Origin of the sequence: Zhongshania aquimaris, assembly GCF_019312595.1 — a bacterium.
Classification (GTDB): Bacteria; Pseudomonadota; Gammaproteobacteria; order Pseudomonadales; family Spongiibacteraceae; genus Spongiibacter; species Spongiibacter aquimaris.
In genome coordinates, this window is record NZ_JAHWDQ010000005.1 from 1 (window position 1) to 115,343 (window position 115,343).

Consider the following 115,343-nt stretch of genomic DNA (forward strand, 5'->3'; position numbering starts at 1 on the left):
GTTACAACGGTGTGGCCACTGTTGATAAGAAACACCAGATCATTATCGACGCCCAGGCATTTGGTGAGGGCCAAGAACACCACACCCTACAGCCCGTGCTTGAAACCGTGAAGTCCCGGTTAAACAAATTAGGCATTCGCAAAAATATCTTCAAAGGTCGCTACAAACCAATCATCACCGCAGACACCGGCTTTGCCAATGAAGCCAATATGGAATATCTCTACAGCAACAAAGTGGATGCCTACATTCCCGACAATCAGTTCCGCTCGCGCGATCCTAAATTCCAAGATCAAAAGACCAAATATGGCAAGCGACATCAGACTAAACCAGAAAGCCAAAAGCGCAAGGTGATTCCGGCAAGCGAATTTAATTTTGATCCAGTGAACATGATTTGTATTTGTCCTACGGGCAACAAGATCAGCTTCCGTGGTGAGCGACCCGACGAGAACGGCAATCCAAAAGCGTACTTTGAAGGAAAGCTTCTACAATGTAGAAATTGCGGAATAAAAGATAAATGCATGAAAAACCCTGCTGCGGCAGATCACCGCAAAGGTGCAGGTCGGCAAGTCTCATTCTTGCTGGAGCATAAGAGAGAACCGAATTACACTGACTGGATGAAGCACCGAGTCGACAGCGACAAGGGCAAACAAATATACAGTCATCGCATGTCCGTGGTGGAGCCTGTATTTGGCAACATCACTACAAACAAAAGGCTGAATCGATTTAGTTTGCGTGGGAAGCAGAAAGTAGATGCTCAATGGAAGCTCTACTGTATGGTACATAACATTGAAAAGCTGATGAATTACGGCAATATCGCGGTAAGGTGAAGTAGATTAGGCGAATGTCTGCTGGAATATGAAAAATAAACGACCTGACGATGAAGAATTCGTATGAAAATTAAATCAACTAAAAATATCTGGCTGGAAGATTACGTGAGCTACAAATACGTTTTCCTACAGCCTCGTTAGGCTGGCGAACAATAAGAGGTTGAAATGCAAAAAGTAATTTCCGCTGTATTTGTTGCTGTTGGTGGTATCTTCGGGTCGGTCTATCTCAAATACATCGGTGTGATATCCGAACCTTCACTTATAGTGCTGATATTGGCTGCCACATTGGTCGGCCTATTTATATGCTATGCCGATAAAGTAAAAAGTATCAATCTGAAAGAAGGCGAGCTAATACTCCAAGAAATGAAAGAAACGGAAGCATCTGTAAAAGAATTAGGTCGCGCAGTGCTAGAACTTAATGAAGCATCCAGCCACTCTCTTATGTTGGAGTCCTTTGATTCAGATGCAGATGAAAAAGCTGTTGAAAAACTGCGTAAGTTGGTCATCTAACGCCGTAAGCAGGCGTTAGATAAAAGGGATCGGAAGTGAGCGAGAATCATGAGTTAAAAAAATTGTTTGAGGGCGTGGTTCCAGAGCGTCTTGATGAGGTGCTCGGTCTCATTGATACACACTCCGCTCAATTTCGTAGGGTTGGTGACAAAAGTGGCTTCAATCTTGACGCAGGTGCTTATGGAGCAATTCAGTTTACGCAAAGATCCTTGGAGCAGCTTTGGCTGTTCGGTTTTGCTGGGCTATACGCACTTCACTCCTTCTCTGGCGTCATCTTTCTTGTAAAGTGCCGAGGCTTAAAGCTTGACCTTGACGAAATTGACGGGTTGCCGGCGCAGAAAGAGGAAAATAAGCGCTTTTCTAAAATAATAGAGACCATTAAAGGGCTGAATTCCGCTGAAAGCGAATATGACTTCACCTGGCCAGCTGGAATACCTAAGCCAGAAGAAGGAAGGCCAAAAGATACAGAGCAAGCTGCTGTATTCGACCTTGTACTCATGGCAACGGCATACGTGTTTCTGCATGAGCTGAAACACGTCATTTTTGAATCGGAAGGGAACGCTCCCGAAGATCGATTATGTGAAGAACTTGAGTGCGATTCCTTTGCCTCAGAGATGATGCTCTCAAAAACACAGGACTATTCAGCCAAGAGTGGCTACCCAGAAGATCAGGTACGCATGAAAAGGTCGATTTCTATAGCGCTTGGGAGTGCCTTCCTTGCTGTTGCTACTCCCCCAAATAACTTAGGTGGAACGGCAACTCATCCTGCGGTTCACGACCGTTGGTCTGCCACTCTCGGGAAAATTCAGCTAGAAGAAAATGATTTTTACTGGTTATATTTTGCTTCGCTAGCGATCGCTTTATTGAAACACATGAAAATTGTCTTTCCTGTTCAGATGGTTGTTACTTATAAGCAGCTGGCCATTGCAGCAATCAAGGCGCTAGAAGAAGGCATCTAACAAATTGCTGCACGCGGATAAGCATACGATCTCCATCAAAATACGTATTTTCGTCCGTCCGCTTTTTACCAATACGAGCCCTCTGTTGTTCAGTCTGAACATTTTTTGATCCTCAAGCGGTCAGCGTCAATTCTACAATTAGTTAAAAAGTGTGAACATCTTCCGAATACATTTCGACCTAGGGCGTGAGTAAACTATTTGGCCATTTCATCTGAAGCGACTGCATTGTTGTGAATATCGCCGCGCACAAATTTATGTAGCAGCACCGGCAGCAGGGTAAGGTCGGCGATAAGCGCAATAATGATTGCCAAGCCTGTCAGCAGACCAAATAGTACGCTTGGCACAAAATCTGAGAAGCCAAGCAAGGCAAAGCCAATAGCAATAATTAGCGAGGTGTAGATTAGCGCGTAGCCAACGCTGTGGTGGCTGCGTTCGATGGCTTTTTCTGCGCTGGTGTTTTTGAGTTCTTGTAAGTAGCGGTGGGTGTAGTGAATGGTGTCATCCACCGCGATGCCCATGGCGATAGCGGCTATGGTCATAGTCATAAAGTCGAGTGGGATTCTCAACCAGCCCATAATCCCAAGTATTGCGATGGCCGAGATAATATTTGGGATGATAGCGATGGACGCAATTTTAACCGAGCGAAATATGAGGCAGAAGGCGATGCCTAAGGCGATAAACACCGCGCCCAGTGTCAGTATTTGCGAGGTGAACAGCTGCTCTAACATCGCCTGGTAAAGCACAAATAAACTGCTGAGTTGATAATCGTCCTTCGATATTCCCAAGGCCTGAATTTTCCCGTGAATCTCCGCTAGCATGGCGCCACGGTCTAGCCCTTCGGTGCTGTCTTTAATTCGAGCGCTGATGCGCAGTTGCGCTGGCGGTTCCAAGAAGAAGCTGCCCAGCAGATCTTCCCGAATACCTTTGTCTAAAGTCCAGTAAATGGCGGTTAATTCGTATTCAGTAAGCGGTCTGCCGTTATTAATTTGCTTAGCTAGCTGGGTAAAATTTAATACTGATAGGCGGGTGCCCATGGCCTCAAATTCGCCTAGTGCTTTCTGTATTCTCTGTACATTTTGAATATCTTTGGCGCGCAATACCAAGTTTTTGTCAGGCCGTGGTTCTTCCGGTGGTGTGTAAATGATGTCGAGCGGGGTGGATCCGCCAAACTCTTTGTCGATAAAGCTGAGCTCCTTATATACCTCAGTTTTTTCGCCAAAATAATTAATAAAACTATTTTCTACATTTAACTGTAGTGCGCCAAACACGCTGGCACCGAAAAAGATAATGCTGACTAGTATTATTGCTCCGCCGCTTTTTATACATATGTGGTGGAGGGCGTTCACTGGCCTGGCGAGGAAGGTGGTGTTCGAGCTAGGTTTTTCGCGAGGGAAAAGCAGTAACAGAGCTGGGAACAGTAGTAGTGTGCAGAGAATAGTGACAGCCATAGCGACAATCATCATCCATCCGAACGCGATAACGGGTTGGATTTCACTTAGCAGTAGAGAGGCAAATCCCAGCGATGTGGTAAAACCTGCGAAAAAGCACGGCGCGATTTTATTCTTCAGTGTCAGTACCACCAGGTCTTTTTGGCTGATGTCTGGGTGTGATTCAGCGTCTTCGCGGTACTGAACAATTAAGTGGATCACAATCGCGAGGCTTAGAATAAGCTGCAGAGAAATAAAGTTAGAGGAGATAACGGTGGCTTTTAAATTGAGCAAGCCAAAGGCGCCCACGGTAATGAGTAGGTTACTGGCGCAGCAGGCAACGGTGATGATAACCCAGCTAAAGCGCCGAAATACTAGAAGTACCAGTAGGCATATAAGAAGGGCTATGGCGCTGCCGAACACCTTCAGGTCATTTTGAATAATGTTAATGAGTTGGTAGCCTAGGACGTGAACCCCACCGAGGTAGAGGTCGGCGTCTGCGCTATAGTCTTTAATAATGCCGCGAAGAATTTCAATTTCTTTGTTGCGGGTTTCTCTAAGTGCCTTCTCCTGCGGTGCGGCTTTGGCCTTTAGGTGCGCTAGCTCGGTCTTGTCGTCTTTGCTTAGTGCACCATCTAAGCGTTTGGATTGAATGGCCAGAATGTCGGCATTTATATTTTGTAGAATGATGTCGGGCTTAAATAGAACTTGGATGCCGCTAGCGGTTTGTTCGTGGTTTATTAGCAAACCGTCATAAATGGGATGGTCTTTAAAGAGACTGCGAAGTTCGGAGGCCGGCAGTTGTAATTTTTGCTGGGTGAAATCGTTTGGCTTCATGTCGGCGCTAAGTTCTTTGCCAGCCTTCGATAGTAGCGGCACGGTCATGACCGAGCGCACGGCTTTTACCCGGGGAAGTTGTTCTATTTTACCGCTGATGGCCGCTATGTTTTGCAGGCTGGTTTCAGAGAAGATGTCGCCGCTTTTTGGGCGGTAGGCAATGATAAGGAACTCTTCGGGTGAGAACTGTTGGTTTATTTTTTGGCTCTTTATGAACTCTTCATTGTCTTCAGAAATTAAAGTGTCGGCAGAGGCATTAGTTTCAAAGTCTTTGCTGTGCCATGCGAAGAAGCCGACCAGAATGACGAAGACGAAAAGTATTATTTTGTGTCGTGAAAATAGTGCTTCCAGCATGCGTGGAGTCCTGATTATTTTTGTGTGCTTGCGTTCTGCGATTCGTCAGACTTGAATTGCTGGTCTCTCAGTAAGCCCTGTATGTGCATATTGCGAAAGAATATATAGGGGTCATCACTTTTAGCGCGCAATGTTTCATAGCTTTCAGCTTGGCCTGCAAAGTCTTGGGTGGCATCGGTAGCCATGATGTAAGTCGTATCTGGTTGTTCGGTAATGTAGGGAATGGGATTTAAAAAATAGTCAGCTACCACACCGGTGCCGCCGCGTAAGTCTGACGGCCCAATAAAGGGTAAAACAATATAGGTGCCATAGCTGCTGCCATATTCTGCCAAGGTGTCAGCGAAGCCGGTTTCTTGTTTGGGTAAATCAAACCATGCTTTTGCGGGGTCAAATATGCCCGCGATACCAATGGTGGTGTTAAGTAAAAAGCGGGCGGTGGTGGCGCCGGCTTTGGCTGGTTCCCATTGCAATAGATGGTTAATGATGTGAATGGGCGCTTTGATATTGTCGAACACATTGCCAATTCCGGTTCTGACGACGGCAGGCGTGACGTAGTTGTAGCCCTTCGCAACGGGAATAAGCACATAGCGATAGCTAACGTCATTGAAGGCAAACATCGCCCTATTAAAGGCCATTAAGGGATCGTTGTAGTCACTTTCTTCATAGCTAACGACAGTGATTTCGTCGTCGCTCAAGTCGACTGCTGTTGCGCTGGTCTGTTGCGCGGCTTCGCCGCTGCCCTCGGCTGCTAGCGCGCTGCTGAAGGGCAGGCTAGTGGTTAACAGCAATAGACTTAGCAATAGTGCTTCGAATATGGATGTTGCGCTTTTGCGGTGGGGCGAGTGTTGATGGTACGTGTGTTTAGACGGCATCCATTCACCTTGCTATGTTATTGTACCGGCACATTCTTTATACCGGCGCCAGCATTTAGAAGGGTATAGTGCGCAATCGTTCCCTAGCCTATTCTGGCTTAAACTTTAGTCGTTAGGATTTTCAGTGTTGCCATGACGACCGATTCCTTGCTCAAAACGCTTGGCGCCAGAGACCGTTTCGCCGCTGTTTAGGGTTTGCATACCCCATTTGAACTCATTGCTAATTGCCGCTGCCTCGTCCATTCCCCACTGATCGTAGGCGCTGCGGCGGTCATTGCGCAGGCATTCTTGAGGGAATGCAGCAATTTGTAGCGCGAGTTCTTCGGCGCTGCTGCGAAGCGCCGCTGGCGGCACAACGCGGTTGGCTAGGCCAATGCTGAGCGCTTCTTGGGCCTTGACTGCACGGCCAGTGAGAATCATATCCATCGCGCGGCTCATGCCAATTAGACGGGGTAGTCGTACCGTCCCACCGTCTATAAGCGGAACCCCAAAACGACGACAGAATACGCCGAATACAGCGCGCTCGGTGGCGATGCGCATATCGCACCAGAGGGCGAGCTCTAGGCCGCCGGCAACACAGTAGCCGTCAATAGCGGCAATTACCGGTTTATTTAATGCTAGGCGGCTAGGCCCCATTGGCCCGATACCGTCAGTCTCGAGTGGATTGCGGCGCCCTGGGTCTTCGCTGGCCACCGCTTTTAAGTCGGCACCAGCACAAAAATTGTGCTCTGCGCCGCTTAAGATAGCGACTGACAGTTCGGGATCGGCATCAAAATCTACAAACGCTTTGGCCAGTGATCTGGCGGTGTCGCCGTCGACCGCATTGCGCGCACCGGGACGCTCGATCGTGATCCAGACCAGCGGTGGCTGTCGTACGATGCTGATTGTGTGTGTATCTGTCATTGTCGTCGACCGTGTTAATTTAAATAAGAGTGGCACCACGTTTTTATCATTGTGGCATTTTCTTAGTCCCTGTGTCTTATCGTGTTATTTTATGCTCGACCATGAGCACTGCACTAATATAGTTTTAATAGGTCTCAAAATTGAAGGTGGCAGATTTAGTATCTGTCGTATGAATAAACTAACTTATATAAATGGAATTTCTCACCGAGTGCGGCAAACCGTGCACATTGCGGTGTGACAGAGGAAAAATGGATGGCACGACCAAGAGTTAGGGAGCAATTACTAGACGCGGCGTATGACTTGCTGCAAAGGGAGGGTATTGCTGCACTAACAACCCGTCATATAGCCAGCTGTGCGGGAACCACAGAGGCTAGTGTATTTAATAATTTTGGCGACAAGGCCGGTTTGCTATATGCATTGATCGGTGAGCGCCTGCCCGAAGTGCAAGCCGTTAAATCTGCGATAGATGCAGACCTGCAAGACGATGTGGCGGTTTGGTTAGAAAATGTCTACCAAGCTGCAGAATTATTTTATATTGCCATTATTCCTTTGACCGCGCCGCTTTGGGGGCGGGAAGGGTTGGGTGACGGTCAATTACTTGGTGATCGGCATCCGCTACATGGCTTGGTGGTGGCGCGTTTTCTACAGTTTCAGCGGGAAGGCGTGTTAGGCCCGGGTAGCGATGCCTGCGCCCTAGCGACTATTGTGTTGGGGGCGGCGTTGCACAACGGCTTTAATCTGGTGGCGCACGGTCGTGTTGCGCTGGCAGAGAATCGGAACGGGCAGCCCGGTCGCTTGGTGACAAGTTTGCTGCCTTTGTTTGGCGCTGTGGCAACTTAATCGAGTGTTAGGAATCGTCTTTATTTTTCAGTGGCGTGCTAGCCAGTGTGCTTATCTAAACTCAAAAAAAGCCGGCACCACGAAAAGTGGTGGCCGGACGAGGGGGAGACTACGGTTAACCCTGACAAGAGTCGAGCTTGTGTATTGGGTTTATTGGGCAATGCGTATCTGAACCGAATCACCTTCGGTGCGGGCTTCGTAGCACGCGATAGATACGCCGTCATCTTCCAGGCATTTTCCTGCTGCAAGGCTAAAGTGTTGTTTGTAAATGGGTGATGCTACCGCGAGGGTGCCTTGTACGCTGCACACAATGCCTCTAGACAGTACATTGGCATTGCTGAACGGGTCTTTGTTGGCCAGCGCGTAAACGCTGTCATTTACGCGGAATATGGCGACCTGAGTTTCATCAATCAAAGCGGCAACGCCGGTGTTCGGTATGATGTCATCGAGACTGCAAACGGTTGTCCACGACATTAGTTAATCCTCATATAAAATCTTGTTGGCCAGTGGTCTTTAGAGACCGCCTGGCCTTGATGCATTGCTGTTAGGCTACGGCGATTAAATCGTCGCCCGTGATTTTCTCGGCGTCGGTGGCGGGGCGAATTTGGCCGCGCTCCTGAATAAATACAATTTCTTTGTCGCCTTTATCCGCATTCACAAAACTGCGGAATTGCTTCACTTTCTCCGGATTCTCAACGGTGGTTTTCCATTCGCACTGATAAGTGTTCACCACGTGTTGCATTTCCGCTTCCAGGTCTGCGCAAATGCCAAGTGAGTCATCAATGATGACTTTGCGGAGATAGTCCAAACCGCCCTCTAAGTTTTCCATCCACACCGATGTGCGCTGCAGGCGGTCGGCGGTGCGGACATAAAACATCAGGAATCGGTCGATATATTTCACCATGGTGTCGGTGTCGATATCGGATGCAAACAGATCGGCGTGGCGCGGTTTCATGCCGCCGTTACCGCAGAGATAGAGGTTCCAGCCTTTTTCGGTGGCGATAACGCCAACATCTTTACTCTGTGCCTCTGCGCATTCGCGGGTACAGCCCGACACCGCCATTTTTAGTTTGTGGGGTGAGCGCAAACCTTTGTAGCGATTTTCTAAATCGATGGCCTTGCCAACGCTGTCTTGCACACCGTAGCGACACCAGGTAGATCCGACGCAGGACTTAACGGTGCGCAAAGACTTACCGTAGGCGTGGCCCGATTCAAAACCGGCACTGATTAATTCTTCCCAAATGCGGGGCAGTTGGTCGAGGGTGGCGCCAAATAAATCGACCCGCTGACCACCAGTGATTTTGGTGTAAAGATTATATTTTTTAGCAACCTGGCCAACTGCAATTAAGCCGTCGGGGGTGACTTCGCCACCCGCCATGCGCGGCACCACCGAGTAGGTGCCATTCTTTTGCATATTGGCTAAATAGCGGTCATTGGTATCTTGTAAGCTCGCGTGTTGCGGCTCCAGAATATAATCATTCCAGCACGAAGCGAGGATGGACCCCGCCGTTGGTTTACAGATTTCGCAACCGTGGCCGCTGCCGTGCTTTTCTAATAGTTCGGCGAAGGATTTGATATTGCCAACACGGACCAAATGGTAAATTTCTTGGCGGGTGTAGGGAAAGTGTTCGCAGAGGTCGGTGTTAACCTCGACGCCCATTTTGGTGAGTTCCGCGTTGAGAACTTGGCCGACCAGCGCGGTACAGCCGCCGCAGGTAGTCGCTGCTTTTGTGCAGGCTTTTAAGTCGCCCACGGTCATTGCGCCGCCTTGCACCGCGGCACAAAGATCACCTTTACTGACGTTGTTGCAAGAACAGATTTGAGCGACGTCGGGTAGTGCGTCTACGCCAAGGCCAACTCCTGCGCTGCCGTCTAACGCAGGTAAAATCATGCTTTCAGGGTGTTCGGGTAGCTCAATTTTGTTCAGAGCAAATTGCAGCAATGTGCCGTAGTCGTTTGCCTCGCCGATCAATACCGCACCCAAGAGATGCTGGCCGTCTGCGGTGACAACAATCTTTTTATACACTTCGGCTTTTTCATCGATAAATGTGTAGCACTTGGCGCCGGGCGTGCTGGCATGCGCATCGCCAATCGAGGCGACATCGACCCCCATTAACTTAAGCTTGGTGCTCATATCTGCGCCGGTGAAGGTTTTTTCGCTGCCACCTAGGACGTGATCAGCGGCCGCCCGTGCCATATCCCAGCCTGGCGCGATAAGACCGTAAATACGACCGCCCCACAATGCACATTCGCCAATAGCATAGATTGCCGGATCTGACGTCTGGCAGTTGTCGTTTATCACGATGCCGCCGCGCTCGCCGACGTCGAGTTCACTTTGGCGGGCGAGGGCATCTTGTGGGCGAATACCGGCTGAGAAAACCAGGATATCGGTTTCCAACTCGGCGCCATCGGCAAATTGCAGTTTATGGACGCAGTCGTCGCCATCAATAATTTGCTGGGTGTTTTTCTGGGTGTGGACTGATACGCCCAAGTCTTCAATTTTTCGGCGCAGTAGAGCACCGCCGCCTTCATCAACTTGTACGGCCATTAAGCGTGGTGCAAATTCAATAACGTGGGTTTTTAGGCCTAAATCTTTTATCGCTTTAGCGGCTTCTAGCCCCAACAGACCGCCGCCGACGACAGCGCCGACTTTGGCATCTTTTGCCGCTGCGGTGATCGCTTCTAAATCTTCGATAGTGCGGTATACAAAGCAGTTTTTGCGGTCATGACCCGGTACCGGCGGTACAAATGGGAAAGAGCCAGTAGATAAAATAAGTTTGTCGTAGGCGTATTTTTCGCCTTTGTCGGTGGTGGCAATTTTATTGGCGCGATCAATCTCGGTGACTTTTTCATTACTCATCGCGGTGATGTTGTTGTCGCCATAAAACCCGTCTTTGACCATATTGAGTGAGGCGGCTTCGCGGGTTTCAAACCAGGCTGTTAGGTGAACTCGATCGTACGCTGGGCGAGGCTCTTCGCCGATGACCGTAATGTCGAATTGATCGGACTGACCGCTCTCAACAATGGATTCGATAAATTGGTGGCCAACAGGGCCGTTACCCACAATAAGCAGACGTTGTTTGTCAGTCATCTTTACATCCTTCAATACTTGCGCGTGCTTCGGCCATTGGCCTTCGCTGTGTTAGGTGTTTATACAATCTGTAGAGTTGTTAGCAAAAGATATGCCACGGCATATATTGTTATTTAACTTGCTGATTAATAAGGATTTAATTTTATTTTTGCACTTTGTTGGGGCGGTTTTTCCAGCAAGATAGTTATGTGATCGGGACGTGGTGGGGCATTGTGCGTTTAAATGGTGCGCTAAAGATGCGGTGGAGTGCTCCCATCTTGGTTCTATTTTGGTGCGTTTTTGCTGTGTGTTGCTCTGGGTATAAAAATAAAGATATATAAAACAATGAGTTATGGTTAGGTTGGTGGTATCTGGAAATGGCTTGGCATAGGGCTTGCTCTTGGCTCTGCAGATACTTTTGTGACCCATCTGGAGCTGTTGATGTCTTCTTCAACCTTAAATGTGCTTGATCTCAAGCAAGATAAAATTCGCTTGCTGCACCTAAGTTGGTTTGCGTTCTTTCTGACCTTTGTTGTGTGGTTTAACTTTGCGCCGATGCTGTCGGCTATTAAAGAAGCTTTTGATCTGAGTACTCAGCAGGTTAAAGCGCTCATGATTTTGAACGTGGCTTTAACAATACCGGCGCGGGTGATTGTTGGCATGCTGGTGGACCGCTTCGGTCCACGTATTGTTTTCAGTGCCCTACTTATTTCTGGCGGCGTGGTGTGTATAGCCTTTGCAATGGCAAATAGCTACGAAATGATCGCGTTGCTGCGATTCCTGATGGGCTTTATCGGCGCTGGTTTTGTGATCGGGATCCGCTTGGTGGGGGAGTGGTTCCCAGCCCGTCAGGTCGGTTTGGCTGAGGGCGTGTACGGCGGCTGGGGTAACTTTGGTTCAGCTGCCGCGGCAATGAGTTTGCCAACACTCGCACTATATTATGGTGGAGACGATGGCTGGCGTTACGCGATAGCAACGACCGGTGTGCTGGCGTTTCTATATGGTTTCTTTTTTTACTGGCGCGCGCGGAATACCCCAAAGGGATCAACTTACTTTAAACCCAAAAAATCTGGCGGTTTGGTGGTGAGTAGCAAGCGCGATTTAGTATTTTATATCGCGATGTGCGTGCCGATGTATTTGGCTCTGGCGGTGCTGACTTGGAAGTTATCGCCGGTTAACTTGGGGTTGCTTAGCGAATTCGCCTCAATCGCTTTGTATATTGTGTTGGCAGTATTGTTTGTTGTTCAGGTGAGCCAAATTCTTCGGGTGAATAGCGACGTATTAAACAATGTTGCAATCCCTCCTATGCAGCAGTACAAGTTCAAGCAGGTCGCCATTCTAAATGTTGCGTATTTTGTGACCTTTGGGTCTGAGCTGGCGGTTGTCTCCATGTTGCCGCTGTTCTTTATGGACACCTTTACCTTGAGCGCGGTTGAGGCCGGTTTGCTGGCTTCTGGCTTTGCATTTATGAATTTAGCGGCGCGTCCCGGCGGTGGTTATTTGTCTGATAGATTTGGACGCCGTAAATCATTGTCTATTTTGGTTGCTGGCTTGGCTGTGGGCTATATGGTGTTGAGTCAGATTGAGTCGGCTTGGCCGGTATGGTTGGCCGTGGTCGCAACCATGTGCTGTTCTTTCTTTGTTCAGGCGGGTGAGGGCGCGGTGTTTGCGATAGTGCCCTTGGTCAAGCGCAGCATGACCGGTCAGATTGCAGGTATGACAGGTGCTTACGGTAATGTTGGTGCGGTTATCTTCTTAACGGTGTTGTCGTTTGTAAGCAATGCCGATTTCTTTATGGTTATTGCGGCCTGCGCAGCGGTGGTGTTTGTGGCAGTGCAATTTTTAGAGGAACCCCAGGGTCATACTGCCGAGTTGAATGATGACGGTAGTGTTGCGCTGATTGAAGTAAGCTAAAGTGTTAGTGTTCCATAACGTAAGTTTATACGCTGAAAATTGACGAACTTACGTTGCGGGACACGAGCTAGCTTTTAGATTCTGGAATCCTTGCTATGCACTTCAATGGCGGTTTAAAAATGTCGATTGCCCAGTACAGCAGTGCTGGGCAAAAAGCGGTGAATGAAGATAGCCTTGGCATTCGCATGCCGGATGAAGATCAGCTTACGACCAAGGGCGCCGTCGCAGTGATTGCCGACGGCGTTTCTGCTGCGGAAGCGGGTAAGGAAGCGGCGGAAACTTGCGTCACGGGCTTTTTAAGCGATTACTACTCCACGCCCGACTCCTGGTCGGTAAAGCGCTCTGCGCAACAGGTATTAAATGCCTTAAATCGCTGGCTCTACGGTCAGGGGCAGCATTATTTACAAGCCGAAAAAGGCTATGTATCCACCTTGAGTATCGCCATTTTTAAATCCCAAACGGCGCATCTTTTTCATGTTGGCGACAGCAGAATCTATCGCTTAAGAGGGGGGTGTATGGAGCAGCTCACCCGCGATCACGCTATGCCTATTGGTCGTGGGCAGTCCTATTTAACTCGTGCTATGGGCTTGGATATTAATCTGGATGTGGATTATCGCGCCGCCGATGTTGCTGTGGGCGATGTGTTTTTGCTGAGTACAGATGGTATTCACGATGTGCTTAGCAGCGCGCGTATGCAGGCTATTATCAGCGAGCATGGCGATGACCTAAACAGCGCGGGGCAGTGTTTGCTTGATGAGGCGCTCGCCGCGGGCAGTGACGACAATTTAAGTTGTCAGCTGCTTAAGGTAGATGCCTTGCCTCTGGAGGATGCTGGCGACGTATACCGGAAGTTAACGGCGCTGCCTTTTCCGCCACCATTGAGTGCGGGAATGGTAGTCGATGGATTGGTTATCGAAGAGGAGATCCATGCCAGCCCTCGCAGTCAGCTTTATAAAGTATTTGATGGAACCGCAAATCGTCACTACGTGATGAAAACGCCATCTGCAAACTTTAATGACGATCCTGCTTATATTGAGCGCTTTATATTAGAGAGCTGGATAGGGCGGCGAATACAAAGCGAATATGTTATCGATGTTATTGAGCCGCCAAAAACACCTAGCTATCTATATTATTTGTCTGACTATTCACCGGGATTAACCCTGGGGCAATGGATGTTAAAAAATCCAAAGCCGGCAACGCAGGCCATGCTGGATATCATTGTGCCGGTGGCAAAAGGTTTGCAGGCTATGCATCGTCGAGACACGTTTCATCAGGATATAAAGCCGGACAATATTCTGGTGGGCGAAGACGGAAAAATCAAAATCATCGATTTTGGCTCCTGTTATGTCGCGGGTTTGGCAGAAATCGCCGTTCCCATCGAGCGCGATATCGTTCTGGGTACCGCCCAATACTCTGCGCCAGAGCACGTCCTGGGCCGGCGACCGAGCGGCAGGGCCGATCAATTTTCTCTGGCGGTCATTGTTTTTGAAATGCTAACGGGGCAACAGCCGTATCAGGGTCGTTTACAGCATTGCACGACCACCGTGGCATTTTCGCGAATAGAGTATGTATCGGCGTGTCGATACAATCCGCATGTTCCGATCTGGCTGGATGCAGCATTGAGTCGTGCGCTGAGTATTAGCCCTGAGCTGCGTTACAACGACGTCTCTGAGTTTGTTTACGATTTAGAACACCCAAACACCGAGTTCATGAAAGATGAATTTAAGCCCTTGCTCACCCGCAATCCCCTGCGGACCTGGCAGGGCATATCGCTGTTTTTGTTTTTGTGCCTGTTGTGGAGTTTGCTGCGCTGAGTGGTGTTACCTCTCGTTTGTCGAGTCTGAATGAGTTTGTAACAATGCGCGTATTTTGTGTATTTGTGGTGCACTACTAATTCCGCCTACTAAAATAATGTGTCCTAGCGTGGTGCGTTTGCCAGCTATTTGGGCAAATTTTGTAATTCTATTCCTTCCCTGGTGCTAGTCAGTACGCAGATTTTGTGGTTTAGCTCACACTTTTTCTTTATGAAAATGCCGGAATATTTGCTCAGCCGATAAATAGGCGGAAAGCAAAGTCTTTGGCGCGCCTCTTGCAATGATTAATTTGCAGTTGGTTTTTACTTCGAATTTATTTGATAGAAAATGGATATTTTGATTATCTGGTGGCGAAGTCATGGCGTATTTTTCATTAAAAAAAATACTAACTTCAGTTTTTCTTGTATTGATTTTAAAGTCAGTATATTTGCATGCTGACGACACCGAGTTGCCAAAGATAAAGGCGCAAGCTTTAAATATTTATACGACGCTTAAGATGTCTGAGGACGCGTCATTTTCAGATCATCACCGTGTTCATATTTATGTCGGCAATCGCGCCGACGATTTTATTATTCAAGCGGCTAAAATTCAAATCGACGAAAACGCGCCGATTCGCTACGTCTATAGCGAAATAGAATCCAGTGTTTTGTTGGAGGGCGGCGCGCACGAAATTACCACTGCGAATTTAGCTTCTGGCAGCCATCGTATTAGAGCAGAAATTGTCGCGCTAGCGCGTGGTGCCGGTCCAAATGTAGATCGAATTTTCCCTAGTATAGAACAGCAGGTAAATGTCGAAGACGAAACCCATATTGAGTTTGAGCTGGTCAGCGAAGGTATGAAGAAAATGCTGGGCAATGCCGATATTGTAGTTCGAGATTGGCGGCTTAGCTTATGAAAATAGCTATTTTCATCGCACTTGCCATTGCTTCCGCTAGTCCATCGATTTATGCCGATGACGATTCGCCGGCAATTTCTCAAGATCCCAGATTGCGAGCATCCTATTTTTATGCGCATACACATCGGCCGTTTGAGGCGTTGGCGGGACTGTCGGTCGCGCAAATGCAGGGTGCGGGCTTATCCGACTCAGCGGATTTAAATGCCGCAATTGATACTGCGGTGATTGAGCTAGGTCTTGATGCAAAAATGCTGGAGGCGGGCAGCTTTACCTATCGTGTGACTGGAAATGGTCACCGTGAAGAATCGCCAATTTATACGAAATACAATCATGGACTGAGTTTGCTTCAATCCAGCACTCCATTAGATGGGGTGAAATTACTTAATGAGATTTCTACTGGGGAATATCTAGAGAATGATGAGAAATTATTAAAAGACAGAACTAATTTAACACTTGGATATTATTTATTAGAGACAGGTGATCAGCGCGGAGCAATCAATTATTTTCGCCAAGTAAGACGCTTGAGTATCTACGCTAATAGGGCTTTGGTTGGTTTGGGTTGGGCCTTGTTGAGCCCGAATACCGGTCTGGAAAAAAATGAAAATTCGCTGCGTAAATCTGCTGATACCGCGGCGGATGATTATCTGTGGTCGGGTTCAGATGACGAGCTAGCATGGTCGCGCCGCGATGCGCCGTTTCGGCGTGCCTGGGCCATAGCGAAAGGCGAAAAGGAGAAGGATCTGCGGGCAGCGATGGTGCCCTGGATGGAGTTGATTAGCCGCGACCCCTTAGATCCTGCAGTGCAAGAGGTCATGCTCATTATTCCCTATTTAATGCTTCATTGGGATGGTCAGCAAGCTAGATCAGAGCAATACTACATTTCTGCAGTTGGGCGTTTAAAGCGAGCCTCTTCCGATCTAGTCACTATCGAAAAAGATATACGCAGCGGCGGCTTGATAAAAAGTATTCAGGCGGCCGACGCCAATCAGGATAATGGCTGGGAAATCTGGCTGAGTGATTTAACGGCCAGCAGACTCGGGGGATACATAAGTATCTTGTTAGATACCCCCGGTTTTAGAGAGGCCCTTGACGAATTTCGTCAGTTAGATCGCATTCATATGCGCTTGGAGAGTGTGTTAGCTGGCGGCGCCGAAGCGGCTAGTGCGCGTCGCGAGGAGCGAGCCGCTGCTAGGGCCTTATTAGCCAAAATAGAACACCACCGCTCACATTGGTCATCTGTCATTGAGCAGTTAGCACTTAAGCGGGTGGTGGAGCATCGTAATCGCACGGAAGCTTACTCTGCGGAAGCGGAATTTGCCTTGGCGCGTAACTATGAGCGCCTGCGTCAAAGCTTGTCGAGTGTCATGTGGAGTGAAAACGAATCATGATATTTAACGCTGAGACAAGGGCGCACCGGCTAGGGCTGCGCAGGGTGAAAACGCCGCTGCTGCTATTTGCTTTGTGCGGTGCGTGGCAGGTTTGTTGGGCGATAGAAGGTGACAAGCAGACGATCGGCGAGCTTCTCGACAGGAGTGCACAGAACCCAGACCGTCTCATTTTAACGACAACGCCAAAGCAGCAAATTTCAAATGCAGCGAAAGCGAGAGAGCGAGCACGGCTAGCTGCGATAGAGCATTACGAGCGGGTTATTGGCGCTAGTGCCGCGCCGGCTATACGCGCTGAGGCGATACGTCGCGCCGCGGATTTAAGAGTTGAGTTTATCGACGGCGAGTTGAGTCACTCTGGGGCGTCGATTAATGGAGATGCCAGCAAAAATCAGGAGCTAAAGACTGCGATCACGTTGTATTCACAATTGCTAAGTGAATATCCAAATTACAGTGCGGCAGATTATGTGCTTTATCAAATGGCGAGGGCCTACGATTTAAGTGAGCTGCAAGATAGTTCTATCGATACGCTCAGGCGTTTAAGCCGGGAATTCCCAGAATCGAAGCGCGTTTATGAATCGTCGTTTAGGGCCGCGGAAATGCTCTACTTACGTAAACGCTATTCAGAAGCGATTGTTGAATATCAGCGTATCACCGCGAAGGAGTCAAGCGCGCAATATTGGTGGCTGGCGCAATATAAGCAAGCGTGGACTTACTATCAGTTGGACGATTACAGCGCCTCTGTGTCTGCCTTCGCCAAGATACTAGATGCCCTAAAGATTCAGTCCGAGCTTACTGATTTAGCTGGTCTACTGGCTTTTGCCCCAAACGACAAGGCGGAGTTAGTTAGAGACGCTGTTCGTGGAATGAGTAAAGCATTTTCAAAGCTAGCTAGGGCCGATGAAATTGATGACTATTTCGCTGCTAAGCAGAATCAATTCTATTCCCCAGTCATTTATCGAGAGCTTGCTGAGATATATTCGCGTGAAAAGCGCTATACCGACGCAGCTAGCGTGTATGAGTCATTTGCTAGGTTGAATCCCCACCATATTTTGGCGCAGCAGTTTAGCGAACGAGGTATAGCCTCATATCGGGACGGTGGGTTTAATGAACTTGCGGTGACGGCGCAGGAGCAATATATCGGTACATATGGGCCTGGCAACGCCCTATGGCAGGCGGATGGCGTGTCCAGTGATCACCGCCGATTAATTCGTCGATACATGCAAGATGTGGTCACGTATAGGCATGCGCAGGCGCAGCAGCTTGCTAAGACAAATGAGGAACCATTCAAACAGCGCTTTTCTGATGTTGCTGAGCGTTATCTCGCAATTATTACGTCATTTCCGGAGGACGAAAACCTCGAAGACGTGGTCGGGCATTATGCCGATGCCCTGTATGAATCCGAACGTTTTGACGAAGCGGCGCTTCAGTACGGAAAATTAGCCTACGAATACGCTAACCCCGAGCGGGCGGGGGATGCTGCATTGGCCCAAGTCAAATCATATCGGCAGTGGTATCGCAGTTTAAAAGACAGCCAGGCGAGTGAGTCGGATCTTGGCGATACCCGATCTAAAGTGTTTAATGCGATCGCAGAGTTTGCCAATCGATTCCCGGATCACAAGCAGCGGTCGTCGGTGTTGCTTGCAGCGGCGGAAGACCATTATCAGTTGGCGGCCTTTAGCGAAGTGGTTGGGATTTGTTTACCGCTAATCCGTGCAAACAACTGGTCTGATGAAAAATTGCACAGCAAAGCCTTAGGCCTGCTTGCGGATTCATATTTTGCAATTAAAGATTATGCGCAGTCCGAGAATTACTATGCGGCTTTGCTGCCACTCATGGATGGCGGGGATAATGAGCGCAAGCGTACTGCTAAGAGTAGGCTGACTATATCTGTTTTCCGGCAGGCCGAGCTTGCAAAACAAAATGGACAGCCTCGCTTGGCCGCTGACTTGTTCCAGCGCTCGGCACATTTGTCGGCGGACAAAGGGCTAGTGGCGGAGGCCACCTTTAATGCTGCCGGACAGCTATTTGAAGCCAAGGACTGGTTGCAAAGTGCGTCGTTGTTAGAGCGCTTCTCTGATGAGTTTAGCGGCCACAATATGTTGGTTGATGCAGAGAAAATGTTGGCGGCCGCCTATCAAAAGGCAGCTGATCCCATAAGGGCCGCTCGAACTTATGAGCGAATATCCAAGATTACAATTGCCTCTACAGAACTGCGGCGCACGGCGCAGTTAAGCGCCGGCAATCTTTATATATCGGCTGGCCAACGAGATGATGGCGCGAGAGTATTGAGCGCCTACTTGCGCAGCTATCCACTCCCTTTAGAAGATGCACAGAGTGCACGCTTTGCCCTTTCAGAGTTGTACGCGATTAATTCCACGTCGCAAACAAAGTGGTTGCGAGATATTGTCGCTGCAGATGCGGCATCCCGAGAGAAAAATTCAAAATCCCAATTAATGGCTGCTGATGCAAGTTATAAGCTGGCGATGGCCGATGTCGATTTAGCAAATTCAATTTTCTTATCGCTACCCATTGAGAAAAGTCTGCCGCGGAGACAGGCCGCAATGGAAAAAGCCATTGGGTCACTTGTGAAGTCGTCGTCATTTGGATTTTCTGATATCACGACCTTGGCGAACTATGAATTGGGTGAATTGTACAGAAAGTTTGCGATGGCCCTACTTGAATCTGAGATACCCAAGAAAATGGACGACGACGTCCGTGAGCAGTACCTGATTTTACTAGAAGAGCAGGCCTACCCCTTTGAAGAAAAGGCCATAGCTGAATATAAGTCCAATATGGATTTGATAGATGAGGGGGTGTGGACGCCTGGTGTTAGAAAAAGCGTGATCGCTTTGGCTGAGTTGGCACCGGCGAAATATGGTAAGCAGCCAAAACTTGAGAAGGTCTATGATTCCTTATACTAAGTGCATTTGTATCGTGTACCTAACTACGTTGTTACTCGCGTGCGCAAACTCAAATTCAGTGGTGCGCAGTGATAGGCCGAGCTCAAGATATTCCACCGACTTTAAAAAGGCCGTCGCGACAATGCAGTCAGGCGATGTGGTGTCTGCAAAGGCAGCCTTTGAGGCGCTCACTGAAAAGGTGCCAAATTACAGTGGCCCATGGACAAATTTAGGCATCATCTCCGCGGAGCAGCGGGATTATGTAAAGGCCGAAGCATACTTTAATGAGGCCTTGCGGTGTCAATCTAATAATACCATCGCAATGAATTGGCTGGGATATTTGCGTGCAGTCAGAAAGGACTATTCGTCGGCGGAAAAATGGTATTTGCGTGCAATTGCAATTGATCCTCGTTATGCGGAAGCGCACCTAAATATTGCAATGCTTTACGAAGCGAATATGCGGCGTCCTAAGGATGCCCTTGAACACTACCGAATATATCAATCGCACACCAATGGGGAGAGTACCCTTGTTGCCGCGTGGATACGTAATCTTGAAGAAAGCTCAAATTATGTAGCATCAAATGCCGAGTTAAGTAAATGACAGCCAAAATCTCTTTGACAGGCTTAATGCTGCTATGCACTTCAGGGTTGGCCGCGGGTGACGCCGACCGAGAAGTGAACAATGTCAGCATGGGAATGACTGTTCACGGCGATGCAGCCGCTGCGGTTGGCCTTTATCTGATGCCGTGGAGTAACGAGCAAGTAAGCGATATCGATCGACCACCCCGCTTGCTGAGCGAAAATATTGAACAGATCGATGTCGGTGAATTCCGGAAAATGGCGGAGTGGGATCAGGCGCGGCGTGACTACCAAATTTGGCGATTGCAGAGAAATAATTGGTAGTTATCTTAATTTTTTAATTTTAGGTGAGGGCAGTATATGGAAGCCATAACGAAGTTTGTGGAGTTCTTTAATGATGGCGGACATTTTATGTACCCTATTGCGTTGGTTTTGGCGCTGTCCGTGGCTATTAGCATTGAGCGGTTTGTTTTTCTCGGCAGGTCACTGCGGGAAAATCGACGCTTGTGGGCGCGGGTGTCTCCCTTGCTGGGAAGCGACGATTTGGGAGAGGCGCAGGCGATGGTCAATGGTTCGAAAGTCGCAGTTGCCCGCATTTTAAGTGAAGGTTTGGCGCAGGCTGGTACGGCAAGACGGCGTAGTGAGTTGGAAATGGCGACGGAAGATAGCTTGGTTTCCATTTTGCCAGCTATTGAGCGCAGAACCCATTATCTAGCCACTTTTTCAAATGCCGCAACCTTGCTTGGTTTGCTAGGTACGGTATTGGGCTTAATTGGCGCCTTCGGTGCGCTCGGCAACGCCGATCCAGTTGAAAAGGCGAATCTATTATCAGCAGGTATCTCCGAGGCAATGAGTTGTACAGCTTTTGGTTTAATGGTGGCTATTCCCAGTTTATTTGCGCATGCCTATTTGCAAAGCCAGGCCGAAGAACTAGTTAACACCCTGGAGTCTGCCTGTGTCCGTTTTGTGTCGGTGCTTAGTAGCGGTGGAGCGGTACATCTTAAGTAAGTGGGGCTGGCTTTAGTTTGCCAGTAATAGTAAGGAGTTGGTAATGACATCACTATTTCAAGCGGAACCAGATTTCGACGACAGTGAATGTTGGCGTTCGCGCCGCTCACGACGTTTGCAACGCAAACTTAAAGGACGCGCTGATGGCGAGCTTAATATCGTCTCCATGATTGATGTGTTTGCGGTGCTGGTGTTTTTTCTATTGGTGGGCTCTTCAATTTCAGCGAGTAAATTACATACCTTAAATTTGACAATTCCACTTGCGAGTAATAGCTCACTCGAGACTAAGAAGGACTTTTACTTAACCGTAGCATTGCATAAAGACAAAGTTGTGATATCGCAAACTGGAAACGAAACAAGTTTTGCTCATATAAATGGCACGGTTGACTCGGCATCTTTGGCGGAATTGCTGAGAACTATTAAGGCAGATTACCCCGCTGAGGAGAGGGTAAGTCTATTGGTGGATGACGCCGTTGCATACGAGCAAATTATACGAGTTATGGACAGTATTCGCATGTACCCGTCAGCGGCAGAAGGATCGACGGGCGTGCCATTGTTTCCGGCCATATCGATGGGCGATATTGCGGCTGTGAGTCTTAGTGATAGCGAGATAGGTGGGAAATGAATTACACCGCGAGCGACCGGCGAGTTATTCGTAAGCTTAAGCAAACGAAGCGTCAGGTCTCGATAAATGTTGTCTCGCTCATCGATATATTTGCGATTCTTGTATTCTATCTTCTTGTAAACGCTCTCGTTGTTGAGGTGATCCCTGAATATCAAAATTTAAAATTGCCCGACTCGCTCTCAAAGGATCAGGCTAAGCGAACAGTGGCAGTTGCTATTAGTGATAAAGACATACTCGTGGATAATGATGTCGTTATGAGTATTGAAGCCGCATTAGCAGAGAATGCTGGAACCCTGGATTTACTTGCCGAAATGCTAGGCACTCGGGCACAAGATTCTGAGGACAATGCGCTAGACCCACAAGGTCAGCCATCGATACTTGATGTAAATATCGTCGCCGATCACAAAACGCCATATCTTCTTCTTAAGAAAGTACTGGCGACGTGTGTAGGGGCACAATTCGGTAAGGTGTCGCTAGCGGTAAGGGAGCTAGAGCGAGGTAGTACTAAATGACTTCAGTTCCGAGCAATTCAGTGTTGGGTTTCGACTGCTGGGGAATACACGAAGACGCAGACCGACGGTTTCGCAAGATTTTGCGGAATGTTCTGCTTGTTACCGGCTTGGTCCTTATTGGTTTGCCATTCTGGAAAGTAGATCCATTAAGGGAAATTGCAAAGCAAAATCCCCAGGAGTTCTACCTTGAAATCCTACCTCCGGCTGCGATAGAAAAGCCTAAGCCTGCACCGCCAAAAGTTGAAGTCAAAAAGGTAGATAACAAACCGGTAAGCAAAGCTAAAGAAAAGGCGTCGACACTTGCAAAAGCCGAAGATACAGCGGCAGAGAAAAAGGCGGCGCAGCGAAATATCGCAGCGGCAAAAAAGGCGGCATCCGCCAGTGGCGTGATGGCATTCAGCGAACAGCTCGCGACCTTGCGTGAAACAAACGCTAGAACTTTGGTGTCTCCGCAAGTACTGAGAGATAGGGGTAGTGTTGTAAGTAGAACAGAATCATCGACGTCCAATTTACTTAGTGTCACTACCCATGGATCAGGTGGCGCGATTACTAGCGGCGAAGATGTAAGCGATAAAGGCAAAAAAGTGGAGCTTGCTGCGCATAATACGCAAAAAATAGCGGTTTTGACTGCAGGGTCGCAAAGTGGGGTCGCTGCCGCTGGTGTCTCAGGAAGTGGAGGTGGCCCTAAGACGCGAAGTTTAGAAGAGATACAATTGGCTTTCGATCGTAGTAAAAGTGCATTTTATGCGATATTCAATCGCGCTGCGCGCTCAGACTCCACCATTGGCGCCGGTACGGTTGTAGTATCCTTGACCATTCAGCCTGATGGAACTGTGAGCGAGTGCTCTGTTGTGTCATCGAGTTTTTTCAATCCTGAGTTAAAAGAAAAACTCATACAGCGAGTCAAGCAGATAAAATTTGAAAGCAAGGGGGTTCCTGTATTTTCTTACGATAGTTATCCAATTAGCTACGTACCTAGATAGATTGTTGGCGTGTAGATTCAAGAGAATAAAAATATCAAGTTCGTTTTCCTAAAAATGAAGCTATATTTCCCTTCATAGTGTGTCTTTGAAATGCAAAATTGTATTCCAGGTATGTCTAGATTTGCTTCAGAGCGGCGCATTTTGTACCGAGAAAATAGAAAAAATATTATTGGGTAAAAAAGGCGAAGTTAGCTAGCTGCTTCAGGGGATAAAACAACTGTTGATAGCTAACCCCGCAATGCGCAAATCACGGGTAGTTAAATAATCCCTCCTGCAACTACGCCACCAAGTAGTGGAATTACCGCCGTGTTGGTGAGATCTAAAACGACGGGCGTGAGACCGCCAAGCAAACTTGCTGTTGGTAGCGGAATACCAGAAGCAGTTAGTCCATCTACTAATGGAAGAACAACATCAACGGTTTGCAAGGTGAGTGGTAAGCCACCGCTTAGTAATGATCCAAGTAAGTCGCTGGTAAGCGGTGTTAAACCGCCAACTAGGTCGTTACTTAATAGGCCACTTACTAAGGGCAATGCCTGGTTGGTGAGATCAAGGATGCTAGGAACAATGCCCCCCAGCAATCCAGATGGTAGTGCTGTTAAGCCAGCCCCGCCGGTCGGTGATAATGATAGGCTTCCCAGTGGGACAGTAGCAAGTAAGCCTGTTAGTTCTGCTTGAGAATGAGCTTGGCTTGCGAACGAAATCGCGGCACCAAGTAGTATTACTTTTAGTGGTTTCATTACAGCTCCTATTTGTCGTTTCTTGGTATGCACAGTATTTTGTTCATAATTAAAAGCAATTACGGTGCCATATTAGGAGTGTCTAATTTTGTTATTTTTGTATCCATATTTAGTCTTTATTTGACTAAATGAAGAATATTTTTAGAAAAAACAAAAGTTGCCGAGTAATGAATGCATCTGATTTGTGCAAGTGTGGTAAAGATGTGCGTTTTCGAGCGGAAGATGTTGGTGCGTAATTTTAAAAATGTTACATATGCGGCCATAAATTTGTGTTTCCCATGGTTTTATAATTTAAAAGATGGGTAATACATTAAATTACTAAGCCTTTTACTTAGTCGAGGTGATTATCGCAGAAAATAGTTTTGTTTGTGTTGTTGTTATGGTGTGTGACCTGGTCTATATGCGCGCTGATGGTGCAAAATTGGCTTTGCTTGGGTGTGGCATTTCGGCTGCATAAGTGTGCAGATGCTTTAATAATGAATATTCTACTTGATTATTAAATAAAAATAGTCGCACTAAATTTTTACATGATCTATATGTTATATGTCCATAATATTGCCATGTCTATAATATGGCTAAAATATGGTTCTATAATGATGCATTAATATGAATTAGTTGCTTGATGAATGCTCTTTTTTGATACACCCATTCTTTGTTATTTCTTGTAGTTTTCCCTTGTTTTGTTTATGGCACAGCTGTTGCTAGTTGTGTCATGCACCCTTAAAAAGACGGATTTCATGTACTGAATTGTTGTTAAAGTTCTTGGATTTGATTCCTGGGAATCACCAATTATTTCCAAATAATGATTTTTCATTACAGAGAATTTCCGCGAGAACGCGGGGCATTTATTTATGCATTGTGGTTTGTCTATTGATTAGGAGCATCAAAATGGAAGAAGCAAAAAGAGCTAAATTTCCCGTAAGTAAAGGTGCGGCGCTGGTCGTAGCAATGCTTGCTAGTGGGTTATCACAAGCGGGCTGGTATGACAGCGGTAAAGTGCTGGCAACCGGGGGCGTCAGTATGATTGACGGTGCCGGTGGCGGGGGTATAACGCCGTGGGCAACGATAACCGGTTACGGTACAAAAGAGGGGATCAATGGCGATCTTCATTATACTTACGCCCCATTAGCTAACTACACACTACACTCGTTAGGAGCTGCGGTTGGCTTTTGGGACAGATTTGAGTTGTCGTACACGTCTAGTGCCCTTACTACCGGTTCGACCTTTGACACCGTCGGGCTAGTCGCAGACACTTTGGGTGGTGTGACGGGGTCGCTCGCGGGTACGCCGATTAATACCGGTATTGAACCTTTTAATACAACGATTGAGATGGAATCCATCGGCGCTAAGGTTCGTGTCTTTGGCGAAGCAATTTACGATTCCGATAATCTAATTCCGCAGATTGCGATTGGTGGATTTTATAAAAATAATAAGAATGAAGATCTCTTAAAAACACTGAAAGCTGATAAAGCCAAAGACTGGGAAGCCTATATATCTGCTACGAAGATATTTTTCCCAATTAATACCCTTATCAATATTACGGCGCGATACACCGCCGCTAACCAAACCGGCTTGGTGGGTTTTGGTGGGCCAGATGGCAGTGATAAAGAGATTCGTCCGGAAATATCGTTGGCCTATCTACTTCGCAAGGATACTGTAATTGGTATTGAGTGGGCTCAGCATGGGGACAATCTTGAAGGGGAGAGTGTTGAAATTGCTGGCTTAGATCTAACTGGTTTACAGCCTACCTTAGAAGCATTGGGGCTTGGCAACGTGTCAGGAACATTAACTCAGCACGAAAGTGATTGGTATGATGTTTTTGTTGCGTTTTTCCCAAACAAAAACCTATCTATCACCATGGCATATGCGATGTTAGGTAACATCACTATTACTCCTGATCAGCATGGTTTTTACATGTCACTGCAAGCTAGTTTCTAGGTTCAATTGATAATACTTTTTAAATTTCTGGAGTGAATTATGAAACAGATATTTCGTACTATAGCGATGATCTTTGTGCTTTGTTTAGCCGCGAGTCCTAGTTTTTCGCAAACCGGTAAAACCGAAACCTACCCGCCTATAGACAGTGATGCGCTTGAGCAGTTTGGTGGTCCAGAGGGAGTGCGCAACTGGGTAGAAAGTCTCTTTTACTACATTATGCTGGATAACAGAATCAATCACGTGTTTCGCGAGTTCGGCAATATTGAGAGGCAAATCTACTTAAATACGCAATTACTGCAATTGGTTCTAGGCGGTAATGAGGTTGAGTACCAGGGCGCGAGTATGGCTGCAGCGCACGCGGACTTGGGTATTACGCTAACGCAATTCAATGCGGTTGTGGAAGCGGCGTACAATGCTTGCGAGCGAATTCAGCTGACCTATGAAGCATGCAATTTAATGATTGCCGGCTTGGCTCCGTACAAGCACGCCATTGTAACGCGTTAATTTATGATTGGAGATCGCATGCTTAATCAATCTGAAAGAGCGGGCGAGGCGGCATCGATTGATGCCGCTGATTTTGCCCCTTATCGACACCTTGCTGTTATCGCTCTCTTTGCGTTTGTCTTAATGTGCTCTATGACAGTTGTGGCCTTTGAGCTTTACAAAACATTTCAAACCCCTGAAGTATTTTTGGCTGATGTTTTTAAAAATGATGTGCCTTCACCGAAGTTGCTGGTACTAAATAGCGCTTCACAGAGGGAGATCGCATCAGTATTTAATCGCTCATTCCCGCAGCAGCGAGTTCGCTATTGGGAAGATGGCGATAGAACCGTTTGGATCTTTGATGATATTGGTAAAGAGGGTTATGTGCCGACCACCAGTGGCTTTGTTATCAATAATGGCGTTGTCGATTCCGCCAAGGTCTTAATTTATCGCGAGTCTCGCGGTGAGCAAGTGGCGGAGCCATCATTCCTCAATCAAATAAATGGCTCGAAGGCTGCGGGAAAGGGCTTAGATAAACCGGTGGACAATATTACAGGGGCGACATTGTCGGTAGAAATGATGAAGCGTATGGCCCGCACCGCGATTACTTTGGATTCATTGCGCAGTAAATGAAAAAACCTTGTAAGGAGTTGTTATGCGTGATCAGAATGCGGTGCGAGTTGATGCGCAAGAATCACCCACTTTTGTCGATACATCAGTGAAGCGGAAGTCAGTTGTGAATTCGGTGAGGTCATCGGTGGCTAAGCCAAAGTTGAATGTGTCAATGTTGCTGCGTAAGTGGCATCAGCGAGTTGGTTTATTCGCTTTTGTTTTTATGGGCTGGCTAGGGTTTAGTGGTGTTCTCTTAAATCAGAGCGTTAGTCTTGGCTTAGATGCTATACGAGTCGATTCCACGGCATTGATGTCGCTCTATGGTCTTCATACCCAAGTTCCCGAAAATGGATACCGCTCTGGCAGTCACTGGTTGGTCACAACTACCGAGAATACGGTGTTGGATGATATTGCGCTAGCCCAGCATATTCCGTCGCCGTTGGGCTTTGTTGATATTAAAAATGCATTTGGCGAAACTTTGTATGTTGCAACAAGTGACAAGTTAACTCTGCTGTCGCCAGAGGGCGTCGTGATTGAGGAGCAAAGTGGTTTTATGCTGCCCGTAGGCCACATTCGTAATCTAGGTTTAATAGAACGAGGTGGTTCGTCGCATTTAGCTTTGCAGGGTGAAAATACCTATATCACAGAAGATGGGCTCACATGGAATGAGCTTAATAATTCAGATGATGTGTCTTGGTCTCGCTTGGTTGATTTAACGGATGAGGCAATCTCAGATGTTGAGCCTTTTGCTCATCCCACGGTAGCGCTTGAGCAGGTACTGATAGATTTGCACAGCGGCCGATTATTTGGATTGATTGGGTCTACGGTTATTAATATTGTCGGAATTGCCGCTGTGTTTCTCTCTATAACGGGAATTTGGATGACATGGCGAACAGGCCGTATGCGTAATGCTAGGTCGAAGAAGTAATTTCATGATTTGCGTGTTGCTCTCCCGTTAATTGGGGGCTCGATTTAAGAGGTGTGTATGAAGATATATTACTGCATCTGTACTTTGCTAGCTGTAATAACGATGATTTTGGGGGCGGCAATTTCCTCTGATGTGATGGCAGGCGAAAGCGCTGCCGGTATTGAAATAGCAAATTTTAAGTTTGACCCTGGTGAGAAGACTGTTGCTGTTGGTCAAGATGTTGTGTGGAAAAATCTCGACGGTTCCACGCATACGGTATTGATTGATGGGAAAGAGAGTCCGCGGCTTAAAAAGGGTGATGATTATCGCCAGGTATTTTCCAAACCGGGGAGATATGCTTATCAGTGTGGCCTGCATTCATCGATGAAGGGTGTGGTTAATGTGAGTGATGCTGCGGCTGTTAAATCAGCTGGCTTGATAGTACCTGCACCGTCAAGTCCAAAAGCGATGCCTGCTGTCCCAACGGTTATCGCTAGTTCGGCATCTAGTGGTATTCAAAAGGTGGCTGGCCCTGGCCCTACGCCAGTGCCACACGCTGATTCCGCTACGGAGGCGCCAAATGTGGTTTCCATAGTCGATTTTATGCGGTTTTCGCCAGCGGTGCTCACTGTTAAGGCGGGCACGACGGTGACATGGAATAATTACGATGGCTCTAATCATATTATTGTCTTTGGAAATGTTCGTAGTCCGCGTCTTAAGCACGATTCAAGTTTTTCCTATGAGTTTAATAAGCCGGGTGAATATTCCTATATATGCGGCATCCACGGCGAGAAAATGTCGGGAAAGATTATTGTGATGTAATTGATTGCCGTTTGAATGTTTTATGTGCTCAGGTAGATGGTCTCTATCTGAGCATTTTTGTATTGCGATTATAATAATAATTTTATAGTTGGTTTTCTGCTTTGGCCCTCGTCCTACCTCCGTTTTTCCTTGACCTCATTTTAGATGTGATAGCACGCCCCCGGTTGTCGTCGCGCGTCGCGGCGAGAACCAAATTGCGCCTACTTTAATTTATCTACGTAGCGTTCCAAGCACCTTCTCATCCACTGTATAGAATATGGTTACGCCCATACAGGTGGTTGGCTCCTTCGCTTTTTTACGTGTTTGGTGATTGCGCATGCATAGTGCACGAACCAAGAGATATGTAACTTTTGAGGATGGCGAGAATGTTGTTTTATGGTGCATTTTTGCACAGTTTGAGATCAGGCAAGCTTTTGGTAGGCGTTCTATTATGGTGCGTTATTCAGTTTGGGCTTGTTTTTATGATTTTTATTTTAATTTAACTTATTGATTTTTAAGGGTTATAAAATATTGTTTTGATTGATTTTTGATGTTGGCTTCCTCCTTGCTGAATCGATAACGCTGTTAAAGATATCCTGACGATATAGGCAGGATTATGCGGCGTTATGGCGCAAAGCCCGACTTATTAAGAGGTGTATATTGAAAATCAATAGTTTGCCAACAGTTGTGTTGGCTTCTTGTGTGGCTTGTGCCGCACAAACTTCGTTTACAGCGGAATCAATTAGCGAAGCATTTACTAAGGGCGAGGCGCATTTGAATTTGCGTATGCGTTATGAGTCGGTCACAGAAGATACAAGCGCTGGTGATAATACCGGTAGTGCAGTAACGCTTAGATCACGCTTAAATTTTAAGACAGATGGCTATCAAGGTTTTTATGGTTTCGTTGAAATGGATGACGTGAGTAATTTTACGGGTAGTGCTAATGACAGCGTCAATGGCAAAACTGCTGAGCCTTTGATCGCTGATCCAGTTGGCACCGAAGTTAACCAGGTGTTTTTGGGATATAAAAATTGGGATACAGAATTTAAATATGGTCGTCAGCGTTTGACCTTAGACAACCACCGTTTCGTTGGCCATGTTGCGTGGCGTCAGAATGAACAGACTTATGATGGTTTTACCATTGCCAATAGCAGCGTCGATAAACTTAAACTTAACTATGCGCATATTTCGAATGTGAATCGTATTTTTGGTGAAAGTAGCCCAGTGGGCGATACAAAAATGGACACGCATTTGTTCAACGCTAACTACACCTTTGCGGCGGGTAGCTTAACGGGCTACGCCTACTTGCTTGAATCCGATGATAACTTTGCCGGCTTTAAACGGATGGATACCGATACCTATGGCGTGCGTTGGCAGGGCAAGACCGGCATCGTCGCTTATAACCTTGAATACGCCAGCCAAGATAGTGCCGGAGATAATCCCGCGGACTACTCTGCCGACTATATGTTAGCTGAGGCCAATATTAGCGTTGCGCCGCTTGTCATCGGTGTGGGTTACGAGACCCTGAGCGCAGATGACGAGGGATTTTTTATCACGCCATTGGCAACGCTGTTTAAATTCCAGGGTTGGACCGACAATTTCCTAAACAAGGGTTTGGGTAATATAAGTGAAGGGATCAATGATGCGTATTTAACCGTATCAGGGGTGGCCTATGGTATGAGCTGGCAGATTGCTTATCATGACTTTAGTTCTGATCAGGATAATGCGTCGGGCGATAGCGACCTGGGTTCGGAGTTTGGTGGTTTTATTGCGAAAAGCTGGGGGGCATATTCTGCAGAGCTGCGTTACGCGAACTACAGTGCCGGTGATTCAACGCCATTTAATGGTGGTGGTTTAACGCTGGTAGATACCCAAAAGCTGTGGCTGACTTTCAACCTTAACTTCTAAACACATGCGGAAATGTACTGCTAGGGTTAATCGTTCTTGCAGGGTTGGGAAGCGCTGACGCGTGCAATTGAATTGATTTGGTTTTGTTCAATAGAGTTGGCTTACTGCTCCATTACTAGTTCGAGCAATAAGCCAATTCAGCAATGTAATTGTTAGCGTTAAAAAATCCCGCCTTCAACAGCGCCACCCAGGAGGGGTATGGATGCCGTTTCTGCAAGATTAAGAATCACTGGTGTCAGGCCGCCGAGTTGTAGAGCTTGTCCATCATCTGTTAATCCGTCAAATGTTGTAATTATCACGTCTAAACCTTGTACAGGGAATGGGAGTGCCGTATTGAGTGTGGTGTTGAGCACATCACTTGCCATTGCGGTGACGCTGCCGATAAGTTCATTGTCAGCCGAAAGAGAGCTAATTGCGGGGAGTAGCGATTGACTGGCAAGACCGGTTACTGAGGGCAGCAGGCTTCCTACTAATCCTGTTGATCCAGCTTGGGAGTGCGCATTGCTTGCGATAGACAGCATTGTGCTAATTAGAATTATATTTAAAGGTTTCATGGCCGCTCCAAGTGTAAATAAAGGTCTAGTTATTAGTTGTGTCGTAAATAACTACGCAGTGTTATCTATTAAGGCTTTTGTGCACTAAATGGTATCTGGATGGGTGTTGTAGAGCAATTGCGGTCGGTGCGTTTTGGGATGTGGCCCTCATTTGCTGCAAGGTCGTGTAGATACTTGGTTTAACTGGCTTTGGCTCGATAGTGCAGTGAAGCCCGGTATCGCTGTAATCATTACATCGTCCGGTTTTGCATGTGAGGTAGCTATTGGAAGTGCATTTTATATCGGCTCGCGGCCACCATGGCTTAATTGCAATTGCCCGCAGCTCGTATTGCGTTAGCGTAGAGCTGGCGCGATAGCGGTGATACCATGCCACACAGAATTTTCTGTGTGGCGTTTTTATTCTATGCACCTACATATTTTGGGTATTTGCGGTACGTTTATGGGCGGCTTGGCGATCCTCGCCCGAGAATTGGGTCACACCGTTACCGGCTCGGATGCCAATGTTTATCCGCCAATGAGTACACAGCTGGAGTCTCAGGGAATCACCCTGATGGAAGGCTATGATCCAGCGCACCTGTCTCCCGAGCCTGATTTAGTCATTATTGGTAATGCCATGTCGCGGGGCAATCCGGCGGTAGAGCACGTGCTCAACCGCGGGATTCCTTATACCTCTGGCCCGCAATGGTTGAGCGATCATGTTTTGCAAAGTCGCTGGGTTTTGGCTTGCGCGGGTACTCATGGCAAAACAACTACCAGCAGCATGCTGGCGTGGGTGCTGGAAGACTGCGGTTTTCAGCCGGGTTTCTTGATCGGTGGCGTTCCGGGAGACTTTGGTTTGTCTGCCCGCCTGGGTGGCTCAGATTTCTTCGTCATCGAAGCCGATGAATACGACAGTGCCTTTTTTGATAAGCGTTCAAAGTTTGTTCACTATCGTCCTTATACCGCTATTCTCAATAATCTTGAGTTTGATCACGCTGATATCTTTGACGATTTGGCGGCGATTCAGCGGCAATTTCATCACTTAGTGAGAACCGTACCGGCCATTGGTCGCATTGTTGTACCAGCCGCTGAGCCGGCCCTAGAAGCCGTATTAAAGATGGGCTGTTGGAGCGAAGTTGAACACGTGAGTAGCCATGTGGGGCAGCTTGCGGAATGGCAGGCCGACGTACTTAGCGATGACTTTGCAAGTTTCGATGTGCTCTATCGCGGGATTTTGCAGGGACGTGTTAGCTGGTCCCATACCGGCGAGCACAATGTAAACAACGCCCTTGCTGCGCTCGCTGCCGCGCATCATATTGGTGTGCAGCCAAAAGACGGTATAGCTGCGCTTTGCCAGTTTCGCGGGGTAAAGCGTCGCATGGAGCTGCTAGGTACGGTCGCCGGTATTGCGGTTTACGATGATTTTGCCCACCACCCAACGGCCATTGCCACAACCCTTGAGGGCTTGCGCGGCCGAGTGACTAAGGGGCGGATTGTCGCGTTGATAGAACCGCGATCCAATACTATGCGTATGGGAGTGTATAAAGATCGTTTGGCGCCGGCCACAAGCTGTGCCGACGAGGTGATCTGGTATCAGCCCCCTGGCTTGGATTGGTCCTTAGATTCTGTAATAGCAGGTAGTGCGACACCGGCACGTTTAAGCACGGATCTTGATCGCACGGTGAGTGAGTTGGTCGCGTCATTAAAGGTTGGTGATCATTTGGTGATTATGAGTAATGGTGGGTTTTCCGGTGTACACCAGCGGATTTTGAAGGCCTTGCGCCAACGCTGGGGGCAGGGCGAATGAGGGCCGTAACACTGGCGATGACCGGTGCGTCGGGCGCGCAATATGGTTTGCGCTTGCTAGAGTGTCTACTTGCTGCTGGCTGCGAAGTGCACTTTATGATCTCGAAAGCCGCCTTACTGGTTGTGGCTACCGAGACCGACGAAGCGCTGCCAGCGCGTCCCAGTCTGTTACAGCGCTACTTGTGCGAACGTTTTTCTTGCACACCTGAACAGCTAAAAGTGCACGGCCCAGAAGATTGGATGGCGCCAGTGGCGTCTGGCAGTGGTGCGCCGTCGTCGATGGTGGTGTGCCCCGCGAGCACAGGTACACTGTCTGCGATTGCTTGCGGTGCAAGCAATAATTTAATTGAACGCGCGGCGGATGTTGCGCTCAAAGAGCGTCGCCAGCTCATTCTGGTGCCACGGGAAATGCCGCTGTCGGCAATTCATTTGCAGCACATGTTGAGTCTTACCCAGATGGGCGCGACCATTATGCCGGCGTCACCTGGGTTTTATCGGCAGCCGCAAAGTGTGGCTGACTTAGTAGATTTTGTAGTGGCACGTATTCTCGATCATCTCGGTGTGGCGCAAAGGTTGGTGCCGCGCTGGGGTGAATAATATCGAGTATCAAGTTTTATCCGTCGCTAGGGTGGCGGACTTAATTAACACAAGAATCGGATAGTTCCAATCCGGCAATATATATAGTTTATCGAGGGCTTGGCATGGGCGCGGTGCTGTTTTCATTGTATCAACGCATTGTTTTAAAAAATGCTTTCTGGGTGATGGTGCTGTTGCTGGCGTGCGTTGCTTGGCTGGCGACATATATTCCATCTATGAAATTGGACGCCTCGGCGGATGCTTTGGTATTAGAGGGTGATACCTCACTTGAATACTATCGTGTGATTAGTAAACGCTACGGCTCAGAAGATTTTTTACTTGTTACCTATCAGCCTAACGGCGATCTCTTTGCGCCAGCGCAGTTAAAAACCCTTGATGAGTTGCGTGGGCGCTTGGCCCTGTTGCCGAATGTGTCCTCGGTGAATTCGATTTTAGATGTTCCCCTCTTACAAAGTCCGCGCGTGTCGATAAACCAAGTTACCGGAGGTGAGATTCCCACATTGCGCTCGCCGGATATCGACATCGAGCTTGTAAAGCAGGAGTTGGCAAACAGCCCAATATACAAGTCACTGTTAACCAGTACCGATGGCAGTACCACGGCAATACAGGTTAACTTAGAGCGGGATGAGCGTTATTTTTCACTACTTAACGAGCGCGATTCGCTGCGGGAGAAAGCGGCAAACGACTCCTTAAGTGAGGCCGAGCGCGCCGAGCTTGCAACGCTGGAGGAAACCTTCGCAGATTACACCGCGCAAGTGCATGAGCAGCAGGCGGAGCTAGTTGCTCAAGCGCGCGATATCGTCAAGGACTATCGCAGCGATGCGACGGTTTTCCTTGGCGGCGTACCCATGATTGCAGTCGATATGATCGACTTTGTTAAAAGCGATTTGCGGGTGTTTGGCGCCGGCATTCTGTTGTTTATTGTTGTGCTACTGGTCGCCATTTTCCGCAGCTGGCGCTGGGTGTTACTTCCGCTGTCGACCTGCGTTTTAACTGTGGTGTTTATGTTGGGATTGCTGAGCTTTTTAGATTGGCGCCTGACGGTAATCTCTGCCAATTTTGTCGCTTTGTTGTTAATCCTCACTCTGTCCATAACCATTCACTTAGTGGTTCGATTCCGCGAGTATGCGATAGCCCAGCCCGATGCAGACCGCTTCACATTGGTCTCGGAAACAGTGGGGGTGATGTTGCGCCCATGTATCTATACCTCGTTGACGACCTTGGTGGCGTTTGCGTCCTTGGTGGTTAGCGGTATTCGTCCGGTTATTGATTTTGGCTGGATGATGACAATAGGCGTACTAGCTGCATTAGCAATGACATTTATTGTATTGCCCTGCGTGTTGATGTTGTTAAAGCCCCGCGCAGAGCAAGGCAGTAAAGACGATTCAGCAACCTTTACCCGCTATTTTGCGGCCGCAACTGAGCACTTCGGCAAGACGATTTTAGTCGTTTCAGCGGGCTTGCTGCTACTTAGTGTATGGGGTATCACGCAGCTAAAAGTTGAAAATCGTTTTATTGACTATTTTCATGACACCACTGAAATTTATCAGGGCATGGAGACGATTGATGCTGAGCTGGGCGGCACCATTCCACTGGATATTATCTTAGATTTACCTAAAGCGAAGCCAGTTGCGGCCAAGCCCGCGGCGGTTGAGGATGATTTTAGTAGTGATTTTAGTGACGACTTTGGTGATGATTTCGGCGATGACTTTGGTGGTGGCGGTGGCGCACCGCAAAGCGAATGGTTTACGGTTGCTGGCTTGCAGCGAATTCAGTCCGTCCATGACTATGTAGATAGTCTGCCTGAGACCGGTAAGGTCTTATCCTTAGCTACCTTCTACGAGGTTATGCAGATTGTGATGGGCAATGTTGATGATTTGCAATTGGCCTTGGCTGCGCGCTCGCTCCCCGAGTCGATTACCTCGATATTGGTTGATCCGTACTTATCCGCTGATGTCGATCAGGTTCGTATCAGTGTGCGGGTGAAAGAAACCAGTCGCACCTTGCATCGCCAGCAGCTACTCACTGACGTTCGCGCCCACTTAATTGACGAGCTTGGTTTTGAGCCTGAGCAGGTTCACCTCACCGGTATGTTGGTACTGTATAACAATATGCTGCAAAGCTTGTTTACCTCACAGATCATGACCCTGAGTGCCGTGTTTGTTGCCATCCTGGCGATGTTCGTTGTGTTATTCCGTTCCCTAAGTATGGCGTTTATTGCCTTGACGCCCAATTTATTGGCAGCGGGCGCGGTTTTGGGTGGTATGGGTTTGGCGGGTATTCCGCTGGATATGATGACGATCACGATTGCGGCTATTACGGTGGGGATTGGTGTGGATGACACCATTCACTATGTTCACCGTTTTAAGGCAGAGTTTGCTCAGGATCAAAATTATCTCGCGGCTATGTATCGCAGTCACGCCAGTATTGGTAAGGCGATGTATTACACCTCGATTATCATTGTGTTTGGTTTTTCAATCTTGGCTCTGTCTAACTTTACACCCAGCATTTATTTTGGATTGCTGACGGGCCTTGCGATGGTTGCAGCATTATTGGGAGCGATGTTGTTGTTGCCAAAACTCATTTTGCTGCTTAAACCACTGGGACCAGAGGCGGGAGCGAAGGCTTAATGGCGAATGCCGCTGCGCTCAAGGGCACTGAATTGCCGCTATTCCCGTTGCGTACCGTGCTCTTTCCCGGTGGTCGGATGGGGCTGCGAATTTTTGAGCGCCGCTACTTAGATTTGGTGCGCGATACCCTTCGCGCCCAGGGAAGTTTCGGCATCGTATGGATGCCAGAAGGTGGCAAAGAGGTAATGTCACCTGGAGAGAAGCCGGCCAGTTTGGCGCTGATTGGCACTGAGGCAAGGATAGCCGACTGGGATCAACTCCCCGATGGCTTGCTGGGCGTAGTCGTTGAGGGCGGCCGCCGGTTTCGGATCAACGATGCGAAGCAAGCTCCTAGCGGTTTATATATAGGGGATGTCGAATGGTTGCCGGAGCTGGAAGATAGGCAATTGCCGCCGCGCAGCGAAGAGCTTCACGACCTGCTTAAGCAATTGGGCGAACACCCCCATGTTCAGCGTTTGGGTATGGAGATCGACGTCGATGAGGCCGGCGCCCTAGCTAATCGCCTCGCCCAATTGCTGCCGCTGCCAGAAGAACAGTCTTATCAATTGTTGAGTATTGATGAGCCATTGCTGCGTTTAGACGCACTTCACGACGTTCTCGACGGCTTAGCCAGTTAGCCTTAAGCCAAGCAGGGCATATTGTCGATAGTGAGACCATTTCCAATCCGTTATACTAGCCGTCTTTTTATCCTCAGTGACATCATTGTGCTGGGCTTGTCGTTTTTGTTGGCACCATGCCGAGGCGGCAGTGGCGAATAATTCCCTGCGTTAAGTGACGTAAGGTGTGGAGAAGACCGAGTCGATGGACATTAAACAGTATATGAGCCAGTTGGGGCGTCAAGCTCGACAGGCATCGCGAGCAGTTGCGGCAGCGGATAGCGGAGTTAAAAATCGCGCCCTCCTGGCTATGGCAACTGCGGTGGACGCGCATCGCCAAGCGATTCTAGCCGCTAATGCCAAAGACCTCGCCGCAGGCGAAGCCAATGGTTTGGAGCCTGCGCTGATGGATAGGCTGGCGTTAAATGACAAAGGCATCGATGGCATTATTGAAGGCTTGACCCAGGTGGCCGCGTTGGCGGATCCCGTTGGCGCCATTAGCGATATGAATTATCGGCCCAGCGGAATCCAAGTCGGCAAAATGCGGGTGCCACTCGGTGTTGTCGGTATTATTTATGAGTCGCGCCCCAATGTGACTTTAGAGGCGGCGAGCCTGTGTTTGAAGTCTGGCAATGCGGCAATTTTGCGCGGTGGCTCCGAGGCAATTCATTCTAATCAGGCTCTAGCGGCGTGCATTCGCGAAGGTTTGGCTGCGGCGGGTCTGCCAGAGACGGCGGTTCAGGTATTAGAGACAACCGACCGCGCTGCGGTGGGTGAGTTAATTACCATGCCAGAATATGTCGATGTGGTTGTGCCACGAGGCGGTAAAGGGCTTATCGAACGGATTGCCCGCGATGCTACTGTCACCGTGATTAAACATCTCGACGGCATATGTCATGTGTATATCGACGACGCCGCTGACGCTGAAAAGGCATTTGCGATTGCCTTGAACGCGAAAACCCATCGCTACGGCACCTGCAATACCATGGAAACACTGCTGGTGGCTGAGAGTCGCGCCGAGGAGTTATTACCTAGAATTGCAGACGCCATGATTGAAAAGGGCGTTGAGTTGCGCGGCTGTCGTCGCACGCGGCAGATTTTAATGGGTGCCGCAGAGGCGACGGATGAGGATTGGGCAACAGAATACCTCGCACCGATTTTATCGATTCGGGTGGTGTCTGGCTTAGAGCAGGCTATGGACCATATTGCCCAATTTAGTTCTGGGCACACTGAGTCCATCGTCACTGAGAATTACACTAGCGGTCGTCGCTTTCTTAGAGAGGTGGATTCCAGCTCGGTGATGATCAATGCCTCAACCCGCTTTGCCGATGGTTTTGAGTATGGGCTGGGCGCTGAAATTGGAATTTCGACCGACAAAATTCACGCTCGTGGGCCAGTGGGCTTAGAGGGCCTAACTTCGCAGAAATATATAGTGTTGGGCGACGGACATATACGTGTCTAAATGATTGAGATGTCGACGCCAGCAATAGAAGTCACTGACTCAGGGCGATCTGTCGCTATTTTTGGCGGCACGTTTGACCCGATTCACAATGGTCATCTGCGATCGGCGATTGAAATTAAAGAGGCGCTTGGCGTCGACGAATTGCGTTTACTGCCGAGCCATCGTCCCCCGTTGCGCGGTGAGCCCGGCGCAGAAAGTCGTCAGCGCTTGGCGATGGTTGATGCGGCGATAGACGGTGTGTCTGGCTTGAAAACAGACGGCCGAGAATTATTGCGCGATGGGCCATCTTACACCGTGGATACCTTGCGTGATTTGCGCCTTGAATTAGGTTCCCTGGTGTCATTAACCGTGGTGATGGGCAGTGATGCTTTTAACCAGTTGCACCGCTGGCAGGATTGGCAGTCCCTGTTCAGTTTGGCGAATGTACTGTTATTGCACCGCGCAGAGCATCCCTTGGCTGCCAATGTAGAAGTGACTGAGTTTGTTGAGGCGCGACGGGTTGTCGAGGCCAGTGGTTTAACGGCGAAGACCGCCGGTGGTTTTTATGAGTTAGGTCTAATTCAATTGCCGATTTCGGCAACAGATATTAGGCAGCGGCTGGCCTCCGGCAGGTCGATTCGTTACCTTGTTCCCGACATTGTCGCGGACTATATCGCTGAACACGGTTTATACACACAGTGAAAGACATAGGAATTCCTGCTTGATGGATGCTGAACAACTAAAGAAGCTGGTTATTGACTCGCTTGAAGAAATAAAAGGTCGCGATATTGTGACCTTAGACGTGCGTGAGATGAGCGGCGTTACCGACTTTATGGTGGTGTGCAGTGGCACGTCTAACCGCCACGTAAAGTCACTGGCAAATAATGTCTGGGTTGAAGTAAAGAAGCGCGGGATCGTGCCGCTGGGTATTGAGGGTGAAAATACCGGTGATTGGGTGCTGGTGGATTTTGGTGATGTGGTTGTCCATGTAATGCTGCCCGAAGCGCGCTTGTTCTATGACCTTGAGCGTTTATGGCAAGTACCTGTGCTGGGCACTGATGAGAGTTAGTCTGATCTGTATCGGCACTAAAATGCCGGCCTGGGTTGAAGAGGGGATCGCTGAGTATCGCAAGCGCCTTCCGGCGGAAATTAATTTTGAGGTTAAGGAATTGCCTCTGCCTAAACGGGGCAAAAACACCGATATTCGCCGTGCAATTGCCCAAGAGGGTGAGGCCATGGTTGCTGCCATTCCCGTCGGTGATCGTGTTATCGCCCTTGATGTACTGGGGAAACCCGTCAGCACGGAAAGTTTGTCGGAGGCGCTGCGAAATTGGCAAATGGACGGCGACAACGTCAGCATTTTAGTCGGCGGCCCCGATGGCTTAAGTGATACCTGTTTGAGCTTGGCGAGACAGAAGTGGTCCCTGTCGGCAATGACCTTGCCGCACCCCTTGGTCCGAGTGATTTTTGCCGAGCAATTGTATCGGGCGTGGACCATCCTTAATAATCATCCCTACCATCGCTAATGGCTGAGTAATATGCCCCGACGCCAGCAGCTTAAAAATACCTTTTACGAACGTCGCGTTTATCGTCACCGGGTTACCTTATCAATTTTAATTTTGATGACGATGACGATGGTATTGGTTTGGCGCTACTCGCAATTACAAATTGCAGACTACGCTATTTACAAAACCCAGTCTGATCGCAATCGCATTCAACTATTACCCATAGCACCAAAACGCGGACTCATCTTTGATCGCAATGGCTTGTTGCTAGCCGAGAATATTCCAAGTTATACCCTGACGGTTGTTAAAGAGCGTCTGGAGTCACTGGATGAAACCTTGGCGATTATTAATGAAATTATTCCCCTCAGCGAAGATGATATTGAGCAATTTCGCAAGCGCTTGAGTCGCCGTCGACCCTATGAGGCTGTGCCTCTGAAATTTCGAGTCAGTGATGAGGATATCGCCAAGCTCGCAGTAAACCGCCACCGCGTGCCGGGGGTGGAGATTGATGCGCAATTGGTGCGTCACTATCCGCAGGGGGAGCTGTTTGCTCATGTGCTGGGTTATGTTGGTCGCATTAGCGAGCGTGAATTAGATGTTATAGATCCGGTAAATTACAGTGGTACTCACCACATCGGTAAAATCGGTCTAGAAAAATACTATGAAGAACTGCTGCACGGCACCGTTGGCTATCAAAACGTGGAAAGTAATGCCCATGGTCGTATTCTCCGGGTATTGGAGCGGCATGACCCGCAGCCGGGTGGTGACATCACCTTAAATGTCGACGCTTATGTGCAAGAAGTTGCTTACGAGGCATTAAAGGGGCAGCGCGGCGCGATTGTTGCGATGGAGCCTAATACTGGCGGTATCATCGCGATGGTAAGTGCGCCGGGATACGATACCAATCTATTTGTGAATGGGATTAGTTCGACAGATTATAATAGATTGCAGAATGATCCTGATTTACCACTCTACAACCGCGCTTTACAGGGCCAATATCCTCCTGCGTCGACCATAAAGCCAATATGGGGCTTGGCGGGCTTATATTACGGGACTGTGACGCCAGCGACTCGTGTTGCCGATCCGGGTTGGTTTAGCTTGCCCGACGACAGCCGTCGTTATCGCGACTGGAAACGCGGGGGGCATGGCGCCTCAGTCAATTTAGAACAAGCTGTGGTGCAGTCATGTGACGTGTACTTTTACGACCTGGCCTATAAATTGGGTATTGATCGCCTGCACAGCTTTGGCACTCGTTTTGGACTGGGTGATGTCACTGGTATCGATAACACCAATGAGCGCGCAGGTTTGATGCCTTCGCGGCAATGGAAAGAGACGAGCCGGGGTGGGCATTGGTATCCTGGTGAAACGGTTAACGTCGGTATCGGACAGGGATTTATGCTCACTACGCCTCTGCAGTTAGCGGTTGCGACGTCGGTTCTTGCGTCGAAAGGGGAGTTGCGTGTACCCCGTCTGTTGTCGTCGGTCGGCGATGCGCCTGTTGCTGCACCTCTTTTGGGTAAAATTGAAGATGTCTCAAGTGCGCACTGGGATGCCATTACTCGCTCTATGGAGCAGGTGGTGAATAGTTCACAGGGAACCGGTCGCGGTTTAAAGGCGGGATTGACTTACCGCATGGCGGCAAAAAGTGGAACAGCTCAAGTTGTGGGGATCGCCGCGGGCGAAAAATATGATTCAAATGCAATCAACGCCCGCAACCGTGATCATGCCTTATTTATTGCCTTTGCACCGGCTGACGATCCAAAAATTTCGGTGGCAGTAGTTATTGAAAACGGTGAGCATGGCGGCAGCGTGGCTGGGCCGGCCGCGCGCAAGGTTATAGATGCGTATTTATTGGGTCGACCGTCGCCGGCCGTCGTACCAGGCGCGGAGGGTAGTGCTCTGGTTTTGGATAGTGTCGCGGGGGCAGAAGTAAATGAATAATTCTGATTTTTTGCGGCAAATGCCCGGTGACAGCCGCAGCATGGCTAGCCATCGTAGTATTAGCCAGCGCTTGCGTATTGATATTCCTCTGCTCATTTTATTGCTTATTTTAAGTGGCGTTGGCTTGACGGTGCTCTACAGTGCGAGTGACGGCAGCATGGCGACAGTGTTGCGCCAGGGGCGTTTTTTGTCGGTAGCCTTTGTGTTCATGATTCTGGTTGCACAGGTACATCCAGATCAACTGCAGCGTTGGGCGCCCTTCGCCTATATCGGGGTCTTGATTCTACTGCTGGCGGTGGACTTTGTTGGGGTAGGTGCTAAAGGTGCTCAACGCTGGCTGGGTGTGGGCGGCTTTCGCTTTCAGCCATCGGAAATTACAAAATTAGTTTTGCCTATGGCGGTTGCATGGTATTTGTCTATCCATCCCCTGCCGCCAGGTATTCGCCACACATTGGTGAGTTTGCTGTTGATATTGTTGCCCACGGTGTTAATTGTTATGCAGCCGGATTTGGGCACCTCAATACTAATCGCGACCTCAGGTATTTTCGTGTTGTTTTTGGCGGGTATCAGTTGGACGTTTATTGCGTCGTGTTTGGGCTTGCTTGCCATGGCCGCGTATCCGATGTGGGAGTTCGTACTCCATGATTACCAGCGCCAACGAATTTTGACGCTACTTAATCCTGAGCTAGATAAATTGGGTGCCGGTTGGAATATTATTCAGTCTAAAACAGCCATTGGCTCCGGCGGTTTTGACGGTAAAGGCTGGATGTTAGGAACCCAGTCACATTTGGATTTTTTGCCGGAAAGTCATACCGATTTCATTATCGCTGTTTTAGCTGAAGAATTCGGTTTGCGGGGGGTATTGTTGTTATTGTTGCTCTATGGCTTGATCATCAGTCGAGGACTTTGGATCGCGTCGCAGGCAAAACATTGTTTCGGTCGTCTATTAGGCGGGAGTATTATTCTTACTTTCTTTGTCTATGTATTCGTAAATATGGGCATGGTGTCAGGTTTACTCCCTGTGGTGGGTGTCCCCCTGCCATTGGTTAGCCAAGGTGGTACTTCGCTAGTAACATTATTAGTGGGGTTTGGAATTTTGATGGGTATTTGCGCTGATGATCGTTTGGTGCATCAATAATGATAGGACATGACGTGAAAATACAAAATAAGCAAAGAAACGCCCTTAAAAAGTTGTTTTGTGGCGCGGCTGCTGCGCTTCTAATTTCCACTGCAGCGCACGCTGACTATAGCAGTCATCCTGGGGCGGCGGCATTTGTTAAAACCATGGTTGAAAAACATAATTTTGACCGTGACTGGGTGCTGGCCATTTTGAAGCAGGCAGAGCCTAAACAGTCGATATTAGATGCCATGTCTCGGCCGGCAGAGTCGGTTATGACTTGGGGTCGCTACCGGAATATTTTCATACAAGACTCTCGCGTCACTCAGGGGGTTGAATTCTGGACGGAGCATCGCGAGGCACTGGCTCGCGCTGAAAAGGAATTTGGCGTTCCCGCCTCAATGATTGTCGGCATTATCGGTGTTGAAACCCGCTATGGCCGAAATACCGGTAGCTACCGCGTAGTGGATGCATTGGCAACCTTGGGCTTTGATTTTCCACGCCGGGCTACATTCTTTCTCGGTCAGTTAGAAGAATACATGTTAATGGTTCGCGAACAGGGTTTTGAGCCATTTAGCCTGAAGGGCTCCTATGCCGGTGCCATGGGCTTCGGCCAGTTTATTCCGAGTAGCTACCGCGCTTATGCCGTTGATTTCGACGGTGATGGCCAGGTTGATATTGTAAATAACAAAGTAGATGCCATCGGTAGCGTCGCAAATTACTTCAAGCGTCACGGCTGGCGTTATGGGCAGCCAGTGGTGAGTAGTGCGGTGTTAAAAGGCGACGTTGATCAAAGTTTGTTTAACGCAGGACTTAAGCCTGAGAAAACACTTGCTCAACTGGATAAGGCCGGTATCGGCAGTGATCGTGTGCTCGAGCCTAGTCAGAAGGCAACGGCTATGAAACTAGAGGGCGAGAAGGGAGACGAGTATTGGCTTGGCTTGCATAATTTTTATGTGATCACTCGCTACAATCACAGTGCAATGTATGCCATGGCGGCGTACCAGCTAAGTGAGCTAATTGCTGCTGACATGCAAAAGGTGACGACACCTTGACGTTGCGTGTTTTAGCGATGGCGGCGTTAGTGCTGCTGGCTGCGTGCGCGCCGTTGGCTCCTGTTGAACAAGGCGAGAAAAAGCCGGTTGTAACTGGCGGTAATAAAGTGCCGCCCAGTGGCAGCGGTAAGTCCCGCTACCAGTTTGAGAGGGATGGCGCACCGCTTCAAAAGTTGGATCCCAATACGATTGTAGATGCACAGCCTCGTCATGAAGTATTGCGAGTGGCGGGGAATATTAGCCCCTACATTGTGAATGGCAAAGAGTATCAGTTGATTGAACAATATCGCGGATTTAAACAGCGCGGTATTGCGTCGTGGTATGGCACTAAGTTTCACGGTCATGCCACGTCTAATGGCGAGACATACAGTCTCTACGAAATGAGTGCGGCCCATCGCACACTGCCTATTCCGGTTTATGTCAAAGTGACGAATTTAGATAATGGTAAAACGGCAGTTGTGCGAGTGAATGACCGCGGCCCCTTTCACTCAGATCGCATCATTGATTTGTCCTATGCCGCAGCAGTAAAACTGGGTTATGCGGAGCGCGGAACTGCGCGGGTGGAAATTGAGGTCATTGATACGGATAATAGCTATGCGGTCGCTAGTGGAGAGGCGGCGCGCTATTATTTGCAGGTGGCCGCCTTTTCTCAACTGGACTCGGCCAATGCCTTGCAAAAGCAATTAAGCGCTGGTTTGACGTTTCCGGTCGTGATTGCCACTAGTGGTATTAGCGGTTCAACGATGCATCGTGTCAGAGTGGGCCCGTTTGTAGATTATTCATCTGCGCAGGCGGCAAAAAAAGTATTACAGCAACAATGGGCCGGTGACTCCCATTTAGTGGTCGAAGCCGGTGACTCCTGAAGTTAACGAGAACAAAAAAGGGTCTTATGTTTAAGCAAGTGTTTGCGGCCTTAGCGGCGGCAGTGGTTATGTCTACAAATGCCTTGGCTCAGCCGGATTTGGTTCCTGCCCCTCCCAGTGTGGCCGCATCGGCTTATTTTCTGATGGATGCCAACAGCGGCGAGGTGTTAATTGAGCATAACGCTGATGAGCGTATACCTCCTGCTAGTTTGACTAAGTTAATGACGAGCTATGTTTTGTCATACGAGTTAGAGCGCGGCCAAGTCAGCAATGACGATATGGTGACCATCAGTAAAAATGCGTGGGCGCAAAACCCCATTTTTAATGGCTCATCCTTAATGTGGATTGAAGTCGGTAAACAAGTGCCGCTAGGTGAATTGCACAAAGGTGTGGTCATTTCCTCCGGTAATGACGCCAGCGTTGCGGTAGCAGAGCATATTGCTGGAAGTGAAGATGCGTTTGCTAGCATGATGAACCAGCACGCGGCGAGACTGGGAATGACGAATAGTCATTTCGTTAATTCACATGGATTACCAGATCCAGAGCACTATATGTCAGCTCGCGATTTGGCGATTTTATCCAAGGCAATCATTGCCTACAAAAATGAATACGCGCTTTATAGCGAGCATGACTTTGTTTTTAACAATATTCGCCAGAGTAATCGCAACGGTCTGCTGTGGAGTGATCCCACTGTTGATGGTCTAAAAACCGGCCACACCACAACGGCAGGGTACTGCTTGGTGACGTCTGCAAAGCGCGAGGGCATGCGCCTGATTTCTGTGGTGATGGGAACGAGCAGTACCCCAGCCCGCGAGCGCGAAACGCAGAAATTGTTATCTTATGGCTTCCGTTATTTCGAAACTCATCAGCTTTACGCTGGCGGGACAGAGCTGACTCGTTCGAAAGTCTGGAAGGGTGACAGTGAAGAAGTGAGTTTGGGTGTACAGCAAGATGTATTTATCACTATCCCTCGTGGCAGAAGCGACGCGCTCGATGCGCAGTTAAATGTAGATGAAGTGCTAATTGCCCCGATTACTGCTGACCAAGAATACGGCGAATTAGTGGTTAGTTTGGCTGGCGAAGAAAAGTTGCGGGTTCCACTTGTGGCACTTCAAGCGGTTGAAGAGGGCGGTATTTTGAAGCGCCTTTGGGACAGCATCGTTTTGTTTTTTGTGAACCTGATTTCCTGATTAGTTAATAGAGCGCGGGCTAACCCCGCGCGAGTTGTATTATGAATAAATTTACGGTCACCGAGACTAGCGAAGCCGAAACTGGCAAGCCGATATTGGAATTTCCCTGTGAATACCCCATAAAAGTCATTGGCGTTGCTGGCCAAAATTTGCGACAGCGCGTGATTGAAATAATGCGCGCTAACGCTGGTGATATTGATGAGTCTCAGATTAGCGAGCGCGAAAGTAGTGAAGGTCGATTCTTGTCGATCACCGTTGTCATTACCGCGACGGGTAAGCCCCAGCTCGATACCATATTCGCTGAATTAAAAGCGACTGGTTTGGTTAAAATGGTTCTCTAATGAGCAGACCAGATACGCTATGGCTGCGCAAATTGGGTCGCCAATCTTATCAGCCGGTATGGCGTGCAATGCAGCACTACACCGATGTTCGCGACGCACAAAGTCCTGATGAATTGTGGTTTGTAGAGCATGATCCGGTGTTTACCCAAGGTCAGGCGGGAAAAGCCGAGCATATTCTGATGCCTGGCGATATCCCTGTTGTTCAAGTAGACCGAGGCGGGCAGGTTACCTATCACGGCCCTGGGCAATTAGTAGGCTATGTTTTGGTGGATTTGCGTCGATTGGGTATGGGAATTCGCGAGCTGGTGACGGCGATAGAAAATAGTATTGTCGCCGTTTTGGCGCAATTGGGTATTCCAGCTCATCCTCGTCCCGACGCCCCTGGGGTGTATGTTGAAAATGGTGCTAAAATAGCGCAATTGGGCCTAAGGGTGAGGCGTGGCAGTACGTTTCACGGGTTGAGCTTGAATATTGATATGGATCTAAGCGTTTTCCAGCGTATAAATCCCTGCGGTCATCAGGGTATGGAGGTGACTGATATTCGCCATCAAAGAGATGTTGAATTACCTTCGCAGGACGAACTTACCCGTATGCTGAGCGCGGAATTAGCGAGCGTACTGGACTATTTACATTGTCGGGAAGTGAGTGAGCACTGCTTGCCTGACACTTTGGGGGTTTCATGAAATCTGAAAGTGACGGTGCCGTTGGCATCATGTCTAAAGCCGCAGCTAAAAAAGTAGTGCAAGGCGAGAAGTTACGTGGTGCCGAAAAAGTAGCGCGTATTCCAATTAAAGTCATACCGACTGTTGAGTTGCCAGCAAAGCCGTCGTGGATTCGGGTCAAGATGTCGACGGGACCTGAAGTTACTCGTATTAAAAGTATACTTCGTAAACACAAGCTTGCGTCGGTTTGTGAAGAAGCGGCCTGCCCTAATTTGGGTGAGTGTTTCAGTGGTGGCACAGCAACATTCATGATCATGGGTGAAATCTGTACTCGTCGCTGCCCATTTTGTGATGTCGCCCACGGCCGTCCCAATGCATTAGATGAAAATGAGCCGCGCGAGCTGGCAGAAGCTATTGCCGAAATGAAGTTGAAGTACGTGGTGGTAACCTCTGTTGACCGCGATGATTTACGCGACGGCGGCGCCCAGCATTTTGCCGACTGTATTCGTGAGACTCGAGCGCGTAGCCCGGAGATTCGAATTGAGGTTCTAGTGCCAGATTTTCGCGGTAGAATGGACGTCGCGCTCGATATTTTAGAAAAAGAAGCCCCAGATGTGTTTAACCATAATCTTGAGTCGGTGCCGAGTTTGTATAAAAAAATTCGCCCAGGTTCGGATTACCAATGGTCTTTGGATCTGCTCAAAAAATACAAAGAGCGTCGCCCCGATGTGCTGACCAAATCAGGCTTGATGTTGGGCTTGGGAGAGACCGCTGAGGAGCTTATTCAAGTCATGAAAGACATGCGCGCGCATGATATTGATATGATAACGATGGGGCAGTATTTACAGCCCAGTCGCGACCATTTAGCGGTAGAGCGATTTGTGACGCCAGAAGAATTCGACGAATTTGGTCGCATCGCCAAAGAGCTTGGGTTTAAAAGTGTCGCCAGCGGCCCTCTGGTTCGCTCATCCTATCACGCAGACAAGCAAGTGGATTTAAGCTTGCTCAAATCTATGTAAGTCATCACTTCCATTACTTGATTATGAGGGTTGTTCTGCTTAAGTACGTGAGCGCAGCCCTTTGAACCTTTGTTAAGCAAGGCTCCAGTTTTAGGCCTACAGCCTATCCCAGTGTGAGGTAGCATGCCTGAAGTGAAAAAAGCCCCTTTAGTCTTAATTAGCGGTGCGTCTCAAGGCATAGGCGCCGCTATTGCTAGGTGTTTTGCAAACGCAGAATTCCCTGTTCGTTTGGCCTTGGTTGCGCGAAATAAAGATGCCTTGGACAAGGTTGCTGCCGAATGTCATGCCGCTGTCGAGGTTCGCAGTTATTCCGTTGATGTTAGCGATGAACAGCAAGTAGAGGAATTGTTCACGGCACTAGCGCGGGATATGGGTGATGTTAGCGTCTTAATTAATAACGCAGGATCATGGCATGGCGCAGCTTTACAGGATATGGCGGTGGTAGATTTCGACCGCGTGATAGCCGTGAATTTGCGTAGCACATTTCTTATGAGTCGCATGGTGTTGCCTGGTATGTTGGCAAACAAGAAAGGCGACATATTTAATATGTCATCGACTGCTGGGCTTGAGGGCTACGCCAATGTTTCCGCCTATTGCGCGGCTAAACACGCGGTGAGTGGGTTTAGTAAAGCACTGCGTGAGGAGGTGCGTGGCGAAGGTATTCGGGTCTCTTGTGTTTCCCCTGGGCCAACTTATTCGCCATCGTGGCATGGGTCGGGTGTTGGTCAAGACCGCTTAATGCCCGCGGAAGATGTCGCTCGCGCTTTTTTAGATATTTACCGCTTAGACCGCAATGTTGTTGTTGAAGATATCGTTTTGCGGCCACAAGCGGGACACATTAGTAGTTAACATTAGTAGTTAATCAAGGCGTCCTGTTTCATTGTCGCTGCTCGCTCTTCGCCTAAATAGCGCTCGATGAGGTAATGCACTGCGTAGAGTAGTGGCGTCATCAAAATTGCCATCGAAAACTTGTAGATATAATTTACAACGCCGATCGCTAATACCAGTTGCAAACTCCAGTCTGCGCCAATGTAAAAGGCGATGAATAACACGACAAAACTATCGATGAGTTGGCTGACCAAGGTCGAACCCGTTGCACGGAGCCATATCATGCCCTCGCCGGTGAGTTGCTTCACTTTTTGGAAGACCGTTATATCGATAATCTGTCCCACCAAAAATGCAACGAGTGAGCCGATGATAATCCAAAGTCCCTGCCCAAAAACTAGCCGAAAGGCAGCGTCGTAATTGCCAACTTGGCTGCGGAGCATCTCTTGCTCGTCTACTGGCAGTGCGGGGTTGATATGCGACTGCGGCCAAAAATCTGCCGGGGTGAGATGTATGCCGACAAAGACCATGGCAAAGGCGTACACAATAAGTCCGGCGGTTAAGTAGGAGAGTAACTGAACCCCTCGCTTACCGTAGTATTCGTTAATTAAGTCTGTTAATACGAAAACAAATGGCCAGAGTAATACACCAGTGGTTAAGTTAAAGGATAGCCCGTCAATGCCCAAAACATTGAGGTCCAGTGGTGCAATGCCAAGGCTATTTTCTAAAGAGAATATCTTTACACCGATCAACTCCGCCAAAATGGCATTGGCGACGAAAAATCCGCCCAGCACGATGAAAAGTTTGCTCGCCTTATCGGTAAGTATATTTTTCAGCAAGCCTATCTCCTGAATTTAAGTAACGGCGCGCCTGTAAATCAGCGGAAGTACATGTGTTAGCGCTAAAGCCTTAAATAAAGCGCATCGATAAGTCGATGGCCTGTGCGTGTTTGGTCAAAGCGCCAATTGAAATAAAGTCTACGCCGGTCTCTGCAATTGCAGCCAATGTTTGGGTGCTGACGTTGCCAGAGGCCTCGAGCTTAGCGCGTCCTGCGGTGATAGCGACCCCCTCTCGCATGTCCTCAAGGCTAAAATTATCGAGCATGATAATGTCTGCGTTTGCCTCAAGCGCGGTATTGAGTTCACTTAGGTTTTCTACTTCGACTTCTACCGGTTTTAAAGGCGCGATATCGTGCGCAGCGTTGATTGCGGCTGCAATACCGCCGCAGGCGGCAATGTGATTCTCTTTTATTAGGAAGGCGTCGTATAGGCCGATTCGATGATTGTGGCAGCCGCCACAGGTCACGGCGTATTTTTGCGCTGTACGCAAGCCTGGTATGGTTTTGCGGGTATCTAGCAGGCGAACATTGGTGTGGGCGACTAAATCGGCGTAGTGTTTGCAGACTGTCGCTGTGCCGGAGAGCAGTTGTAAAAAGTTGAGCGCAGTGCGTTCGCCGGTGAGCAGTGAGCGAGCTGGACCAGTTAGTTCAAATAGAACACTATCGGCGGCGACGTAGTCACCGTCGGCGATATGCCACGTAATTGTGACGGAGTTATCAATTTGCTGAAAAACTTCGTTCACCCAGTTTACCCCGCAAATGACCGCCGATTCACGGGTGATTATGCGGGCACTAGCGCTGTGATCAGCGGGTATTAACTGGGCGGTAATGTCGCCGCTACCAATGTCTTCGGCGAGCGCGAAACGCACGGTTTCCGTGATGTCGCGCTGCAATGCGTCTGAGAATTGCATGGTGGTTTTCCAGGCGGATTAGTGAATAAAATTATCTGCGCGGTATTCTATCAGTACAGGCTGAAATGTGCGCCTTTAAGTGCCAGTTTCGCAGTTGTCGTAAGTAGATTTAGCAATGGTTGAGGGAAGACTTTTTAAAGTATAACTATAGGATGCTTGGCCTTGAACAAAAGTTACGATAACTTATGCTAATATCCAACCGGTTTCCCATAATATGCAACATAAGAACAACAGGAAATTATGACTGATTCTTCCTCTAAGGTAGTGGATCTGAGTACACGGCGCGAGCCGCTTGTATCGGCAGCGCCATTGCCCGACGCCCTAGTGGCTATCCGCGATAAGGCGAGTGGCTTCTTAAAAGGGCGGATGGAAGTATTTCTAGATGAGGTCGACGATAGCTTATTTGAGCTTGCGGACGAGGCGAGTAATGCTCGCGAGCAGCATTTGTACTTTGATGCTATGCGAGAAATTAGAGTCAATCGCGAGGGTATTGAAAAGCGTTTTTCGGATGCGTTTATCAATGCGTTTGCGGCCATGGTGTCGAATGAGCATATTGCCTCATCACTGGAGCTAGGGCAGGCAAAGTTAAAGCTGTTGGAGTCAGAGGCACTTGAAGAGCTGGTTGCGCTTGAGGGCATGGCAAATAAGGCGGAGCGCCGTTTTCTTCATGAAGTATGGATTTTATGTACTGCTTGGCAGCACGTAGTAAGCGGTCCAGTAGTGGCGGCCAAAGAGTTACCCATGGGGCCGGCGAAAATCGCAGCGGCGTTTGGTATCGCCTGTAAATCGCTAGAAATCGATATAAAGGCTAAGTTACTTCTCTTCAAGTTGTTTGATACTCATGTCGTTGCCGCTTATGGTGAGCTCTATCAGTTGCTCGTGCCGATTCTTGATGCGCAGGGTTTGCCGCTAGAGCAGCTTGAGAAAAAATCCGCAAACCCGTCGACTAAGACGGTAAAAGAAACCAGCGAGCTACCAGCTGGCAGCGAGCAAAACGCATCGCAACATAACTCGCAATCCACAGAGATGGTGACGCGCTTATTTGATGCCTTAGAAAGTTTGATTGGCAAGGTAGAATATAATGCCGCTGGAGCTAAAACCGCGCTGTCAAAGCCCTCGTTTATGGTGGCATTGCAAGAAATGCAGCATGAGCAGTTTACTCAGCTCAATGTAGCATCCCCAGCTGGTAGTGATGGACAAGCTGATTTCCACTTGATGGCGCAGAAATTAATCGCCCGCTTGCAACAGGTTAATTGGGTTGCCCATACCGACGTGTCGGCACTGTCTTATCAGCGCGACCAAGATACAATCAATTTCGTTGGTGCCTTGTTCCAATTTATTCTTGACGGGGATGGCTTGGCAGAGTCTTTAAAAGGACTGATTGCGCGCCTGCAGATCCCCGTGCTGAAAATGGCCATGTTAGATAAGGGCTTTTTTAGCCACGATGAACATCCTGCGCGTAAATTATTAAGTGCTTTAGTTAGTGCCGGTATTGGCTGGTCGCCAGTGGCGGGAGTAGACCGAGACCCTCTGTACAAAAAAACCGAAGAAGTGGTCATGCGCATTTTGCACGATTTTGGCGTAGATACTCAGGTCTTTGTCGATGCGTATCAAGATTTCTCTGCGTTTAATGAAAAGGCAAAGCGTCGTGCGGAGTTGGTTGCTCGCAGAACTGTTGATGCGGAAGACGGCAAAGCAGCTGCCGAAAATGCACGCATGTACATTGCCGCTATTTTGGAGCACAAGCTGGGTGGTGTTGATTGCCCACCGGTGGTTACTAAGATTCTGCAACTTGGTTGGAGCAAAGTACTGTTCCTAAGTTATATCCAGCATGGCAAAGATAGTGAGCGTTTTAGTGAAGATGCTGGACTGATTGATCGCCTGTTGTGGAGTGTTCTGCCCTCTGAAGAGGAAGGTCACCGCAACGAGCTGATTGCCGCACTGCCGGTTTTAGTGGAAACCTTGCGTTTGGGTTTTACCCGCGTTTCATTAAATTCATTTGAGACTGATCGTTGGTTTGAGCAATTAGAACGCCTGCATCTAGCTAAGCTTAGTCGCAAGGCAGCGGCTGTTCGTCGACTGCCAGAGGTGGTTGAGGCTCCTGCGGTGCCGGCAAATACGTCTGCTGATTTACATCAGGATCTTGGCGATGCTGAATCAAATACTGTCCATACAGAAAAGGCTGAGAGTACTGAGGAAGTAAATTTAGCGGATCTAGACGCCTCCTTAGCTGAAAGCCTTGGTGATGACAGTTCCTGGCCGGAGACAAAGGCCTATTCTGTTCCTTTGAATTCCAATACAACACATACTCAGGATTATGACAGCAGCGCTCCTGATAAGGACGCCCTTAATAGCCGTATTCAAACCTTGCGAGTCGGCAATTGGGTTGATTTTCGTCAAGATGATGGGCGAATGCTGCGCTGTCGACTAGCTGCGGTTATCAACGGTATTGGCAAGTATATTTTTGTTAACCGCTCGGGTATTAAGGTTGCTGAACTTAATCGCGAGGAACTTCAAGCAGCTTTACTCGACGACACCGTTGCGCTTATTGAAGATGATCACCTGTTTGATCGCGCATTAGAGTCGGTAATCAGTAATTTGCGAGATATGAAAGACAAACCGCTCAAGTAGTTAATTCATCACCAAGCCATGAAAAAACCTTCGAGCGGAATTTAAAAACACTGTTTGTCATTTTAATCAGCTGCGTATTTGCACCGTGCTAACACGGTCCGCCAGCGTCAACCCACGCTCTTAATGCTTCCACAAACGCCGGCTGGCTTAGTGGTGGCGTGGTGCGGTCGCCGCCGGGTGTCCAGCCCCACAACACCAACTCATCTTCGCTCATGTGTTTGAATAAGGCCTCTAAGTTGCGGTTGCCATTTTTGCTAGTGTCTTTTAATACTGCGCAAAGTTCGCTGGGGGAGAGTTCTTCCCAAGCCATACTTAGTGGCGCAAGCGCCCAGTGCGGCGCGCCTGGCACGGCGCCATCGGCGACATTTTCATCTTGGTGACAGGCGCTGCATTGCAGTGTTGGAGCGCCGTGATTATCTTCGCCGCGGACCACGAGTTGCGCGTGACGACGACGCTCGTCTCCCTGGCGAGGAAAGTCGGTTTTGGTGTGACAATTCAGGCACCTAGGGTGGGTTAGCACCTCAAAAAGTGGCTGAAATAGCGGTGATTGTGCGGCCACTTGGCTGCTGATAAGACCTGCGGCGATAAGCAGGGAGCTACTTACAATACGGCGGATGGTATTGGCAAAATTCGGCGGCATATTCAGCTCCCAGCTTATGCGATTTTAAAATTGCTACGGGTGAGTGGCAATTCACGAATACGTTCATTCGTCGCCTCGAAAATGGCATTGGCGAGTGCGGGCCCAACGCAGGGCACACCCAGTTCACCAACCCCGCCTACTGGATTGCCGCTGTTGACGATAACGGTTTCAATAACCGGTGTTTGATACATGCGCAATACTGGGTAGTCGTCAAAATTACTTTGCTGAACGACGCCGTCCTCGAGCAATATCTCGCCGAAGAGAATACTTGAAAGTGCAAAAATAACGGCGGACTCAACCTGAGCAATCACTAAGTCTGGATTTATAGCGGTGCCGCAGTCGACCGCACTCACGACACGATGAATGGTGAGTTCGCGGTTGGCAGATACAGAAACTTCGACTACCTGCGCCACAAAGCTATTCCAGTGCCCCATCACGGCAATGCCCTGACTAATACCGCCACTGCTAAATCCCCAGCCGGCGGCGTCTGCAACAGCGTCTAGTACCGCGCGATGGCGAGGTTTTTCTGAGAGCAAATCGCGGCGGAAGTTATAGGGGTTTTTGCCCACCTTCATAGCTAGCTCGTCTATAAAGGTTTCCTGCGCAAACACGTCTGAAAACTTATTGACCGAGCGCATCCACAGTGCCGGCATGGCGAGGTTGACGGTGAGGTGGGCGTCCATCAGTACATTGTCGATCTTATAGGGCATACCCGTTTCAAAATCGGTGAGTTCTTTTAGTGGCGGTAGAGTGAAATCTGCCAGACTGTCTAGAAGATTTTCTGCATACAGCAATGCGGTAACGTCTTGGGTCACCGAGCGATGCGTCCACGCACTGATATTATTCGCACTGTCAATGGAGGCGGAGACTCTGACTGCGGCCGCAGGGCGGTAGAAGCCGCCTTTCATGTCGTCCTCTCTGGTCCAGATCACTTTGACAGGTTGGCGCACCGCTTTGGCGACCGCGCAGGCGTCGCGGACGAAATCGGCAAGCGGGTTGCCTCTGCGACCAAAGCCGCCGCCCGAGGGCATCATATGAAAGGTAATTTGATCAGGTAGCAGGCCGAGTATTAGACCCGCAAATATTTTGTCTAGGGTGGCAGATTGAGTGCCGGTCCAAATTTCTGCGCTGCTACCGTCGTAGTCGACCACCACATTTAAGGGTTCCATCGCCGCGTGGGCCATGAAAGGGAAATAATAGTCAGCACTGATGGTTTCGCTGGCTAATGTTTGTGCAAGCAATACGAGGCCATCGGTTCGAATTGGAAGGCCGGGAAGATTTAAGCGGAGATTGTAAGCATTGCGCTGTGTGTCTGAGTCGGTGCGACCAGCAAGTAGCTCGTTCCATTGCACGATAAGTGCCTTGCGCCCCTTGTCGGCGGACCAAAAATCGTCGGCGACAACCGCAACCCCGCCAAGGATAGTGTGAACACTGCGGACGCCGGGTACGGCAAGTGCAGCGTTGTCATCGACATTTAAGGCTTGGCCATTGAAGCGCGGTGGCCTTGCTATAACGGCGGTGAGCATATTGGGAATATCAACATCCATACCGTAGCGAAAGCTGCCATTGGTTTTGTCGGCTGCGTCCAGGCGCTGCTGTGAGCTACCGATAATACGATAGGCAGCGGGGTCTTTTAGGGGTGGATTGTTGGGGATGGGCTCTTCTGCTGCGGCGCTCGACAGTTCGCCATAGCTCGCGCGGCGGCCACCAATATCGTCAATAACGAAGCTTGCCTCGGTACGCAGGGTGTCTGCCTCTACCCCCCAGCGTTTCGCCGCGGCATTGATTAACATTTGGCGCACCGCCGCGCCGACGCTGCGCTGACCTTGAAAATAGCCGCGAATCGCAGAGCTGGCGACGGTGAATTGCAATAGGTTTTGGAAGTAGGGGTTGTTGAAATTAGCGGCGACCGGCGACATTTCTGCGGTCACCTGACTCCAGTCGGCGTCAAGCTCTTCTGCGACAATCATCGGTATGGAGGTGAGGGCGCCTTGACCGATTTCACTCGCGCCGACCAATACGGTAATTTTATTGTCGGTGCTAATTCGCATAAATTCGCCGACTTGAAACGCGTCGGCAGGTGTTACTGGTGTGCCGCCGCCATTATCGCCTGGGCCACTGGGGGCATTGCTGCGAGAGCTTGAGCCACCGCCGCCACAGGCAACGAGTAATCCGCCGCCGGCGAGGACACTAACGCGAATGAAATCTCTGCGCGATATCTTGTCTAATTCTGTCATTCTAGCAACCCCTATAATTGTTCAGCGGCAATTTTATGAATGGCCTTGCGTATGCGGGGGTAGGTGCCGCATCGACAAATATTGCCTGACATCGCTTTGTCTATGTCTTGATCGCTGGGGGATGCGTTATTTTTTAAAAGGGCAGTGGCGGCCATAATTTGCCCAGACTGACAATAGCCGCACTGGGGAACGTTTAATGTTTGCCAAGTTTGTTGAACGAGACTGCCGATGTGCTCAGTGTTGATATCTTCAATGGTCCTAATCTGCTTGTTGCCAACGGCGCTAATGGGCATAACGCAGGAGCGGGTTGGCTGACCGTCGACGTGCACTGTACATGAACCACAGAGGGCTTGGCCGCAGCCGTATTTCGTTCCCGTGAGCTTTAGGTTTTCTCTGAGCACCCAGAGTAAGGGTTTGTCTTCGCTGGCATCGACGGTGTGTTCTACACCGTTTACACGGATGGTAAACATGTTGGCTCCCGCCTCAGAATAAGGGGTGAATTTTTATTGTGTGTTGAGCCCAGCACATAGCTTTGTGTCTGTCTATTGTTGCTTGACTGAGTCCTAGTTTGCTATAGCTCCTGATTTTGCAGGGCGGTGTTACCTATGTATTGACGCGTAACCTTAAGTATATACGCTAAAGTTAACACTCTAACGCATCGTGTTATTTGTGTTGTGGCAAGGTAGCAGTTGATGTTGTACGTGTAAACACTGGTGCTGGATCAAGTCTCGACGGTGTGCGCCACTCGACTAATACGGCAGGCGTAATGGTGGTTCTTGCATCAAGGAAAGCTGCTCGCGTAATTGCAGGATGTGTTCGCCCCAGTAACGTTCCGTATTGAACCACGGGAAAGCCTTGGGAAAGGCTGGGTCTTGCCAGCGACGTGCTAACCACGCTGCATGATGCATGATTCTTAAACTGCGCAGTGCTTCGATGAGCCCTAGTTCACGGGGGTTAAAGTCATAGAATTCTTGATAGCCTTCCACCAATTCCATGATGGCGCGTTGTTGACTATCTTGTTCGCCGGAAAGAAACATCCATAAATCTTGAATGGCCGGCGCCATGCGACTGTCGTCAAAATCCACCAACCATGTTTCGTCGCTGCGCGATAAAATATTGCCGACGTGACCATCGCCGTGGGTGCGGATATAGCTGGGATTAATTTCAGCGACTCGTTGGCGAACATGACGGAGCAGGTCTTCGCTAATTGTTGCATAAGATTCCTGCAGGCTGTCGGGAATTACATCTGCCAAAATATCGCGACGACTGTCGTCGCCAAAACTGACCACATCCAGTTTGGGCCGATATTGATATGGTGTGCTGGCACCTACCAGATGTAAGCGCCCGAAAAGGCGCCCTAATTGAAAAAGGTTGTCCATATCGTCGAGTGCTGGCGCGTGTCCGCCGCGGCGTGGATAAATGGCGAAGCGGTAGCCTTCAAAGCGAAATAAACTGTCGCCGGCGGCGTTTTGCCAAGGTGGTATAACCGGGATGTCGGTATTTGCTAACTGCTGTGTAAATTGGTGCTCTTCTAAAATCTGCTCGTCACTCCAACGCTCTGGACGATAGAACTTGATGACGATTGGTTCTTGATCGTCTAGGCCAAATTGATAGACGCGATTCTCATAACTATTGAGTGCAAAAACACGTAGATCGCTGACATAGCCAAGGCTTTCCACTGCGTCAATGACTCGATCAGGATTAAGATTGGTGAAGTCGATTTGTTCGAGTGTGCTCATGTTGCAGTCCCGTATTCATTAATTAAGGCGACAGTTTTTATCTGCGCAAAGACGTGCTGACCTTGCTGTAGTTGCAGGCGATCACAGGATTTACGGGTAATGTGGGCTAATAAATATTGCTCGTTTAGTTGTAGGCGAATAGTGACTTGCGCACTCGAAGGGGGTGATGTTGCTTGTTCAATCGTGTCAATTTTGCACGGTAGAATATTCATAATACTGCTTTGCTGAGGGGCCTCTAGCGCAATGCTGACGTCCCTCGCCGCGACGAATAGGCGCAGTTGCTGGCCGCTTTCCGCGCTCACTTGTTTGATAGTAAGTTGGTGTTGAGTATCAATGGTGAGCGTGCTGAGTTGGTATTCCGGATCGTGCCCATGCAATTGTGCGTTGATTACGGCGCCAGCGCCCTGCTGCTTGCTGAGAGGTAGGTCGAGTCGGGTGCTCAGGGTGATCAGATCGCCCTCGGCGATGAGTTGCCCAGACTCCATCAGTAGAACGTGATCAGCGAGTCGGCTAATCTCATGAAAGCTGTGGCTCACATACAAAATGGGGATGGCTAGATGTCTGGCTAGCCGCTGCAGGATGACGACCATTTGTTCCCGTGCACTATCATGTAGACCGGTGAGGGGTTCATCCATGAGTAGAAGCTGGGGGTGGCGCAGTAGTGCGCGCGCGATAGCAACACGTTTGCGTTCGCCGCCAGAAAGATTGTCAATGGCGCGATCTAGTAACTGCGTGATTTCTAGCCAGTCGCACAGCTCCTCAATTGACGGTCCCGCCTCACTGAATCGCCGCTTGAAGGCATACTCTAAATTTCCGCGTACCTTAAGATGTGGAAACAACTGCGCGTCTTGAAAGACGATACCAATGCCGCGCTGCTCGGGTTTGAGAATAGTCCTTTCGGTTTGCCAGTCGTCACCGGCAAATTGCACCATGCCATTCGGCGCGATATCTAGCCCAGCAATACAGCGCAGCAAGGTGGTTTTACCGCTGCCACTGGGACCGCAAATGGCGGTAATACCGCTGGTGGGCAGGGCGGTATCTATGTTGAGAGAAAACTCACCGCGTTCCATGTGCAGGGATAATAGGAGGCTCATTGTGTGCCGCCGTCAGATTTTGCCAGCGGAGTGAGCCCACGATAGCTGTTAGCTAAGTAGACGATACTTAGGGTGATGACTGAAAAGGCGATAAGTCCGCCGGCCAGCCAGTGCGCGGTTTGGTATTGCAGGGACTCGACACGTTCGTATAGAGCAATAGACAGGACTTGGGTCTGGCCCGGTATATTGCCGCCGATCATGAGTACCACACCAAACTCGCCAACCGTGTGAGCAAATCCTAAGGTGCTGGCCACTAAAAAATTACTGCGGCAGAGGGGCAAAATAACGCTAACGAAGCGATCGATTTGCCCAGCGCCTAGACTAGCTGCGGTTTCAATTAAAGGTTTGGGGAGTTGTTGAAAACCGCTTTGTAGTGGCTGCACGACAAAAGGCAGTGAGTAAATGACAGAAGCAATTACCAAGGCGCTAAAACTAAACGCGAGGGTGTTGCCGCTGAGTAGTTGCCATAGCTGGCCTACGGCGGAGTCTGGAGCAAAGGCGATTAGTAAATAAAAGCCCAGAACTGTCGGTGGTAGCACTAAAGGTAGGGCAATGATGGCCTCTAATACCGGCTTAATTCTAATGCGGGTGTGGGCAAGCCACCACGCCAGTGGTGTGCTTACGACGAGTAAAATTAGAGTGGTAACGCCAGCCAGCTTAAGGGTGAGGGCGACCGCTAGCCAATCATTGTGGCTCACGTTGATGCTCGCACAGTGCGTCGGAGTAGTGGGCGAAACATATTGTGTCCTCCGTCGGCGATGTATGGTGTTACGGCGTGCGTGCTAGACACCAAATGTCGACTTGCTTAGCGCCGTTGCGCGCCAGTATAGCGGCCATGGTATTGGCTGTCGCGGTTGTTGTAACGACATCGTCGATCACGGCGAGGTGTTTGCCTTTAATGTCGTAGGCGCTGTTGAAGGAGAAGGCTTGGCGTAGATTTTTACGGCGCGCTGCAGCGCTTAAACCCTGCTGTGAATGGTTGGCACGGGGGTGGCTAACAGCGTGATAGACTGGGATGTTAAGTGCGCTACCCAGGTCTTTTGCGATGAGTAAAGATTGATTGAACCCCCGTAATATTCTTCGCCGCCAGTGCATTGGTACCGGAACCAAAGCATCGGGCACGGCATCTAGCTGGTCTTGGCAATGGTTTAGCCACAGTGCACTTAATATCGCGCCATAGTGTAGCTGATTTTGATGCTTAAAGCCGGCGATTAGGCGATCAACGGGGAATCCGTATGACAGTGCACAGTAGCAGTGTGTGAACACCGGCGGTTTCCGTAAACAGCGCCCACACTGTGTATCGCGATAATTTTCAGGCAGTGGCAGGGCGCAGCGCGCACAATAAGTCGCTAGCCAAGGTAGGTCGTTTTCGCAGTGCTGGCAGAGGTCTAGGCCCCGCAGGCTGTGGCTTTGGCATAAAATGCAGCGGCCAGAAACCACCCAGTAGCTCAGTTTGTTTAAATTGACACTTAAAAATCTGTTAACCATAAGCATCCTTGCTGGTTGACAGCTTGCTGTAAGCCTTTATCATTAGGCAATTAAAATGACACCACCTTCTTGCTGGACTTTAACATGACTACCGCCGCATTAACGACAATTCGAACGGACTGGACCAGTGAAGAGGTTCAAGCTTTATTTGCACAGCCATTTAACGATTTGTTGTTTCAGGCGCAGTCGGTGCACCGCGCCAATTTTGATCCTAATACCGTGCAAGTGAGCACACTACTTTCTATTAAGACGGGCGCCTGCCCAGAAGACTGCAAGTACTGTCCGCAAAGTAACCGCTATGACACGGGGCTTGAGAAAGAAAAGCTCATGGAAGTTGAAAAAGTGCTGGCTGAGGCTCGTGCAGCTAAGGCCTCTGGTACCACTCGTTTCTGTATGGGCGCTGCTTGGCGTTCGCCGAAGAAGAAAGATATGCCCTACGTAACCGCGATGGTTAAGGGTGTGAAAGAGATGGGCTTAGAAACCTGTATGACGCTGGGTATGTTGACTGGTGATCAGGCGGCGGAGCTTGCCGATGCCGGCTTGGATTATTACAACCATAACCTCGATACCTCACCAGAGTTTTACGGTGACATTATTACCACCCGAACCTATCAAGATCGCTTGGGAACCTTGGCAAATGTGCGGGACGCCGGTATTAAGGTTTGTAGCGGCGGGATTGTCGGTATGGGTGAGTCGATCAAAGATCGCGCCGGCTTGTTATTGCAGCTAGCGAACTTGCCAGTGCAGCCCGAAAGCGTACCGATTAATATGTTGGTGAAGGTCGAAGGCACGCCGATGGCGGATGTTGCCGATTTAGACCCCTTCGATTTTATCCGCACGATCGCGGTGGCGCGGATCATGATGCCGCAATCTCATGTGCGTCTGTCTGCGGGTCGTGAATCAATGAACGAGGAAATGCATGCCCTGGCGTATTTTGCCGGTGCCAACTCCATTTTTTACGGTGAAAAGTTATTGACCACACCGAATCCCAAAGCCAATAAAGACATGGAGCTGTTTGGTCGTTTAGGTATAAAGCCCGAAGAGCGCCATGTTGAACGTGACGACGACGCACAAAGTGAGGCATTGCTGGGTGCGGTAGCGCAGGTTCAGAACGACCGCTTTTTCTACGACGCAACTGCATAACCGTCGGCGGTTGATTCAATCATGATGACTGAAGCTCTGCAGCGTCGGCTTGCGGAGCGCCACCAACAATCCCGTTATCGAAAACGCCGTGTGCTGGAAACGGCGCAGGGCCCGCGGGTGCGTGTTGATGGGCGCGATTTCCTGTTGTTCTGTAGCAACGATTACCTCGGTTTAGCGAATCATCCGCAATTGATCGCGGCAATGCAGCTTGCCTGTAGTGAGTATGGTGTCGGTGGTGGCGCATCACATTTAGTCTGCGGTCACTCTGCGCTTCATCATCGTCTAGAAGAGCGACTTGCTGAGATTGCCGGCAGAGATCGCGCTTTGTTATTTTCCACCGGATATATGGCTAACCTCGGTGTGGTCACCGCCTTGGTAGGTAAAGGCGATCATATTTTAGAAGATCGTTTAAATCATGCCTCTTTGCTCGATGCTGGGTTATTGAGTGGTGCCAAATTTCAGCGCTTTCGCCACAACGATTTAGCAGATCTCGAACGCCGCCTGCAAAAGCTACCCGCCGAGGGCCTGCGTCTGATTGTTGTCGACGCGGTTTTCAGCATGGATGGCGATATGGCACCTTTGTCTGACTTGGCCGCGTTAGCGCAGAAATATAATGCGTGCTTGATGGCTGATGACGCCCACGGTTTTGGGGTGTTTGGTAAGACCGGTGCTGGTAGCAGTGAGTTATTCGGCTTGAATCAAGAGCAGTTGCCAATATTGATGGGCACCTTGGGAAAAGGGATTGGCAGCTATGGTGCTTTTATCGCCGGTAGCGAGTTATTGATTGAAAGTTTGATTCAGTTTGCCCGCCCCTATATTTACACCACCGCCATGCCGCCGGCGGTTGCCGCAGCAAGCCTAGCGAGCTTGGAGTTGCTGGCAACTGAATCTTGGCGCCGGGATCATTTACAGCATTTGATAACGAGATTTAAGAGTGGCGCCGCTAAAATGGCGCTGCCTTTAATGGCGTCGGATACGGCAATCCAGCCATTGTTGGTGGGAGAAGAGTCCCTCGCCATGGCAATAAGCGCAAACTTGGAAGCAGAGGGTATTTTGGTATCTGCCATTCGCCCACCAACCGTGGCGGTGGGCCAATCTCGTCTTCGTATTACGATTACTGCGGCGCACACGGATGCGGATGTTGATGCATTGCTTGGGGCTTTGCATCGTGTGGTTCCTGCCGGATTGCGTGTTGCGACATTATGACGGTGATTTATCGTGAGCATCTCACGGCCTACCGCAGTGGCGCAGCAGAACTGGTTTTGCTGCATGGCTGGGCTAGCGACTCAGAAATTTGGCGAAGTGTCGTTCCCGCCTTACGTCGGCATTTTCATATAACGTTAATTGATTTGCCGGGCTTTGGTCGCAGCGAAATCTGTGAAGTTGATGCCGACGTGAAGTCTATTGTTGAGAAGCTTCTGGCAGCGCTTCCTGAGCGGGCTATTTATTGCGGTTGGTCACTGGGCGGTATGTTTGCAACGGCAATTGCTGCGGCCCATCCAGAGCGCGTCAGTGCTTTAATCACAGTGGCAAGTAATGCTGTATTTGTCGCAGATGACAGCTGGCCGGCGGCGATGCCGCGCGAAGATTTTTTAAATTTTAAATCGGCTATTGAAAAAAATATTGCAAAGGGCCTTCGGCGTTTTGCTTTGCTACAACTCCACGGCGACGAGCGGGTTGAGTCAGTGCAAGCAGTGGTGAGTCGTCTAGCACCGCAGCAAAATTCAGCCGGCCTACTGCAGGGACTTAAGTATTTGAGTGATATCGATAATCGCTTGGCTTTAACGTCAGTGGTAGCTCCGGTGTTACATGTGCTGGGCTCGAATGATGCGATTGTGCCGATTGAATGCGCAGCGTTAATTGCGAGGCACTATCCGAATCACGACTGTGAGATCATGCGCGATTGTGGTCATATTCCGTTCTTGTCTTTGCCGGAGGCGTTCGTCGAAATCCTCCTAAATTTTGTGAATGACAAGGGGCTGCTAAATCAGCACACGCCTTACCTATTAGATAAATCCGACGTTGGTCGCTCCTTTAGTCGTGCTGCCTCGAGTTACGATGGTGCGGCCCTGCTTCAGCGCCGTATTGCCGATAGATTGCTCTCCATCTTGCCCGTCTCGGCGGGTGCTTCATTAGTTGATTTAGGTTGTGGGACTGGCTACAGCTTGCCCGCCTTACGTCGATACGTGGGCGAGGGACAGTTAATTGCGACTGATCTTGCGCCAGGTATGCTTGCCTTTGCAAAGGAGCACGCAGGTGGAGTGGCAAGTACGTGGTTGTGTACTGACGCCGAAGACCTTGCATTAGCCGATAATAGTGTAGGGCAAATTTTTTCGAGTTTAGCCTTGCAGTGGTGCGAGAATTTACCCGCCGTTTACGCCGAGATTGAGCGTGTATTAACGCCCGGAGGGACCGCGGTTATCGCCACGCTGGGGCCAGAAACACTACACGAGCTGCGCGAGTCGTGGCGTCAGGTTGATTCCTATACCCACGTGAATCAATTCGCGACTCGATCAGAGCTTGATGAAGCTATTCAATATTCTGGGCTGCAATTGGAGGAGTGGCGAGAGGTAGGTGAGCAAATGGAGTATCAGCGCTTATCTGAGTTAACCCGTGAACTAAAGAATATCGGTGCGCACAATGTAAATAGTCGACGACCAAGCGGTTTAACAAGTCGTGGACGAATTACGGCATTAACCTCGGCCTACGAGGAATTCAGAATGCCAAATGGGTATTTGCCAGCAACTTATCAAGTCTGGTATTTGCGGTGTAAAAAAAAGTGAGTAATTGTCGCTATCGCTGCTCACGTTGATCGTTTGCTATCTGCAAATTTGGTGGGCTTTGTTAGATTGTAAGGGTGGCTAAGTAGCTGCCCTTTTTTATGCGTCTATAATACAAACTATTGATGGAATTTGATTGCCTGCAAAAATTAGATTGAGGTGTTCATTGAAAGGGAATATTCGTGCGCTTTTCGTAGGCTGCGCTATGCCGATGACGGTGATGGCCCAAGGTAATATGAACATGCAGGGAATGAGTGGTTTACTCAATATCCCTGATGCCTCCGTGATTGAATACGGTTCCGCCGCTGCGGCATGGGATAACCAAGTTGACGGGCGTTTTTCCCGTGACCGCAAGCTCAATGATCAGGGAAATGACTTCAATTTTGCTGCCGGAATTTTCCCTCATATTGAAATTGTAGGGCGAGATGTTGCTGGCCGGTCGACGGCTGGCGGCTCTGATTTGTCTTTCAATTTTAAACTGCAGTTGCCTTGGGAGCTGTTGAATGGATTTTCGTTTGCGATTGGCGAGCAAGACGTTGGTGGATCCGTCAATGAGTTCGATACTAAGTACGCGGTGACGACTTGGCAGTACGGTAATCTCCGTTCGACTATAGGGTATGGGCAATACGATGGTCGCGCAGGTAAAACCCAACGCCTAGATGGGATTTTTGGCGGCATTGAATATGCTGCGCGTGATTGGCTGAGTGTTATTCTTGAGGACGATGGTCATTCGCTAAATAGTGGTGTGCGAGTGTCAGTGCCGAATGGTGTAATGCCACAGGGATGGAAGGCATCGATGTTGTGGATGCTTTCAGCTAATGAGGGCGTCGACAATCGTCAGGATTGGTACGGTATTAATTTTAAAATTCCCTTAGGACAAAAATACCAGCGTCGCTTGCCGATCGATCAGCCAAGGGCTGAGATTGCGTCGGTTTCGAGATTGGTGCGTGAAGAGCAATATGGATTTGATCCAAAATTGGAAACAAGACCTCACCCATCCCAAGTGGGTTCCGTAACAGAAGACGCAGCGGTCGACAAAATAGCCCAATTAAAACGGGACCTTATAGCGGCGAGTTTAGAGAAAGTGCGTATTCAGCGCTATGGCAGAGAATGGATTATCGCCTTTGAAAACTTGAGTTATAACAATAATGCAATGGATGCCTTGGCGGTTGCGATAGGTATCGCTGCGACTAATTTGCCAGCGGGTGATCGGTTTTATTTGCAGCTCGAAAAATACGGTATTCCCGTATTTGGTCTAGGTGGAACAGCATTAGCATGGGGAGAGTTTCTGGATGGTAGCGGCAGTTTTCCGGAATCTATCATGGTCGCGGCGCCCACTAACAGGTTGCGTCGTCGTAGTGGTGGTGGCGGAGTTGTCGCGTCAGCGATGAATCAAGTTAAAGACTATCTCTCGTTTCGGCCAACAGCAATGCTAAGGCCGGTGCTGTCGTCTACTCTGGGAACAGAGTATGGCGTGTTTGATTACTCCTTGGCGGTGAGGACGGACCTAGTTCTGCCGTTGTGGCAGGGTGCAGCATTTAATATTACTAAGGATTGGTCTTTTTTAGAGAGTCAGGATTTTACGAAAGACGGCGTTTTTGGTGGCGTCTTTCGCGAACAACGTGTTGCAACTGGTGTGAAAGATCGCGTGATTAGCCAAACGTTTCGCTTGGGGCGCGGCTTTACCACTATGATTTCCTATGGTCGGTTTTTCGCCGTTAATGACGGAGCGACTCTGGAAAGTCGCTGGGAGCCAGGTGATGGTCGCCATCGTTTTCGTGTGATCCTCTCCGATTTAGAAGACAAGTACGATCCTAGTATCACGCGGAATGCGCGCTTGGCGTCTTGGCGATATTTTTTTCAGCGGACCAATAGTGAAATTAACCTTACTGCTGGGGAGTTCTATAACGAAGACTCTGGTTATAAAGTGGACTTTACTCAGCACATAGGTGATACCCGTTTACACCTAATATATAAAAAGTCAGAGGGTAATGCCTTTGCTGGGATTGGTTTTACTATTCCACTAACTCCCCGCAAAGATCTTGGGCGGGTTGCGGGTGTTCAGCTGACGGGGGCGCCTAGTTGGCGATACGATGTAACTACAATTTTAGGTGAGCAGGGTAATCGCTTAGTATTTGGTCCGAATATTATGCCCAGTGAATTCTTTAGTTTGCGCAATGGCTATTTTAACGGTGATCGTTTGAGTCCCGCATATATTCGAGCGAACCAAGAGAAATTACGTGAAGCTTGGCAAACATTTGGTCGGGCAAAATAACGTCAAAGCGATATAAATTTACAAGGTTGGAAAGTAGTATGTTGAGTAGTCGTCATTTTTTCATTACAGGTACTGACACTGACGTGGGCAAGACTTTAATTGGTTGCGGATTGCTTGTGGCTGCTGCAAATAAAGGCTTGCGCACGCTCGCAGTTAAACCGATCGCTGCGGGCGCAGAAAGCACTCCAGATGGATTGCGAAACCAAGATGCGGTCATGTTAATGGAGGCTATGACCGAAAAAATGTCCTATCAGCAAGTTAATCCGGTACTGCTAGAGCAGCCAATAGCGCCGCATATTGCTGCAGAGCAAGTGGGGAGGCGGGTAAGCGTCGCCCAGCTCGCCGGCTTATGTCGTGGCGCGCTGATGCAGAGCGCAGATTTTGTGTTGATTGAGGGCGCGGGCGGTTGGCGAGTGCCATTGAGTGGTCGCGAGTTATTGTCTGGTTTAGCGGTTGAATTGCAAGCTCCGGTTGTACTTGTGGTGGGTATGAAATTGGGCTGCATCAGTCATGCCCTGCTGACAGCGGATGCGATAAAGGCGGATGGCTTGCGCTTAGCGGGGTGGGTGGCAAATCGAATTGACCCTGATATGTCATGTTTTGAAGAAAATGTCTCAACGCTAAAAGCCCTGCTTTCCGCACCCTGCCTTGGTGTGGTGCCCTATTTGAAAGGTGAAAAACGGGGTTTCGATAATGTCGCCAAGTTTTTAGACGTTTCTATTTTGTGACTCTGATCTTAGTCGATCAAAGCTATTACTGACCGCGGTGGGGTAGACGAAGTCACTACAATGATGTGAGCGAGCGCAGCTGAACACCTTCAAATATTGATTAATACCTTGGTGAGGGGCCTTCTTAAAAGGACCTTGTTTAGGACGCGTGAGTCGCTGTTTGCAGATTTTATGGCAGTATACGAAGCAATGTCCTCTGTTAAAAGGCTATTGTTGACTAAGTAACTCGAGTCACTCAGGTTTTTTGTGTTGAATCCCTAACGTTATGATTTTCAAGGTTTTTATAGCTGAGCTGGCGGGAGTGAGCCAAATATCTCAAGCGCATCCTAATCCAAAATAGCTTGCAAGACGTAGTAAAATCGCTATAGTTGTCACTGTCAACATTGGTGGGTGTGTAGCAATCTGCCAGATTTTTGTTCATGAGGTCATTATCATGCCGCAATATACAGCTCCACTTCGCGATATTAATTTTGTACTGAAAGAGGTACTTAACAGCGACAAACACTTTGCCAGTCTTGCTAGCCGTGAAGAAGTTAGTGAAGACTTGATGGACGCCATTATTTCTGAAGGCGCCAAATTCTCTGAAAATGTACTCTCTCCTTTAAACCAGGTCGGAGACCAGCAGGGTTGTACTTGGTCTGAGTCAGGGGTTACTACGCCAGAAGGTTTTAAAGAGGCCTATCAGCAATATGCCGAAGGCGGTTGGCCGTCGATGACCGCTAATCCCCAATTTGGCGGTCAAGGTTTGCCTAATTCCTTGGGCTTGGTTGTAACTGAAATGGTCAGTTCTGCCTGTTGGGCTTGGGGTATGTATACCGGTTTATCGCAGTCGGCCGCGCGCTTGCTTGAGGTTTATGCTAGCGATGAATTGCAAGAAACCTACCTTGAAAAAATGACTAGCGGTATATGGGGCGGCACCATGTGCTTGACGGAGTCCCACTGCGGCTCAGATCTCGGTCTTCTAAGAACAAAAGCCGAAATGAATGCAGATGGCAGCTACAACGTCACCGGCACCAAAATATTTATTTCTGGTGGCGAGCATGACATGATGGAAAACATTATCCATCTTGTGCTGGCTCGTGTAGAGGGTGCGCCATCGGGTACCAAAGGTATTTCCCTATTTGTTGTTCCTAAATTCCTGCCCGACGAGAACGGTGAAGTTGGCGAGCGCAATGGCGTTCACTGCGGCAGCATTGAGCACAAAATGGGTATAAAGGCCTCTGCGACCTGTGTAATGAACTTTGACAGCGCTAAAGGGTTTTTGGTTGGCGAAGAAAATCGCGGCTTGAATGCGATGTTCCATATGATGAACTCGGCTCGTCTAGGTACGGCTTTACAGGGTTTGTCTGCCGGCGAAGCGTCGTTTCAAGGCGCTTTAGAATACGCTCGCGACCGTCTCCAAATGCGTTCACTGAGCGGTCCAAAGAACCCTGACGGTCCTGCCGATCCCTTGATTGTTCATGCCGACGTTCGCCGTATGTTATTAACGCAAAAGGCCTTCGCTGAAGGTAGTCGTGCGTTTATATACTGGGTGGCGCAACTTGTTGATACGTTCTATTTCTCTGGCGATGAACAAGCGCGTCGCGATGCGGAAGAACTATCTGAATTGCTGACCCCAATTGCGAAAGCATTTGTTACTGAAACGGGTTTGGAGTCGGCGAATTACGGTATGCAGGTGTTTGGTGGCCACGGCTTTATTTCTGAGTGGGGGATGGAACAAATCGTCCGCGATTTACGTATTTCTACCCTCTATGAAGGCACTACAGGTATCCAGGCTTTAGATCTACTTGGCCGTAAGGTGATGGGCAGCGGCGGTAAGCAATTGATGGTGTTTACTAAGATTATTCATCAGTTCTGTAAAGAGCAAAAAGACAAGCCGGGCATGGCGCCATTTGTAGAAAAATTGGCTGAGCTAAATGCTGAGTGGGGAGACATCACCGCTAAATTGGGTGAAAAAGCCCTGAGCAATGCCGATGAAGTTGGCGCTGCGTCGGTGGACTACCTAATGTATTCTGGCTATGTGTCGTTAGCGTATATGTGGGCGCGTATGGCCTCGGTTGCTTTAGATGGCGATGCTGATGATGCCTTCCTCAAAGCAAAGATTCAAACCGCGCAATTTTACTATCAACGGTTACTACCTCGCACCGAATCTCACAAACTTGCCATGCTTAATGGGGCGGATAGTGTGATGGCGATGCCTGCAGAAGCTTTTGCATTTTAAGAATTTTGTTTGATTGAATCGCGACGGCCTAGTGCCGTCGTGCTTATTTAGAAGGAGTCATTTATGCCTGAATACAAAGCCCCCCTCCGAGATATGCAATTTGTTCTACACGAAGTTTTCAAAGCTGAAAACTTGTGGCAAGCCATGCCTGCTATGGAAGACGTTAACCGTGAATTAGCTGATGCAATTCTCGAAGAAGGCGCAAAAATTAATGAGTCCTTAGTGGCCCCTTTAAGTCAGCCAGGGCACGAAGAAGGTGTTAAGTGGACTGATGGGGTAGTGACCACGCCGAAGGGTTATCCAGACGCATTTCGACAGCTGGCTGAAGGCGGTTGGGGCGGCTTGTCTGGCGCGCCGGAATACGGCGGGCAAACAATGCCCAAGATGTTGGTGTTGCTGTTTGAAGAAATGTTGTATTCCTCGAATATCGCGATGGGCTTGTATTTAACTCTTACATCTGGCGCGGCCCTGGCTATTTCCAGCCATGCGACGGACGAGCTGAAAACGAAATTCTTGCCGAATATGTATTCAGGTAAGTGGGCTGGCGCCATGTGCTTAACGGAAAGCCATGCGGGTACCGATCTTGGGATGATTCGAACCAAGGCAGAGCCGCTTGCAGATGGCAGTTACAGTATCACTGGTACCAAAATATTTATTACTGGTGGTGATCAGGATTTAACTGAGAATATTATTCATTTGGTGTTAGCTAAATTGCCAGATGCACCTGCCGGCTCCAAGGGTATTTCCTTATTCCTTGTCCCTAAAATGAAGGTCAATGAAGATGGTAGCAGCGGTGAAAACAACGGTGTTCACTGCGGTAGCATAGAACACAAAATGGGTATCAATGCCTCGGCAACCTGCGTAATGAATTTCGATGGTGCGCAGGGTTATCTTGTCGGCGAGATCAATCGTGGTTTGCAGGGTATGTTTACCATGATGAACTACGAGCGTCTGTCGGTGGGCATTCAGGGCTTGAGCGCCGCTGAAGCCGCTTACCAGTGGTCTTCGATATACGCGCGTGAGCGTCTGCAAAGTCGTGCTCCGTCGGGGCCAGTTAATAGTGCTGGTGCAGCTGATCCGATTATTGTGCACCCCGATGTGCGTCGCATGCTATTAACGCAAAAAGCGTATGTAGAGGCTGGCCGTGCATTTGCCGTTTATGTGGGCAAGCAATTAGATGAGTCGAAATTTGGTAGCGGTGACGTTAAAGCCAAGGCAGAAGGTATGGTGGAATTATTGACGCCAATTGCCAAAGCTTTCCTTACCGATAAAGGCCTTGAAGGCACCGTAGCGGGCCAACAGGTTTTTGGCGGCCATGGTTATATACGCGAGTGGGGCATGGAGCAGTTGGTGCGTGACGTGCGCATTAGCCAGATTTACGAAGGCACCAACGGCATCCAAGCACTCGATTTAATGGGTCGTAAAATTGCAGCAAACGGTGCTCAAAATCTTAACGTCCTGATAGCTGAAATGCGGGAATTTGCGACGTCGGCGGCATCAGTGAGCGGTATGGATGAGTTTTTACTTCCCTTAAACGAAGCGATTGATAATCTTGAGTCGCTGTCTGAGTTTGTTTTGGCGCAGGCGCAGGCGGGCGATGCCAACGCCATCGGCGCAGCGTCGGTAGAGTTTCTGCATGTCATGGGCTTCACACTCTATACCTATATGTGGGCGATGATGACACGCACGGTGCTGAGCGGTGAGAGTGACCAAGGCGAGGCTTTTGGACAGGCCAAGCTTCACACCGCACGTTTCTTTATTCAGAGACTGTTGCCGCAGGCAAAAGGGCTGAGCGAATCAATCCGTAATGGCAGTGCCAGCTTAATGGATATTCCAGAGGAAGCATTTGCTTAATTTGATATAAGCACGGTAAAACTGGTTAATAAGGCGGCAACTTGAGATAATAGTGCCGCCTTTTTTATTGCCTAAATAAAGGTGGGCAACGGGCTTTCTAATCGCTAGTGGTGGAATGATGGAAAACGAACACAATAAATTGTACCCAGAAGATCAGGCGAAAGTAGATGCTTTCTTGAAGCAGGGTTATAACAATGTTGAGCGTAAACCTTATCGGCCGCTAAAGTTGCTTGGGATTTTGTTGATCATGGTGTCGACCATCTCGGTAGGTGCTTTATTGCTGGCATGGATGAGCGGTATTCACTGATTCTTGTTCCTCCTTCGTAAAATGGTTACATTCCGCAATTTTTAAAGTGTGAAGCCGCTCCTAGCGGTATCGCGCTTGTACGCCTATTTATCTAGAAAAACGGCATTAGCGTCACGGCCAGAATCAAACCTGCTGTTGGAATAGCAATAGTTAGGGCGGCGATTGGCCAATATGCGCTTTTGTGAGTTTCGCCACAAATGGCTCTTACGGTAGTGACGATATAGCCATTGTGTGGCAGGGAATCCAATGCCCCGGAGGCTATGGACGAAATGCGGTGCAACTGTTCTGGGTTTACACCCGAGTCTGTGTAGTGCGGGCCAAGTACCGGCAGTGCGATTGACAAGCCTCCAGACGCCGAGCCAGTGAGACCTGCAATAGTGGTAACGGCAATGGCGGCACCAATTAACTCGTTACCCGGAATGCCCGTCATCGCGTCTACTGCTACCGCAAAGGCGGGTGATGCTTTGGCCATCGTTCCGAAACCTACTACTGCAGCCGTATTGCCGATCGCAATTAGTGCGCCTGTAGTCCCCTCGTTTATTGCCTTGTTCATATTGTGAAAGTGCCGAAAATTAATCAGCATGATGCAAATGCAACCACCCAGTAGTGCGAGTATTAGCGCGTACTGCTGTAGTGAGTCGTGAAATAAAAAAGACACGCTAAGCACAACCAGCAATGGAAGTAAGCCTGTAATAGGGTGAGGATAATCGCGCTCAGGAATATCTGGGTCGCTAGCGCGGTGCTCGAAGTGCTCGCCGTTGGCTACGGCTTTGCGAATCATTCGGTTGATCCAGAAAAAGCCGCAGATCGCCATAAAAATTGCGACAATAAAACTCACTTCCCATGCTGCGTAAGGGCTAGTGTGCAAAAATTTAACGGGAATCCAGTTTTGAATTTCGGGTGAGCCGGCGGTGGTCATTGTGAAGGTGATTGAGCCGAAGGCGAGAGCGCCTGGAATAAAGCGTCGTGGCAGATTGGCGTCTTTGAATAGACCTAATGCCATCGGGTATACAGAAAACGCGACGACATAAACGCTCACGCCACCGTAAGTTAATATCGCGCAGGCGAGCACAACCGCAGCAACCGCGTGCTTCATTCCGATTTTGCCGATTATCCAGCGCGCGAGGCTGTCGGCAGTGCCAGTGTCCTCCATAAATTTGCCGAACAAGCTGCCAAGTAAGAACATCAAAAACCACGCGCTTACAAAGCCTGCAAAGCCATTCATGTATGTGGTAACAAAGGCGTTTGGCCCGTTGTCAGGAAATACCGGAATGCCGCCGCTCAAACCGACGATGAGTGCGCATATGGGCGCGGCAATAAACAGATTCCAGCCTCGCAGCGCTAGAGTCGTTAGCAGGAGTAAGCCGCCGACTAATCCGATCATACTGACCATGAAGTGCTCCTAAATACGTTTAGCGGGCCGTATTTTCAATGAAGTGGATAATCCTAACCGACTAAGCCAAGTTACGGCCATTCGAAATCAATTGATTATCATTGTTTAGCTGAAAGTGAGTGGTGAGTAGTGACTAAGAGAAGGGCTTGTAACAAGAGGCCTAGGGCCCCTTGTTACATAGTGGGCTGCGAAATTAGACGTGGATACCTTTAAGAACAGCAGCCAGCGCCATTTGCTCAGAAGACACCTCGGCTTTTTTCTCGTCGCCGTCACCTTTGGCAGCAGACGAGTCTGGGAAGGTGCGGAAAACCGTGTTCATGATGATTTCTACCGCCTTGGGCATAATAGCGTTTAGTACTTGCATCGATATACCAAGACCGGTCGCTATACGTTTAGGTCTGCGAATAATGGCATTACAAATCATATCGGCGGCTTCGTCTGGCGACAAAGTGGGCACCGAGTTGTAGATTGATGTTGGCCCTATCATCGGGGTTCTGACCAGTGGCATATTAATCGTCGTAAAGGCAATATTCCGGTCAGAGAACTCCGCTGCAGCCGCGCGTGAGAACGCGTCCAGTGCAGATTTAGACGCAGCATAGGCTGAAAAACGCGGCGACGTTCCGACGATGACGGCAATAGATGAAATATTGATGACGTGACCGGCTTTGCGCTCGAGCATTGAGGGAGCCAAACCCATAATTAGGCGGATTGCGCCAAAGTAGTTTAGCTGCATGGTGCGTTCAAAGTCATGGAAGCGATCAAACGTTAATTCCAGCGAGCGGCGAATTGAGCGCCCTGCATTGTTGACCAGTACATCCACTTGGCCATGATTTTCTAATAAAGTTGCGACTAATTTATCGCAGGAAGCTAAATCTGATACGTCGCAGCTATAGGCGTAGCTGGTACCGCCTTTTTCAGCAATTTCTTTTTGAGTTTCTTCTAACTTCTCAAGTGTGCGCGCCACGAGAACGACCTTGCCACCGGCAGCGGCAAGTTTGATAGCGGCGGCTTTACCGATCCCCGAAGATGCGCCGGTAATAACAATTACCTTATCCTTTACGTTTCCACGCAATGAGCGGTCTTTAAATAGATCGGGGTCGAGGTTGCGCTCCCAGTAGTCCCATATTTTGTGGGCGTAATCTTCTAAGGCCGGTGGCGAAATGCCACTACCTTTCAAGGCTTTGAGGGTGTCCCGTGTATCGAATCGAGTCGGCATATTCATAAAACCGACGGCGTCTTGTGGAATGTGGTAGTCCGCTAATATCGCATTTATGATGCGGCGAACCGGCGGCAGACCTTTTAAAAGATTAAGAACGGATGCCGGAATAAATGCAAACATCCGCATATCTATACGCAGTGCAAATCGCGGTGCATGGGCGGCTTGTGAAAATATATTGAGGACTTCGCCAACTTGCTGTGATTCAGGATTAACCAAATGGAAGCAGCGGCCGTCTAGCCCAGCCTTATGGGATAAAAAGTCCATCGCATCGGCAACATAGTCAACTGGGACTATGTTCATCTGCCCGCCTTCAAGGCCGATTAACGGTACCCACTGAGGGATGCGGTTGCGGAGCTTTTGCAGTAGTTTAAAGAAGTAATAAGGGCCGTCGATTTTATCAATTTCACCGGTTTTAGAGTCACCGACAACCATTGCAGGTCGATAGATACGATAGGGAATTTTACATTCGTTACGGACTAGGCCTTCAGAAACATGCTTGGTGCGGAAGTACGCGTGCTCGAGACCTTTTGCCTCTTCGAACATATCCTCTCGAAAAGTACCTCGGTATAAACCTGCCGCTGCAATTGAGCTGGCTAGATGAAAGCACTTGGCGCTCATTGCTTCAGCAGCAGCGATAGCATTTTTGGTGCCGTCTACATTGGCGATTTCTTGGCTGGCGGCGTCAGCTTTCAGGTCGTAAATGGCGGCAAGGTGATAAAAGTGCTTAACCGAGCCTTTCAGCGTAGCCATATCCTTGGTGCTAATACCTAAACACGGCTTGGATAGATCACCATTTATTGCTACTAGGCGGTTGCTGTTTAGCCCAGTTTTTTCTAATAGGTCTTTGTATTTTTGTTTTGAGCCTCTGCGCACCAATACATAAATAGTACCTTTGCGTTTGGCAAGACGTTCAATGAGAAAACGGCCTATAAAGCCAGTACCGCCGGTGACAAAATAGCTCATGGTGTATCTCCAATATTATGAATTTCGTTACTTTGTTATTTTTTGGTTTTAGCTAGTGCTGATGGCGAGACGGCCTCTTCAAGGTCGTCAAACGCATCGTGTATATAGTTGCCGAGAATATCTAGGTTCGGCATTGCCGTCGTAGCAACCAAGCCAAACTGCAAGCGGCCATCATAACTGTATAGCGTAATATTGAGATGGTTGCTCGGCGTTAAGGCACTTATAGGGTACATTTCTTCTAATTTTGCGCCCTTCAAGTACAGTGCTTTTGCGGGCCCGGGTACATTGGAAACTAAGGTATTACCCAGCGGTGGCAGTACATCGCCGAGCTTCAATGCCTCACCAATAAGCGAAACCCCGCCCAGAAGGACCGTATACGCCATGACCGACGCCGGCGGAACCCCATCGATCTGGTATCGTACGTTGCGTAGGGTAAAGCCGATTTCTCTCAGTCTTTCGTAGGGGTCGGTGGTCTTGCTGGCTAGTTCAACAAGCACAATGCCGATTTTATTTCCGAAGCTGTCATCGCCACTTTGGCGCAAATTCACGGGCATCTGAATGGTAATCGGTTCGTTGATATCAGTTCCGCAATCCTGCAAGTAGCGGTGCAGAGCGCCGTCGATACAGGTCAGCGCAATATGGTTGAGGGTAGAGCGAGTCAGTTTGCGCAGCCGGTGCACGCGCTCCATGTCGACGGCGGCAGTGGCTATTTGGCGTCCGGCGCTGACTTGCCCTGTTAGCGGTGTTGAGCTATTTGCCTTAAATGGCACAGCGACCGCATTTTTGGTTAGGTTGAGTGTTTCTAGAGCGAGCTGTGCACTGAGCTTGGTGAGTCCGGTTAATGCCTTAATATAGTCGCCAGAGCGCCCACCTAGCTGGCTTAATACTTTCATGATTGAAATGCTGTCCGCCGTATTTTGTAGGCGTTTTTGAGGCAATACTGACCATATCGGCGTGACTGATTTCGTTCTGGCAGATTTACTTAAGCTATTCACAAGCCATGAGGACATGGTAACGCCGTCGGCATAGGCGTGATGTAGTTTGGTATAAATGGCAAAGCGTTTGTCATCAATGCCTTGAATAACATGCATTTCCCACATTGGTCGTGAACGATCCATGCGAATACTGTGTAAATCGCCAATCAAATCGTAAAGGCTTTCACGAAAATCGTGGCCCTCAATACGGTGATAAAAGACATGGTTGTTAATGTCGAAATCTAGATCACATCGCCAACGAGGGGCGCTAATGGCAGAAAATTGAATAATTTGATTAAACGGCGCGCGAATCTCTTCGATATTGCCTGCGTATTCATTAACCAGTTGTTCAACATAACTTTCGCTCGCGTTTGCGGGCTTGCGAAACATAAGTAGACCGCCCACATGTTTGGGGCTCGCGTCAGTCTCGGTTAGAAAAAAAGCTAAATCCATTACTGAAAGTTTTGCCATTCGTTCCGTACCTCGTAGTTACAACTACCTGTTATATTTAGCGTTGTCATGTTTTTTGCCACGCCGGGGCGTAAGCTAGGTCATTGAATACAACTTTAGTCTATGTCCTAATGTTTTTATTGGCTATTGCTGTTTTTTTTAATAGCAATAATTTTCGGTCAATAGTCTTTATATCGTGTAAAGCTTCAAGCTAGAACACAAATAGCCGTTTTTACAGTGAATGGCAAAGAGGGTTTGTGGACAGTAGGGATAGATATTCATGATTTTGGGTTTGATATCACGACTTAAGCGTTGGTACGCAATTCCCTATTTGCTTATATGCATTGCGGTTTCTTCTCAAAGCCTTTACCAGCTATTTACCGATTCAAGATTTAGTTTGTCTTGGTTAGGCGCTTTGGTAGCGGTCGGGCCATTAGTTCTCTTTATGAGCTTGGTGTATACCTTTCCTTACACGAGGGTTGTTCGTTTTATCGCAATTCCAGTGATAATGGCTTTGCTGGGTGCCCTGTTAACGGTAGTGGAGATGCGACCTCTGCCTACATTTTATACCTTGTTTTTTGGTCTTGGTGGGGTATTGGTTTATGTGTTTTGGTATACCTATCTCGATCGAAGCGACAATGTTCTGCTGAAAAAAGGTGCGTACTTAGCTGATTTTACGGTGAGCTCCCTAGCAGGGGAGAAGGTTTCGACGTCTAGCTTTTTAGGGAAAAAAGTACTGTGGGTTTTTTTTCGAGGCAATTGGTGCCCTATGTGCCAGTCACAATTGGCGCACTTAGCTGAAGAATATGAAACTCTTCGCGAGCGGGGAATTGAGCTGGCACTTATCAGCCCGCAAAGTAGAGAAAAAAGTGCGCAGCAACAGTCGCGACTTAGCGTCTCAATACCATTCTATATGGATGAAGACAATAACGCAGCGCGCACGCTTGGCATTGTTCACCGCTACGGTGTGCCGCTGGGTATACTTGGTTATGGACACGATACCGTTTTGCCAACGGTAGTAGTGACGGATGAAAGTGGAAAAATTATTTATGTTGATTTAACGGATAATTTCCGTATTCGGCCGAGTGTAGAAACAATAATAGCAAGCCTGGATCAAGCCTGGATCAAGCTTGGGTGTAGCGTAGTGGGTTGGAATCAATGACGACAGATATAAGGGCTGCGGCTACCGTAGTGATAGTTCGCGACGGCGACAAGAACTTAGAAATATTACTGTTACGCAGGCATACGCAGCTTAAGGTTGGCGGTGGCCACTGGGTGTTCCCAGGTGGTACTGTGGATCCTGAAGATGCGATTGGTGCGGAAACTGACGAACAGGCGGCGCGAGCTGCCGCTATAAGGGAGACGCAGGAGGAAGCCGGTCTAAAGCTATCTGCTGATAGTTTATTGCTATTGTCACACTGGACAACGCCGCCGTCGATCGGGCGACGATTTGCTACGTGGTTTTATCTTGCCGAGGGCGATCGCCGTGAGATTGTTGTTGATGGCGAAGAAATGGATGACTATCGCTGGGGAGCACCTGAAGAATTCCTGCAGCAGCATCGCAGCGGCGAGCTGGCTTTAATGCCGCCAACGGTGGTTACCCTTACTGAGTTGGCGGCGTGCGTTAGCCAAGTTGATGCGCAGCGCTTCTACAGTGATCGCGACGTTCCCTATTTTGAGCCGAGAATTTCGTCGCACAACGATAATGTCTGCATGCTATACGGTGGTGACGCTGGCTATAGTAATTGTGACCCGAATGTCGGTGGCCCGCGAAATCGCTGTTATTTGGAAAATGGCGTATGGCGCTATGAGTACAGTACAACATAATAATAAGACTGAAGATCGTCCCAGGAATAATTTTCGCTTAGGAGCGAAGGATTATTGTGCTTGCGGTGTTTAATCATTAACGGCCGGAACAAAGCAGTAATATTCTTAACAATGATTCTTGGGAGAACCCATTATGAATACAGCACAAAAAATACTTGGTGTGATTGTTTCTATGGCGGCAATGTCGGCAATTGCTGGCGAAGGTGCTAAGCAGCACCCGAAATTTGATTTAAACGGTGATGGCACAGTAAGTACAGAGGAAATGGCGCAGCATCGCCAAGCCATGTTCTCGAAAATGGACATAAATAGCGATGGCAATTTGACCCGCGAAGAAGTGGCCGAATACAAGGCCAAGCGAATGGCTGAGCGCGAAGCGAATAAGAAAGATCGCTTTGACCAAGCAGACGCTAATGGCGATGGTCAGGTATCTGCGGATGAGTTTGCCGCCAGCACCGATAAAATGACAAAGCGCATGGACAGTAATGGTGATGGCAATATCGACCGCCGTGAAATGTTTAAGGCGATGCGCGATCACGGTGGTGACCGTCACGGCGGCGAGCACCGTCAAGGTAGCGGTGTGTAATTGAGGGTCCGCATTCGCCAATTCAATAGGTTTCAGCGTGCAGTTATCTGACATTGAATTGATGCGGCGAGTAGCGGGCGGCGACCAACAGGCATTTTCAGTGTTGTTGGACCGCCACAGTAAAATGGTATTAAACCTTGTATACCGCATTGTATTGTCCCGAGACGATGCCGAAGATTTATGCCAAGAAGTGTTTGAACGCCTGTGGAAACAAGCACCGGATTGGCGGGACGATGCCAAATTAACGACATGGCTATATCGGGTTGCGAATAACTTGGCACTCAATTACAAGCAGCGAGTTCAGCAGCGGCATGTGTCGGATGACGGTTCGATTGAATTGCTTGTCGAGCATGCTGAGTCGGTTATGCCCCCAAATGAAAACGAAAACTTAGCAGTGCATGATGCCCTAAAGGCCCTTCCAGATAACCAGCGTGCGGTAATGGTATTCAGGTTTTATCAAGATGTTTCAGTGAAAGACATTGCCGTGATTATGGGCTTATCTGCTAAAGCAGTGGAATCGCTCATAAGCCGGGCTAAGCAGCAGCTAAGAACACGATTAGGAGGTCGAGAATGACATCGGCAGAACAAATATTTTCAGCCTTATTGACCCGCTATGGCGCTAATGCCGATCATTGGCCCTTTCTATATCGCGTGCTTTTACCCTTGTTTCTGCGGTTGGATGCCTGCGCTGCGCAGTGGCGCGAAGCCCAAGTCGAGGAGGGTGCTATACGTGCGCTCTATAAAATTGATTTGCCGGAGCTGACTCCTAGCACCGCGTTACGGGCTCGCTTAGCAGCCATCGCAGAGCTACCGAGTAAAACAGCGCGTGATCCTTATATACCCGTGTGGCGTTTAAGTTTTGCTGCGGCAATGGCGTCGGCCTTATTGGGCGTGGTGCTGGGCGCGGGTGGCTACTTTGCGGATTATGCCGATCCTGATGATTATGTGTTTGAAACAACAGCGAGTTATGAAGTGAGTGATTGGATAGCAGGTACAGGCTTATGAGTACACGTAAAGGCATTGTTATCGCGCTGTTCGTGTCCTTGGTGTTAAACGGGGTTTTGATTGGTTTATACGCTGGTCATCGCCTAATGGGTGAGGAGCGCCACGCTATGCATGGTATGGCAAAACACCTGCTTAAAGACGAGCCGCAAGAACTTGCTGAGCCAATGCGTCAAGTGCTTGAAATGCATCGCAAAGATATGGTCAAAGCGTATCGAAAGCTGCGTGCAGCGCGCCGAGACATGGTTGCAATATTAAAACAAGATACGGCAACAGAGACAGAGATCAGTGAGGGGTTTAAGGAAATTCGGATCGCTGATACGAATTTAAAACGGGTGAGTCATGAGGTGTTGGCAACGGTACTGGTAACGTTGCCGCCCGAGCAGCGACTGCAGTTTGCGCTCCGTGAATTAGGTCGGATGAAAAATAAAAAGCCAAGACCTAGCGAGCCGGAATATAGTGGCGAGCGGTCTTCGCAGTAGCTGGTATTAGTGCATTTTTAACTCGCCGTTATACCAATGCCTGCGCCAGCGATCAAACACGCGTTCGGGATACCAGCTTTTGCCGAGACTACCATTGTAGCGAGCGAGGGCGCGGTGAACATTGCCTTTTTCTTTTTGTAAGTAAAACTGCAAAATCTGGCAGCCATAGCGCAGATTGGTATCTGCATTGGTAAGGTTGTCGTCGGGGCGGCCGATTTCTTTTTTCCAAAACGGCATCACCTGCATTAAGCCCTGAGCGCCAACACGTGACACTGCAAAACGGTCGAAATAACTCTCTACCTCAATGAGCGCCAACACCAATTCGGGACTTAGTCCTGCTGCGCTCGCCTCTCTGTGTACGCTGCGTAAAAAAGTGAGCCGCTCCTGTGGATCTTTAATATATCTTGTCATTCGTCCTGACATATCAAATAACCAAACCTCAGCATCGAAGCGATCCTTAAAGCTGCCGGCATCTGCAACCGCTTGCTTAAGGAATACTCTCAGTTCCTCGTGCTCCAGCTGTTCGGCTGATAGTGCGACGCTACCAGCGTCGCTTGGGATGCCGGCAATGCTCAGCGGCGAGCTAATCAACATCAGCAGCAATGCCAGCCGCGAAGCTAGTCCTGCGAAACGAGTTTGCACGGTGTAGACGTCTGGCATTTAACGTGGCAGTTGCTGCTGAATGAAGTCGACGACATCGTCAATCGCAATGTCTTCATTGTCGCTTGCGCTGCGGTTCTTGTATTCAAGCATGCCATTGTCTAGGCCGCGGTCGCCAATCACGATGCGGTGAGGTATACCCATCAGCTCCATGTCAGCAAACTTCACCCCTGGTCGCTCATTGCGATCATCAAGTAAGACGTCGTAGCCTAATCCACGCAAGGTGGCGTAGAGGTGTTCCGCGTGCTCGCGAACCCGTTCAGATTTTTGAATGTTCAATGGCACGATGGCGACCTCAAACGGCGCGATGCTGGCTGGCCAAATAATGCCTTTCTCGTCGTGATTTTGCTCGATGGCCGATGCCACCACACGGGTTACACCAATGCCGTAGCAACCCATGATCATGGTTTGCTCTTTGCCGTTTTCGTTGAGTACGGTGGCTTTCATCGCCTCTGAATACTTGGAGCCTAATTGGAAGATATGACCCACTTCGATACCGCGCTTAATAAGCAAACTACCTTGCCCGTCTGGGCTAGGGTCACCTTCAACTACGTCGCGCAGATCGGCTGTTTCAGTAAAGCTGGTATCTCTATCCCAGTTTGTGCCACTGAGGTGGAAACCGTCTTCGTTGGCGCCGCAAATAAAATCTGCGCTGTGCGCAGCGCTGCGATCTGCAATGATACGGATGCTTAAGCCCACTGGGCCAATAGAACCGGGTTTGCAATTCAGTTTGGCTTGAATATCTTCCTCACTAGCGAAAGTGAGTGGCGATGCTACGCCAGCTATTTTCTCAGCTTTAATTTCATTCAAATTATGATCGCCGCGCACGACTAAGGCGATCAAATCCTGCTTGCCGTTCTCGTCAGCGTCGCTGTACACAATCAAGGTTTTAAGTATTTGTGCAGCGGCTACCTTCAGCAGGGCGCTGACCTCATCAATAGTGTGCGCGCCGGGCGTGGCAATTTTCTCTAACGTGCTATTAGGTGCAGGGCGTGCTCCAGCGGGGGCGAGTGCCTCTGCCATTTCGACGTTGGCGGCGTAGTCAGAGGTATCGGAGAAGGCGATATCGTCTTCGCCGGATGACGCTAACACGTGAAATTCATGTGAGCCACTGCCGCCGATAGAACCGGTGTCGGCGATAACAGGGCGGAAGTCCAAGCCCAGGCGGGTAAATATGCGAGTGTAGGTCGCGTGCATTTCATCGTAAGTGGCTTGCAGTGATTCTTGGTCATTGTGGAAGGAATAGGCGTCTTTCATTATAAATTCGCGTGAACGCATCACGCCAAAGCGCGGGCGAATTTCGTCACGAAATTTAGTTTGAATCTGATAAAAGTTTGCCGGGAGCTGCTTGTAGCTCTTTATTTCATTGCGGATTAGATCTGTTATGACCTCTTCGTGGGTGGGGCCGAGGCAAAACGAACGGTTGTGGCGGTCGCCAATACGCAGTAATTCGGCGCCGTATTGCTCCCAGCGACCAGACTCCTCCCAGAGTTCTGCGGGCTGCACAACTGGCATCATCACCTCCATTGCGCCGCCCCGATCCATTTCTTCGCGAACGATATTTTCGACTTTACGCAGCACCCGCAGGCCCATCGGCAGCCATGTGTAGAGACCGGTGGCGAGCTTGCGTATCATGCCTGCTCGCAGCATAAGTTGATGGCTAATGACTTCAGCGTCGGCTGGGGTTTCTTTTTGGGTGGCAATTAGGAATTGGCTAGCGCGCATGGTGTAATTCTGGCCTTATTTATCAGAGTTTGCGCATTTTACGATTGATCGGTAGCGCGGTACAGGCCGCAGGGGGAGTGATGTTCAAATTACATGATGCTTTAGCGCGAGATTGCGCTGTAGTGGGCGATTTACCGTTGTGTCGGCTGCTGTTAATGAATGATTGTCAGTACCCTTGGCTTATCTTGGTGCCGCGCCGGGAGAATGTGCGTGAGGTGTGTGATTTAAGCGCAGAGGATCAGCAGCTGTATCTAGTGGAGTCAAATGCGACTTGTGCTGTATTGCAGAATACCTTTGCGGCGGAAAAATTAAATGTTGCCGCTTTGGGTAACATGGTGCCGCAGCTGCATATACACCATATTGCGCGATTTGCTGCTGATCCAGCCTGGCCAAAGCCCGTTTGGGGGCTTCTCCCTGCTAAAGCCTATGAGTCGGCTACATTGGCTGCTCGCTTAACTAAAATACGTGCAGCTTACTCTGCGTATGGGATGGAATTAGTCGCTTAGTTTGCCATTGTTGGTGCCAGCCATAAGGCCGCGCCTGACCGGAAAAAACTGGTGCTGCGGTTTTTATGCGGCTACTTCTCAGCTTCGTTTTTCCATTTGCAGTGATATTACAGCTCAGCTTTTCAGACGATTTTTGTGCTCGTCATACAAAAATTGCCTTTTTCACAGTGTTTTGAGCGAAAAACAGCGCTTTAATCTTGTATTGGATAGCACAATCTACTATAGATAGTCGCAGGCACAGATTCGTGATTAGCATGCGGTACCTGCTGGTTGGTGCTTAGAACCGTATTTAGGCCAATAAAACTTAACGTGTGATACAGGAATATTCTAATGGCGATAAAAAAAGCTGCTCCCAAAAAAGCTGCCCCAAAAAAAGCTGTTGCTAAAAAAGCTGCACCGAAAAAAGCACCAGCGAAAGCAAAAGTTGCCGCGACTGCTGCAGCTGTTGCACCTAAGCGCAAAACGACTGTGATTTCAGAGAAAATGACCAAAACTCAAATTCTGACTGAGATTGCTGAAAACACTAATTTGACCCGTAAGCAGGTTGGTGATGTGCTCGAAGAGCTGGAAGTACTTATTGAACGCAGCGTTAAAAAACGCGCGTTGGGTGAGTTCACCATTCCAGGCCTAATGAAAATCACCACCGTTAAAAAGCCAGCTACCAAGGCTCGTAAAGGGATTAACCCATTTACCGGTGCAGAAACCATGTTCAAAGCCAAGCCAGCCAGCGTTGCTGTTAAGGTTCGCCCATTGAAAAAGCTTAAAGACTTCGCAATTTAAGTCTGATTACGGTCAGCCTCGGCATTTATTAATGTGTTCGAGGCTGATTTCCCCGCTGTATCGGTTTATTTCCCCCCAAATTCACAGCTGCATTTATTGCCGGCCCCGCTTTGCGTTATAATCCCGCTCCTTTTATGCCGCTTGTCTCTAAATGGCATCGTTGTGTGTTATGAGTTTGGGGAATTTTAATGCCTATTTACGAATACCAGTGCCAAGCCTGCCAATATGCGCATGAGGCTCTTCAGAAAATGAGCGATCCGGCGTTAACAGATTGCCCGGAGTGTGGGGCGGCGGCATTGGTGAAAAAGATTTCGGCGGCAGGCTTTCGTTTGAAAGGCGGCGGCTGGTATGAGACAGATTTTAAAAGTGGCGACAAAAAGAAGAATTTGGCAGGCGACGGCTCGGGTGGTGGCTCGTCCGCTGCCTCAGATGCCTAGGCTTTGAAGTAAATACCCTTAGTGGGTGCACGAACTAAGTGATTGGTGCCAAGAACAGGGCGCCAATGGAATAAGCTAGATATACATTAATACAGTGAGAACAGAACACATGCGCAGTCATTATTGCGGCAGCTTGGGCAGTGAACATATAGATCAAGACGTTACCCTATGTGGTTGGGTCGACCGTCGCCGTGATCATGGTGGGGTTATATTCCTTGATATGCGTGACCGCGAGGGCATCGTACAGGTTGTTTTTGACCCCGATACTGAAGAGCATTTTCGCACCGCTGACCGCGTTCGTGGCGAATATGTCTTGCGTATTCGCGGCCGTGTTCGCGCGCGCGCTGGTGCGACAGTTAATGCCAATATGAAAACCGGTGCCATTGAGGTGCTGGGCAAAGAGCTAGAAATTCTGAATGAATCAGAAACCCCGCCCTTTCAGTTGGATGATCACACCAATGTCGGTGAAGACGTCCGTCTGCGTTATCGCTATTTAGATCTGCGTCGTCCGCAGATTTCTGACAAATTGCGTTTGCGAGCAAAGATAACATCGGTGTTGCGCCGCTATTTAGACAGTCAGAACTTTCTCGATATTGAAACCCCAATCTTAACCCGAGCAACCCCTGAGGGTGCGCGCGATTATTTGGTGCCCAGCCGTACTCATGCGGGTAAATTCTTTGCCTTGCCGCAGTCGCCGCAGTTGTTCAAGCAGCTGTTAATGGTGTCCGGCTTTGATCGCTACTACCAAATTGCTAAATGTTTTCGCGACGAAGATCTGCGCGCTGACCGTCAGCCAGAATTTACCCAGATAGATATTGAAACGTCCTTTATGGACGATAAGCAGATCATGGCCGTGACAGAAGGTATGATTCGCGACCTCTTTGAAGAGGTAATGAATATTGACCTCGGCGACTTCCCAACCATGAAATACGCAGAGGCAATGTCGCGTTTTGGTAGCGATAAGCCTGATATGCGCATTCCGCTAGAAATGGTTGATGTTGGCGACCTCATGCAGGAAGTCGAATTTAAAGTGTTCTCTGGTCCTGCTAATAGCGCCGATGGCCGAGTAGCCGCATTAAAAGTACCGGGTGGTAACGAGGCGCTGACCCGCAAGCAGATAGACGAATACACCAAGTTTGTAGGTATCTACGGCGCGAAAGGTTTGGCTTATATCAAGGTCAACGATAAGTCTGATCTGGAAAATGGCTTGCAGTCTCCCATCGTTAAATTCTTGCCTGAGCCTGTGCGCGCTGCGATTTTGGCGCGTCTTGAGGCTGAGAATGGTGACCTTATTTTCTTCGGTGCCGACACGATTAAAATTGTTAATGAGGCCTTAGGAGCTCTGCGTTGCAAATTGGGTGAAGATCTTAAGCTATATACCTGTGCGTGGGCGCCGCTGTGGGTTGTCGACTTCCCGATGTTTGAGCAAGATGGCAGTGGTAACTGGACATCATTGCACCATCCGTTTACCGCGCCTTCCTGCACGCCCGAAGAGCTTGAGAAAGCACCAGGTGAAGCCTTGTCTATCGCCTACGATATGGTTCTGAATGGAACGGAGTTAGGCGGCGGTTCTGTTCGTATACACCGTGGTGATATGCAGCAAGCCGTTTTCCGAGTGCTGGGTATTGGTCCAGAAGAGGCAGAAGAGAAGTTTGGCTTCCTGCTTGACGCGTTAAAGTACGGCGCTCCACCGCACGGTGGTTTGGCGTTTGGTCTTGATCGTTTGGTCATGTTGATGACCGGCGCCAAGTCTATTCGCGATGTCATTGCCTTCCCGAAAACCCAGAGTGCCGCCTGCGTCATGACAGATGCGCCTGGCCTTGTTGAGGCTAAGCAGCTTACAGAGTTAAACATTCGCTTGCGTAAGCTTGAGGAAAAATAGCGGCCTAGGCAGTCGTGTATACACCCACCGGCATTTTAGCGGTGGGTGGTTTTAAATAATTAGACGCCTAAAATTGTGGCGCAAGCGTAGTAGAGAGGCTGATATGGCGGGTCACAGTAAGTGGGCCAATATAAAGCACCGCAAAGCGGGGCAAGATGCCAAACGCGGTAAAATATTTACCAAACTTATTCGTGAAATTGTCGTCTCCGCCAGAGCCGGTGGCCCTTCCCCTGAAGATAATCCGCGTTTGCGCGCCGTTATGGATAAAGCGCTGACAGCAAACATGAAGCGCGATACCATCGACAAGGCCATTGCGCGCGGCGCTGGCAATACCGATACCGATAATTACGAAGAAATAAGCTACGAAGGCTATGGCAGCGGCGGTGTCGCTATTTTGCTTGAGTGCATGACAGATAACCGAAACCGTACGGTTGCAGATGTTCGTCACGCGTTTAGTAAGCGCGGCGGCAATCTTGGTACTGATGGATCTGTAGCTTATTTGTTCTCGCGTATTGGTCTGCTTCACTATTCACCAGGCTTGGATGCAGAGGTGCTGTTAGAGGCGGCTGCAGAAGCTGGGGCGGCGGACGTCATTGTTTACAACGATGGCGCAATAGACGTGCAAACCGAATTTCCCGATTTTATGGTGGTAAAAGAAGCCATGACCTCCGCGGGCTTTGAGCATGAGTTTGCGGATGTGCAAATGCTGCCAGCGACAACTGTCACATTAGATATTGACGGCGCCGGATCGCTGCTTGCCCTGGTGGATGCCTTGGAAGATTTGGATGATGTTCAAAATGTGTACACCAATGCCGATATTGCGGATGAGGTCTACGCGGAATTGGCTGCCCGCAATTAAATTTCTCCGATCTCGGCTGCGCTCTTATATTAGCAGCGTGTCATTATTCTCTTAAATCTGTGCATAATAGCCTCGGGTTTGGCCTGCGCAGTAGCGCGTATTTGCTGGCCCCTATTTTCATAATATATAGACGTGCAGCTGGTTTTTTGTTGCGATGAGTGCGCTCACGCCACTAATGAATGGGTTGATGCCTCGGTTGATAGAATTAAGAAGCGATAGCGTTAGGATCTATGACCATTATTTTGGGGGTTGACCCCGGATCGCAAAAGACAGGTTTCGGTGTGATTGAGGTGACGGGTAATCACCATCGCTATATCACCAGTGGCGTTATTCGTTTGCCGCAGGGTCCATTGCCTGCGCGTCTTGATATCATTTTTAAAAGTTTAACGACAATTATTTCTGAATACTCACCCCTTGAGGCGGTAGTAGAAGAAGTGTTTATGGCGAAAAGCGCCGGCTCCGCGCTTAAGCTAGGGCAGGCTCGCGGCGCGGCGGTTGTGGCTTGTGTGAGTAATGGTTTACCGGTGGCGGAATATACCGCGAGGCAAATAAAGAAAGCAGTTGTTGGCACGGGCGCCGCCGATAAAGCGCAAATTCAGCATATGGTTAAAATATTACTCAAGCTACCGGCTGCACCGCAGGAAGATGCCGCGGACGCCTTAGCGGCGGCAATTTGTCATGCCAATGCACGGCAGGGTTTACAAAGTATGGCCGCCGAGCCGGCGCTGCGTTTACGGCGTGGACGCCTTAAATAAATAAGGGGAGCTAAATGATTGGTCGATTACGTGGTGTATTAATAGAAAAACAGGCACCGGAAATCGTTTTAGATTTGAACGGCATCGGTTACGAGGTGTTACTACCCATGACCACGTTTTATGGACTGCCTCCGCTGGGACAGGTGGTGTCCCTTTACACGCAGTTTATAGTCCGCGAAGATGCTCAACAGCTTTTTGGATTTAGCGATGTGACGTCGCGCCGCTTATTTCGCGACTTAATTAAGGTGAACGGGGTTGGTCCAAAGTTGGCGCTGACTATTATGTCAGGCGTCGAAACTGACGAATTTGTTCGCTGTGTGCAAGAAGGTAATTCTGCGGCCTTAGTTAAACTGCCGGGGGTGGGTAAGAAAACCGCAGAGCGCTTAATTATAGAAATGCGTGATCGACTTAAGGACTGGGACGTAGCTGGTTCAGGTGGCGCCAAAGTCGTGTCGCCCGCATCCAGCGCGAAGTTAAATGTTGCAGAGGCGGAATCCGCTCTGGTGGCCTTAGGGTATAAGCCCCAAGAGGCGAGTAGAGCCATTAGCGCTTTGAAATCGGATGACGCGAGTAGCGAGGAATTGATTCGCGCTGCTTTAAAAAACATGATCAAGTGAAGAAACTAAACTGACATGATAGAAATTGACCGCCTTGTGGCGCCCGATGCCAGCGAGCCACAAGAGGAGCGTTTTGATCGAGCGATACGGCCAAAATCCCTCGCTGATTATATTGGCCAGCCGGCGGTATGCGAACAGATGAGTATTTTCGTCAGCGCAGCGCGAATGCGGAATGAACCACTAGACCATACTTTAATCTTTGGTCCTCCGGGTTTGGGTAAGACCACACTGGCAAATATTTTGGCCAATGAAATGGGGGTGTCACTCAAAACTACCTCTGGCCCAGTGCTGGAAAAAGCGGGTGACCTCGCGGCGCTCATGACCAATTTGGATGCCGGCGACGTACTTTTTATAGATGAGATACATCGACTCAGTCCCAATATAGAAGAAATACTGTATCCGGCCATGGAAGACTATCAGCTGGATATTATGATTGGTGAGGGGCCAGCGGCGCGGTCGATAAAACTGGATTTACCACCTTTTACCCTGGTGGGCGCGACGACTCGTGCTGGCTTGCTGACCTCGCCTTTGCGTGATCGCTTCGGCATCGTGCAGCGCTTGGAGTTTTATGGTGTAAATGACTTAGCGACGATCGTCGCGCGGTCAGCCAAAATATTAGGTATGCAGTTGGATTCCGACGGTGCCCACGAAATAGCATTGCGGTCCAGAGGTACTCCGCGCATCGCCAATCGTCTTTTGCGTCGGGTGCGGGATTACGCTGAAGTGAAATCTGATGGTATTGTCAGTAAGCACATCGCAGATCAGGCGCTAAATATGCTGAATGTAGACAGCAGCGGATTTGATCATTTAGATCGGCGCTTATTGCTGGCGATGATAGAGCGATTTGACGGTGGGCCTGTTGGCGTAGACAGCTTGGCGGCGGCGATTAGCGAAGAGCGTGGCACCATTGAAGATGTGCTGGAGCCGTATCTTATTCAGCAGGGTTTTATTATGCGCACGCCGCGTGGACGTGTTGTGACTGGTCATGCGTATCGCCATTTTGGCTTAGATATGCCCAAAAGTGGCGATATTACCGACATTGGTGGCGATAGCTGATGGAATTCAAAATGCCCTTGCGAGTCTACATGGAGGACACGGATGCGGGTGGTATCGTCTTTTATGTTAACTATTTGAAGTTCTTGGAGCGTGCGCGTACTGAATATATGCGCGAGCTCGGATTTCACAAGGCCGCGTTCATCGACGAATCATTGATGTTTGTCGTCACAAGCCTGACGACAAAATATTTGCGACCAGCGAAGCTAGATGAGCAACTTATTGTTACGGCGAGAGTCATAGCGGCGGCAAAAGCCTCGCTAAGTTTTGAGCAGTTGGTATATCGTGGCGATGAAGTGCTGTGCGAAGGGCAGGTTAAGTTAGCTTGTGTAGATAAAGAAAGCTTAAAACCGAAGCGAATGCCCGAGGCGCTGTTAGCAGTGTTGAACGTTTAAAAACATTATCACAACGAAAAAACGGAGTTAACTGTGGGACAAGAGCTTTCCATTTGGCATTTAGTTAGCCAAGCCAGTTTGTTTGTTCAACTTATTATGTTGATTTTGCTGCTTGCCTCGGTGGTATCTTGGTACCAGATTGCCCAGCGAGTCATGTATTTCAATCAAGCGCAGGCGGAGATGGCGAGTTTCGAGTCGCGATTTTGGTCTGGTACAGATTTGAATACCCTATACACCGAAGGTGCTGACAAGCGCGGTGTGATCGGTATGGAGAGCGTGTTCCGCGCTGGCTTCAAGGAGTTTACCCGCCTTGCTAAAAAGAAGCTGGATTCAGATGCCATGATGGAGGCCTGTCAGCGCTCCATGCGCGTGGCGCTATCTCGTGAAGAAGAGGCAATGGAACACGGTTTACCATTTTTGGCGACGGTTGGTTCGACCAGTCCTTATGTTGGTTTGTTGGGAACGGTATGGGGAATCATGGGCTCATTCCATGGCCTAGGTCAGGTTCAGCAAGCGACGCTAGCGACGGTTGCCCCCGGTATTTCCGAAGCATTGGTGGCGACAGCCATGGGCTTGATAGCAGCGATTCCGGCGGTTGTTTCCTATAACCGATTCTCCTCAAAAGTAGATTCCTTTGCCGGTAAGTACGATACCTTCTCTGAGGAGTTCTCCAGTATTCTGCATCGCCAGATCCACTCGCGAGATTAGGAGTACTGGCTATGTCTCGGCGAAATAAACGTAAGCCCATGTCAGACATCAATGTCGTACCGTATATCGATGTCATGTTGGTGCTATTGATAGTTTTTATGGTGACGGCACCGCTGCTGGTGCAGGGTGTGCAAGTGGATTTACCACAGGCGTCTACTGAGCCGGTGCCACCGACAGATGACGACCCGATTGTTGTCTCGGTGGATAAAGCCGGTAAATATTATGTGACCTTGGGTGATCCTGACAAACAAGGAGAGCCGGTAGAGCTCGCTGAAATTGGTGATAAATTAGGCAAAATATTGCGCAATAAGCCGAAGACACCGGTCATGGTTAAAGGGGATGGTGCGGTAGATTACGCTAGCGTTGTTGCCGCGATGGCCGCTTTGCAGGGCGCTGGAGCTACCTCTATCGGTTTAATCACCGAGGAGCCACAGTCGCGCAGTGGAGCGAAGTAAGCGCGATGAATGATATTAAGTTGGTGCCTGCAGCGGTAACGGCGGTCTTGCACTGCGTGGCAATCGCATTCCTGTTATTTGGTATTCCCAAAGACAGTCAAGTGATGGAGTTGAAAGCCAAGCCCTTGGCAATTCAGGCGAAATTAGTAATGGAAAAGCCGGTTACTCGTCCCGCTAAGCCAAAGCCTGCGCCGAAACCAACGCCAAAACCCGTGGTCAAACCAGCACCGAAGCCAGAACCGGTTAAGAAGCCGGATCCTGAGCCAAAGCCAGTGCCTAAGCCGGCTCCGAAACCGGCACCGAAGCCAGCGCCAAAAGGGCCTACGCCCGAGGAAATTCGCAAGAAGCAGGCTGAGGAAAAGGCGAAGGAAGTCGCTAAACAACGAGCGCTGGAAGAAGAGATTCGCAAGCAGCAGCAAAAAGAGCTGGCCGATGCGTTAGCGTCTGAAGATGACTTGGTGGAAGAGGGCGAGCTGGCCTCGACGTATGCGGATTTGATTACAGCGTTGATCTCAAACAATTGGACACGGCCGCTGTCGGCTCGCAATGGCATGCAGGCGACCATCCAGATTATGACTACCCCGACTGGCGAAATTGTAGGTCACCAAATTATTAAAGGCAGTGGTGATCATGCATTCGATTTATCGGTTACTCGAGCGGTAACGCGTTTGGGCAAAATTGAAGAGCTGGCTAAGTTGGCTCGCGAAGATATGGGCGCCTACGAGAAGAATTTTAGGCGTTTTACAATTAGTTTCTCACCCCAGGATTTGAGGCGGTAATGTTGATACGAATAATTACAGCACTAATATTTTTGTCGGTCAGTAGTCTCTCTATGGCCGAGCTTACGATCCAAGTCAACAAGGGTAAAGATGATCCTGTCCCCATTGCAATTGTGCCATTTGGTTGGCAGTCAGGGCTGACAGTGGCTGAAGATATTGCGTCGATTGTCGAGAGTGACCTGCATCGCAGTGGGCAGTTTGCGCCGTTAAGTCGTTCAGATATGCTGGGTCGGCCACGCAATGCGACAGAAGTTTATTATCGTGACTGGAAAAGTCTCGGTGTTGACTATGTTGTCGTGGGGACGCTGTCACAGGAAGTGACCGGAACGATAACCGCAAATTATGAGCTTTTAGACGTAAATACCCAGCGCGTAATACTCACGGGCAAGGAATCGGTAAGTATTGATAAGCCTCGTTACCTCGCGCATACCGTCAGCGACAAAATATATGAAAAACTCACAAATATTCGTGGTGCTTTTCGTACGCAATTGCTTTATGTTTCTGCCGTTCGCGAAGGGGGTAACCGAACCCGCTTCCGTTTGCTGAAAAGCGATATTGATGGAGCCAATGAATCGGTGTTGTTCGACAGTCGAGAGCCGATTATGGCGCCGACGTGGTCGCCCGATGGTCAGAAAATTGCCTACGTATCATTTGAGTCTACGCGTCCTGCTATTTATATACAGGATCTGCGGACTAATGCGCGTACGCAACTTACATCGTTTCGCGGATTGAATGGTGCTCCGGCGTTTTCACCGGACGGAGCAAAAATGGCGATGGTGCTGTCAAAGGACGGCAGCCCCGACATTTATGTAATGGATTTAGCGAGTGGTGATTTACAGCGAGTAACTAACCACTTTGCTATCGACACCGAGCCAGCATGGATGCCGGACGGGAAGTCGATTGTGTTTACATCTGATCGTGGCGGCAAACCTCAGATATATAAGGTTAACGTCAGCAGTGGGTCAGTAGAAAGAGTTACATTTGAAGGTGACTATAATGCCAGGGCGAGGGTACTGGCAGATGGTTTAGGATTAGTCATGGTACACAGAGATAGTGGTAATTTTCACATCGCGGTCATGGATTTAAAACGTAACCGTGTCGAAATTCTCACTACGACTAATTTAGACGAGTCACCTAGTGTGGCGCCAAACGCCAGTATGCTATTGTACGCTACGCAGTATGATGGCAAGGGGGTCTTGGCGGCAGTATCGATAGACGGTGGTGTGAGGTATAGATTGCCGTCGCGATTCGGGGATGTGCGCGAACCGGCTTGGTCGCCTTTTCTTCAATGAAGTAGTAGCCGGGAATGAAATACCGAGCAGACAATGGATATTGTATGATCGGAAATGTGTAATCAAAACTTGACGGGAAAATGCCATGAAATACCAAGCAAAAAATATGTTTTTGGGTGTAGCCTTCTTCAGCGCCTTTTTGGCTGGTTGTGCTTCTACTGACACTGATGGTAGCGGTCAGGAAGGTGCAGACAGCGTAAGCACGTACACAGAATCTACTGATTCAATGAACGATTCTTACAACACTGACGATATGGCGAACCTCGAAACTGTATTCTATTTCGAATTCGACCAAGCAACTTTGACTGTGAAAGCACGTCAAGCATTGGACGCGCAAATTGCTCGTCTGAAAAAGACTACCGGCCCTGTGCGTTTGGAAGGTCATGCTGATGAGCGCGGCACCCGTGAGTACAACATCGCCCTGGGCGAGCGTCGTGCGATTTCTGTTGCTGATTACATGGCAATTAACGGTATTCCACGCTACCGTATAGAAACCGTAAGCTACGGTGAAGAGCGTCCAGTTGCATTCGGTCAGTCTGAATCAACTTACTCGCAAAACCGTCGCGTAGAACTGAAGTAATAAAAAGGCGTACTGATGCAGTTTTTAAAACCACTGTCTCTGCTGCTGCCGGCAGCGTGTTTGTCGGCACAGCTCTGGGCGCAAGCCCCAGTTGTTGATGTAGGCTCCGCTCGATCTGATGCACAATCAAATCGAGGAATGGAAGGGGAGATGTACCAACAACTTCAATTGCTTCGCCAAGAAGTTATGGCGTTGCGAGGGACGGTGGAAGAACAAGGGCATCAGTTACGCCAGCTTAAACAGCAAAGTTTAGACCGTTACATCGATATCGATCGTCGTTTAACTGCTGGCGGCAGCTCTTCTGATGCGATGACCGATTCGCCAGATTCTTTAGCTGTTGGCTCGCCTTCTGAGGCATCCCCTGCGGCTAGTGCTGAAGGAGCTGTGATAGCGGGCAGCACAAGCACACCAAGTGCAACTAATGAAACCTCACCCACCTCCGTTGTTCTTGATGGTGATGAGTCTTCAGATTACGTAAAAGCGTATGATTTGGTGAAAAGCGCCTCATACGATGAAGCCATAATTGCATTTACCAGTTATGTCGAAAAATACCCCACTGGACGTTACACGCCTAATGCTTGGTACTGGCTTGGCGAATTATATGTTGCCATCAAGCCTCAAAATTTGTCGGCTTCAACACAAGCATTTCAGCAATTGCTCACCGATTACCCGGATCACGGCAAGGTTCCTGCGGCAATGTACAAGCTGGGTACTGTTTATTTCCTGAATGGTGATAAACAGAAATCGCAAGAAATGCTAACCCATGTCATTGACCGCTACGGTAATACGGGTAACTCAGCCGTCAATAAATCACGAGAATTTCTCCGTAAGAATTTTTGATTTTTCGCGGGGTAAAGCTTGCGCGGCTGGTCTCCGGTAATAAACCTGAATCCGGCTGCCAGTCTTAATGAACGCGAACACGCTACGTATTACTGAAATCTTTTACTCACTGCAAGGTGAGTCCCGCACGCTAGGCTTGCCTACGGTGTTTGTTCGTCTGACGGGCTGCCCACTGCGCTGCGTCTATTGCGATACCGAATATGCCTTCCACGGCGGCGAACGCCGTCAGATTGAAGATATCCTAGCCACAGTTGCGTCTTACAAGCCTCGCTATGTCTGCGTGACGGGAGGTGAACCCTTGGCCCAGCCAGAGTGCCATACCTTGCTTACTGCGCTCTGCGATGCCGGTTATGAGGTGTCTATCGAAACCAGTGGTGCGCTTAGTGTCGAGCACGTTGACTCGCGGGTGTCGAAAGTCATGGACTTGAAAACACCAGCCTCGGGCGAGATGCATCGCAATCTTATGGAAAATATTGCGCATATCGGGCGTCACGATCAAATTAAGTTTGTGCTGTGTAATCGTGAAGATTATGACTGGGCGAGATTTCAATTAGATTCACAAAATCTAGCGGATAAGGCTGGCGAAGTTCTGTTCTCTCCCAGCTTTGGTCAACTAAGCGCCACTGATCTTGCAGACTGGATAGTCGAAGATAATTTACCGGTGCGTTTTCAAATGCAGCTGCATAAATTGTTGTGGAATGACGCGGCAGGACATTAATTTATTGCGTTTGAGTGACGTAGTAATAGCAATAGAGGAATGGTTTTGGTTAAAAAAGCAGTTGTTCTTGTATCGGGTGGCTTAGATAGCGCTACGGTACTTGCTCAGGCAGTGGCGGCGGGTTATGAATGCTATGCCCTCGCGTTTGATTACGGTCAGCGTCACCGCGCCGAATTGGTCGCTGCCAAGCGAGTTGCAGAAACGGGTGGCGCCACCGAGTTTAAAATCATCAATCTCGATTTAAGCAGTATTGGTGGTTCCGCGCTTACCGATATGAACATAGCGGTGCCAGATGCCGGCGCAATAGGCATTCCGGTTACCTACGTCCCTGCACGTAACACCGTGTTCCTATCCATTGCTCTTGGTTGGGCAGAAGTTCTGAATGCAGATGATATTTTTATCGGAGTAAACGCCGTTGACTATTCAGGCTACCCCGATTGTCGCCCAGCATTTATAGAAGCCTTTGAAACCATGGCAAATGTCGCCACCAAGGCCGGTGTAGATGGTCATGGCATGCATATCCACACGCCACTGATGAAGCTCAGCAAGGCCGACATCGTAAAGCTGGGAGCTTCCCTAGGGGTGGATTATGCGCAAACCGTGTCGTGCTATAGCGCTAATGACAAGGGCGAGGCCTGCGGGCGGTGTGATAGCTGCTACCTTCGACGTGAAGGGTTTGAACAAGCTGGGGTAATCGATCCAACCCGATATAGCAAGCTCTAATAAAACTGCTTTTTTTATGCGTAGGTGCTTGTTTTTTATTTGGAAATCCGTATTATAAGCGCCTCTTTCGGGGCCGTTAGCTCAGTGGTAGAGCAGTTGGCTTTTAACCAATTGGTCGATGGTTCGAATCCATCACGGCCCACCATCAAATTCCGAAGAAAATCAAAGCGTTGCAGATGTGCAGCGCTTTTTTTCGTCTCTACTTTTTGGTTTTGGTGTGCCTGTGACAGATCCGTGCCAAATCTGTGACAAAAGCAGCTATCGTCCTTGAGATAAAAACATGCAGAATAGCGCTGAGTTGTCTAGATTACTCGGGGAAGTCCATTTGGCGATCTATACATAGTCGCCAATATCTTTTTGAGATCTAATTTCTGAAGTTCTAATAATAGATATAACGCGTTCGTAACTATATTAACTGGGCACATTTATAGAGTTATTTACAGCTTCTTCGCTTAGCTTAAGGCTTTTGTTTCGCTTTCCCATGCCTCTAGTAAGTGGCTGGTGTCTTGCTGCCAAGGATGAAAGCCCTTGGTATAAAATTCTCTGTAGGGCGCCCAGGTTCCAGTGAAAAGCCCCTGTTTGCCAAACAAGCCTTTTATGCCTTGACGCCAAACGCTGAAATTATATAAATGACCGTCTGTTTTTAGCATGTAGCAAATCCCTTTCATCAGTTCTAGGGTAATTAACAGACTTACTCTGCGCATGGCTCGACGTCTTTGTTTTTCAGAACCTCCCACTTGCAGATAAACGTCAAACGCGACAGCTTTATGTTCCATTTCCTCCGCTGAGTGCCAGCGCCACAGCTCTCGCATTTCCGGCTCAGCGGTGTTTAAAATGGAATTCTCGTCGAGTAATCGTTCTGCAAACACCGCAGTGAGATGCTCAATGGCAACGGTAGCAGCGAGATTGCTAAGCGGAGACATTTTTCTTTGGGCCCAGGCAAGGCGGCGTGTCATCACGCGTTCCAATTTATCAAGGTCGTAGCCACGCGCTTGAGCTAGCGCTTCGTTGTATCGTTGATGTTCGCGGCGATGAAATCCTTCTTGACCACAAAACCCTCGAATATCTGCACTCAATTTTGGGTCACTTATATCGCCTCGGTAATGACGAACACTGTCGATAAAGAATTTTTCACCCGCGGGAAAGGTGATCGACAGGGTGTTAAAAAACGCTGTTAGGAATGGGTTGTCGCCTAGCCAGTCACTTTTTAGATGGTCGGCAATGTCATGACTGCGATCACGGGGTGTTATTGGCTTTGAGCTTGCAGATGCGGTGGTGTTTGTAGTGAACATGTTGACTACCCTTTATTTTTCCTACGTCAGTACGTAATCATATTACTGGTCTTTTCTTAGATTTGGGGGTTAAATACTTCCACTTATGGGGTTATTTATAGTCAATTGCTGGGTCAAAAATAGTCAATGCACCATTACTTTGTTTCACTTTTGATAGAGCTTTTGCGGGAGCGAGGCATTCAGTCGCCTGAGCTTTTCAAGGAAACTGGCTTGACGGTTGAGTCAATTGGGGCGACAGCCGGGCTGCCAGCCGAGCTTCTTGATAGGGTATTTAGTCGAGCAATAGAGCTGGCGGACGACCCTCAGCTTGGTGTAATACTGGGGAGCCGTATAAATATTGTTTCACAGGGTATTTTTGGGTATGCCCTGATGAGTAGCGCTACATCGCATGATTCTATTAAGTTGTTAATTCGCTACAGTCGCGCACTTGTTCCAAGTCTGCGTCTTAGCTTCGATATTTCAGGGGGGCGGGCTTCGATACGGGCCGAAGGGGAAAATATACCCAGGTTCTTAGCTCAGTTTTACATAGAGCTCGTTTTTTCCGCGATTGTATTTAATGGTCATCTTCTGTTGGCAGATGCTGGCGTGAATGCAGTGGGGCTCAACCTCAACTACCGGCCTGAGGGCGACGTAAGTATTTGGTATAAAACGTTTGGCTCCGATGTGAATTTCAATGAATCGAATTGCGCTCTGTATTTTGATGAAGCCGCTCTTAACGTGCCCATCACCACCGCTAATCCTATAGCGGGTGATATCTTTAGGCGGGAATGTGATCGCTTAATATTGCGCAGCAAATTCGGTGGTAGCGTTCATGAGCGAGTCCAGCAGTACTTATTGCGATCAGGTTCGGAATTTCCAACTGCCGCGGAAGTTGCACAAGCGCTGAACATGAGTCAAAGCACCCTTCAAAGGCGACTAAAGCGCGAGGGATGGCGCTTTCAGCAGGTGCTGGATGAGGTGCGACATAAACTTGCAAGTGAATATCTTAAAAGCACGAACTTACCCGTGTCTGAAATATCAGTATTGTTAGGCTTCAGTGACGCGCCTAATTTTAGACGATCTTTTCGACGCTGGTCTGGTATGACACCGTTAGACTTTCGCAACGCTTGCGTTCGCAAATAAGATAAAGTTGGTGTGATCCATTGACGCCAAAGCTCACTCGCAATAGGTAGCACTTCCAATTTGCCGAACGTGAGGTCTCTTAGTAGAGTTGTGCTAGCTAGAATATGATCGACAGATGAGTACTGCTCGAATTTGTCATGGTTAATCATAAATTTCCGAATAAAATCAAAGTACTGTTTGTGTGTGGCGACTTTGTCGTTTCTATTCTCCCCTGTGGTCAACCTTGTGCTTTTGCTGTGCCCAGCGGTTGGTGTAAATTAACTACAAAGTCAGCCGAATTGATTAGTTAGTCTACCTTGGACCTTTTCCCCCTTTCGCTGGTTAAGGCTAGCACCAACGACGAGAAAATTTTTCTGTTCATTGGCGACCGCAATATTTAACAAGTCGCTATTTTTCGACTTTCAACCCCGCCAATTTCATACTCGCAATTTTATCGGAGTCAGTCTTTTCGCCTAGCCGCCAAGGTTTGCCCTCGCAAATAGTCAGATTCTTGCAGCTCTGCAAGCACCCCCTGCACGGTAATTTCTTACTCGTACTGCCCATAATCGCTCCAATAATTGCTCTAGAATTTTATAATTCCGTGTTCGTCCATAACCGACGGTTTTAGATGCGTACTTAATTCAGTAAATCGATCAAGGCGGACTTTAATTTATTAAACTCAAAGCTAAACCCTCTATTCAATAACGTCTGCGGCACTACTTTCTGGCTATCTAATAACAAGCTAGATGACTCACCGAGCAAAGCGTGTAAGACAAACCGTGGCATAGGAAAAATCGCTATACGGCGCAGGGATTTCGCAAGTGTCTGAGTAAATTCCTTGTTTTTCTCCGCGTTTGGAGCCACCAAATTAACCGGGCCGGAAATGCCTTTGTCCTTTAACAGGAAGTGCATCGCAGCAATATGATCACGGTAGTGAATCCACGCCATGTATTGCTGGCCGCTGCCTATAGGGCCGCCAAGACAAAGTTTAAATGGCAATAGCATTTTTGCTAATGCGCCACCCTGCTTAGCTAAAACAATACCCGTTCTCAATAACACTACCCGTGTGTACGGTTCGGCTTGCCGCGCAATACTTTCCCAGCGTATACATAGGCGTGTTGGGAAATCCCGTTCGGATACCGATGATTTTTCCGTCAAGGACTCATCTCCGCGATTGCCATACACGCCAATTGCCGAGCCACTTAAAAACACCGACGGTGGCGTCGCGCTTTTGGCAAACAAATCTACCAATTGTTGAGTTATCTCCCAGCGACTCTGACAGATAATATTCTTTTGCTCCTCACTCCATCGCTTATCAACAATGGGTTCCCCCGCTAGGTTTATTACCGCATCAAATTCATTGAGATGTGGAAGCGCTGATAGGGATTCAATGCAGGTAACCGAGGAGGGCAATGTCGATTTTGCTCCTGCAGTCGACCTAGTGAGCACGGTGAATTGGCAATCCGTAGCGCTTTCAATAAACGCCGATCCAATTAAGCCAGTGCCACCGGTTATTAATATATTCATCACATCCCTCAGTTAATAGACAAATGACGTCGGCTGCTTGAGTAAGTTCTCAATGCAGCTCTCTAAATTGGCGTCCACGCGGCTATCGCTGCTTAAGTTGGCGACAGTCGCGACAGTGCCACTGACACCAAAACGCGTGTGTTCGACCGACGTCTCGTCGATAAAATTGTGCTCTCTGTACATCCAAACATCGTCCTCATAAATAAGCATATAGGGTTAGCTGGGCGTGTTCGGGAGCTCTGCTGCCGCCGCAACGCTAAACCGTTGACTAAATAGATACGTCAAAAAGTCGGAATCAGATAATTCTAGGACTGTAAATGCCAAACGTCACAGAGGCCTGTTGCCCCGCGCAAGGTCACCGAGAATGTGAATTTTGAAGGTTGGTAATATATAGCTAGAAACGGTGCTTGATTAACGCTTGATTCGCCCCAATAATCCGCGAACTGCAGACACTGTATATAGCCATCATGTTTAAGCCCCCAATAAGTACGAAACTGGATATGCGCTCGGCGCCGAAGATGCTGGTTTGGCTTTTTGCACTTGTTGGTATGCTCGCCACTGGGGTTAATTTACAAGCCGCTGTGCTGGACAGCGGCGAGCATGTTAATACTGCAGATTCGGCGCAAGTCTTTGTTTTTTCAAGTGGCAGTAGCTCCGCTCTTCTGACTGAGCGCGATGACAGTGATCATCTCTTAGATACGCCAACAGTAAATGCTTTTGTCAGCGTCAAGTGTCATTGGCAACTCCTTGGTCTGCTAAAAACGGCCAGTCGCTGGCTTCCTACGCTGCAGGCTGCGTTTCGTCTGCGGCCGCCCTTGCGCGCACCACCGCTTAAATAATCCACCTTATTTATCTGTAACGATATTTTTATTTCATTAATTTGAAAGGATTATTCATGCGACTCTTCTCAAAACGGGCGGTGATTTACTTGCTGCTTATACTTCTTGGTTTGTCCTGCGCGGTGCCAAACTTTTTGAATGGGCACACGCAGACAAACTTACCTGCGTGGTTTACTCAAAACACATTGAAGCTTGGTTTAGATCTTCAGGGCGGCTCACATCTGCTGATGAGCGCAGATACTGCGCCACTTATCGATGGTGCATTGGAACGTGTATCGGAGCAGGTATTGCTTCAGCTTCGAGAAAATAACATTGCCTATGCAAAGCCGAACACGGAAGGCGCAAGCTGGCATATTACCTTGCGCAACGCAGACAAGCGTGAGCAGGCGGCAGCGCTGGCAGCAACGAACAATAGAACCACCGAGGGCATGAGAATGTTTAAGGTGTCTAGCACTGAAAATACCCTCAGCATCTCACTCACGGATGAATATATAAGCCAGATACAGAAAGACGCGATAGACCGCAGTCTTGAAGTGGTTCGTAGGCGGCTAAATGAAAGTGGTTTGGTTGAGCCGAGTATTAGCAGGCAAGGTGACGATGGCATATTGATTCAAATGCCGGGTGTGAGCGACCCCGCTTATATCCGCCAGTTGCTTGGCACGACGGCACAGATGTCTTTTCAGTGGGTGGCTAGACCTCAGGCCGCAACGCCCACGGTGTCGGTGCCGAGCAGCAAAGACCTGCAAAACTATACCCTAGAGAAACGCGTCGCCATGAAGGGGGAACATATCAGCGATGCTAGCTTGGGCTTTCACCAAAACACCGGCGAACCGGTGGTCACATTCTCGCTCGACGACGTTGGCGCCAAACAGTTTGGCGAAATGACCCGTGCCAATATTGGTAGGGCTCTGGCCATCGTTCTTGATAATGATGTGATTACCGCGCCGGTAATTCAGAGCGTCATTGCCGGCGGCAGGGGTGAAATCACTGGGAGCTTTAGCTCCGTTGAGGCGAGCAATCTTGCCTTACTGCTTCGCGCCGGTGCGTTGCCTGCGCCTTTAACCGTTGTTGAGGAGCGCACTGTTGGACCGGATCTTGGTAGCGATGCTATTCAAATGGGCTTGTTTACCGGTGTGTTCGGCGCGGCCTTGGTGTTGATATTCATGACCGTAATTTACCGCGGCTGGGGTTTAATTGCCTGCTCGAGCTTGACCATTAATATTGGCTTGATCTTTGGCCTATTAAGTTTATTCAAGGCGACCCTCACACTGCCCGGTATCGCGGGTATTATTCTCACAATTGGTATGGCCGTTGACGCTAACATCCTAATCAATGAACGAATCCGAGAGGAGTCGGCACGCGGCAAACGGGCCATGGCAGCAATTAGCGCGGGCTTTGATAAAGCCTACGCAACGATTATCGACGCCAACGTAACCACCCTCATCGCAGTGGGTTTGCTGTTCATGTTTGGTAATGGGCCAATACGTGGCTTTGCGGTGACGATCGCCATCGGCTTGCTGACATCCATGTTTACGTCTATCGCGGTTACTCGGGTATTGATTCAATGGCATATACGAAACCGGCAAAGAGAGATCCTTTCCTTCTCTGGATTTGCGAGCTTGGATCGGCTTAGCAAGCGCAAGACTAACTTTATGGGTGGGCGCTTTTTGGGCTTGGCGCTGTCGGCGATACTGTCGCTGAGCTCGGTGGCGCTGTTTTTTGGGGTGGGTTTAAACTATGGGGTCGACTTTACTGGCGGCACATTGGTGAATGTGAAAACCGAGCAATTGTCTGTGCAGGCTATGCGCAGCAATTTGCTGGCCCACGATTTTGATCGCGCGGCGATCCAGGAATTTGGTGACAAGGGACAGTTTTTAGTTCGGCTGCCAGCACACGACGGTGACACGCAGCTAAACGTCAACGAGATTGATTTGTTGAAAAAATCAATTCTCAGTGAAGACCCATCTGCGACATTTCCACGGGTGGATATGGTCGGTCCTAAAATCAGTGGTGGCTTTGCCGACGCCGCTATACTCGCTGTGCTTTTGGCCGCTGGCGGCATGCTGGCGTATCTGTGGATTCGCTATGAGTCGCACTTTGCCGCCGCCGCCATCGCCACCATTGGTTTGGATATTACCAAAACCATCGGCTTTTTCGCCTTAACGGGCTTGGAGTTCAATTTAACCGCGGTGGCGGCGCTACTCGCGCTGATAGGCTATTCGATTAACGACAAAGTCGTTGTATTTGATCGTGTGCGTGAAGGGCTTCGCGCAGATCCAAATGCCTCTCTCCTAAACGTCCTCAATGATAGTATTTCGGCCACGCTGACACGGACGCTCTTCACCTCGGCAACCACTTTGTTGGCGATACTGCCAATGGCGGTAGCGGGTGGCGAGGCGGTGTCCAGTTTTGCTAAGCCCATGTTGTTCGGGATTATCGTCGGCACCAGCTCGTCAATTTTTATTGCATCGCCAATCTTGTATTTTCTTGGTATTGGACGAGAACGAAAAGGTCTTAAGCAGTTGCGGCCTAGTGCCGAGGACGTTCGTCAATCCTTAGCGCATATTCCTTAGTTACTACGTGTGCTGCGCGGATACATTCGGTGCGGCACACTCCTTAGTATTGAACGTTTTCAGAAGCGAATGGCGCAAATACGCTTCCAAATTTAGATGGATTTCTACGCAAACGACATGAGATGCTGCCGACGAATTTGGCTTGCTTCCCATAAGTCGGACAACAATGGCCGGCGAACTAATTCAGCAACTCGCTATGACTTTGCAATTATTTATAGGTAGTAAAAAAGATGACACTTGCACTATTGGCCATTATTGGTGGATTTGTGCTGCTTATTTGGAGTGCAGATCGTTTTGTTGAGGGCGCCGCTGCTACGGCTAAGCATCTCGGTATGCCCAGCTTACTCATTGGTATGGTGGTTGTCGGCTTTGGCACATCAGCACCAGAGATGGTGGTGTCCGCCATGGCGTCGCTAGACGGCAATCCGGACCTCGCGCTCGGCAACGCGATCGGATCAAACATAGTGAATATCGGCCTTATTCTTGGTATTACCGCCATGCTAGCGCCGATCAGCGTCCACTCGAATATCGTCCGCAAAGAGCTGCCATTACTGACGCTTATTGGCGCTGCCGTCGGCTTTATACTGTGGGACGGGGCGCTAAGTCGCTTTGAATCATTGTTACTGCTTGGCGGATTTGCAGGGCTAGTGGGCTGGACCATTTTTATGGCCCTGCGGGCCCGAGGCGATAATTTAGAAGTCGAAACGGATCAGCTGCTAACAGCCCATGCAATGCCAATTAAAAAAGCCTTGCTTTGGTTGGTGCTAGGGTTAATTGCACTGATTATCAGCTCACGGATTCTGGTGTGGGGGGCGGTCACTGTCGCCCAGGCGCTCGGGGTAAGCGATTTAATTATTGGTCTGACGATTGTGGCTTTTGGTACGTCGCTACCAGAGCTAGCTGCGTCGATCATTGCTGTTCGTCGCGGCGAACACGATATTGCGATTGGCAATGTGGTGGGCTCAAATATGTTTAACCTATTGGCGGTTATTGGCATTGCTGGTTTGATAAATCCCGTTAGTGCATTTCCCGCCGATATCATCAGCCGCGATTGGGCGACCATGATGTTGATGACCGTTGGGCTGCTAGTCATGACCTTTAGCCTACATAAGGTGGGGCAGCTAAATCGGCTTAAGGGTGGCATCCTGCTGATGTCATTTGTGGCATACAACGCGTGGTTGTTGCTGACGGTGATGAGCTAGCTAGGGTGTTGACTACACATACTATCTACCGAACGAGCTAGTTAACTCATTTAAGTTTATAAAAAACGCAATATGATAAGGGGAAAGGAATGCTTGACAAAAGTAGAAGGCAGGCATCATTTTCCGATAATCGCTAATAGCGAAGCCACCACCTCATTGAGTGTCCTTGAATTTTATAAGCCATGCTGAAGTTTGTCCTTTGATAAGGGGTCAAAGTGAAGTTAGGCGGATTGACCGTGTTGGTTGGCGTTGTTGCGATGTTCGCCAATGCGATTTTGATCTTGTTTGGGCGTGACGCGTTTCTACCCTCCGCTGTTGCTGGAGGATCGGGTGTTATCGCGACCTTGCTTCTGGCGCTCTGCTTGAAGAGTGTTGTCCGTGAAGATACTGAGGCACCCGAAATGAGTTCGTGAAAACAGTGGGCAATGAGTTTACACAAGGCATTGTGGCTGCGTATAAGCCTGCAACTCTTCATCGAGCCTATATTTCTTTCGCGCTTGTAGCTGTGACACAATGGCGCCCGCTTTGCATTTTGTGAGCATCGCAAGCCCGGCTAGGCTTAGTTCGCGATTGTCTCTACCTCCTTACGCAAAGCAAAGATTATCAATGGGCCTATTTGACGCTCGCAGTAAATAGGCTTCATATATTTATAAGAATTGGAGTGGGTATGATAGATGTAAGTGCTGCGCGACTAATGAAGGTTGCGGTACATAGAGTAGGCAGCAAAGCGCATGACGAAGGAATTAGCTTGGCGGATAGCGAATCTACGGTCAGTGAATCATTGGGTGAGCTATTTATAGATCACTATTTACTGCCGCTCTCAAAGCAGAAAAACGTATATGACTTCTTTCATGAATCAGATATTTCCCTAAATGCCGTAGCCAATATTTCCGGCAAAATGTTCAGAGAAGAGGGTGAATTTATTGCCCAGACCCAGGCGCTGGCAAAGCATTTGTATGCCGTGTCTACCCATCAGAATATCTCGTCAGGTGACCTGCTTTTTTTGCTGTATTCTGGCGTTATGGTGAATGGCATTGAGTCGACCGTTCTCGCCGTGATGAAAATGGAGAACAAAGACAATTTCATAGAGATAAATGAAAACGCCGGTACGTTTGAGGTATCTGAGCGATCAGGTGTTTCACTGAATAAAATTCAAAAAGGCGCGTTAATTCTACCGGCTGCTGCAGGTGTTTTGGTCGTCGACAATCTTGGTCAGAAAACGAAATACTGGCTGGATACCTTTTTAAAGGTGACGCCACGAGCAAGCTCGAAATCCTATGCAAAAATATGCGGATCTATTTTGAAGGGAGTCACGTCTAAAATAGAAGACTCCCAAGTGATCACCGAGCTCAACGAGGAAATTACAGAGAAGATTAACTCCTCAGACCTGATGTCGGTCGGCGAGATTAAAAGTTTATCATCTCGCTATATAGATTCAGAGGCGCTGGAAGAAGTGATGTCTGGTGTGGCCAGTAGCACCGGAATTGATATTTCAGATAATTATGAGATCAAGGCAAAAGATGTTGCGAGACAAGCCAAGCCGATTACCAGCAGGGTTAGAGTACGTGCTGGCGTTGGAATGATAATTAGTGACGCCAAGTATTCCGTGTCGGGCATATCGATTAACGACAATAGTGACGGCTTTCAGGCAATTATTGATATAAAGTCGCGCAAAAAAGATTAATAGAGGAAAGCTGCTAATGCGTAAATTAATCCTTGTCACACTTGCTGTGTTGTTAATGACGGCATGCTCACAGCTTCCCAATAGACAGGCGAGCTATGCTGGGCCAGTCTCCTATATTAACGATGCGAGCAGGAAAAAATCGGCCATTCGGATTTATTTCTACGAGTTGGCAATGGTAGATGGCAGGGAAGTTTACGCTAGCTCAAACTGCCATTACGACGGCGGTGGCAGCGAGCAAGTCGGTGTGAACGCGTGTTCCGCACGTCACGCGGTGCCCGCAGGAGAACACACCCTGCGCATTCGAGCAGTTAACTACTTAACAGTGCCATTTTTCTCCCTGTTTAACGATCGTTATAAAGCAGAGGGCGATGTCACCGTAAACCTGGCCCGCGGCGTAGAGTATTTTGTGAGAGGAGAAATCTTTGATGACCGCGCCGCGGTTTGGATAGAAGATTCAAAAGGGAATCTCGTGTCTCGCCGAATTGAGGCGAAATAAGCCGTAATATTCAATTACGGCTGTAGTGGCATAGTGAATTTGGCCACCTGATTAGAGGTGATATGATCATCTCTATAACGATCAAGGTGGTCAATGAGCAATCGTACCAGATCGACTCTTAGCCCAAAATTTCGAGTGGGAGCAGCAAAGCTGGGTGTGAATCAGGGGCACTCAATTCGAGATGTTACTGAGGCGATGGCCGTGGTTAAAAAAACTTTTTACTTCAGCGTGTATGCATCGGCCAAACTACTATTCTTGCTCTCAGAAAAGAATGGCACTCGCCACTACAAATGCTACGATAAAATACATAGTGAGCGCCAATCTCTAATTATTACTTACTTTCTTATCGGCCGCCGTATTTAAGCGGCCTTACTACTTCGTTGTCTGGCTTCCTCAGAGAGATCCAGTCTTTAGTTTAAAGGTCAGTGAGGCTTGCTAATCGTGCTGCGACCCATCACACCGTCTTAGCATGCCGGCGCGCGGCAACAAGAATTCCGGTTACAAAGACAAAGCAAAGCACAACGCCAGGATAAAAGATAAAGAAGGAAATATCATTCATCAAGTTTGTGCTAGCATCAAAGATGAGACCGCGCGCCTCAGGAAATAGGGGGTCAAAGCTAGAGGCGATGACAATCGACCAAGAGATGATGGGCGGTATGATGACGAGCCATTTTATATTTTTTACAAAACTTGAGAATACCGGCAGCAGCGCCGCAATCAGCCAGAGCATGAGTCCGTTGACGATGCCTTCCATGTGCGCCATACGCCATGCATCGTAGGTGCCTGGCATTTGATACTCAATTTTACCTGGAATGGGCCAAAGACTTATTTCGCCGGTAATAAAGAATAAAAATCCAAAGCCGAGGATAAATGCCGCAAGCAAAATCATTGTGCCGTTGATAACCAAAAAGCGTTGGTGTTTTAGCATTTCTTCATTCATTTTTTAAATCCCGCACCTATAGGTGTCAATAAGTTATTTGTGTCTAAGTGAGCTAGCTCTGCGTTATTTTCTTCGTGGACTGCAACCCAATCTTTACTCCACTGCGGGTCGTCGATATCTGTTGGGTGATGGCCCGGAAGTAGGGAGTGGATGAGTTTTGGTAATACGCCGGTGATAAACCGTAGGTTGTATTGGATAATATTGAGGCGGTTGCGGGTGTTGCGCCATACACCGTCTTTTTTCATCATGATAATATAGCCGCGGCGACTAAACTTCATAACATGTAATGCGGCGAACAATGTTCCGTATAGGCGGCTCCAATAGTTGCCGTAGGCCGCTTGGTAGGCGTCGTAAGCGGCACACTTGTGTTCGAGTTCTTCCACAAAATGCCAAAGTATCAAGGACGCAACCCGTGAGTCGGAGCCGCCAAAGAGGTAGTCACGATTTTTGATCAACCAGTGGCCAACGGTTAAGGCCATAGACTCAAAGCCGGCAGCATAGGCAAGATTAAATTTTAAGCTTTTGGTTTTCTCAAAGTGGGTGTACTCGTCGAGCATTTGCTGTTCTAGCACACTGATTTCATCGTATCCCTTCGACTTGATGATATCGTTAAATTTTCGGTGCTGTTGGTAGTGCTGTGCTTCTTGGCCAATATAGTCTTTTACTTCTTGGATGAGCGCCGGGTCTGTGAGCTTTGGCAGTACCTGCTTCATGGTGCGAATCAAGTAGGGCTCAAGATAGGGCATTACCAAAGAGGCACCGTTAGCCATATAGCTCCACTCGGGGCGGGCAGCGTTCCAGTGAACATTGATATCATTGTCAAAACTAAATGGCATGCGCCTAACGACTAATGTACTTTTTTCATTTTTATGTGTGGTCATGGCGCTCTCCGCGCAGTAAAGACTCTTGAGCCCTTACTATAAAAATACTGTGCTGGCTTAGTACTACCAGAATTGACGAATTTCCCTAACTACCATGTTAGGTAGAATGAGATTTTAGCGTCCTGTAGAGCATTTTAGCTCATGCTCTGAACTTTGTTGTGCGTGTTGAAAAAACCTGCCAGCGCGGATAGTGTGCGCTGGCAGGGAAGGTGCATAGGCAGACCCTAGGCGGAAAAATTATGCGCTTGTTGTCGGCATGTGTATGGCTTTTAGTTCAAAGTATTCACGTAGCGCTTCTGAACCGAGCTCGCGACCGTTGCCCGATTGTTTGAAACCGCCAAAAGGCGCACGCATATTAAATTCGGCTTTTGCCGCAGCGACGGCACTGTTTACATCTGCTGCGGCGCCGTGGGGAATACGGTCGTAGACGCTGGGGTTGGCAGGGTTGATTACATCAATGGTGTTTGCGCCATTCGGAGTTGCCCCTTCGCCATTTATAAAAAACTTGTCAATTACGTGCATGTGGATTCTTCGTTGTTATTTTGCATAAAGTGATCTTGATATTGTTGACGTAAATTGAGCTTGGAAATTTTTCCGGTTGCGGTGTGGGGAATGTCGTCAACAAACAGTATATCTTCTGGCAACCACCACTTGGCGAACATGTCTTGCAGATGCGCAAGAATATCGTGTTTGCTTAGTGTGCTGTCATTGGCGATGATGAGCATCAAGGGGCGCTCGTCCCAGCGCGGGTGTCTGACGCCGATAACTGCGGCTTCGGTGACGCCAGCTAAGGATGTCGCCGCATTTTCCAATTCAATGGAGCTAATCCATTCGCCGCCTGATTTAATCAGGTCTTTTGCGCGGTCTGTTATGCGTAAAAACCCGCTAGTCGAGATGCTCGCGATGTCGCCGGTGGGGAACCAGCCATTTTCCAGCGGGCTGTCCATGTCCACATTGAAATATTCGCTGCATACCCAATAACCGCGTACTTGCAGGTGGCCAGACATTACGCCGTCTCTGGCGAGCTCAGTGCCGTTATCATCAACAATGCGAATATCTACACCAAATACTGGGCGACCTTGGGTCGATTGCACTTGGTAGCGCGTCTCGGCGTCGAGCTTGGCGTGCTCTGGTTTTGGCGCAACAACGGTGCCGAGGGGGCTGGTTTCGGTCATGCCCCAAGCTTGAATAACATTGACGCCGTACTGGGTGTCGAAGTCGCGAATAATGCTAAGTGGGCAGGCGGAGCCGCCGACGGAAACGCGGTTGACGGTAGTGAGTTTGCGGTTGTTCTCTGCGAGATAGCGCAGCAACATTAGCCAAATGGTGGGGACACCAGCAGAGAGGGTCACACCTTCGGTTTCCATGAGTTCATAAATGCTAGCGGCATCCATACCGCCACCGGGAAGTAGCAGTTTTGCCCCGACTAAGGCCGCGGCAAATGGCTGGCACCATGCGTTTACGTGGTACATGGGAACAATAGGCAGCAGGCTGTCGCAGGCGGAGATATTGAGCACGTCGGGCGCGACGGTGGCCATGGTTTGCAATACCGTGGAGCGGTGAGAATATAAAACGCCCTTGGGGTTGCCGGTCGTGCCGGAGGTATAACACAGTGCGGCGGCGGTTCGCTCTTCAAGCTCTGGCCAGACATAGTCGCCAGTTTGCGCCGCGATGAGTGCCTCATAGCAAACTAGATTCGCTATTGGGCTATCTGTTGGCATTTCGTCTTGTTCACACAGAACGATGATCTTTTCTACCTTGGGGCAGTTGCCAATGACTTTTTCAACGAGGCCGACAAAACTTAGGTCAACAAATAACAGCTTGTTACTGGCGTGATTGATGATATAGCTAACTTGCTCCTCAAATAGGCGCGGGTTGATGGTGTGCGTTACCGCACCCATACCAGAGATCGCAAAATATAGTTCAAAATGGCGAAAATTATTCCACGCTAGGGTGCCTACTCGATCGCCTTGCTCAACGCCGAGGTCGGTAAGTGCAGCAGCCATTTTCTTTGTGCGGGTATGCGCATCGCTATACGTATAGGAATGAATGTTGCCGTTGTGCAGACGGGATACGATTTTCTGTTCGCCATGCCAGCGCTCGGCATGATCAAGAATCGTCGAGGTCAGCAGAGATGCGTCCATCATTAAGCCTTGCATGTTGTCTCCTTGTGAATACGTATAGTGACTAAAGATAAATGTTTAATTGCGGAAGCTATTGCGCGCAATGCTTAGGCGCGGGGTAGCAGTACCGCTTTTACACAGTCGCCAGCCATATGGTCTTTCATCGCTTCATTTATGATTTTCGATGATATAAATCTTATGTAATCGGTTTCATTACACCGAGTATTTCAGCCATTTTGTTATGGTCGATAGATAGTACATCGCCACCGGCGTGCTCATAGCGACGCCAAGCTATTTGGATTTCTGTTCTTTCGCCGGTAACCAGCTTGTGAGTGCGAGGGTGGTAGTTTCGTTTAAACACCGGCAGTGCACTTATTAAAAAGCGAACTAGCATATAGCCGCAAAACCCCATTTCTTTTATGCCTCGCAAGGGGTTTCGCCAGTAGCCTTCGACTACCGTCATTGTGGTGTAACACTTAATCGTTTCACTGGCGATATGAGTAAGTGCGGCGAGTACCATCCACTTGCGGTACCACTCGTCGTCGCCGTAAAGGTCTTTGTATACTTCAAACGCTACGGCGCCGTGTTCCACCTCTTCCACTTGGTGCCAGACCCACAGCGCTTTCATGACGGGGTCGCTGTCTTTCATCCAGTGATCGTAGTTTTCTAGCACAATGAGGCCAGACAGAAAGGTAAAGGTTTCGTAGCCGGCGGTATATGCTACTTTACGTTTGAGCGAGTCGGTCTTGCTGTGCGAGTCAAAATACTCGCGGGCGCCTTCATCTAGCTTAGTAATTTTGGGGTATCGCTTCGCCAGCCACTTATTCCAATGCAGAAAATTTTTAGCGTGTTGAGCTTCTTGGCCTGTGATGGCCGTCATGTCGTGCTTTAATTTTTCATCGCTTATTTTATCTTTCGATTCCAACATGGTTTTTACTAGATATCGCTCAAAGTGCGGTACATGCACGCCTAATGCGTTTATGAACATTGAAAACTGGCGGCTCGATCGACTCCATAGAGGATCTTTGAGTTGAATATTGTCGAAATTGAACGCCAGTCGTCGTACTGGAAAATTGTCCATGGGATGTGTGTTTGTTTCTGTTTCGCTGGTGTTGTTCATAACATCTCCCTGCTGAGATTGCCGATAAGTGGCGAACCAATGGCTCGCCACTACCTGCCACTTAGTTATAGCGATAAGTAAATTCTAGGCCGTAAGTTCTTGGCGGCCCTTGCTGGAAGTAATCAAATCCAAAGCCTGCTTGTAAGTTGATGGCATAGCCGTCGTATTCTTTATCAGTAAGGTTTTTCGCCCAGAGTGATACCGAGTAGATGTCGTCGGCGGAGCGCCAGCTTAAACGCGTATTAATTAATGCGTAGGCATCCTGCTTGATGTGCTCGTAGCTCGCGTCATCGTTGTAAGCGCTGTACCACTGTCGGCTCTGGTAGTTGGCGTTTATGTTTAAAGACAGATCGCCGCTATTCAGTCTTAGTACATCGTAATCGACTGAGATGTTGCCGCTGATCTGTGGTGCAGAAATAAGCTCATTACCAGACAAGTCGACGGTGTCGTCGGGATTATTAAGCGTGCGGGTATCTGAGAGCTCGAGTTCTGTGTATTCCGTTTTTAGCAGACCGAGTCCTAGGTTCACAATTAGGCGTTCAGTGAGTGCCATCGTAAATTCGGCTTCAGCGCCTAATATTGTTGAGCCGCCGGCATTCTCCAAAAAGTTGGACACGCCTACCACGTTAATGAATTGCTGGTTGCTGTAGTCATAGAAAAATAAAGCGGCGTTAAGACGTGCAGATCCATCGAGTAAATCTGACTTAAAGCCTAGCTCATAAGAGTCGATAAACTCCGGTTCGGCATAGGAGTTTTCGAAGTCTCTGGCCTCGTAGTACACACCGCCATTAAAGTTACCGGCACGATAGCCTTTGCTATAGCTCGCGTAGATCATAAGGTCTTCGTTGACGGCGTAATCTACGCCGATTTTTCCAGTTACTTCTTGTTCTTTGGCTGACTGTTGTGGCGCGGAATCGGTAGTATAAGGGCCGTGGGTATAACCTGCGATCTGGCCCGATGGTACGAGGTCATTGATATTGACACTGCCATTTAAAATATCGCCAATTAGTTGCGCAACTTCTAGTGGACCTCGGCCACCCACACTTGGTGCGATAAAGGGCTCGTCTGAGCCCGACGTATTGCCAGGTACCCATGTGCCGAGCGGTTCACCATCATAGTTGAAGCGCGACACGTTAAGGTATTCAAGATCAATTTCATCCACGGTGTAGCGTAGGCCAACGTCGAAGCCGAGCTTCTCAGTCGCATCAAAACGGAATTGGGTATAGGCCGCATAGCTGGTTTTGTCGGTGATCATTTTTTGATCGACACCTCCAAAATCAAGTAAGAAAGGGTAGAACGCAGCAGCGCCGGGGAAGGTTACTGCAACGCGAAGATCCGGTGGCGTTTCGTAAATTTCATAAATATTGTGCATATCTTGAAATTCGGTGGCGAAATAAATGCCCGTAATAAAACTAACTCTGTCGCTGACGTCACCAGCAACGCGAAGATCTTGACTGAAGGCGTCGGTTTCTACTGCCCAGCGAATATGTAGCAAGCCATCGGGGCCGCCGTCAGTATTTTGTTTTTGGCTGTAGTCGGCTTCGCTATAGCTGGTGGTGCTAGTGAAGGTGTAATTCTCAGTAACGTGGTCTACGCGCAAAATAGCTTGTTCATTGTCGACGATAAGCGCGCCAGTATAGTCGTCTTGCACCTCGTGGCGGTCTAAGTTTTGCGCCGGCCGTGAATAGCCTGTGTTATCGATGTAGCCATTGTCGGGATGGCTAGACACACCCACACCGCCCGTTTCGAGTAGGGTAGACGTGAGCGTATCGTTATCGGTATTTCCGCGCGGTTCGTTGCGTGAGGCGTTGGCGCGAGAGTCATTGCCGCTGTTGGTGTATTTGACGGTGACAGTAGTGGACTCAGTGGGAAGCCATTGGAGGGAGAGGCGGGCACCCTGAAAGTCGAGCTGGGAAAGATTGGGGCCACCGAGCGCGTTTTCAACGTAGCCGTCGTTTCGCGACGAGGAGTAGCCTAAGCGAACGGCTAATACGTCATCAATAAGAGTGTCTTCAATACCGAACTCGCCGGTAGTCGCGCCGTAATTACCGAGCCCCGCTTTCATATTAAAGCCAAACTCATCACCGACATTGGCGGTATTGGTAATAATATTTACTGCACCACCAGTGGTGTTTTTACCATAGAGTGTGCCCTGTGGTCCGCGCAATACTTCTAGGCGTTCCACGTCAAAGAAATTCATGCCGTGTGTATAAGTGGCGCCCATGTACATCTCGTCGGTGTACACGCCAATGGGGCTGGCTTGGTTTGAACTGTAATCCGACATACTTACGCCGCGAATAGAGAAAATCGGCTGAACATCACCATAGGGGCCGCTGACCTGCATATTGGGGACTTGTGCAGAAATATCATTGGCGTTTTGGAAGCCAAATTTTTCTAAGGAGTCAGCGGTCATGCCGGTTATCGCGATTGGGGTATCTTGGGTGCTGGCAGAGGTTTTTTGGGCGGTAACAATAACCTCCTCAAGCTGCTTTGATAGCGCCACATTTGTTGTCGCCAACATAGCAATTGCAATCACAGGTAAAGATAATTTAGGACGTCCATAAATAGTCATAGTTTTTATTTTCACTCATATAAAATTTATTTATTGTCTTAACATATTAATAGTGGGAGGTTTTCTAGTATGTTTAGCCCCCCATCATTGTGATTAATCGTCGTGCTAGCGGCCCATATGGGGGTCTAAGTAAGTTTAGTCCCGTAAAATCACCAAGGCCTCGTTGTGTGAATACCGGTTTCATATGTGAGAATGTTCTGAATCCCTCCCAGCCGTGATAGCTCCCGAAGCCACTATTACCGGTGCCGCCAAAAGGTTGTGAGACTTGCAAATATTGCAACAATACATCGTTTACCGTGACACCGCCGGAGTGAGTTTGGCGCAACAGATAGTCTTGTTCTAATTGTGAGTTACCAAAATAATAAAGTGCTAGCGGCCGGTCGCCAGCGTTGACGCGCTGAATACAATCCTCTAAACCGTCGGTTTCAATAACAGGCAGCAAGGGGCCGAATAGCTCTTCTTGCATAATCCGGCTGTCACTACTGGGATTTAGCACCAGCGTGAGTGGGAATTTACGCCGCGCATTATTTGTCTCGCAGGCCTGTTCAAGTGGGACGATGGTTGCGCCTTTGGCCGCGGCGTCATCCAGTATGGCCTTAAGGCGATTGGCGTTGCGTTGATCTATAATCGCAGTGTAATCATCTGAGCCGGCACCGGCTGGCAGCATGTCTATGTATTTGCGGCCCATCCAAGTGACAAAGTCATCGATCTTGCCTCTGGGAAGCA

General features: G+C 49.0%; 109 protein-coding genes and 1 tRNA gene (1 of these 110 running past the window's edge). 79 read left to right on the plus strand and 31 right to left on the minus strand.

What is annotated here, in order from left to right:
* The 3 genes from KXJ70_RS15915 to KXJ70_RS15925 form a co-directional block, all read left to right on the plus strand.
* Positions 1–827, plus strand: an 827-nt coding sequence (locus KXJ70_RS15915; RefSeq protein WP_219044531.1) for a transposase, incomplete at its 5' end; no start/stop codon positions are given.
* Positions 828–992: 165 nt separating this feature from the next.
* Positions 993–1,337 (plus strand): hypothetical protein, encoded by a 345-nt coding sequence (locus tag KXJ70_RS15920; RefSeq protein WP_219044532.1) that lies wholly within the window; start codon positions 993–995, stop codon positions 1,335–1,337.
* Positions 1,338–1,372: 35 nt separating this feature from the next.
* Entirely contained in the window at positions 1,373–2,296 is a 924-nt protein-coding gene (locus KXJ70_RS15925; RefSeq protein WP_219044533.1) for a phage exclusion protein Lit family protein, read from the plus strand.
* Between the two features lie 194 nt (positions 2,297–2,490).
* Here the strand turns inward: KXJ70_RS15925 and KXJ70_RS15930 are convergent, their stop codons facing one another.
* From KXJ70_RS15930 to KXJ70_RS15940, 3 genes are all read right to left on the minus strand, one after another.
* Positions 2,491–4,914: an efflux RND transporter permease subunit gene (locus KXJ70_RS15930; protein ID WP_219044534.1), complete on the minus strand. Its 2,424-nt coding sequence runs from the start codon at positions 4,912–4,914 to the stop codon at positions 2,491–2,493.
* A 14-nt stretch (positions 4,915–4,928) separates the two neighbouring features.
* Complete coding sequence (locus KXJ70_RS15935) at positions 4,929–5,786, minus strand: MlaA family lipoprotein (protein WP_219044535.1); 858 nt, start codon at positions 5,784–5,786, stop codon at positions 4,929–4,931.
* Positions 5,787–5,891: 105 nt separating this feature from the next.
* Positions 5,892–6,689 (minus strand): crotonase/enoyl-CoA hydratase family protein, encoded by a 798-nt coding sequence (locus KXJ70_RS15940; RefSeq protein WP_219044536.1) that lies wholly within the window; start codon positions 6,687–6,689, stop codon positions 5,892–5,894.
* A gap of 252 nt (positions 6,690–6,941) precedes the next feature.
* Between KXJ70_RS15940 and KXJ70_RS15945 the strand changes: the two genes are divergently transcribed.
* Complete coding sequence (locus KXJ70_RS15945; protein ID WP_219044537.1) at positions 6,942–7,529, plus strand: TetR/AcrR family transcriptional regulator; 588 nt, start codon at positions 6,942–6,944, stop codon at positions 7,527–7,529.
* A gap of 150 nt (positions 7,530–7,679) precedes the next feature.
* On the opposite strand, the gene nirD is transcribed toward KXJ70_RS15945, so the two are convergent.
* Positions 7,680–8,003, minus strand: a complete 324-nt coding sequence (gene nirD / locus KXJ70_RS15950) for a nitrite reductase small subunit NirD (RefSeq protein WP_219044538.1) — start codon at positions 8,001–8,003, stop codon at positions 7,680–7,682.
* Between the two features lie 70 nt (positions 8,004–8,073).
* Positions 8,074–10,620 (minus strand): nitrite reductase large subunit NirB, encoded by a 2,547-nt coding sequence (gene nirB, locus KXJ70_RS15955; RefSeq protein WP_219044539.1) that lies wholly within the window; start codon positions 10,618–10,620, stop codon positions 8,074–8,076.
* A gap of 420 nt (positions 10,621–11,040) precedes the next feature.
* Between nirB and KXJ70_RS15960 the strand changes: the two genes are divergently transcribed.
* The 11 genes from KXJ70_RS15960 (at position 11,041) to KXJ70_RS16010 (ending at position 23,217) form a co-directional block, all read left to right on the plus strand.
* Complete coding sequence (locus KXJ70_RS15960; RefSeq protein ID WP_219044540.1) at positions 11,041–12,513, plus strand: NarK family nitrate/nitrite MFS transporter; 1,473 nt, start codon at positions 11,041–11,043, stop codon at positions 12,511–12,513.
* A gap of 95 nt (positions 12,514–12,608) precedes the next feature.
* Positions 12,609–14,327 carry a bifunctional protein-serine/threonine kinase/phosphatase gene (locus KXJ70_RS15965; RefSeq protein WP_219044541.1) on the plus strand — a complete coding sequence of 573 codons (1,719 nt, stop codon included), beginning with the start codon at positions 12,609–12,611 and terminating at the stop codon, positions 14,325–14,327.
* Positions 14,328–14,685: 358 nt separating this feature from the next.
* Positions 14,686–15,222: a hypothetical protein gene (locus KXJ70_RS15970; protein ID WP_219044542.1), complete on the plus strand. Its 537-nt coding sequence runs from the start codon at positions 14,686–14,688 to the stop codon at positions 15,220–15,222.
* Positions 15,219–16,610, plus strand: coding sequence for a hypothetical protein (locus tag KXJ70_RS15975; RefSeq protein WP_219044543.1), 1,392 nt, complete (start codon positions 15,219–15,221; stop codon positions 16,608–16,610). Before KXJ70_RS15970 ends, KXJ70_RS15975 begins: the two co-directional genes overlap by 4 nt.
* Positions 16,607–19,531 carry a tetratricopeptide repeat protein gene (locus KXJ70_RS15980; RefSeq protein ID WP_219044544.1) on the plus strand — a complete coding sequence of 975 codons (2,925 nt, stop codon included), beginning with the start codon at positions 16,607–16,609 and terminating at the stop codon, positions 19,529–19,531. Before KXJ70_RS15975 ends, KXJ70_RS15980 begins: the two co-directional genes overlap by 4 nt.
* A complete protein-coding gene (locus tag KXJ70_RS15985) occupies positions 19,515–20,111 on the plus strand; it encodes a tetratricopeptide repeat protein (protein ID WP_369409802.1) in 597 nt (198 codons plus the stop codon). Before KXJ70_RS15980 ends, KXJ70_RS15985 begins: the two co-directional genes overlap by 17 nt.
* Complete coding sequence (locus KXJ70_RS15990; protein WP_219044546.1) at positions 20,108–20,413, plus strand: hypothetical protein; 306 nt, start codon at positions 20,108–20,110, stop codon at positions 20,411–20,413. The genes KXJ70_RS15985 and KXJ70_RS15990 overlap by 4 nt, the downstream gene beginning before the upstream one ends.
* Positions 20,414–20,449: 36 nt before the next feature.
* Positions 20,450–21,097 (plus strand): MotA/TolQ/ExbB proton channel family protein, encoded by a 648-nt coding sequence (locus KXJ70_RS15995; RefSeq protein WP_219044547.1) that lies wholly within the window; start codon positions 20,450–20,452, stop codon positions 21,095–21,097.
* A 43-nt stretch (positions 21,098–21,140) separates the two neighbouring features.
* Positions 21,141–21,722: an ExbD/TolR family protein gene (locus KXJ70_RS16000; RefSeq protein ID WP_219044548.1), complete on the plus strand. Its 582-nt coding sequence runs from the start codon at positions 21,141–21,143 to the stop codon at positions 21,720–21,722.
* The gene (locus KXJ70_RS16005) at positions 21,719–22,234 is read left to right on the plus strand and encodes a biopolymer transporter ExbD (RefSeq protein ID WP_219044549.1); all 516 of its coding nucleotides are present in this window, start codon (positions 21,719–21,721) and stop codon (positions 22,232–22,234) included. The genes KXJ70_RS16000 and KXJ70_RS16005 overlap by 4 nt, the downstream gene beginning before the upstream one ends.
* Complete coding sequence (locus KXJ70_RS16010) at positions 22,231–23,217, plus strand: TonB family protein (RefSeq protein WP_219044550.1); 987 nt, start codon at positions 22,231–22,233, stop codon at positions 23,215–23,217. Before KXJ70_RS16005 ends, KXJ70_RS16010 begins: the two co-directional genes overlap by 4 nt.
* A 257-nt stretch (positions 23,218–23,474) precedes the next feature.
* On the opposite strand, the gene KXJ70_RS16015 is transcribed toward KXJ70_RS16010, so the two are convergent.
* Positions 23,475–23,954, minus strand: coding sequence for a hypothetical protein (locus KXJ70_RS16015; protein WP_219044551.1), 480 nt, complete (start codon positions 23,952–23,954; stop codon positions 23,475–23,477).
* Between the two features lie 888 nt (positions 23,955–24,842).
* Here KXJ70_RS16015 and KXJ70_RS16020 point away from each other — a divergent pair.
* The 6 genes from KXJ70_RS16020 to KXJ70_RS16045 all read left to right on the plus strand — a co-directional run bounded on the left by KXJ70_RS16020 (position 24,843) and on the right by KXJ70_RS16045 (position 30,603).
* Positions 24,843–25,892: a DUF3034 family protein gene (locus KXJ70_RS16020; protein WP_219044552.1), complete on the plus strand. Its 1,050-nt coding sequence runs from the start codon at positions 24,843–24,845 to the stop codon at positions 25,890–25,892.
* A 39-nt stretch (positions 25,893–25,931) separates the two neighbouring features.
* Positions 25,932–26,396 (plus strand): group I truncated hemoglobin, encoded by a 465-nt coding sequence (locus KXJ70_RS16025; protein WP_219044553.1) that lies wholly within the window; start codon positions 25,932–25,934, stop codon positions 26,394–26,396.
* An 18-nt stretch (positions 26,397–26,414) separates the two neighbouring features.
* Positions 26,415–27,008: an FMN-binding protein gene (locus KXJ70_RS16030; RefSeq protein ID WP_219044554.1), complete on the plus strand. Its 594-nt coding sequence runs from the start codon at positions 26,415–26,417 to the stop codon at positions 27,006–27,008.
* A 22-nt stretch (positions 27,009–27,030) separates the two neighbouring features.
* The gene (locus tag KXJ70_RS16035) at positions 27,031–27,915 is read left to right on the plus strand and encodes a PepSY domain-containing protein (RefSeq protein WP_219044555.1); all 885 of its coding nucleotides are present in this window, start codon (positions 27,031–27,033) and stop codon (positions 27,913–27,915) included.
* 57 nt (positions 27,916–27,972) lie between these two features.
* Positions 27,973–28,716, plus strand: a complete 744-nt coding sequence (locus KXJ70_RS16040; protein ID WP_219044556.1) for a cupredoxin domain-containing protein — start codon at positions 27,973–27,975, stop codon at positions 28,714–28,716.
* A 639-nt stretch (positions 28,717–29,355) separates the two neighbouring features.
* Positions 29,356–30,603, plus strand: coding sequence for an alginate export family protein (locus KXJ70_RS16045; RefSeq protein ID WP_219044557.1), 1,248 nt, complete (start codon positions 29,356–29,358; stop codon positions 30,601–30,603).
* Positions 30,604–30,761: 158 nt separating this feature from the next.
* Here KXJ70_RS16045 and KXJ70_RS16050 read toward each other — a convergent pair whose 3' ends face one another.
* Complete coding sequence (locus tag KXJ70_RS16050; protein WP_219044558.1) at positions 30,762–31,157, minus strand: hypothetical protein; 396 nt, start codon at positions 31,155–31,157, stop codon at positions 30,762–30,764.
* A 403-nt stretch (positions 31,158–31,560) separates the two neighbouring features.
* Here KXJ70_RS16050 and mpl point away from each other — a divergent pair, with 403 nt between their 5' ends.
* From mpl to KXJ70_RS16135, 17 genes are all read left to right on the plus strand, one after another.
* The gene (gene mpl, locus KXJ70_RS16055) at positions 31,561–32,943 is read left to right on the plus strand and encodes a UDP-N-acetylmuramate:L-alanyl-gamma-D-glutamyl-meso-diaminopimelate ligase (protein WP_219044559.1); all 1,383 of its coding nucleotides are present in this window, start codon (positions 31,561–31,563) and stop codon (positions 32,941–32,943) included.
* The gene (locus tag KXJ70_RS16060; RefSeq protein WP_219044560.1) at positions 32,940–33,539 is read left to right on the plus strand and encodes a flavin prenyltransferase UbiX; all 600 of its coding nucleotides are present in this window, start codon (positions 32,940–32,942) and stop codon (positions 33,537–33,539) included. Before mpl ends, KXJ70_RS16060 begins: the two co-directional genes overlap by 4 nt.
* Before the next feature lie 104 nt (positions 33,540–33,643).
* On the plus strand, positions 33,644–36,169 hold the full coding sequence (locus tag KXJ70_RS16065) for an efflux RND transporter permease subunit (protein ID WP_219044561.1): 2,526 nt from the start codon (positions 33,644–33,646) through the stop codon (positions 36,167–36,169).
* Positions 36,169–36,786, plus strand: a complete 618-nt coding sequence (locus tag KXJ70_RS16070; RefSeq protein WP_219044562.1) for an LON peptidase substrate-binding domain-containing protein — start codon at positions 36,169–36,171, stop codon at positions 36,784–36,786. The genes KXJ70_RS16065 and KXJ70_RS16070 overlap by 1 nt, the downstream gene beginning before the upstream one ends.
* Before the next feature lie 184 nt (positions 36,787–36,970).
* Positions 36,971–38,227, plus strand: coding sequence for a glutamate-5-semialdehyde dehydrogenase (locus KXJ70_RS16075; RefSeq protein WP_219044563.1), 1,257 nt, complete (start codon positions 36,971–36,973; stop codon positions 38,225–38,227).
* Positions 38,228–38,908: a nicotinate-nucleotide adenylyltransferase gene (nadD, locus tag KXJ70_RS16080; protein ID WP_219044564.1), complete on the plus strand. Its 681-nt coding sequence runs from the start codon at positions 38,228–38,230 to the stop codon at positions 38,906–38,908.
* 22 nt (positions 38,909–38,930) lie between these two features.
* Positions 38,931–39,275 (plus strand): ribosome silencing factor, encoded by a 345-nt coding sequence (rsfS, locus tag KXJ70_RS16085; protein WP_219044565.1) that lies wholly within the window; start codon positions 38,931–38,933, stop codon positions 39,273–39,275.
* The gene (gene rlmH, locus KXJ70_RS16090) at positions 39,265–39,732 is read left to right on the plus strand and encodes a 23S rRNA (pseudouridine(1915)-N(3))-methyltransferase RlmH (RefSeq protein WP_219044566.1); all 468 of its coding nucleotides are present in this window, start codon (positions 39,265–39,267) and stop codon (positions 39,730–39,732) included. Before rsfS ends, rlmH begins: the two co-directional genes overlap by 11 nt.
* A gap of 12 nt (positions 39,733–39,744) precedes the next feature.
* Positions 39,745–41,652: a penicillin-binding protein 2 gene (gene mrdA / locus KXJ70_RS16095; protein ID WP_219044567.1), complete on the plus strand. Its 1,908-nt coding sequence runs from the start codon at positions 39,745–39,747 to the stop codon at positions 41,650–41,652.
* Complete coding sequence (gene rodA, locus KXJ70_RS16100) at positions 41,645–42,790, plus strand: rod shape-determining protein RodA (protein WP_219044568.1); 1,146 nt, start codon at positions 41,645–41,647, stop codon at positions 42,788–42,790. Before mrdA ends, rodA begins: the two co-directional genes overlap by 8 nt.
* A gap of 14 nt (positions 42,791–42,804) precedes the next feature.
* Positions 42,805–43,824 (plus strand): lytic murein transglycosylase B, encoded by a 1,020-nt coding sequence (gene mltB, locus KXJ70_RS16105; RefSeq protein WP_439655082.1) that lies wholly within the window; start codon positions 42,805–42,807, stop codon positions 43,822–43,824.
* The gene (locus KXJ70_RS16110) at positions 43,821–44,687 is read left to right on the plus strand and encodes a septal ring lytic transglycosylase RlpA family protein (protein WP_219044570.1); all 867 of its coding nucleotides are present in this window, start codon (positions 43,821–43,823) and stop codon (positions 44,685–44,687) included. Before mltB ends, KXJ70_RS16110 begins: the two co-directional genes overlap by 4 nt.
* 26 nt (positions 44,688–44,713) lie before the next feature.
* Entirely contained in the window at positions 44,714–45,877 is a 1,164-nt protein-coding gene (locus KXJ70_RS16115; protein ID WP_219044571.1) for a D-alanyl-D-alanine carboxypeptidase family protein, read from the plus strand.
* Positions 45,878–45,918: 41 nt separating this feature from the next.
* Positions 45,919–46,218, plus strand: coding sequence for an HP0495 family protein (locus KXJ70_RS16120; protein ID WP_219044572.1), 300 nt, complete (start codon positions 45,919–45,921; stop codon positions 46,216–46,218).
* On the plus strand, positions 46,218–46,901 hold the full coding sequence (lipB, locus tag KXJ70_RS16125) for a lipoyl(octanoyl) transferase LipB (protein ID WP_219044573.1): 684 nt from the start codon (positions 46,218–46,220) through the stop codon (positions 46,899–46,901). Before KXJ70_RS16120 ends, lipB begins: the two co-directional genes overlap by 1 nt.
* Positions 46,898–47,899: a lipoyl synthase gene (gene lipA, locus KXJ70_RS16130; protein WP_219044574.1), complete on the plus strand. Its 1,002-nt coding sequence runs from the start codon at positions 46,898–46,900 to the stop codon at positions 47,897–47,899. Before lipB ends, lipA begins: the two co-directional genes overlap by 4 nt.
* A 123-nt stretch (positions 47,900–48,022) precedes the next feature.
* On the plus strand, positions 48,023–48,748 hold the full coding sequence (locus KXJ70_RS16135; protein WP_219044575.1) for an SDR family oxidoreductase: 726 nt from the start codon (positions 48,023–48,025) through the stop codon (positions 48,746–48,748).
* A 2-nt stretch (positions 48,749–48,750) separates the two neighbouring features.
* On the opposite strand, the gene KXJ70_RS16140 is transcribed toward KXJ70_RS16135, so the two are convergent.
* Together KXJ70_RS16140 and nadC are read right to left on the minus strand one after the other, a co-directional pair.
* Positions 48,751–49,563: a queuosine precursor transporter gene (locus KXJ70_RS16140; protein ID WP_219044576.1), complete on the minus strand. Its 813-nt coding sequence runs from the start codon at positions 49,561–49,563 to the stop codon at positions 48,751–48,753.
* Between the two features lie 70 nt (positions 49,564–49,633).
* Entirely contained in the window at positions 49,634–50,473 is an 840-nt protein-coding gene (gene nadC / locus KXJ70_RS16145; RefSeq protein WP_219044577.1) for a carboxylating nicotinate-nucleotide diphosphorylase, read from the minus strand.
* Between the two features lie 240 nt (positions 50,474–50,713).
* On the opposite strand from nadC, the gene KXJ70_RS16150 reads away from it, so the two are divergent.
* Entirely contained in the window at positions 50,714–53,104 is a 2,391-nt protein-coding gene (locus KXJ70_RS16150) for a DUF1631 domain-containing protein (protein WP_219044578.1), read from the plus strand.
* An 88-nt stretch (positions 53,105–53,192) separates the two neighbouring features.
* Here KXJ70_RS16150 and KXJ70_RS16155 read toward each other — a convergent pair whose 3' ends face one another.
* From KXJ70_RS16155 to KXJ70_RS16185, 7 genes are all read right to left on the minus strand, one after another.
* Positions 53,193–53,744 carry a hypothetical protein gene (locus tag KXJ70_RS16155; RefSeq protein ID WP_219044579.1) on the minus strand — a complete coding sequence of 184 codons (552 nt, stop codon included), beginning with the start codon at positions 53,742–53,744 and terminating at the stop codon, positions 53,193–53,195.
* Between the two features lie 14 nt (positions 53,745–53,758).
* Complete coding sequence (locus tag KXJ70_RS16160) at positions 53,759–55,981, minus strand: xanthine dehydrogenase family protein molybdopterin-binding subunit (protein WP_219044580.1); 2,223 nt, start codon at positions 55,979–55,981, stop codon at positions 53,759–53,761.
* 11 nt (positions 55,982–55,992) lie between these two features.
* Positions 55,993–56,451 (minus strand): (2Fe-2S)-binding protein, encoded by a 459-nt coding sequence (locus tag KXJ70_RS16165; protein ID WP_219044581.1) that lies wholly within the window; start codon positions 56,449–56,451, stop codon positions 55,993–55,995.
* 279 nt (positions 56,452–56,730) lie between these two features.
* Positions 56,731–57,720 carry a serine/threonine protein kinase gene (locus tag KXJ70_RS16170; RefSeq protein WP_219044582.1) on the minus strand — a complete coding sequence of 330 codons (990 nt, stop codon included), beginning with the start codon at positions 57,718–57,720 and terminating at the stop codon, positions 56,731–56,733.
* Complete coding sequence (modC, locus tag KXJ70_RS16175; protein WP_219044583.1) at positions 57,717–58,814, minus strand: molybdenum ABC transporter ATP-binding protein; 1,098 nt, start codon at positions 58,812–58,814, stop codon at positions 57,717–57,719. Before modC ends, KXJ70_RS16170 begins: the two co-directional genes overlap by 4 nt.
* Positions 58,811–59,512 (minus strand): molybdate ABC transporter permease subunit, encoded by a 702-nt coding sequence (gene modB / locus KXJ70_RS16180; protein WP_219044584.1) that lies wholly within the window; start codon positions 59,510–59,512, stop codon positions 58,811–58,813. The genes modC and modB overlap by 4 nt, the downstream gene beginning before the upstream one ends.
* A gap of 70 nt (positions 59,513–59,582) precedes the next feature.
* Positions 59,583–60,302, minus strand: a complete 720-nt coding sequence (locus tag KXJ70_RS16185) for a ComFC family protein (protein WP_219044585.1) — start codon at positions 60,300–60,302, stop codon at positions 59,583–59,585.
* Positions 60,303–60,386: 84 nt separating this feature from the next.
* On the opposite strand from KXJ70_RS16185, the gene bioB reads away from it, so the two are divergent.
* The 8 genes from bioB (at position 60,387) to KXJ70_RS16225 (ending at position 71,610) form a co-directional block, all read left to right on the plus strand.
* Complete coding sequence (gene bioB, locus KXJ70_RS16190) at positions 60,387–61,445, plus strand: biotin synthase BioB (protein ID WP_219044586.1); 1,059 nt, start codon at positions 60,387–60,389, stop codon at positions 61,443–61,445.
* Between the two features lie 24 nt (positions 61,446–61,469).
* Positions 61,470–62,651 carry an 8-amino-7-oxononanoate synthase gene (bioF, locus tag KXJ70_RS16195; protein ID WP_219044707.1) on the plus strand — a complete coding sequence of 394 codons (1,182 nt, stop codon included), beginning with the start codon at positions 61,470–61,472 and terminating at the stop codon, positions 62,649–62,651.
* Entirely contained in the window at positions 62,648–64,228 is a 1,581-nt protein-coding gene (bioC, locus tag KXJ70_RS16200) for a malonyl-ACP O-methyltransferase BioC (protein WP_219044587.1), read from the plus strand. The genes bioF and bioC overlap by 4 nt, the downstream gene beginning before the upstream one ends.
* Positions 64,229–64,430: 202 nt before the next feature.
* On the plus strand, positions 64,431–66,500 hold the full coding sequence (locus KXJ70_RS16205; RefSeq protein WP_219044588.1) for a YjbH domain-containing protein: 2,070 nt from the start codon (positions 64,431–64,433) through the stop codon (positions 66,498–66,500).
* Between the two features lie 38 nt (positions 66,501–66,538).
* Positions 66,539–67,228, plus strand: a complete 690-nt coding sequence (bioD, locus tag KXJ70_RS16210) for a dethiobiotin synthase (RefSeq protein WP_255558541.1) — start codon at positions 66,539–66,541, stop codon at positions 67,226–67,228.
* A gap of 433 nt (positions 67,229–67,661) precedes the next feature.
* The gene (locus KXJ70_RS16215) at positions 67,662–69,449 is read left to right on the plus strand and encodes an acyl-CoA dehydrogenase C-terminal domain-containing protein (protein WP_219044589.1); all 1,788 of its coding nucleotides are present in this window, start codon (positions 67,662–67,664) and stop codon (positions 69,447–69,449) included.
* A gap of 63 nt (positions 69,450–69,512) precedes the next feature.
* Positions 69,513–71,303, plus strand: coding sequence for an acyl-CoA dehydrogenase C-terminal domain-containing protein (locus KXJ70_RS16220; protein ID WP_219044590.1), 1,791 nt, complete (start codon positions 69,513–69,515; stop codon positions 71,301–71,303).
* A 118-nt stretch (positions 71,304–71,421) separates the two neighbouring features.
* The gene (locus tag KXJ70_RS16225; RefSeq protein WP_219044709.1) at positions 71,422–71,610 is read left to right on the plus strand and encodes a DUF3094 family protein; all 189 of its coding nucleotides are present in this window, start codon (positions 71,422–71,424) and stop codon (positions 71,608–71,610) included.
* 91 nt (positions 71,611–71,701) lie between these two features.
* On the opposite strand, the gene KXJ70_RS16230 is transcribed toward KXJ70_RS16225, so the two are convergent.
* The 3 genes from KXJ70_RS16230 to KXJ70_RS16240 form a co-directional block, all read right to left on the minus strand.
* Positions 71,702–73,003 carry a GntP family permease gene (locus tag KXJ70_RS16230; protein WP_219044591.1) on the minus strand — a complete coding sequence of 434 codons (1,302 nt, stop codon included), beginning with the start codon at positions 73,001–73,003 and terminating at the stop codon, positions 71,702–71,704.
* Between the two features lie 193 nt (positions 73,004–73,196).
* Complete coding sequence (locus KXJ70_RS16235; protein ID WP_219044592.1) at positions 73,197–75,185, minus strand: SDR family oxidoreductase; 1,989 nt, start codon at positions 75,183–75,185, stop codon at positions 73,197–73,199.
* Between the two features lie 35 nt (positions 75,186–75,220).
* Complete coding sequence (locus tag KXJ70_RS16240) at positions 75,221–76,630, minus strand: wax ester/triacylglycerol synthase family O-acyltransferase (protein WP_219044593.1); 1,410 nt, start codon at positions 76,628–76,630, stop codon at positions 75,221–75,223.
* 259 nt (positions 76,631–76,889) lie between these two features.
* Here KXJ70_RS16240 and KXJ70_RS16245 point away from each other — a divergent pair, with 259 nt between their 5' ends.
* The 6 genes from KXJ70_RS16245 (at position 76,890) to KXJ70_RS16270 (ending at position 80,503) form a co-directional block, all read left to right on the plus strand.
* Complete coding sequence (locus KXJ70_RS16245; protein WP_219044594.1) at positions 76,890–77,771, plus strand: redoxin domain-containing protein; 882 nt, start codon at positions 76,890–76,892, stop codon at positions 77,769–77,771.
* Positions 77,768–78,436: an NUDIX hydrolase gene (locus tag KXJ70_RS16250; RefSeq protein WP_219044595.1), complete on the plus strand. Its 669-nt coding sequence runs from the start codon at positions 77,768–77,770 to the stop codon at positions 78,434–78,436. The genes KXJ70_RS16245 and KXJ70_RS16250 overlap by 4 nt, the downstream gene beginning before the upstream one ends.
* 133 nt (positions 78,437–78,569) lie before the next feature.
* Positions 78,570–79,019: an EF-hand domain-containing protein gene (locus KXJ70_RS16255; RefSeq protein ID WP_219044710.1), complete on the plus strand. Its 450-nt coding sequence runs from the start codon at positions 78,570–78,572 to the stop codon at positions 79,017–79,019.
* A gap of 37 nt (positions 79,020–79,056) precedes the next feature.
* On the plus strand, positions 79,057–79,593 hold the full coding sequence (locus KXJ70_RS16260; protein ID WP_219044596.1) for an RNA polymerase sigma factor: 537 nt from the start codon (positions 79,057–79,059) through the stop codon (positions 79,591–79,593).
* Positions 79,590–80,024, plus strand: coding sequence for a hypothetical protein (locus tag KXJ70_RS16265; RefSeq protein WP_219044597.1), 435 nt, complete (start codon positions 79,590–79,592; stop codon positions 80,022–80,024). Before KXJ70_RS16260 ends, KXJ70_RS16265 begins: the two co-directional genes overlap by 4 nt.
* A complete protein-coding gene (locus tag KXJ70_RS16270; protein ID WP_219044598.1) occupies positions 80,021–80,503 on the plus strand; it encodes a periplasmic heavy metal sensor in 483 nt (160 codons plus the stop codon). Before KXJ70_RS16265 ends, KXJ70_RS16270 begins: the two co-directional genes overlap by 4 nt.
* Positions 80,504–80,509: 6 nt before the next feature.
* Here KXJ70_RS16270 and KXJ70_RS16275 read toward each other — a convergent pair whose 3' ends face one another.
* A complete protein-coding gene (locus KXJ70_RS16275; protein ID WP_255558543.1) occupies positions 80,510–81,163 on the minus strand; it encodes a lytic transglycosylase domain-containing protein in 654 nt (217 codons plus the stop codon).
* Positions 81,164–82,888: a proline--tRNA ligase gene (locus KXJ70_RS16280; RefSeq protein WP_219044599.1), complete on the minus strand. Its 1,725-nt coding sequence runs from the start codon at positions 82,886–82,888 to the stop codon at positions 81,164–81,166.
* An 80-nt stretch (positions 82,889–82,968) separates the two neighbouring features.
* Here KXJ70_RS16280 and KXJ70_RS16285 point away from each other — a divergent pair, with 80 nt between their 5' ends.
* From KXJ70_RS16285 to KXJ70_RS16370, 18 genes are all read left to right on the plus strand, one after another.
* On the plus strand, positions 82,969–83,394 hold the full coding sequence (locus tag KXJ70_RS16285; RefSeq protein WP_219044600.1) for an HIT domain-containing protein: 426 nt from the start codon (positions 82,969–82,971) through the stop codon (positions 83,392–83,394).
* Positions 83,395–83,724: 330 nt separating this feature from the next.
* Positions 83,725–84,174 carry an HU family DNA-binding protein gene (locus KXJ70_RS16290; RefSeq protein ID WP_219044601.1) on the plus strand — a complete coding sequence of 150 codons (450 nt, stop codon included), beginning with the start codon at positions 83,725–83,727 and terminating at the stop codon, positions 84,172–84,174.
* A gap of 188 nt (positions 84,175–84,362) precedes the next feature.
* Complete coding sequence (locus KXJ70_RS16295) at positions 84,363–84,611, plus strand: FmdB family zinc ribbon protein (RefSeq protein ID WP_219044602.1); 249 nt, start codon at positions 84,363–84,365, stop codon at positions 84,609–84,611.
* A 109-nt stretch (positions 84,612–84,720) separates the two neighbouring features.
* A complete protein-coding gene (gene aspS / locus KXJ70_RS16300) occupies positions 84,721–86,493 on the plus strand; it encodes an aspartate--tRNA ligase (RefSeq protein WP_219044603.1) in 1,773 nt (590 codons plus the stop codon).
* A 103-nt stretch (positions 86,494–86,596) separates the two neighbouring features.
* Positions 86,597–87,352 carry a YebC/PmpR family DNA-binding transcriptional regulator gene (locus KXJ70_RS16305; protein ID WP_219044604.1) on the plus strand — a complete coding sequence of 252 codons (756 nt, stop codon included), beginning with the start codon at positions 86,597–86,599 and terminating at the stop codon, positions 87,350–87,352.
* A gap of 230 nt (positions 87,353–87,582) precedes the next feature.
* Positions 87,583–88,107, plus strand: a complete 525-nt coding sequence (gene ruvC, locus KXJ70_RS16310; protein ID WP_219044605.1) for a crossover junction endodeoxyribonuclease RuvC — start codon at positions 87,583–87,585, stop codon at positions 88,105–88,107.
* A gap of 14 nt (positions 88,108–88,121) precedes the next feature.
* Entirely contained in the window at positions 88,122–88,724 is a 603-nt protein-coding gene (gene ruvA, locus KXJ70_RS16315; RefSeq protein WP_219044606.1) for a Holliday junction branch migration protein RuvA, read from the plus strand.
* Positions 88,725–88,739: 15 nt separating this feature from the next.
* A complete protein-coding gene (ruvB, locus tag KXJ70_RS16320) occupies positions 88,740–89,780 on the plus strand; it encodes a Holliday junction branch migration DNA helicase RuvB (RefSeq protein ID WP_219044607.1) in 1,041 nt (346 codons plus the stop codon).
* A complete protein-coding gene (gene ybgC, locus KXJ70_RS16325; protein ID WP_219044608.1) occupies positions 89,780–90,172 on the plus strand; it encodes a tol-pal system-associated acyl-CoA thioesterase in 393 nt (130 codons plus the stop codon). Before ruvB ends, ybgC begins: the two co-directional genes overlap by 1 nt.
* A gap of 33 nt (positions 90,173–90,205) precedes the next feature.
* Positions 90,206–90,880 (plus strand): protein TolQ, encoded by a 675-nt coding sequence (gene tolQ / locus KXJ70_RS16330; protein ID WP_219044609.1) that lies wholly within the window; start codon positions 90,206–90,208, stop codon positions 90,878–90,880.
* A gap of 11 nt (positions 90,881–90,891) precedes the next feature.
* Entirely contained in the window at positions 90,892–91,335 is a 444-nt protein-coding gene (tolR, locus tag KXJ70_RS16335; protein WP_219044610.1) for a protein TolR, read from the plus strand.
* A 5-nt stretch (positions 91,336–91,340) separates the two neighbouring features.
* A complete protein-coding gene (locus tag KXJ70_RS16340) occupies positions 91,341–92,114 on the plus strand; it encodes an energy transducer TonB (protein ID WP_219044611.1) in 774 nt (257 codons plus the stop codon).
* Positions 92,114–93,406, plus strand: coding sequence for a Tol-Pal system beta propeller repeat protein TolB (gene tolB, locus KXJ70_RS16345; protein ID WP_219044612.1), 1,293 nt, complete (start codon positions 92,114–92,116; stop codon positions 93,404–93,406). The genes KXJ70_RS16340 and tolB overlap by 1 nt, the downstream gene beginning before the upstream one ends.
* 85 nt (positions 93,407–93,491) lie before the next feature.
* Positions 93,492–93,986 carry an OmpA family protein gene (locus tag KXJ70_RS16350; RefSeq protein WP_219044613.1) on the plus strand — a complete coding sequence of 165 codons (495 nt, stop codon included), beginning with the start codon at positions 93,492–93,494 and terminating at the stop codon, positions 93,984–93,986.
* A gap of 15 nt (positions 93,987–94,001) precedes the next feature.
* Entirely contained in the window at positions 94,002–94,826 is an 825-nt protein-coding gene (ybgF, locus tag KXJ70_RS16355; RefSeq protein ID WP_219044614.1) for a tol-pal system protein YbgF, read from the plus strand.
* A 67-nt stretch (positions 94,827–94,893) separates the two neighbouring features.
* Complete coding sequence (queE, locus tag KXJ70_RS16360; RefSeq protein WP_219044615.1) at positions 94,894–95,544, plus strand: 7-carboxy-7-deazaguanine synthase QueE; 651 nt, start codon at positions 94,894–94,896, stop codon at positions 95,542–95,544.
* Between the two features lie 39 nt (positions 95,545–95,583).
* Complete coding sequence (gene queC, locus KXJ70_RS16365) at positions 95,584–96,267, plus strand: 7-cyano-7-deazaguanine synthase QueC (RefSeq protein WP_219044616.1); 684 nt, start codon at positions 95,584–95,586, stop codon at positions 96,265–96,267.
* A gap of 70 nt (positions 96,268–96,337) precedes the next feature.
* Positions 96,338–96,412, plus strand: a tRNA-Lys gene (locus KXJ70_RS16370).
* Positions 96,413–96,719: 307 nt separating this feature from the next.
* On the opposite strand, the gene KXJ70_RS16375 is transcribed toward KXJ70_RS16370, so the two are convergent.
* Positions 96,720–97,559 (minus strand): metal-dependent hydrolase, encoded by an 840-nt coding sequence (locus tag KXJ70_RS16375; protein WP_219044617.1) that lies wholly within the window; start codon positions 97,557–97,559, stop codon positions 96,720–96,722.
* A 126-nt stretch (positions 97,560–97,685) separates the two neighbouring features.
* Here KXJ70_RS16375 and KXJ70_RS16380 point away from each other — a divergent pair, with 126 nt between their 5' ends.
* On the plus strand, positions 97,686–98,681 hold the full coding sequence (locus KXJ70_RS16380) for an AraC family transcriptional regulator (protein ID WP_255558544.1): 996 nt from the start codon (positions 97,686–97,688) through the stop codon (positions 98,679–98,681).
* A 615-nt stretch (positions 98,682–99,296) separates the two neighbouring features.
* Here KXJ70_RS16380 and KXJ70_RS16385 read toward each other — a convergent pair.
* Complete coding sequence (locus KXJ70_RS16385; protein WP_219044619.1) at positions 99,297–100,187, minus strand: TIGR01777 family oxidoreductase; 891 nt, start codon at positions 100,185–100,187, stop codon at positions 99,297–99,299.
* 12 nt (positions 100,188–100,199) lie between these two features.
* The gene (locus tag KXJ70_RS16390) at positions 100,200–100,397 is read right to left on the minus strand and encodes a hypothetical protein (RefSeq protein WP_219044620.1); all 198 of its coding nucleotides are present in this window, start codon (positions 100,395–100,397) and stop codon (positions 100,200–100,202) included.
* Positions 100,398–100,705: 308 nt separating this feature from the next.
* Between KXJ70_RS16390 and KXJ70_RS16395 the strand changes: the two genes are divergently transcribed.
* From KXJ70_RS16395 to KXJ70_RS16425, 7 genes are all read left to right on the plus strand, one after another.
* On the plus strand, positions 100,706–101,026 hold the full coding sequence (locus tag KXJ70_RS16395; protein ID WP_219044621.1) for a hypothetical protein: 321 nt from the start codon (positions 100,706–100,708) through the stop codon (positions 101,024–101,026).
* Positions 101,027–101,082: 56 nt separating this feature from the next.
* Positions 101,083–103,599, plus strand: a complete 2,517-nt coding sequence (gene secD / locus KXJ70_RS16400) for a protein translocase subunit SecD (protein ID WP_219044622.1) — start codon at positions 101,083–101,085, stop codon at positions 103,597–103,599.
* Positions 103,600–103,829: 230 nt separating this feature from the next.
* Positions 103,830–104,801 (plus strand): calcium/sodium antiporter, encoded by a 972-nt coding sequence (locus tag KXJ70_RS16405; RefSeq protein WP_219044623.1) that lies wholly within the window; start codon positions 103,830–103,832, stop codon positions 104,799–104,801.
* Positions 104,802–105,016: 215 nt separating this feature from the next.
* The gene (locus KXJ70_RS16410; RefSeq protein ID WP_219044624.1) at positions 105,017–105,214 is read left to right on the plus strand and encodes a hypothetical protein; all 198 of its coding nucleotides are present in this window, start codon (positions 105,017–105,019) and stop codon (positions 105,212–105,214) included.
* Between the two features lie 254 nt (positions 105,215–105,468).
* The gene (locus KXJ70_RS16415; RefSeq protein ID WP_219044625.1) at positions 105,469–106,485 is read left to right on the plus strand and encodes a nucleoid-associated protein; all 1,017 of its coding nucleotides are present in this window, start codon (positions 105,469–105,471) and stop codon (positions 106,483–106,485) included.
* 16 nt (positions 106,486–106,501) lie between these two features.
* A complete protein-coding gene (locus KXJ70_RS16420) occupies positions 106,502–106,981 on the plus strand; it encodes a hypothetical protein (RefSeq protein WP_219044626.1) in 480 nt (159 codons plus the stop codon).
* 93 nt (positions 106,982–107,074) lie between these two features.
* Positions 107,075–107,344, plus strand: a complete 270-nt coding sequence (locus tag KXJ70_RS16425; protein ID WP_219044627.1) for a hypothetical protein — start codon at positions 107,075–107,077, stop codon at positions 107,342–107,344.
* Between the two features lie 91 nt (positions 107,345–107,435).
* Here the strand turns inward: KXJ70_RS16425 and KXJ70_RS16430 are convergent, their stop codons facing one another.
* The 7 genes from KXJ70_RS16430 to KXJ70_RS16460 form a co-directional block, all read right to left on the minus strand.
* Positions 107,436–107,921: a styrene oxide isomerase gene (locus KXJ70_RS16430; protein WP_219044628.1), complete on the minus strand. Its 486-nt coding sequence runs from the start codon at positions 107,919–107,921 to the stop codon at positions 107,436–107,438.
* On the minus strand, positions 107,918–108,802 hold the full coding sequence (locus tag KXJ70_RS16435) for a metal-dependent hydrolase (protein WP_219044629.1): 885 nt from the start codon (positions 108,800–108,802) through the stop codon (positions 107,918–107,920). Before KXJ70_RS16435 ends, KXJ70_RS16430 begins: the two co-directional genes overlap by 4 nt.
* A gap of 237 nt (positions 108,803–109,039) precedes the next feature.
* Positions 109,040–109,324 (minus strand): aldehyde dehydrogenase family protein, encoded by a 285-nt coding sequence (locus KXJ70_RS16440; protein ID WP_219044630.1) that lies wholly within the window; start codon positions 109,322–109,324, stop codon positions 109,040–109,042.
* Positions 109,315–110,961 carry a long-chain fatty acid--CoA ligase gene (locus KXJ70_RS16445; protein WP_219044631.1) on the minus strand — a complete coding sequence of 549 codons (1,647 nt, stop codon included), beginning with the start codon at positions 110,959–110,961 and terminating at the stop codon, positions 109,315–109,317. The genes KXJ70_RS16440 and KXJ70_RS16445 overlap by 10 nt, the downstream gene beginning before the upstream one ends.
* A 160-nt stretch (positions 110,962–111,121) precedes the next feature.
* Entirely contained in the window at positions 111,122–112,045 is a 924-nt protein-coding gene (locus tag KXJ70_RS16450) for a metal-dependent hydrolase (RefSeq protein WP_219044632.1), read from the minus strand.
* 61 nt (positions 112,046–112,106) lie between these two features.
* Positions 112,107–114,566, minus strand: coding sequence for a TonB-dependent receptor (locus tag KXJ70_RS16455; protein ID WP_255558545.1), 2,460 nt, complete (start codon positions 114,564–114,566; stop codon positions 112,107–112,109).
* Positions 114,567–114,690: 124 nt separating this feature from the next.
* A protein-coding gene (locus KXJ70_RS16460) for a coniferyl aldehyde dehydrogenase (RefSeq protein ID WP_219044634.1) crosses the window boundary here: on the minus strand, positions 114,691–115,343 show its end. It continues 793 nt past the right edge of the window; only the last 653 of its 1,446 coding nucleotides appear in the window; its start codon lies off the right edge, out of view; the stop codon is at positions 114,691–114,693.

Coding starts and splice junctions, on each gene's coding strand:
- KXJ70_RS16155 (WP_219044579.1), bottom strand. CDS start 53,744: ATGCCGCCGAATTTTGCCAATACCATCCGCCGTATTGTAAGTAGCTCC.
- KXJ70_RS16135 (WP_219044575.1), top strand. CDS start 48,023: ATGCCTGAAGTGAAAAAAGCCCCTTTAGTCTTAATTAGCGGTGCGTCT.
- KXJ70_RS16065 (WP_219044561.1), top strand. CDS start 33,644: ATGGGCGCGGTGCTGTTTTCATTGTATCAACGCATTGTTTTAAAAAAT.
- KXJ70_RS15965 (WP_219044541.1), top strand. CDS start 12,609: ATGCACTTCAATGGCGGTTTAAAAATGTCGATTGCCCAGTACAGCAGT.
- rodA (WP_219044568.1), top strand. CDS start 41,645: ATGAATAATTCTGATTTTTTGCGGCAAATGCCCGGTGACAGCCGCAGC.
- KXJ70_RS16230 (WP_219044591.1), bottom strand. CDS start 73,003: ATGGTCAGTATGATCGGATTAGTCGGCGGCTTACTCCTGCTAACGACT.
- KXJ70_RS16455 (WP_255558545.1), bottom strand. CDS start 114,566: ATGTTGGCGACAACAAATGTGGCGCTATCAAAGCAGCTTGAGGAGGTT.
- rlmH (WP_219044566.1), top strand. CDS start 39,265: ATGAGAGTTAGTCTGATCTGTATCGGCACTAAAATGCCGGCCTGGGTT.
- KXJ70_RS16270 (WP_219044598.1), top strand. CDS start 80,021: ATGAGTACACGTAAAGGCATTGTTATCGCGCTGTTCGTGTCCTTGGTG.
- secD (WP_219044622.1), top strand. CDS start 101,083: ATGCGACTCTTCTCAAAACGGGCGGTGATTTACTTGCTGCTTATACTT.
- KXJ70_RS15985 (WP_369409802.1), top strand. CDS start 19,515: ATGATTCCTTATACTAAGTGCATTTGTATCGTGTACCTAACTACGTTG.
- KXJ70_RS16220 (WP_219044590.1), top strand. CDS start 69,513: ATGCCTGAATACAAAGCCCCCCTCCGAGATATGCAATTTGTTCTACAC.
- KXJ70_RS16205 (WP_219044588.1), top strand. CDS start 64,431: ATGCCGATGACGGTGATGGCCCAAGGTAATATGAACATGCAGGGAATG.
- aspS (WP_219044603.1), top strand. CDS start 84,721: ATGCGCAGTCATTATTGCGGCAGCTTGGGCAGTGAACATATAGATCAA.
- KXJ70_RS16115 (WP_219044571.1), top strand. CDS start 44,714: ATGTTTAAGCAAGTGTTTGCGGCCTTAGCGGCGGCAGTGGTTATGTCT.
- KXJ70_RS15920 (WP_219044532.1), top strand. CDS start 993: ATGCAAAAAGTAATTTCCGCTGTATTTGTTGCTGTTGGTGGTATCTTC.
- KXJ70_RS16385 (WP_219044619.1), bottom strand. CDS start 100,187: ATGAATATATTAATAACCGGTGGCACTGGCTTAATTGGATCGGCGTTT.
- KXJ70_RS16425 (WP_219044627.1), top strand. CDS start 107,075: ATGAGCAATCGTACCAGATCGACTCTTAGCCCAAAATTTCGAGTGGGA.
- KXJ70_RS16340 (WP_219044611.1), top strand. CDS start 91,341: ATGAATGATATTAAGTTGGTGCCTGCAGCGGTAACGGCGGTCTTGCAC.
- KXJ70_RS16015 (WP_219044551.1), bottom strand. CDS start 23,954: ATGAAACCACTAAAAGTAATACTACTTGGTGCCGCGATTTCGTTCGCA.
- KXJ70_RS16010 (WP_219044550.1), top strand. CDS start 22,231: ATGACTTCAGTTCCGAGCAATTCAGTGTTGGGTTTCGACTGCTGGGGA.
- KXJ70_RS15970 (WP_219044542.1), top strand. CDS start 14,686: ATGGCGTATTTTTCATTAAAAAAAATACTAACTTCAGTTTTTCTTGTA.
- KXJ70_RS16440 (WP_219044630.1), bottom strand. CDS start 109,324: ATGCACGTAATTGACAAGTTTTTTATAAATGGCGAAGGGGCAACTCCG.
- KXJ70_RS16215 (WP_219044589.1), top strand. CDS start 67,662: ATGCCGCAATATACAGCTCCACTTCGCGATATTAATTTTGTACTGAAA.
- KXJ70_RS15980 (WP_219044544.1), top strand. CDS start 16,607: ATGATATTTAACGCTGAGACAAGGGCGCACCGGCTAGGGCTGCGCAGG.
- KXJ70_RS16005 (WP_219044549.1), top strand. CDS start 21,719: ATGAATTACACCGCGAGCGACCGGCGAGTTATTCGTAAGCTTAAGCAA.
- KXJ70_RS16430 (WP_219044628.1), bottom strand. CDS start 107,921: ATGAATGAAGAAATGCTAAAACACCAACGCTTTTTGGTTATCAACGGC.
- KXJ70_RS16255 (WP_219044710.1), top strand. CDS start 78,570: ATGAATACAGCACAAAAAATACTTGGTGTGATTGTTTCTATGGCGGCA.
- KXJ70_RS16450 (WP_219044632.1), bottom strand. CDS start 112,045: ATGAACAACACCAGCGAAACAGAAACAAACACACATCCCATGGACAAT.
- nadC (WP_219044577.1), bottom strand. CDS start 50,473: ATGCAATTCTCAGACGCATTGCAGCGCGACATCACGGAAACCGTGCGT.
- KXJ70_RS15935 (WP_219044535.1), bottom strand. CDS start 5,786: ATGCCGTCTAAACACACGTACCATCAACACTCGCCCCACCGCAAAAGC.
- KXJ70_RS16150 (WP_219044578.1), top strand. CDS start 50,714: ATGACTGATTCTTCCTCTAAGGTAGTGGATCTGAGTACACGGCGCGAG.
- KXJ70_RS16250 (WP_219044595.1), top strand. CDS start 77,768: ATGACGACAGATATAAGGGCTGCGGCTACCGTAGTGATAGTTCGCGAC.
- KXJ70_RS16170 (WP_219044582.1), bottom strand. CDS start 57,720: ATGAGCACACTCGAACAAATCGACTTCACCAATCTTAATCCTGATCGA.
- KXJ70_RS16420 (WP_219044626.1), top strand. CDS start 106,502: ATGCGTAAATTAATCCTTGTCACACTTGCTGTGTTGTTAATGACGGCA.
- KXJ70_RS16350 (WP_219044613.1), top strand. CDS start 93,492: ATGAAATACCAAGCAAAAAATATGTTTTTGGGTGTAGCCTTCTTCAGC.
- bioC (WP_219044587.1), top strand. CDS start 62,648: ATGACGGTGATTTATCGTGAGCATCTCACGGCCTACCGCAGTGGCGCA.
- KXJ70_RS16245 (WP_219044594.1), top strand. CDS start 76,890: ATGATTTTGGGTTTGATATCACGACTTAAGCGTTGGTACGCAATTCCC.
- KXJ70_RS16290 (WP_219044601.1), top strand. CDS start 83,725: ATGGCGATAAAAAAAGCTGCTCCCAAAAAAGCTGCCCCAAAAAAAGCT.
- KXJ70_RS16405 (WP_219044623.1), top strand. CDS start 103,830: ATGACACTTGCACTATTGGCCATTATTGGTGGATTTGTGCTGCTTATT.
- bioB (WP_219044586.1), top strand. CDS start 60,387: ATGACTACCGCCGCATTAACGACAATTCGAACGGACTGGACCAGTGAA.
- KXJ70_RS16225 (WP_219044709.1), top strand. CDS start 71,422: ATGGAAAACGAACACAATAAATTGTACCCAGAAGATCAGGCGAAAGTA.
- KXJ70_RS16435 (WP_219044629.1), bottom strand. CDS start 108,802: ATGACCACACATAAAAATGAAAAAAGTACATTAGTCGTTAGGCGCATG.
- KXJ70_RS16050 (WP_219044558.1), bottom strand. CDS start 31,157: ATGAAACCTTTAAATATAATTCTAATTAGCACAATGCTGTCTATCGCA.
- nadD (WP_219044564.1), top strand. CDS start 38,228: ATGATTGAGATGTCGACGCCAGCAATAGAAGTCACTGACTCAGGGCGA.
- mpl (WP_219044559.1), top strand. CDS start 31,561: ATGCACCTACATATTTTGGGTATTTGCGGTACGTTTATGGGCGGCTTG.
- KXJ70_RS16285 (WP_219044600.1), top strand. CDS start 82,969: ATGTTCAAATTACATGATGCTTTAGCGCGAGATTGCGCTGTAGTGGGC.
- KXJ70_RS16020 (WP_219044552.1), top strand. CDS start 24,843: ATGGAAGAAGCAAAAAGAGCTAAATTTCCCGTAAGTAAAGGTGCGGCG.
- KXJ70_RS16240 (WP_219044593.1), bottom strand. CDS start 76,630: ATGGCAAAACTTTCAGTAATGGATTTAGCTTTTTTTCTAACCGAGACT.
- KXJ70_RS15995 (WP_219044547.1), top strand. CDS start 20,450: ATGGAAGCCATAACGAAGTTTGTGGAGTTCTTTAATGATGGCGGACAT.
- KXJ70_RS15960 (WP_219044540.1), top strand. CDS start 11,041: ATGTCTTCTTCAACCTTAAATGTGCTTGATCTCAAGCAAGATAAAATT.
- KXJ70_RS16035 (WP_219044555.1), top strand. CDS start 27,031: ATGCGTGATCAGAATGCGGTGCGAGTTGATGCGCAAGAATCACCCACT.
- KXJ70_RS16375 (WP_219044617.1), bottom strand. CDS start 97,559: ATGTTCACTACAAACACCACCGCATCTGCAAGCTCAAAGCCAATAACA.
- KXJ70_RS16040 (WP_219044556.1), top strand. CDS start 27,973: ATGAAGATATATTACTGCATCTGTACTTTGCTAGCTGTAATAACGATG.
- tolR (WP_219044610.1), top strand. CDS start 90,892: ATGTCTCGGCGAAATAAACGTAAGCCCATGTCAGACATCAATGTCGTA.
- KXJ70_RS16185 (WP_219044585.1), bottom strand. CDS start 60,302: ATGGTTAACAGATTTTTAAGTGTCAATTTAAACAAACTGAGCTACTGG.
- KXJ70_RS16030 (WP_219044554.1), top strand. CDS start 26,415: ATGCTTAATCAATCTGAAAGAGCGGGCGAGGCGGCATCGATTGATGCC.
- KXJ70_RS16060 (WP_219044560.1), top strand. CDS start 32,940: ATGAGGGCCGTAACACTGGCGATGACCGGTGCGTCGGGCGCGCAATAT.
- ybgC (WP_219044608.1), top strand. CDS start 89,780: ATGGAATTCAAAATGCCCTTGCGAGTCTACATGGAGGACACGGATGCG.
- KXJ70_RS15930 (WP_219044534.1), bottom strand. CDS start 4,914: ATGCTGGAAGCACTATTTTCACGACACAAAATAATACTTTTCGTCTTC.
- KXJ70_RS16295 (WP_219044602.1), top strand. CDS start 84,363: ATGCCTATTTACGAATACCAGTGCCAAGCCTGCCAATATGCGCATGAG.
- KXJ70_RS16235 (WP_219044592.1), bottom strand. CDS start 75,185: ATGAGCTATTTTGTCACCGGCGGTACTGGCTTTATAGGCCGTTTTCTC.
- queE (WP_219044615.1), top strand. CDS start 94,894: ATGAACGCGAACACGCTACGTATTACTGAAATCTTTTACTCACTGCAA.
- bioF (WP_219044707.1), top strand. CDS start 61,470: ATGACTGAAGCTCTGCAGCGTCGGCTTGCGGAGCGCCACCAACAATCC.
- KXJ70_RS15975 (WP_219044543.1), top strand. CDS start 15,219: ATGAAAATAGCTATTTTCATCGCACTTGCCATTGCTTCCGCTAGTCCA.
- lipA (WP_219044574.1), top strand. CDS start 46,898: ATGAAATCTGAAAGTGACGGTGCCGTTGGCATCATGTCTAAAGCCGCA.
- KXJ70_RS16075 (WP_219044563.1), top strand. CDS start 36,971: ATGGACATTAAACAGTATATGAGCCAGTTGGGGCGTCAAGCTCGACAG.
- ybgF (WP_219044614.1), top strand. CDS start 94,002: ATGCAGTTTTTAAAACCACTGTCTCTGCTGCTGCCGGCAGCGTGTTTG.
- KXJ70_RS16265 (WP_219044597.1), top strand. CDS start 79,590: ATGACATCGGCAGAACAAATATTTTCAGCCTTATTGACCCGCTATGGC.
- queC (WP_219044616.1), top strand. CDS start 95,584: ATGGTTTTGGTTAAAAAAGCAGTTGTTCTTGTATCGGGTGGCTTAGAT.
- ruvC (WP_219044605.1), top strand. CDS start 87,583: ATGACCATTATTTTGGGGGTTGACCCCGGATCGCAAAAGACAGGTTTC.
- KXJ70_RS15945 (WP_219044537.1), top strand. CDS start 6,942: ATGGCACGACCAAGAGTTAGGGAGCAATTACTAGACGCGGCGTATGAC.
- nirB (WP_219044539.1), bottom strand. CDS start 10,620: ATGACTGACAAACAACGTCTGCTTATTGTGGGTAACGGCCCTGTTGGC.
- KXJ70_RS16160 (WP_219044580.1), bottom strand. CDS start 55,981: ATGACAGAATTAGACAAGATATCGCGCAGAGATTTCATTCGCGTTAGT.
- KXJ70_RS15990 (WP_219044546.1), top strand. CDS start 20,108: ATGACAGCCAAAATCTCTTTGACAGGCTTAATGCTGCTATGCACTTCA.
- mrdA (WP_219044567.1), top strand. CDS start 39,745: ATGCCCCGACGCCAGCAGCTTAAAAATACCTTTTACGAACGTCGCGTT.
- KXJ70_RS16390 (WP_219044620.1), bottom strand. CDS start 100,397: ATGCTTATTTATGAGGACGATGTTTGGATGTACAGAGAGCACAATTTT.
- KXJ70_RS16275 (WP_255558543.1), bottom strand. CDS start 81,163: ATGCCAGACGTCTACACCGTGCAAACTCGTTTCGCAGGACTAGCTTCG.
- lipB (WP_219044573.1), top strand. CDS start 46,218: ATGAGCAGACCAGATACGCTATGGCTGCGCAAATTGGGTCGCCAATCT.
- ruvA (WP_219044606.1), top strand. CDS start 88,122: ATGATTGGTCGATTACGTGGTGTATTAATAGAAAAACAGGCACCGGAA.
- KXJ70_RS16280 (WP_219044599.1), bottom strand. CDS start 82,888: ATGCGCGCTAGCCAATTCCTAATTGCCACCCAAAAAGAAACCCCAGCC.
- modC (WP_219044583.1), bottom strand. CDS start 58,814: ATGAGCCTCCTATTATCCCTGCACATGGAACGCGGTGAGTTTTCTCTC.
- ruvB (WP_219044607.1), top strand. CDS start 88,740: ATGATAGAAATTGACCGCCTTGTGGCGCCCGATGCCAGCGAGCCACAA.
- bioD (WP_255558541.1), top strand. CDS start 66,539: ATGTTGAGTAGTCGTCATTTTTTCATTACAGGTACTGACACTGACGTG.
- KXJ70_RS16070 (WP_219044562.1), top strand. CDS start 36,169: ATGGCGAATGCCGCTGCGCTCAAGGGCACTGAATTGCCGCTATTCCCG.
- nirD (WP_219044538.1), bottom strand. CDS start 8,003: ATGTCGTGGACAACCGTTTGCAGTCTCGATGACATCATACCGAACACC.
- tolB (WP_219044612.1), top strand. CDS start 92,114: ATGTTGATACGAATAATTACAGCACTAATATTTTTGTCGGTCAGTAGT.
- KXJ70_RS16395 (WP_219044621.1), top strand. CDS start 100,706: ATGCTGGTTTGGCTTTTTGCACTTGTTGGTATGCTCGCCACTGGGGTT.
- KXJ70_RS16165 (WP_219044581.1), bottom strand. CDS start 56,451: ATGTTTACCATCCGTGTAAACGGTGTAGAACACACCGTCGATGCCAGC.
- KXJ70_RS16120 (WP_219044572.1), top strand. CDS start 45,919: ATGAATAAATTTACGGTCACCGAGACTAGCGAAGCCGAAACTGGCAAG.
- KXJ70_RS16000 (WP_219044548.1), top strand. CDS start 21,141: ATGACATCACTATTTCAAGCGGAACCAGATTTCGACGACAGTGAATGT.
- KXJ70_RS16305 (WP_219044604.1), top strand. CDS start 86,597: ATGGCGGGTCACAGTAAGTGGGCCAATATAAAGCACCGCAAAGCGGGG.
- KXJ70_RS16415 (WP_219044625.1), top strand. CDS start 105,469: ATGATAGATGTAAGTGCTGCGCGACTAATGAAGGTTGCGGTACATAGA.
- KXJ70_RS16025 (WP_219044553.1), top strand. CDS start 25,932: ATGAAACAGATATTTCGTACTATAGCGATGATCTTTGTGCTTTGTTTA.
- KXJ70_RS16445 (WP_219044631.1), bottom strand. CDS start 110,961: ATGCAAGGCTTAATGATGGACGCATCTCTGCTGACCTCGACGATTCTT.
- rsfS (WP_219044565.1), top strand. CDS start 38,931: ATGGATGCTGAACAACTAAAGAAGCTGGTTATTGACTCGCTTGAAGAA.
- KXJ70_RS15940 (WP_219044536.1), bottom strand. CDS start 6,689: ATGACAGATACACACACAATCAGCATCGTACGACAGCCACCGCTGGTC.
- KXJ70_RS16380 (WP_255558544.1), top strand. CDS start 97,686: ATGCACCATTACTTTGTTTCACTTTTGATAGAGCTTTTGCGGGAGCGA.